We start from the raw sequence: 107,364 nt of genomic DNA on the forward strand, positions 1-107,364 counted from the left end.
ACATTCGATGATCAAACCAGCATCCGTTTATACCGTACCGGTGATATGGGCAGATGGTTGCCGGATGGCAATATCGCTTACATGGGTCGTACGGATGACCAGGTGAAAATACGTGGGCACCGGATAGAGTTGGGCGAAATAGAGAGTATACTACAATCATGCGAAGAGGTACAGCAAAACGTGGTGATTGCCGGTAAAGATGAACGCGGCAGTTACAGCAGACTGATTGCTTACGTGGTGCCTGCCGGTTCATTCGACCGGGAGGGGATCATCCAATATCTGAATACCCGGTTGCCGGAGTACATGGTACCATCGCTGCTGATAGCGTTGGAGCAGTTACCGCTTACGGCAAACGGAAAAGTGGATAAACGCGCTTTGCCTGCACCGGATACTACATTATTACAGGTGGAAGCCTATGTTGCGCCGCGTAATAACACAGAGCAGCAACTGGCCGGCATCTGGCAGCAGTTACTGGGAGTAGCACGGGTAGGCATATACGATAATTTCTTTGAGCTTGGCGGACATTCTTTGTTGGTAGTGCGCGTAGTTTGGACGATCAGGGAAATGTTGCAGGCAGAAGTCTCCAACCGGGAAATATTTGAGTTCCCTACGGTAGCTTCACTGGCTGCTGTACTGGATGAGCGCAGAAAATGGGAGCGGAGCAATGGGCATGCCCTGGTGATAGATCCATCGACCAGTCGACATATTGTATTGCTGAATAAGGGACCGAAAACACTCCCCGTATTCTTGTTGCCTGGCGCCATCGGACTTTGCGATGCTTACGAGCAGTTGTCGGCAGCGTTGAATGACACCTGTGCGGTATATGGACTATACATGCAGGGAATATTTGAAGGGGAGCAACCGTTCGATAATTTTGCGAGCATCGCTGCACAGAATATTGCCTGGATTAAACAAGTGCAGCCAGTTGGACCTTATCGTTTTATGGGACACTCTTTTGGAGGATATATCGTACATGAAATGGCGAAGCAGTTGGAGAACAGTGGGGATAAAGTAGCATTTGCAGCTATACTTGATTCCACTGTAATACTAAAACGCAAAGTGCAACAACAGGAACTGATAGGAGGAGAGGTATTTGAATCGCTGGTATGGATATTTGAACAATACAATATTATTTCCGCACCTCATCCTGCATGGGTGGCTGCGCTTGGCAAAGCGTTGGAAACCGTACCGGCAAAAGAGGTGATTCCTTTTGTACTGGATTTCATAAAAGACAAAATGAGTAATGACTATATAGAATTTGTATTGCGGTTAACAGAGGTACACAGGAATAACTTGTCGATGGATTATACGATAACAGGAAAAGTAAGTACGCCACTGATCGTAGTTAAAGCGGAGGCTAACCAATGGGATGGAGAAGACGAATACCTTGGATGGTCAGGATATGCAGAAACAGTAACAGGAACCATTGTACCAGGACATCACGGTTCCATGCTTGAGCAGGAAAATGTAGTGGTGCTGGCGGCATATCTGAAAGAACAATTGGATCAACTTCAGGTTTAGCAGGAATAGTAGTAATAGCAAAAAAAAACAGCATCATTTTTTATACGGTGCTGTTTTTTTTATGGGATGATATTGTTAATATTGAATAATTACCAACAGAAACCAATCATCATCTCTATAACCTCTGCCTATACACCTACTAACATTGGTATTCAAAAATTCAGCAACTGATTGGTAGAATGGAACTATGTCATGCCCATAAATGGGTCTTTCCGTCATTGGCGAGGATGATTTTTTACTTCCATGCTTAGAAAATCTTAAAAATGAGCGCTCACATCACTGGATGGTACGTGATATACACGAGACCACGACATGAAAAAAAAGTTGCAGCCCGGATATCTGATTCCAACATTGCATATGTTTTACCCACCACCAGAATTTTACGTATATGGAAAGGCAAAAAGAAATATGTTGATACACCACTTTTCCCCTCTTATGTATTTGTCTACCTGAAGGATTTGGAAACCTATTACAGAATATTGACACTTAAAGGTGTATTGTCTTATGTGAAGGCAGGGAAAGATGTTGCGAAAGTAAATGAGAATGTTATCCACAATATTCGTCTCATCACCAGAGAGATGAATGATACAGATATTGAAATCTCAGACGACTATTTCCTTCCCGGTAAGCGGGTGATGATCAACGATGGTGTACTCTGTGGGCTTGCAGGTGAAATAGTGGAAGTGGGGGGAGAGCAAAAAATGCTGGTGAGAATGAGCATGCTCCGGAAGAATATCCTTGTCACAATACCCCTGCAATACCTGACCGGCATCTCGAGCTGACAGATTAAAGTAAGAGAGCTGGTTCGCATTTGAGCGTTCCAGCTCTCTAATAAAGCAAGCTGTTCTACTGCGCTTGTACTATTTATCAGCCCTTTTAGAGTAGCCAATTTCAGTTATGAAATTCAAATACTCTTCGACTGGTTTTTCAAGCGTAGCTTTGAACATTTCAAATAATTCCTTAGTGTAAGGCTGTGCAAAATGGAAATCAAGTGCGGCTTGGCTTCTCCATCTTTCATACAACACAAACTTTGTGTTATCGCCGGGTACGGTGTGAAAGAAAAATTCAACGTTCCCTGATTCGGGCCTACTGTTTACAATTGACTTTTCGAATTGCTTGATAAAAGTGTTCTGCATCCCATCTTTTACCTTGAAAATAACAACGAGGTCAACTGGTGCATCTGTTGAAAGAGGATTCTTTATTTCGTTTTTTGGCAATGGCGAAATATCATTGAGATAAAGTATTTCCATTGGTGTTGTTAAGGCTGTCTTGTTCAATTCCAACACATCTTTAGTATACTTCTTTGTAAAATGCTCATCCAAAGATTTTTTGTTAACCCATCTTTCAAATAAATAAAAGGTGTTTGGTTTATCCTTGTGCTCATATAGCTCCATTGATATATTTCCTTTTTCATTTGAAGCACCTTTTCTATCAGCAATAAGCGCATTTTTAAAAGCTTCCCTCTGGTCAGCGTTAACATTAAAAGTAACAAGCATTGTTACCCTTTCTTCGCTCTTATTTTGAGCTGAGGCGACACTAACAATTGACATGAACGCAAATACAATGCGTGTGATCTTACTTAGATAATTAATCCGTTTCATTTTCTTATATTTTGTGAATTATTGTAATAATGATGACGCTCTTAAAGAGTGGACATATCTATCACAAACCGATAGCGTACATCGCCTTTTACCATACGGTCGTATGCTTTGTGTATATCTTGTATATTGATCAGCTCAATATCGGAAACAACTATTAAAGACAATTTCTGCGGAAATGCTTTTATTGAGCGACAACATCATCATGGTCTGTTCCTGTGATGACTTCGTGCCAAGCGTCGATATCAGCATTAAACCTGTCCATCTTTTCCTTAAAGAGTTGGAGCGTATCTTTTCCTAATGGAAGGTGTACAGGTGGCTTTTCTGCGTCGGCGATTTTAAGGATTGCCTGAGCAAGCTTTGCAGCACTACCTGGCTGCTTTTGGTTGACCTGTGTAGCATAACTACGCATATCGCCAACAGTTACACCATAGTCTTCAATAACATTGTTTGCTCTTGTAAGCGAAGATTGATCAAGAAAATCCGTGCGGAAAAAGCCTGGTTCTACTGCCGTTACGTAGATATTAAGCGGAGCAAGTTCAGCAGCCATCGCTTCGGTGATACCTTCCACTGCAAACTTAGTAGAGCCATATAGCCCCCATCCGATAATCCCGGTCAATCCCCCTACAGAAGAAATATTAATAACATGAYCACTCCGCTCTTTGCGCATATAAGGCAATACGGCACGGGTAACATTCAGCAATCCGAAAACATTGGCCTCATAATTGGCCTTCACCTCGGCATCGCTTGCTTCTTCTACCGCACTTAATAAACCAAATCCGGCATTATTGACCAAGACATCTATATGCCCAAATTTTTCAATAGCCTGGGCAGCAATGTCCTTTCCTTGTTGTTCATTTGTAACATCCAGAATAGCAACAAAGAGATTTTCATTGTTGAATTGAGCCTGTAAGTTCTCCGGATTGCTACGTACTGTTGCTACTACTTTGTCACCTGCTATGAGAGCGGCTTTAACAATTTCCAACCCGAACCCACGGGATGCGCCGGTAATTAACCATACTTTTTGCTTGTTCATTTTATAAAAGCTTTAAATTAAACGATGATACAAAGGTTATACTATTCTTGCTTTTACACCTTTCTATACAGCTCAACTATTTTGACTATATAGCTCATTATAAAATGAACGAAAACTTGTTGTTAGATTGGCAGGTTGCTATCCATATTATGACAGCTAAATATTGAGGCTTGTGAATCCTTAATGGGCTTTTAATAAATTTTCTATACACTGAAGTTGCTACATTTGAGTGGACAGGAAGTTAAGATAAAAACAATACCTTAACATCATGTCAAGAGGAAGAAAAGCATACGACAAGCAGTTCAAGCTGATGAGCGTTGAACTAAGCAACAAGCGTAGCGATTGGGGAGTTCTGGCAAAAGAATTGGACATACGTTCAGCTTTATTATACCGCTGGCGAAGAGAGTATCTAACCAATCCAGATCACTAACCATACATTTTGCTTGCTCATTTTATAATGTTATTTAAATAAAAAAGATAGCACAAAGATTGTACTATCATCTTATTTAAGAGTTTCCATACAGCTCATACATTTTAACTGTATAGCTCATTGTGTAGAGGAAATATTTTATACTGGTTGCCTCAAATTAGAGGGTGAATAACCAAAATGTTCTTTGAATATTCTTGAAAAATGGGCTGGATTTTCAAAGCCAAGTGTATAGCAAACATCACTAACAGCCATTGAAGTATTTTCCAACATTTCTTTCGCCTTAGCTAATCGCTTATTACGAATCCATTCAGAAGGAGCAACATTATAGATTGACTGAAAATCACGTTTGAAACTTGCTAAACTTCTTCCTGACAAATATGCAAGTTCGGCTAAAGATACTGGGTTGGTATAGTTGTTTTCCATAATCACAGGAATTTCTGTACGCACTGGTTGCTTACAACAAATTCAGTCCTTCCATCTTTAAGAACATTGATTCCTTGCTTAACAAACAAAAGCATATGCTCTTCAAGGTACATGGAACCTCTATTGTTAACCGTGTGTGTACACGATTCTACTACTGAAAAACCATTCAGCTTGAGGTCTCTTTGATTATAAGGAGCCTTAGTCAGTTCTGTAGGCACTTTAATATGTTTCATACTATAAAGATATTATTTTTACACGGAGTTACATTTACTTTCTGTGTCAAAATTATGTTCTAATTAGCTCAGTTTTTAGTTGCAATCATCAAAATTGACCGGTTCCAAAAGGATAGTCATTTGAGCTTTTTTATTCATTCTGTATTGAGTATGCTCTTTTCTTTGATAATCATGGCAATCCGTGCGGTGATATCCCGATTATTCGTTGGGCCGGGCATACTTATGCGCGCAAAAACCTTTGTGCAAATGCATAAGGAGGAGGAAAGCATATGCCATCCCGCTTAGTTAATCTATTTAACCTTTTTTTGTCCAGCTATACTGGTACTAATGGTTAGGTATTAATAGCCATGTGCAGATACCACCGTATCCTTTTCAGATAAACTGTTAAGAAGTCGATTCCGCTGAAGTGGTAACAACCTCTTATTAATGTAAGAAGCGGATGTTCTAACCGCCAACTTTAGATGTTCCTATGCCTATTTAAATAAGCCCCCGGCATTTTTGCCAGGGGCTATTCTTTTTGCCAGGAAGGCATTAAAAAAGGGAAAGTATTAATAAAAAAGGTTAGCTCATTTTCCGTAGAGATGACTGGCGAATAGTCAGCTCACAATTGATCATTTCTTTAGCGGCAGGTGTTGTGGCATTTGCCTCCAGCTGTTCAAAATAATAGTTGGCGGCCTGTTTCCCCATCGTGTGGGTAAATTGTTCAACAGAGGAAAGGCCGGGGGAAACCATTTCAGCAAACATTTCATTGGCAAAACCAAATACACCGAGTGCCTCGGGTACTTTTATATGAAGAACGGCAGCAGCCTGCAGTACACCTAAAGCCACATAGTCCGTTGCGGTAAAAATGGCATCCGGTGGGTCCTTCAGCCGCAATAGTTCATTAGCTATAGCTATTCCATTTTCTTTTGACAGCGCATTATCTGTTACAAAGTGGTAGGGAATGGAAATGCCTGCTTTCTTTAATGCTTTCAGGTAGCCTGATTTTCTTTCCCTGTAAATGCTCAGATGTTCGGGGCCACCGATATAGGCTATCCTGGAATACCCCTGGTCCAGCAGGTGACTTACCACTTTGAAGGCAGTTTCCTCATTATTGTTGATAATCTGGTGGCTTGCTATTTTATCTGTTGTTCTATCAAATTGTATCAGTTCAATATTATTGTCCCTGATTTCTTCCAGATGATTAAAAGTCAGGGTTTGTGAAGACAGGGAGATAATAATACAGTCTACGTTCAGCTGTATCAGTTTTTCAACCGCCAGCACCTCTTTTTCAAATAGCTCTTCTGACTGACAGATAATAAGATGGTGTTTGTGCTCGAAACAACTCTCTTCTATACCTGCAATAGCATTTGAAAAGAAGTTTTCATTTATTTTGGGAACCACCACACCAATTGTACGTGAAGATCCTTTTCTTAAATTGGCTGCATTCGAATTATGACGGTAGTTCAATTCCTGTGCTTTCATCTTCACCATCATTTTTATTTTATCGCTGATAGTTGGATGATCATTGAGTGCCCTGGAAACGTAAGAAGCAGAAATACCGAGTGCATTTGCCAGGTCGTAAATCGTGAGCCTTTTATTCTTCGTCATTATCTGGATGGAATTTTAACCGGAATTACTTTTCGCCTGGATTTCAATTTAAGATAATTATGAAAACGATTTCAAATTAACGATCAAATTGTGTTTTGTCCATATTTACAGGCAAAATATGAATTATTTGCACTTATTTATCTCCTTTTAAAATTAAATTTTGAAATCGATTTCAAGTTTTTATATTTGTTAAACTTCAGGGGAGGTAATAGAAGATTAGCCAATTAATTTTTTGCCACGTTATTGTAGGTCGGCCTGCTGATCATTATTTTCTGATGCTATTTTATATAAGTGTCTATTTGACAGTAATAAAAATTATTCATCGTCCTGATAAATTTCATACTTATGGAACGCAGAACCATCATAAAAGGATTAGCAGGAGTATTGCCCGCGCTCTGGATATCCAAGGCTATGGGCAATAGTTTGGCTGGAATAGCGGCATCTGGAGAGCCAGTTGCCAAAGGCCCGTTTAAAGCATCGTGGGAATCGCTCAAACAGTATACGGTGCCGGATTGGTACCGTAATGCCAAGTTTGGCATATGGGCACACTGGGGCCCGCAGTGCCAGCCTGAGCATGGCGACTGGTACGCACGGGGGATGTATGAAGAAGGTGGCTGGCAGTACAACTCGCATGTGAAAGAATACGGTCATCCTTCTAAGGCGGGGTTCAAAGACGTGATCCGGGAATGGAAAGCGGAGAACTGGAACCCGGACGAGCTAATGGAATTATATAAAAATGCCGGCGCACAATATTTCGTGGCGCTGGCTAATCACCATGATAATTTTGATAATTACAACAGTAAATACCAGCCCTGGAACTCCACAAAGTTGGGGCCGCAGAAAGATATCATCGGCGGATGGGAGAAAGCGGCACGTAAACAGGGGCTTCACTTTGGGGTAAGCGTTCACGCGGCCCATGCCTGGACTTTTTATGAAACAGCCCAGCGCTCAGATAAGAACGGCCCGCTGGCCGGCGTGCCTTATGATGGCAAGCTAACAAAGGCTGATGGCAAAGGTACCTGGTGGGAAGGGCTCGACCCACAGGGACTGTATGCGCAAAACCATGCGCTCAGCAAAAATGCTGAAAATAGCGGTATGATTCACAAAATATGGAACTGGGATGCTGCCCAGGGATGCACCATCCCGGATAAAGCCTACTTTGAACAGTTCTATAACCGCACGATTGACCTGATTAATAAGTATTCACCTGATCTTATTTATTTCGACGATACTGCACTTCCTTTGTGGCCTGTAAGTGATGCCGGTCTGAGGATAGCTGCGCATTTGTACAACAGCAGCATCCAAAAACACGGGAAATTACAGGCAGTACTGAATGGAAAGATCCTGGATGRAGAACAGCGTAAATGTATGGTGTGGGATATAGAACGGGGACAGAGCAACCAGATAGAACCTTTTGTATGGCAAACCGATACCTGTATCGGCAGCTGGCATTACGACCGTTCCATTTACGATAACCGCCGCTATAAAACGGCTAAAACAGTGATTCACACACTGGCAGATGTGGTCAGTAAAAATGGGAACTTCCTCCTGAGTATTCCGGTAAGAGGAGATGGCACGATTGATAGTGAGGAAAGAAAAGTAATAGCCGGCATTACTGCGTGGATGGGCATCAATAGTGAAGCGATCTATGATACGCGCCCCTGGAAAATATTTGGCGAGGGCCCTGCCATTGAATCTGCGGCACCACTGAGTGCACAGGGATTCAACGAAGGCAAAGGCAAACCAATGGGAGCAGCCGATATACGTTTTACGATGAAAGGAGATGCGTTGTACTGTATCGTGATGGGCTGGCCTGTTAATGGAGCCGTCAACATAAAATCATTGTCGGGTAACAGTCAACACTATCCTGGGAAAATAAGGCAGGTGGAATTACTCGGGGGAAGCAAATCGCTGCATGTTGAACGTGGTGATAACGGGTTGGTGGTGAAGCTGCCGGAAAACAAACCTCATGAAGATGCCTTTGTATTAAAAGTGCTGCCTGCATAAATATTAAAGTTAAAAGGTCAAAGAAAAGAGAGATGACTTTTCCAAAGATTGTATTTGGTACCAGCGGACTGGGAAACTTTTTTACGGTGTTGGACACCGGGCTAACCTGGAACAGGTAAAAGGCGTCTTCGATGGATTTGTCTGAATAACGCTGACTTTTACCTGTTAAACTTGATGCAATGCGTTACCTTTTTTGTTTTTTGGGGCTTTTACAATCTTTCTATGTTTTAGCACAAAGCGAGCATTATAATTTTTCCAAGATCAATACGTATACCGGTCTGTCACATAACCAGGTAAATGCCGTGATAAAAGACCGGGATGGCTTTTTATGGTTTGGTACTACATATGGACTTAATCGCTATGACGGATATTCCTGTAGAATATTTCGTAAAGATCATAATGACAGCTCGTCGCTGAAAGACAATAATATCTTGTCACTTTATGAGCTACCGGATAAAAAAATATGGGTATCAACAGTGGGTGGCCCCTGTATTTATAATCCGGATACGGAGAAATTTAATGCCAACAGTGATAGCTATTTGCATTCCATCGGTTTGCCGTCTGGTGCTGTTTCCAATATTGTAAAGGGCAGCAGTAACAGATACTGGTTCCTGTATGATGATAAGGGCTTATTTTTGTATTCAACTGATGATAAAATTGTAAAACCATTTAAACAGAAAGCAGGCCAGCCTTCTGAAAAGATTACTTCCATAAATGAAACCGCGGATGGAAAGTTGTGGCTGGTATACCAATCCGGTATTTTGCAGGAGTATGACGTCACGCTGGACAAAATTATTTTTTCCACTACTGCTTTACAGAAACAGAATAAAGGTAATAACCCCTACCATCTTTTTATAGACAGCGATAGTGATATCTGGCTCTGGAGTTACAACTTCGGCATTTTTCTTTTTCACCCGAAGGATAATACCATCAAACAGTTTGATAAGAATTCTTTTCCAACGAGATTGAGTTCAGTACTGGTAAGCCAGGTGGTTCAGGATAGTAATGGCTTGATATGGATAGGAACCGATCATGGAGGAGTAACGCTGATCGATAAAAAGAACAGGCTCAGCACCAGCTATCTGCTGAACAATCCCAATGATCCCAAGAGCATCAGCCAGAATAGCATCACCACGATCTATAGAGATGACCAGGGAATTATATGGCTGGGAACTTACAAGCAGGGCGTGAATTATTATAACAGTAACATCGTTCAATTCTCCTATTACCATCACCAGGAATTAAATGGGAAAAGCCTGCAGTTCGATGATGTAAACCGTTTTATTGAAGACAAAGCCGGTAATATCTGGATTGGCACCAATGGTGGAGGATTAATCTATTTTGATAGAAAGAATAATACTTTCAAACAATACCTGTATGATCCAAAAAATGAAAACAGCCTAAGCAACAATGTGATTGTGAGCTTGTGGCTGGATCAGGAGGATGTTCTTTGGATTGGAACATACCTGGGTGGCCTCAATCGTTTCGATGGCAGAAAGTTCACCCGATACCGGCATAACGATCGTGATTCCGGTAGTTTAACAGATGATAAGGTATGGGAAATATTTGAAGACGGGGATCGTAATTTATGGGTCGGCACTTTGGGGGGCGGCCTGGATCGATTGGACAGAAAGACAAACCAGTTTAATCATTATAAAAGTGGACAGGGAGTTATACCATCTGACTATATTTCTGCGATCATGCAGGACAGGAAAGGAAATTTATGGATTGGCACAGCCTTCGGTATTGCGGTTATTGGAAAGAATAGCACTGATGCTGTTGTTTATCAGGATACAAATAAAAAGAACAGTTTAAGCGATAATGCTGTTATCAGTCTTTTGGAAGACAGTAAGGGACGGATTTGGGTAGGCACCAGAGAGGGTTTGAATTTGTTTGATGAACAAAAAAAGGAGTTTCAGGCATTTACCATATCCAACGGTCTTCCCGATAATATGATCCTGAATATTCTTGAGGATAATCACCATACGCTCTGGATCTCTACGCCCAATGGGTTATGTAACGTCATTCCCCGCCAGGAGAATAAACAGATGGCTTTTTCTGTTATCAGTTATGATGCAGCAAACAACCTGCAAAACCGTGAATTCAACGATAATGCGGCATTAAAGACGAAGACCGGGGAATTGATCTTTGGCGGGCCTTCTGGTTTTAACATTATTAATCCTGCGGCTATCGGTAAATCTGTTTATCATCCTAAGATTGTTTTTACCGGTTTTCAGATATTAAATAAGCATGTAGAACCCGGCGAACTGGTTAATAGCAGGGTGCTCCTCAAGCGCTCTTTATCTCAGCTTCAAAGTATTGACCTGAAATATAAAGAAAACTTTTTTTCTATAGACTTTGCTGCACTTGATTTTTCTCATAATGCATATGACAGATATGCATATATGCTGGAAGGATTTAATGAAGACTGGTTGTACGCCGATGGTAATCAGCGGAGAGCCACCTATACAAATCTTAATCCTGGTCATTATGTTTTTAAAGTGAGGATTTTGAACAGGACTGGCCTGTGGAGTGACGTAAAAACACTGCAAATCCATATTGAACCCCCATTTTGGAGAACGCCTTTTGCATATATTATATACCTATTGGTCGCTGCAGGATTGTTTTTGCTTATCCGACGTATTACATTAGAGAGGATACATATGCGCTTTGAAGTCCGGCAACAGCGCAGGGAAGCTGAAAGGGCACATGCGCTGGAACAGTTAAAGACAAAATTCTTTACCAACGTAAGTCACGAATTCCGCACACCGTTAAGTCTTATTATTGCGCCACTGGATAAAATCATTAAGGATACTTCAGATGAAGAACAGTTAAAGCAATTAAGCGTTGTACAGCGTAATRCAAAACGCTTATTAAATCTTGTAAACCAGCTGCTCGATTTCAGGAAGATGGAAGTGCAGGAAGTAAAATTGCATCCTGCTATAGGCGATATTGTTAGATTTTGTAAGGAAACCAGTTACTCTTTTACCGATATAGCAGAAAAAAAGAAGATCCGGTTTTCATTCGCGTCCAGCGTAGATAGCCTCGAAATTTATTTTGATAAGGATAAAATCGAGAAGATTTTATTTAACCTGTTGTCCAATGCTTTTAAGTATACTCATGATAATGGGATGGTGAGCGTTACCTTAACGTATAAGCAGCCGGCAAATGATGAAGCGGATGGAACATTGGCTATTGAGGTGAAAGATGCAGGTATTGGCATTCCGGCCCATCAGCATGAAAAGATATTTGAACGATTTTTTCAGACAGATGTTCCGGAGAGTATGGTAAACCAGGGAACTGGTTTAGGTTTGGCCATCGCGAAAGAGTTTGTAAGATTGCACAACGGGATCATTACTGTGAAAAGCGAGCCGGACAAGGGTACGTGTTTTACCGTGCTGCTTCCAGCAAAAAAAATATATGTTTCTTCTGGCCGGACTATAGCCAGTCCTGTATTCTCAGAGGAAGGGGAGCAAATAATGATTGAAGAAAGGAAAAAAGGAGATAAGAAGAAGACAATAGTCATAGTAGAAGACAATGAAGACCTGCGCTTTTATTTAAAAGACAACCTGAAGGGGCAATATCATATTGAAGAAGCCACAAACGGAAAGGAAGGCTGGGAGAAAATAAGACTATTAAATCCTGACCTTGTGGTAAGCGATATCATGATGCCCTTAATGGACGGGGTTGAACTTGCCCGGAAAATTAAAACCGAAACACTTACTGCTCATATTCCTGTTATCCTGCTTACAGCCATGGGAAGTGAAGAAAAACAGCTGGAGGGTTTGAAAGCAGGCGTGAACGATTACATCACCAAACCTTTCACCTTTGAAATCCTGGCTTCGCGCATCAGTAATTTGCTGGCCCAACAGCGATTATTACAGAAGCGGTTCCAAAAGCAGATTGAAGTCAATCCCGGAGAGGTGACCATAACGCCGGTAGACGAAAAATTCCTTCAACAGGCATTGGAAATTATTGAAAAACAAATAGATAACCCGGAATTTTCAGTAGATGAGTTCAGCAAAGAGATGTACATGAGCAGGGTTACCCTGTACAGAAAGATACAATCGCTGACCGGCAAGTCACCGTTGGATTTTATTCGGTCGATCCGTTTGAAAAGAGCTGTTCAGTTGTTAGACAAAAGCGGGATGTCTGTTTCTGAAGTTGCATACCAGGTGGGATTTAATGATCCCAAGATATTCCGCAGGATTTTCAAGGAAGAATTCAAAATTACGCCTTCCGAATATTTGGCTAATCTTAAGAATAAAAGCCTTTAATGAAATACTATTGGTGATATCCAGTTGTTTGTAACATTTGTGCCCCCTGGTTGAATCATTTGACTCCCAGGTTTCTGCTGGCATAGCCATAGTTTTACAGCATCTAATCCACGTGTATGAAATTGCGATTGCTGTTGTTTAGCCTGCTGGGCCTGAATGTTGCCGCATCCACTATAGCAGCGTCGGTGACACTTCAAAATGGTGGTGTGAATACTACCAAAACCATTTTAGCATCTAAGGTAATAGAAACAAAGGGGCTGGTGCAGATACCTTACACCCAAATCACATTATCAGATAATGTATTAAAACAAAATACGGRGTGGTAGGAGGCCAGTCATGCTATATTATTATCAGGACAGCCGGGTAGGGAGAAAAGAGGATGTTGGATGAATGCAACATGGAGGCCCGGTTTCCCTGGTTTTTGAAAGTCAGTCTTATAATCAGGGGTATGGTGATCATGAATCTTTAGGTAGAATAAATTAGATGATACAGGAAGTTTCTTAAAAAAGATAGAGTGAAAACTAACACCCTGTCAAGTCTTTGACGGGGAAATTTACTGAATTGTAACATTTGGGCCTCATGGTTGAATCAATTGGCCCCCCTGATTCAGATAACATAACAATAGCTTTACAATATTCAATCCACGTATATGAAACTACAATTGCTGCTACTTTGCTTGCCGGCTTATGTCTCGTTTGGTGACTTACTGGCAAGTCCATCTGCTCATATGACAGATCCTGACCACCTGTTTACTTTTACTGTCCCTCTGCTTAGTCGTTTACCTCAAACAGTTAAACTTGAAGTCGTCACAGATCACATTGAAAAAGTGATGTATGAGAAGGAATTCTATTGAAAAAGAATTAGCACTTATCGATTGCCTGGTTCCTGTCACAAATGTTCCAGCGTTATGAAATGTCATCCTCGCTGAAAAATGCCTGTTGAGGATAATCATCTGCACAAGTTAAAATTAAAAAAATGAAGTCAACCAAAATGATTCGCTCGCGAATACTACCGCTATTGGGTATTCTTTTGGGATTCCTTCCCAGCATAAACCTCTCTGCACAAACATTAAAAATAAGTGGTAGCATCATCAGTAAAAGTAAATCCCCGATTCCTGGTGCCACCGTTACCTTAAAAAACACCAGCCGCTTTACTATTACTAATGGAGAGGGGCGGTTTACGATCGATGCTGCCAGTGGAAGTGTATTGGTAATTACGATGATAGGTTACCAGAAAAAAGAAGTGGTGGCTAAAACTGCTTCCCTGGAAATAGAAATGACAGAGAATATTTCACAACTGGAGGATGTGGTGGTAATTGGTTACGGCAAAGTAAAGCGGCCGGACGTTACTGGTGCGATATCTTCTGTTTCCGGTGATGAGATCCGTAAAACACAGCCAGTCACCCTGGACCAGGCTTTACAKGGAAAGGTTCCCGGGTTAGTGGTTCAACAGATATCAGGTCAACCAGGTGGAGCGGTGTCTGTACAGATCCGTGGTTTGTCTTCTTTTGGCGGAGGTTCTCCGATGTATGTAATAGATGGAATTATCATTGGCGGTACAGCTACATTGGGCGCAGGCGTCAATCCGTTGGCAGGGCTCAATCCTTCCGAAGTGGAGTCCATTGATGTGTTGAAAGATGCATCCGCTACAGCAATTTACGGTTCACAGGCAACAAATGGTGTAATCGTAATCACCACCAAGAGGGGACAGGTTGCTCCACCGAGTATTTCCTACGACATGTATACCGGCTACCAGCAGATACCTGCAAAGTTGCCGGTGATGAATTTAAGGGAGTATGCAACATTTATAAATGAAAGAAATACAGGTTTAGGGTGGGGGTTTGATACCCGGCCGGAATTTGTAAATCCAAAGTATCTGGGCGAAGGCACTAACTGGCAGAAAGAGCTTTTCAGAAATGCGCCGATGTCCAACCATACGTTAACTATTAATGGGGGGGATGTACGAACACAGTATCTGCTGTCAGGGTCTTATTTCAACCAGGAAGGTATTGCGCTTGGCTCCAACTTCCGCAGGATGTCATTAAGACTGAATCTTGACAATAAAACGACCAATTGGTTAAAGATCGGTACCAGTCTTCAATTGGTTAATATCAAGGAAAGTGTGAATTCGACCAGCTCGAATGTCATTAATACCGCATTAAGTCAGACACCAGATATCGCCGTAAAAAATGAGGATGGTAGCTGGGGAGGGGCCTATAACCCGAACGGATGGGTGAACAGCACGGTGAACCCATATGCGATCGCCCTTATTAATAAAGATCAGGTAAAGAGAAACCAGCTTTATGGTAATTTATATGCAGAAATTGCTTTTACGAAAGATCTGACCCTGCGAAATGAAGGAACAGCAAGTTTTTCAATGGCAACGGAGGACAGGTTTAATCCTTCCTATACATTTGGTCTTGTAAAAAACAATACTAATAGCGCGTCCTATGATTATTCGCAAAGTTTATTTACAACGTTAAGAAACTTCCTTACCTATTCACATCTGTTTAAAAATAGGTACAATGTAAATGTGTTACTGGGGCATGAAGCGCAGCTAAGCACCAGTGAAGGTTCCGGCGCCTCCAGGTCAAATTTTCCTTCTAATAATGTGCAGGTAATCAGTAGTGGTGATCCTACCACCGCCGCTAACAGCGGCAGTAAAGGACAAAGTGCCCAGGAATCATATTTTGGCCGTATTAATTTTGGCCTCAATGACAAGTACCTGTTTACTGTTAATCTCCGTGCAGACGGCTCTTCAAAGTTTGCCCCTGAAAACCGCTGGGTGAATACCTATTCAGGCGCATTTGCCTGGAAATTAAATAATGAAGAATTTCTGAAGACTGCAAAGGATATTAATGAGTTAAAGCTGCGCCTGGGTTATGGGTTAACGAATAATCAGAATATCCGGGACTATGCCTATACCTCTACACTGGCTACGGTGGCTACCGGGCTGACGGGCATCGCACAGCTTACCCAGAATGTAGGAAACCCATATGTACAATGGGAGAAAACAAAATATGCAAACATCGGACTGGAGGGAACGCTTTTTAACTGGAGAATAAACTTCTCCGTAGATTTTTATAATCGTAAAACCGATGGTCTTGTTCTGCAGATCCCTTTACCTATGTATTCCGGAACGGCGATTGGTTATTCGCCAGGCTCGATGGAAGCTCCGTATGTCAATGTAGGTACGGTTAATAACAAAGGCTTTGATTTTAGAATCAGTTCCACCAGTATTAAGACCAAAAATTTTAGCTGGAAAACTGATTTAACCGTTTCCCGTAATATTAATGAAGTACTTAAGCTCAATACAGATGGTGCTTCCCTGGACAGGCAGTACAGCAAAACGGTGGTAGGCAGATCTATCGGTGAGTTTTACGGATATGTGATTGACGGAGGCGTGTATGCAACAAAAAAAGAATTGGAGACCCATGCACGACCCACTAAAAATGGTGTGCCACTGCCAGTAGGGGCTGCCGGCGGAAGCATCTGGTATGGTGATCTGAAGTTCAAAGATTTTAATGGTGACGGCGTTATCGATGAACATGATCAAACGTTTCTCGGTTCCCCCATACCCAAATACCAGATTGGTTTCAACAATACCTTCTCCTATAAAAATATTGATTTGAATATATTTTTCGCAGCAAATATTGGCAATAAAGTATTTAATCAGCTTCGGGTAAATGGAGAATACCCGGGCACCAGTTTTGGTTATTTCAAGTCATTAACGGACTATGCGAAACTAACCCTGATTGACCCGAAAGGGGTTGCTACTGATATTGATAATATAAAGGTGACTAACCCGGAAACAAGGATACCCGGGCTTAGAAATGATAATACCAATGATAATAACAGGAATTCTGACAAGTTCGTGGAGAATGGCTCCTTTCTGAGATGTAAAAATATTTCTCTGGGATACACTTTCTCTGAAAAGCTACTTTCCAAAGCGAGCATTAAATATCTGAGGGTTTATTTCAATGTCTCCAACGCATTCATCATTACAAATTATAAAGGAATGGACCCTGAGATCGGATCATGGGACCCGCTGAGTGCTGGTGTTGACGGCGGTTTTTATCCGCAGCCCCGTGTGTTTACCGTCGGTGCCAATATTAAATTGACCAAATAAAATATTCATCTGTTAATATAAATAGTTATGAGATCAATATTGGATAAAATAATTGTCTTCCTGCTAATTACGATAGTTATAACAGGATGTTCCAAAAGCTTTCTGGATCGTCCGCCCCTGTCGCAGATAAGTGCTGATAATTTTTATCAAACTCCCAATGATCTCAGGTTGGCAACAGCTGCATTGTATGCTGGTACACCCTGGGGTAGCTGGAACTACAATTGTTATTTACCTGTTGGTGATGTGCTGAGTGGAAATATGGGGGTTAATTTCTGGGGAGATGCTGTACAACTTAATACTTTTACAGTTACCGGCTTAAACGGCATTATGATTTCCAACTGGAAAGGGTTGTATAATGTGATTGCACATTGTAATGTTACTATTAATGCCATTACAGAAAAGGCGCCGGCTTCCATCCCTGATAAAGACAAATTTGCTGCTATTGCTGAAGCCCGCTTTATACGTGGATTTGCCTATTATAATCTGGCTGTGTTATGGGGTGCAGTACCCGTTATTGAAGATAACAGTAAACTGATTGTATCTCCATTGATTAACCGTATAAAAACGGAGGACGTATATAAATTCGCCATTAATGACCTGAGGTTTGCAGCTGGAAATCTTCCACCGGCTGATGCTGCCGGAAGAGTAACTACCTGGTCGGCACAAGGCATGTTAAGTAAGGTTTATCTGACAGCAGCCGGATTAAATCAGCAGGGAGGGGCCAGGAACCAGGCTTACCTGGATAGCGCAAAAAAATACGCCGGAAATGTGTGTAAGAACAGTGGTCTGGCGCTGGTAGCTAATTATGCGGATCTCTTTAAAACCCAGTTTAACGACAATCCGGAGTCATTGTTTGCATTGCAGTGGGCCCCGGGTGGAGGTTGGTTAGAAGGAAATATGCTGCAGATCTATTCTCCGGGAGGTACAGAAATATCTGCCAACGGATCGGCGGGCTGGTTTGCTATTAGCCCAACCATAGATATGTACCAGCTTTACTCCACAAGGGATTCTCTAAGGCGTAAGGCAACTTTTATGATTAAAGGGGATCATTACGCGGAGTTGAACGCTGCAGGTGGAGGATACACATTTACAGGTGATGCCGGATTGAAGAAACATATTATCGGTACCAATAAGGATAACAGTGCGCCAACAATGAACCTGACTTCCTCTACAGAACATAATGCTTTATTAAGACTGGCGGATGTTTACCTCATTTACGCTGAATCAATACTTGGTAACAATGGTTCAAGTGCTGACGGCGAGGCGCTTCTTTACTTTAACAAAGTTCGTGCAAGAGCCGGGATGGCTCCAACCACTAAAATAGATATTGATACCCTGATTAATGAGCGAAGAATTGAACTGGCGGGAGAGGGACAATATTGGACAGATCTGGTAAGATTATCTTATTACAATCCTTCCAAGGCAATCAGCAAATTAAATGGGGAAAAGCGGGTAACATTTACCATTACGGATGGTGTGGTAACAGCCAAAGATCCATTTGGTACTATTACGCCAGCCACCATTCAAAGTTTCACTTTTCCCATACCTTCTTCTGAGGTGACGGCGAATCCTAAACTGCTGGAAGCTCCGGTATCTTATTATTAAAAAATACTAAAACTATTACCGTGAATAAAGTAATATTCAACCAGATTTACAGGAACGTACTTTTTTTGGTGCTTACTGCTGTCTTTGCCCTATCGCAATCAGCTTGTAAGAAAGACACCACTGAAGGAGCTCCTGTTATAACGAGTGTTAGAAATTATGCTGCTTCTCCTGATGATACACTTGTTAATTCCATCACTACCGGTCAACGGGTGGTGTTAGTCGGACGTAACTTAAGGGAAGCGGTACAGATCTCTTTCAACGGCGTACCTGCTACTATCAACAGTATCTTGTTTTCGGATACCAGTGCTACCGTATTGGTGCCTGCCGTAATACCATTTCCATCGGTGCCTGCAGAAAGCCTGAATACCATCCAGTATATTACCAAGCATGGGACTACCACTTTTACATTCGGCATTGTGGCCCCACCGCCTACGATTACCAGCATTTCCAACGAAAATGCCAGGGCGGGTGATTCCGTTTATATCTCCGGGTTAAATTTATTTTTTATAAGCGAAATGACTTTTGCCGGTACGCCGATAACAGCCTATACTGTAGCCGGCGATGGTACGTTCATCGGATTTGTACTGCCTGCGCTTTCGCAAAGCGGACCCGTAGTGATCCGCACAAAATCCGGTACTGTTTCCACCCCTTTTAATGTAAACGATTCCACGACCGGCGTACTCTGTGATTTCGATAAGATAAATACTTTCAGCTGGGGTACCGGTACAGACAACAGCAGTGTCAATTTCCCCGGCAACAAGGGCTACTACGCCGTGTTAAATAATGATATTCTACCTGCAGGTGATGGTAACTGGTGGAATTGGCAACGGAGTATAAATACCAACGACGTACAGTGGGTTCCTGTTGACAGTTTAAGTGTTCCTATTGATCAATATGCCATTAAGTTTGAGATCAGTGTTCCTGCTGCATGGACCGGCACCTCTATTTATGTAGTAAAAGGCAACTCATTTGATTATATGGCCCGCTATGAGCCGTGGCAACGCGCCGATGGCACTATTTCTCCTTTTATCACAAAAGGATGGCGTACAGTCACCCTTCCGTTATCAACGTTCAGAGCCAGCGACGGCAAAGGTACGGCAGCTGCAAGCCTGACCAGTTTGCTGGGCAGCACGGCCAAGGGATCTGTAAATATCCATACCAAAAACTTTGCTGCGTCCCCTTCGGCTTCCGGTTTAAAAGCTGCTGTCGATAATATCCGGGTGGTGAAGATTAAATAGCTGCAAAATTTTTTAACCAAATATCATAAATATGAAAACCAAAAATTGGTGTGGACTTATCGGACTTATGCTGTCTGTTGTAATGTTTGCATACTGTAGTAAAAAGAGCGTGGTTACGCCCGAATTGTCGGTTTCATTATCTGACGTTGCTTTTCAGCCGGAAGGCGGCGCTTCCGATGTAACGATTGCCAGTAACGTAGACTGGAATATTGAAAATCCGGCTACTTCCTGGTTGCAGCTAAGTCAGTCAACGGGTGGTAGCAGCAAGGCTGCTATCCGGTTGACGACTGTGCCCAATACCACTGGTGCCTCCCGTTCCGTTGTGCTGGTAGTGAATGCAGGTAATAGCCAGATGCGCAGGGTTAATGTAACACAGGCCAGCGGTATATATCCGGGCTATAATACATCACCGGTTCCTGCCAATTCAACCGGCATGGGAAGTAATGCAGTACAACTGGCCGCTAAATTTAAACTGGGCTGGAACATCGGCAATACCCTGGAGGCTATTGGTGGCGAAACCGCATGGGGAAATCCTTTGATTAACGAAAGTTATATACAGGCTGTAAAACAACAGGGTTTTAATGCTATCCGCCTGCCTTGTTCATGGAACCAGTATTCCGACAAAGCTACTGCCAAGATCCAGGATGCATGGCTCAACCGGGTAAAACAGGTAGTTCAATATTGTGTCAATAACGATATGTATGTTTTACTCAATATCCACTGGGATGGTGGCTGGCTGGATGCCAATATCAACAAGGCAAAAAAGGATTCTGTCAATGCGAAACAAAAAGCATTCTGGGAACAAATTGCTACCACCATGCGTGATTTTGATGAGCACCTGATGTTTGCAAGTGCCAATGAACCTCCGGTAGAAAATGCAGAGCAGATGGACATACTCAACAGCTATCATCAAACCTTCATCAATGCAGTCAGATCCACCGGTGGACGTAACAGCTACAGGGTACTGGTGGTGCAGGGACCTTCAACGGATATTGATAAAACCAATAACCTGATGAATACGCTCCCCACAGATGCGGTAAAAGACCGCATGATGGTGGAAGTACATTATTACACGCCATACCAGTTCTGTTTAATGGAGGACGATGCTTCCTGGGGCAAAATATTTTATTACTGGGGTGCAGGACATCATTCTACCATTGAACCTGATAGAAACGCCACCTGGGGAGAAGAAACTGATGTCAACAACGCCTTTGGCAAGATGAAAACCAAATTCCCAGATAAGCAAATCCCTCTCATCATGGGCGAATACGGCGCTTACAGACGGGGTGGCAGCAGGCATGTTCCCAAAGATCTGAACACTCACAACGATGCCGTGGATTATTGGTTGACTTATGTAACCAAACAGGCAATCGCCAGCGGTATGAAACCCTTTTTCTGGGATACAGGTGGTGCTTTGGACAGGCGGAATAATACGGTGCTTGATAAACGCACTATTGATGCCCTTGTTGCCGGGGGTAGATGAATAAACAATAAATCTTCAGATGAATAGATATTCAATACTTGCTTTAATTACAATTTTGATTTCGGGATTTAAAGCGACATCGCAGGCTGTCCATCCTTTTTTTCCTGAGAAAAATCTCACTACGACCGGTATTTATTATTATCCCGAGCATTGGAACGAAAACCAGTGGGAACGGGATATAAAGAAAATTGCAGAGATGGGCTATGAGTTTGTGCACCTGGCGGAATTTGCGTGGTTTAAAATGGAACCGGAAGAAGGGAAATTTGAGTTTGCATGGCTCGATAAGGTGGTAAACCTCTGTACAAAATATCACCTGAAAGTGCTGATGTGCACGCCCTCTGCAACCACTCCAACCTGGATGAGAACGAATTATCCGGAAACATTTGTAATGGATGGTCATTATATCCGTGGTGAGCAAGGCACGCGCGGATTGGGATCAATCGTGAACCCCGCATACCGGAAGTTTGTGGCCGCCATTGTAACGGAAATGGCTAAACGTTACGGGCAACATAAAGATGTGATTGGCTGGCAACTTGACAATGAGCCTGATGCCAAACCTGATTATAATCCGTCTTCACAGGAGGCATTCCGGCAGTGGCTAAAGAACAAATACAAAACAATTGAGGCTTTGAATACCGCCTGGGGAACTGCCTTCTGGAGTCAGTGGTATAACAATTTTGACCAGGTTATTATCCCTAACACGAATCTGGTAGGGTGGTGGGGTAATAATCCCCATGCCCTGCTGGATTTTAAACGGTACAGTGCAGATGCACAGGGGGCATTCCTCGATTTTCAGGCTGAGATACTGCGAAATTACATCTCGAAAGACCAGTATATCACCACTAATTATACCGCAGTATCTACTGGAGCAGATCCCAGGAGGACGAATAAACTCGATTTTGCTACCTATACTGCCTACCCAAATGGAGGTACTAATAATATCGGGGAGCAGGGCTTTCGTTTAGGAAATAGTAAAGTGATTCTCTTTGCTGCTGAATATTATAAATCTGTCGGCGGTGTATCCGGTGTAATGGAAATTCAGCCGGGCCCGGTAAACTGGGGGAGCTACAATCCGCTTCTTTTACCGGGAACGGTACGAATGTGGTTGTACCACACGTTCGCGGCGGGTGGAAAGCTGGCCTGTTCCTACCGGTTCCGTCAGATCAATTATAGTGCGGAACAATACCATGCAGGCGTAATACAAACAGATGGTGTAACCCCTTCGCAGGGCGGGGAGGAATATATCCAATACATGAAAGAAATAAAGGAACTGCGGAAACGATACAAACCCGGTGCTTCCATGCCTGAAAAACTGACTGCGCGGTCAACAGCCATTCTTTGGAACCTGGAAAATTACTGGACTATTGACCGGCAAAAACAGACCTGGCAATGGGATACCTGGAATTACCCGATTAAATTTCTGGAAATAGCAAAGTCATTTGGCGCGCCTGTGGACCTGATCGCGGAAACAACTGATTTGTCGAAGTACAAATTTGTGATTATTCCGGCATACGAAATGGTGGATAGTGCCCTGGTGAAAAAATGGCATGCATATGCTGCTAACGGGGGACACTTAATTATTACCTGCCGCACTGCCACCAAAGATCGCATGGGACACTTCTGGGAGGGGGAATGCGCCGCTCCTGTATCCGGGCTGATAGGTGCACAGGTGAAAGCAACCGATATGCTTGCCGGTAACGCCAAAGGAGATCTCCTGATGGGCTCCACCCATTACAGCTGGAACAACTGGGCTGATTTACTGGCGCCTGATAAAAATACGGAAACACTTGCTGTATATGACAACCAGTTTTATAAAGGGAAAGCAGCTGTAGTGAAACATAAAGTAGGTAAAGGCACTGTTACCTATATCGGTGTGGATACAGACGATGCTAAACTGGAAGCGGACATACTGAAACAAATTTACACCGGAGCAGGTGCTACCACTGAAAATTATCCTCCTGGCGTATTTGTTTACTGGAGAGATGGTTTTTATATAGCGGTGAATTATTCCTCTGATAATTATGAAATGAAAATACCCGACCCGGCCAAAATATTGATCGGAGGAAAAGTGCTGGAACCAGCAGGGGTATTGGTTTGGAACGAATGAAAAAGCGTGATAAAAAAAATAAAATGAGTAAAAGATATTTATTTATTTCGATTGTATTTACTGTAGCCAGTCACATTTGTTTGGCGCAAACAGCTAAGGTTTCGCTTCCAGCGGACACTGTTCCCACGTTTCCTGATCCACCTACCGGATTTAATGTGCAGCGTAATAATGTACCTCACGGAAAACTAACAGTTGTTCAGTACAACTCGAAAACACTTGGGAAACTTCGGGAAATGAGTGTATATACCCCTCCGGGATATTCGGCAGACAAGAAATATCGGGTGCTGTATCTGTTACATGGTTTGGGAGCAGACTATCGTCAATGGATTGAATGGTGCCAGGCAGATAATATTGCAGATAACCTGATGGCAGATGGTAAAATTCAGCCTGTAATTATGGTTTTCCCCAACTGCGATACTAAGCTGACAGTAACGGATACATCAACAGCCAGCCGTTCCGGGAGAGCGGATAATTTTGAAGGTTATAGAAAATCATTTGAAGAGGATTTATTGAAAGATATCATCCCTTACATCGATTCACATTATTCGACCATTAGCGACGGTGAACATCGTGCTATAGCAGGTTTGTCAATGGGCGGAGGACAGTCGTTAAATATAGGTTTGCATCATCTGGAAATCTTTAGCTATGTAGGTGGATTTTCTTCGGCACCTAATACGAATATGTTCGGCGGTATGTATGCGGATGTCAAATTTATTCCGGATATCAAAGCTGCTCAGGAAAAGTTGAAACTGCTATGGCTGGGATGTGGAAATAAAGATGGGCTTTTTGAGATTAGTGAAAAGGCCCATCGGTATTTGAACGAAATAGGTGTCACCCATATTTGGAATGTAGATACTAACGGGCATGACAACATTGAGTGGGATCGTAACCTGTATCTATTTTCCCAGCATATTTTTAAACGGTAATAAGCGCATTAAATAGATTGAAAGATGGAAAGAAAAGTCATTCTTTTGATGCTGCTGCTTTCTGCCGTTGCAGAAACATTGGTCGCTCAAAGAATAAAAGAGAAGCAACCTAAGAAGCAAAACGATGGTTCGCCTGTTGCCAGGGAAATTGTTACTGTAAAAGCCGGAATCCCTTTTTCAAAAGAGTTGGATTCGTGAGAACGATGTTTTCTTTTTGAATATTATCAAACGCTAATGATAGCGATTATTAAACAATGCTGTTCCAGGTTGAAGGTGCGGCAGCACTTTTGGGTAAAAATTCAATTGCAAACAATTAGTAAAAAACAAAACAATGCGTAAGAAAACCATTTTGCTTTTGTTGTGCCACGTTTTACTTTATACCGCCGTTGCACAAAATGTTACTATTTCAATTAATTCGACTCAAAACAAACGGTTGATTTCCCCATACATATATGGCCGGAACGAAGGCTTTGATAAGCCTGTACAATTTTATAAAGACGCAGGTTTACGTTTCGCCCGTATGAACGGAGGTAATAACGCAACAGGTTATAACTGGCGTAAAAAAATTACGGTCCATCCGGACTGGTATAATAATGTGTATGGTACTAACTGGGATGTATATGCCCAAAATATTGCTGCCAATTATCCTGATATGCAAGGTATGTTTGCTTTTCAGTTAATGGGGAGAGTTGCCTCCAACACCAATAATAACTTCGATGACTGGGCTTTCAACCAGGCCCAGTATTGGGCAGGAGTTGGTCAGAATTTAGCCGGTGGTGGCACACCTAATACGCAAAACCCTTCCGGTAAGGCGCTGGTGGAAGGGAATATTAATTTGTTTACGCAGTTATGGCCTGCCGACTCTTCTGTTGGAATTCTAAATTATTGGTTTGGCGCCAATGGCATAGGGCTCAACAAAAACCAGTTCTTATACTGGAATATGGATAATGAAGTAGATATATGGAGCGGTACACATGACTATGCGATGCCAACACAAATATCGGCTGCTGCCTTTATGGATAACTACATAGCATTAGCAAAGAAAGCGAAAGCTTTATATCCTGGCATCAAGCTCTGCGGACCTGTCACCACCTCGGAATGGCAATGGTACAAGTGGTCGAATGAAAGCATTTACGTAAATGGCAGGTATTATTGCTGGCTCGAATATTTTATTAAACGCCTTGGAGATGAGTATAAGGCAACCGGTATTAAGCTGGTAGATGTAGTGGATATTCACAACTATCCCTCGTATAATAACGATGACGCTGCGGCACTGCAGGGGCACCGGATTTATTATGATACCACATATGACTATCCGGGTTCAAATGGTATCAGAACGCTCACCGGCGGATGGGATGCCTCATTGACAAAACAATATATTTTCAAGCGTATCGATGGCTGGCTGACGGAACATTTTGGCACCAACCATGGCATAACCTGTGGTATAAGCGAATGGGGCACCATGTCAAGCAGCAACCCAAGCCTTGAATCTGTTATATATGCTTCACACCTTGGTACCTTTGCAAACAATGGCGTTGAATTCTTTTCGCCATGGAACTGGTCTGTTGGCATGTGGGAAACATTGCACCTCTTTAGCAGGAATGCAAAGAAATATAGTGTTTCAAGTATTTCTTCACTGGAAAACACGGTATCTGCCTACTCCTCTGTAAATGAAAATGCCGACTCTTTAACGGTGATGCTGGTAAACCGCGACAGGACTACTTCCCGTACTGTTACTATTAATCTGAGCAATTTCACTGTTGCCAATGGAAATTATCAAACCTTGCAGTTGTCATCTTTACCGGCACAGGAAACTTTTGTATCGCACACGCAAAATGCGGTTCAACAAAATACAGTGGCGGTAAGCTCAAATTCACTTACCATCACGGTGCCGGCTCTTTCTACAACGGCGATTTTGCTGGTGAAAGCTGCCGCTTCTGTGACTTACGTTACGCTGGCCAACCGTGCCACCGGATTGTTGATAGACGGCATGTACAGGTACACCGATGGAGCTAATGCAGGGCAATGGAGTAGCAGTGGCAGCGATGCGCAGCAATGGTTGCTGGAAACAACCGGGAGTTATGTGAAGTTGAAAAACCGCGCTTCCGGTCTATATCTTGATGGTATGGGGAGAACAACCAACGGTGCAGTGGCGGGTCAGTGGAGCAATGGTAGCAGCTATAATCAGCAATGGCAACAGACTGCTTCCGGGAGTTATGTTAAGCTAAAGAACCGCGCTACCGGATTATACCTCGACGGTTTAGGCCAAACGACCAATGGTGCAGATGCAGGTCAATGGTCAGAAAGCAGTAGTTATAACCAGCAATGGACAATGGGAACTGTTGCACTGGCAAGAACATCAATGGAAACAGATACTTCTTCTTCGCTGAAAACACAAGAGGCAACCAATAATCGGGCGTCAGTATATCCAAATCCCTTTTCCTCAACATTCAATATAACAATTGATAAACCTGATGAGGTAGAACGTATTATTATATTCGACCTCACAGGTAAGCAGGTGGAAACGGCTAAACGTACCTCCGTTGCGGGCTTAATGTCAATGGGAGCGGCCCTGAAAGCTGGTACGTATATAGTTCGGGTAGAAGCAGGGAAATGGTTGAAGACGTTTAAGGTTGTAAAAATAAATTAGGTCAAAATAATATTAACAACATGATCATTAGTTCAATGAGATATTTGCTGTGTGGAATTGCTTTTTTCCTATGTTCATTTAGTAGTAGCTATGCTCAGACAAAGGCTCCCGACCCATTTGGTCCGGTACCAACGGAAAATCAGATGAGATGGCAGGAGATGAAATACTATGCTTTTATCCATTTCTCCTTAAATACGTATACAGATCAATCGTGGGGGTTTGGCAATGAAGAGGTGAGATTATTTAATCCGGCAAAATTGGATTGTCGTCAGTGGGCCCGCATCTGCAAAGAAGCAGGTATGAAGGGAATAATACTTACTGTAAAGCATCACTGTGGTTTTTGCCTCTGGCCTTCCAAATACACGGAATACTCGGTGAAAAATGCTCCATGGAAAAATGGTAAAGGAGATGTGGTTCGGGAATTGGCGGATGCCTGTAAAGAGTACGGCTTGAAACTAGGTATCTATTTATCGCCCTGGGATAGGAATAGCCCTGATTATGGAAAGCCTGCCTATATCACCTACTTCAGGAATCAGCTGACTGAACTACTTACCAACTACGGACCGATTTTCGAAGTATGGTTTGACGGTGCTAATGGTGGTTCAGGATATTATGGCGGCGCTAATGAAACCCGCACCATTGACCGTACTACTTATTATGACTGGCAGCATACTTATCAGCTGATCCGCAAACTACAACCTGAGTGTGTAATATGGAACGATGGTGGCGACAGGGGAGACCTGCGTTGGGTAGGCACCGAAGGTGGTGTAGTAGGTGAAACTAACTGGAGCTTACTAAATGCCAAAGGTGAGGTAGAATGGAACATGTTGCATTACGGCCTGGAAAGCGGTGATTCCTGGGTGCCAGCCGAAGTAAATACTTCCATCAGACCAGAATGGTTTTATCATCCACATGAAGATGGCCAGGTAAAAACAGTACCGCAATTAATGGAAACATACTATAATTCTATAGGACGCAATGGCACATTGCTACTTAATTTCCCCATTATGCCAAATGGGCTGATTCATCCGAATGATGAAAAAGCCGCGCTTGGATTGGCCAGGGCTGTAAAGGAAGCATTTGCTGTAAATCTGGCTGCAAATAAGCAGGTGAAAGCCTCCAATGTTCGTGGGAATGCCAAAGCGTTTGAAGCAGGTATGGCCATTGATAATAATAAGGATACTTATTGGACAACTGATGATGAGGTGACTAACGCATCGTTAACCATAGATTTTGGTAAACCAACCACGATTAACCGATTCCTGGTGCAGGAATATATCCGGTTAGGGCAACGCGTGAAATCCTTCACGGTAGAGGGGCTTGTTGATGGGAACTGGAAACAGCTGGCAAAAGCAACAACTATCGGATATAAGCGAATACTTCGTTTTCCGGTTGTAACAGCTACGCAGGTTCGTTTTAATATTACCGGTTCAAAAAGCTGCCCTGTAATTTCCAATATTGGCATTTATAATGCACCGCAGATCCTGGCTGCTCCTTCCATTAGTAGGAATCAGTCTGGTGAAATAACCATCACGCCGGCGGATATGGAGTCGGTTGTTTACTATATGCCCGGCAGCGGACAACCATCTTCCAGATCAAAAAAATACACCGGTCCCTTTCCATCAGATGGGAAATTGGAGATCAGTGCTATTGCCTATGAACCAGCTACCGGTAAAAGCAGTCCTGTATCCCGGGAAAAATTTGATATTTCCCGAAAGAACTGGAGGATTACCGGACCAAACGATGAAAAGGCAAACCTAATCCTGGATGGAAACCCATCTACTGCATGGCATCAAAGTAACGATATAAAAATGCCCATTGATCTGGTGCTCGATTTGGGAAGTGAGCAAAACCTATCTGGTTTCAAATATCTGCCGGACCAGGGCACTACCACTGGCGCCATTGCAAAATATCAATTTTTTGTTTCGCAGAACAATACGGATTGGAAGCTGGCAGATGAAGGAGAATTCCCAAACATAAAAAATAATCCATTATGGCAAACGAGGCGCTTTACACCGGTAAAGGCCCGTTATGTAAGACTTCGTGCCGTGCGTGAGGCGAATGGTAACGATAATGCCGGATATGCCGAAGTAGATGTGATCACCCAATAATTAATCATAGCCCGAGAGCCTGTCCATATACCTGGCATCCCGGTTAAATAAAATTTGTAAGGATTGTAACGCATGAAAAAGATAGTTAGGATAGTAGTTGCATTGACTGTAATATTTTTTTACGAGTCAGTATGTTATGCCCATATTTTTTTACCAAAAGCACTTAGTGATAATATAGCCCTGCAAAGGCATATCGTTGCTCCGGGACCGGGAAATGGCTCTCCCGGCAGTATTGAGCGGAAACAATTATTTGATGATAGCTGGAAGTTTTTTCCAGGCGATATGCCTGACGCTAAAAAGAAAGACTTCGATGATAAAAATTGGCGAAGCCTTGACTTACCACATGATTGGAGCATTGAAGGGAAGATAAATCCCAAAAACCCGACCGGAGGTGCTGGTGGATACTTCCCTGCCGGTATAGGATGGTACCGGAAAACCTTCCCCGTTCCAGGGGAGTGGAAAGGCGAACAGGTTTCTATTTATTTTGAAGGGGTGTATATGAACTCCGAAGTTTTTATTAATGGGAAATCGCTGGGCATTTATCCGTATGGCTATACTTCGTTTGGTTATGACCTTTCACCTTACCTGGTGTTTGGTGAAGAAAATGTCATATCAGTCAGGGTAGACAATTCTCAACAGGTAAACAGCCGGTGGTATAGTGGTTCTGGTATCTATCGCCATGTTTGGATGATGGTTACAGATCCCGTGCATGTGGCACAATGGGGTGTTGCCATTTCAACTACGGAGGTTACTTCAAAAAAAGCCACGGTCCAGGTAAAAACGCTGGTGAAAAATGAAACATCTATCCATCAAAGTATTGTGATTAGAACGCTTCTTTGGAATAAAAAAGCCAAAAATGCAGGTAATGATCAGGTAAAGGTTGAACTACCAGCGAATGGTGAAAAGGAGATTACCCAAACTATACAGGTGTCCAGTCCTTTATTGTGGTCACCTGAAATACCCTGTTTATACCAGGCGGAAGTACAGGTAGTAAAGGATAAAAAAGTAGTGGACGACATCCAATCAGATTTTGGTATCCGCTCGATAAAATTTAGTCCTGAAAACGGTTTTCAGCTGAATGGTAAAACAGTAAAAATGAATGGTGGCTGCGTGCATCACGATAATGGATGCTTAGGCGCTGCTGCTTTTGACCGTGCCGAAGAACGCAAGGTGGAGTTGCTGAAGGTTGCCGGATTCAACGCTGTAAGAACGTCTCATAATCCTCCCTCTGAAGCTTTTTTAAACGCCTGCGATAAATTAGKGTTGCTGGTAATGGACGAAGCATTTGATTGTTGGAGAATAGGGAAAAATAAGAATGACTATGCCTTGTATTTTGATAAGTGGTGGAAGCGCGATTTGGAATCAATGGTTGCGCGTGATCGTAATCATCCGTCGGTTGTTATGTGGAGCATAGGAAATGAGATACCAGAGAGGGGAGAGCCGGAAGCAATAAAAACGGCAAAAATGCTGGCCGATGCCATCCGGAAAATAGATGTTTCCCGTCCCATCACATCCGCCATTGTAGAAAATAATAAAAACTGGACGGCTTTTGATTCACTCATGGATATACATGATGTAGCTGGTTATAATTATCACTTGTATAGTGCCCCCGCTGACCATCAAAGAGTTCCTTCACGTATGATTGTTCAAACGGAATCCTATCCGAGAGATGCTTTTACCAATTGGAAGCTGGTGCAGGATAACCATTATGTTGTCGGTGATTTTGTTTGGACGGCAATGGATTATTTAGGAGAATCGTCGATAGGTCGCTGGTATTATTCAGGGGATGTCCCGGGTCAACATTGGGAGCATGATTTCTTTCCCTGGCATGGTGCTTATTGTGGTGATATAGATCTGATTGGATGGAGAAAACCTATTTCACATTATAGAGGTATGCTGTATAATAATGGAGAAAAGCTCTATATGGCYGTTCGTGAACCKGCTCCGGAACCWWTWGAAATCAAAGAAACCTGGTGGTCKGTATGGCCAACCTGGGAAAGCTGGACATGGCCTGGATTTGAAGGGAAGAATGTTTCTGTGGAGGTTTATTCAAAATATCCGAAAGTCCGGCTTTACCTCAACAACAAACTTATTGACGAGCAGGCAACTACCGGTGATCAACAGTTTAAAGCAACCTTTTCTGTTCCTTATTCGCCAGGCTTACTTAAAGCTGTAGGGGTGGAACATGGTAAGGAAATTGAATCGGCTATGCTGCAAACTGCCGGTAGTGCAGCAAAAATAAAACTAACTGCTGATCGAAAGGAAATATTGGCAAATGGACAAGCCCTTATTTTCGTTACCGTCGAAATCACAGATCAGGAGGGCATATTTCAACCCAATTCCGCAACCCGTTTGCAGTTCAGGATAGATGGGCCTGGGGTTATAGCAGGAGTTGATAATGCTGATATTAAAGATACTGATCCATACACAGGTAATACACGTAAAGCATGGCACGGCCGCGCATTAGTCGTAATTAGAAGTACTCATCGTACCGGTGATATTAAGCTTACGGTAAGTTCACCTGGATTAACGGAGAATACTTTGAGTATAAAAACACTTTAAAGTTGCCAGTACTATTCGGATTAATATTTCTTATGCACACAGTAATCAGAAGTTAATCAAAAAAAATAGTCATTTTCCCAGATTTCAGGCAACCTGCGTTAGTGATTTACCGTATTTAATAATTTATTGTCTTTTTAACACTTATAAAGTTGAGGAACCTATGAAAGCCAGGAAGCTATGCATTATTTTGGGTGTATTTTTATTTTCTCTTGTAATGGCGTGCAGAAAAGAAATGGCTAATGCCGCAGAAAAGCTGCCATTGAATAATCACGACACCATTTTTGTGCATCCGGGGTTATTACATAAACAGTCGGATTTTGACCGCATGAAAAGTAAAGTTGACGCGGGGGCAGCGCCCTGGCTATCCGGCTGGAACAAACTGACCACCAACGCACATAGTGCGCTCAGCTGGCAACCCAACCCGGCGGATACAGTTTACCGGGGCAGTGACGGAATTCATCATGAAAACTATGGTCAGCTGTATAACGATATCGCCGCTGCTTATGCTACGGCATTAAGATGGAAGGTCTCCGGCGACGAAGCATATGCTAATAAGTCGATACAGATCATGAACGCATGGTCAGCCAGATTAAAGAGAATCGGTGGAAACAACGACGCCAACCTGGCAGCGGGATTGTATGGCTATCAGTTTGCCAATGCAGCAGAGATTATGAGAACTTACCGGGGCTGGGCTCCGGCAGACTTCTCCCGGTTCCAGCAGATGATGTTGCATGTTTTTTATCCGATGAATCATGCTTTTCTGACAAGAAAAGAGAAGTGTATGAGTCATTTCTATGCAAACTGGGATCTTTGTGTTATGAACTCTATCCTGGCTACGGGTGTGCTGTGCGACGATCGGGACATCTATAATGAAGCAATCAGCTATTTCAAATATGGGGCAGGTAACGGCGCGATTGCGAATGCCATTTATTTTGTTCATCCAGATGGCCTGGGGCAATGGCAGGAAAGTGGCCGCGATCAGGGACATGCGACACTGGGCATAGGATTAATGGGCGCATTTTGCGAAATGGCCTGGAGTCAGGGTGATGATATGTATGGTTATGACAACAACCGCTTCCTAAAGGGCGCAGAGTATGTAGCGGCCTATAACCTGGGCGATTCCGTTTATTTTAAGCCTTATACCAATTGTGTTGGCGTGGTGCAAAATATGATCAGCAGCTCCAGCCGGGGAAATACCCGCCCCATTTGGGAGCTGGTGTATAATCATTATGTAAATCGTAAAGGGCTGACTGCTCCAAATTGTGCACGGTTTGCCCAGAAAGTGCGACCGGAGGGCGGTGGCGGAAATTACGGGCCTAATAGCGGTGGTTATGACCAACTGGGTTATGGAACATTAACCTGTACATTGAAATAAGAATTTATCTGGTTAAAAGCAAAAAGCCTGGGGCGGATGCTCCAGGCTTTCTACTACTAAGTAATCTTTTTTATAACAGGAATCCGTATAATCAGTAAACTCGGTAAGAAACTGCCTGAGACGGCCATTACAAGAATAGGTCTCCCCCTGTATGGAAGAAGATGACTGATGTTTAACAAAAGCTGTAGTTCTCTTGAATTTGATGCAAGAGTAGCTTTAAATGAAATGAGGGATATTTTTAACTTATTCGATCACTATTTTTGATTGCTGAAAAATGGCTGTCCACTGTTTGATGACATCTGCAGGTAAGGCACCCTGGCGAACGCCCAAGTCGAGGAGATGCCATCTCGTAACACCCCGCACCAGGTAGCATAAATTAGATTCAGAGTCGTCCCCTGCGCATTCCGCTTTGAAAAGCGCCGATTTTTCAGTTTTGCTAATTAGCGTATACTTTGAGTCGTTGCAGATTTTCTTGAATTGTGTACTATATCTGGCAAGGACGCTTTCCAGACTTTCCTTACCGGTATTTTTTTCTGAAACAAATGATATGACCGTAGCCCAGTGCTCAGGGCTTTCACTAATAGGTATCACCTGTTTGAGATGCATAGTGGAATCGTCGTTATCGAGAATGATCTTCCATTTTGGGTCTGCTGGCAGTGCTATTTGTATTAACTCCTGTTTTGCAGGTAGGTCAGGTTTGAAGGTCTGGGCCACCCGATGAAATAGATCCCGCCGGCCTGGAAATCTTGTGGCGGTACTGGTGCAGGTGATGATATAAGCCCTGTTATTACTGCATACGACAAAGTCACTGGAGGACAGGGTATCTTTATTAGGGCCTCCTATGTGTACGTCATCGAACCACAGCATCTTTTTTCCATTTACCACGTAGCTGCCCGTATCTAGCATTTGAAGACGGGTTGGAGAGGTAGCCGTTGCCAGATAGATAAACGCGCTATCTGCACTTATTCCCGGATGATTAACAATGGTAATATTGATATTATCGGGAAATTGTTTACTGGAGTCTGTCACTGGGCTAGCGTCTTTTGCCATCATACTGACATTTGGATTGTCGGTAATTGTCCAATACCGCCACTTTTCCGGAATACCAATATAGTAGTGGTTGGTGGTATCCCTGTAGGGATAGAGCAGCTGTGCGTGGGTAACAATTTGTAAAAGCAGTAAACTGCAAAGGAGAAAATATTTCATAAGTACTAAATGCTACTGTCCAGGAAGGCACAAATATATGTAAATCGGTGTTACGTTTTCGGGTTGGCCATACGAGACCATTTAGCATGAAATATTAGGGGTAAATCGTGTCTATTGGAGTGTGTCCGGCTGCTGATGAAAAGCAACATCGCTGCTTTCTCTTCTTTTTAACAACAACAAAAAGACGGTCTCTGAAAAAATAAGTTTGTTCAAATGTTTGAACATATGAACAAATGTAGTAATTTCCCTGGGACTATAAGTACCGTTATGAAAGGAATTGAGCTTATTCCATTCCCTCCGTTATGTCCCTACTATTAGTTTGTGCCAGCGATTTGTATTGCTCAAAAAAATGAAGTACAGATAGCCGGGACCCGGTTAGTATTCTAATCAACATTGATGATATGACTGAACATATTCAACCAATCAACCTAACGTTGCAGTTTTTCTGCCCCAGATGGGGACAGGAGCATGAAACTTATGACACCTTTTGCCGAAAGGTAAAGGAAGCCGGATATGATGGTATTGAAGCGCCTGCTCCGTTCGATGCAGGTGAAAAGGACGCCCTTATGTCTGCTCTTGCGAAATTCGATCTGCTGCTGATAGGCCAGTACTATCAATCATTTGAAAGAGATTTTGACGTACATAAAACCAATTATGAAAAACACCTGCGCTGTCTCATGGAAGCCAGGCCGGTTAAGATAGATTCGCAAACAGGGAAAGACTATTATTCACTTGAACAGAATAAAGCGCTATTTGATCTGGCAAAAAAAATATCGGTTGAATATAATATTCCCGTTGCGCATGAAACACACCGGAATAAAGCGCTGTACGCCGCGCATACCACAAAGCATATATTAGAACAGATCCCTGATTTGCCCATCACCGCCGACTTCTCACACTGGTGCGTGGTCGCCGAAAGTTTGCTGGAAGATCAGGAAGCAGCTATTGCACTGGCCTGCCGTCATGCTATTCACATACATGCCCGGATAGGTTATGAAGAAGGTCCGCAGGTAAATGATCCCCGTTCGCCGGAATGGGAAAGGCAGTTGCAGGTGCATTTGCAGTGGTGGGATACCATCCTCAGGCACCGGGAAAAAAACGGGGACTTCACCATGACGATTTCTCCTGAATTCGGTCCCCTGCCTTATATGCCATCTGCACCATATACCCGGCAACCACTGGCCAACCAGTGGGAGATAAATGTGCATATGATGCAGTTATTAAGAAAACGCTACCCTAATTCAACAAATAACTTACATCATGGCAGCGACTAACCACCAAATAACTCCGGAAGGTTGAATAAATCTGAGATTCGGATAAGATGATAAAACAGTGAACATGAAAAATTTCTTTTGCGGAATGCTCGTACTATACAGCATCTCCACTTTTGCACAAAAAAAAGCAGCAGATAACAATAGTCCGCTTCATCATGAATACCATGTGTCGGTCAATGGCAATGATGTGAATGATGGTTCATCGTCCAGCCCTTTTAAAACCATTATGGCAGCCGCCAACAAAGCAATGCCTGGCGACGTGATTACTGTGCATGCCGGTATTTATCGCGAACAGATAACGCCTCCCCGGGGAGGAGTGTCCGATAAGGAGAGAATTGTATACCAGGCCGCCAAAGGAGAGAAGGTGATTATAAAAGGATCTGAAACAGTAAAAGGCTGGCAACACCAGGAGCATGATATATGGGTAGTGAAAATTCCCAACAGCTTTTTCAAAGAGTTTAATCCCTATAAAGAATATATTCACGGTGATTGGTTTTCGCCTAACCCCAAGGACAGAAAATACCTGAGAGGAGCCGTATATCTGAATGGTGACTGGCTGATGGRAGCTGCCAAAAAAGAAGAGGTGTTTAATACAACCGATCCCAAAAATCCGCTTTGGTGTGCCACTGCAGACGCTGACAGTACCACCATCTTTGCGCAGTTTAAAAATGTGGATCCAAACAGGGAACTGGTGGAAATAAATGTTCGCCCAACGGTTTTTTATCCTGATAAACCGTTCATGAATTTTATCACCGTCAGGGGATTTACGATGGAACAAGCTGCTACCAACTGGGCGCCGCCTACTGCTGAACAAATGGGATTGATTGGTACACATTGGAGCCGTGGATGGATCATTGAAAATAATATCATCCAGTATTCAAAATGTGTGGGCATTGCCCTGGGCAAATATGGAGATGACCACGATAATAATCAAACGGAATCGGCAGAAGGTTATGTTGGGACTATCAAAAGGGCACTGGCTTTCGGTTGGAACAGGGGAACTATTGGCGGGCACCTTGTTCGCAACAATACGATCGCTTATTGTGAGCAAACGGGTATTGTGGGTAGCATGGGATGTGCTTTCAGTGTGGTAGAAGGAAATACCATCCACGATATTCATATCCGCCGCTTATTTAATGGTGCTGAACAAGCTGCTATTAAATTTCATGGTGCTGTAGATGTACAAATCCGTAACAATCATATTTATCGCAGCAATTTTGGTATTTGGCTCGACTGGATGGCGCAGGGCGCCCAGATAAAGAATAACCTGATGCATGATAATGACGAGGATATTTTTCTGGAGGTGGATCATGGCCCTATGCTGGTGAGCAATAATATCCTCCTGTCTAAAACCAATCTGCTGATGAACTCAAGCGGAGCCGCTTTTGTTCATAATATTTTCGGCGGGAAAATGAATGTCATCAACTATGACAGCCGGTTAACGCCATATCTCCAACCTCACGCTACTGATGTTGCCGGTTTACACGATAATCCTGGCGGAGATATCCGGTTTGTCAATAATTTATTTGTAAATGAAGGCAATGCAAGTCAGTACGCTAAAGCGTTGTTGCCTGTAACATTTAACGGAAATGTATACACGAAGGGAACGGTAAGAGCCGTCAATAATGATATGCCCATGAAATTTGGAGAGATGGGTAAAGATGCCCGGGAGAAATTAAAAAACTATAAAGAACAGGACGCAACAGAACAGCAGGCATTGATTAAAAATGATTTTGATGCGGGCGCGCGTTTAATAACCCGGAAAGATGGTGTTTACCTGGAAATTAACCTGGATAAAAACTGGTTGTCAGAAAAAGCAAGAAAACTGGTAACCACCCAAACGCTGCACCCGGCCATGGTTCCTGACCTGCCTTTTGAAAACGTGGATGGCTCTCCACTCAAAATAGATCTGGATTATTCCGGTAGTCGGCGTAATGCGGCCAATCCTTCTCCAGGGGCTTTTGAAATTAAGCAAAGCGGGCAGCAACAAATTAAGGTATGGTAAGATGCTTAAAATAAGCAACCAATGGCGCTACACATTTTTGTTCATTTTTCCAATCATAAACATTCACTAAAATGATATTTATGTATACACCGAAAATCAGATCCGCCATTGGCTGGTTCATAACAAGGGTCGGGTATTTCCGGGCTTTATTCCTGCGCAAAGGTAGCGGGGCATTTGTGGTGGTTAGCTGCGTTTTTTCCATGGTGATGCTGATGGCCGCTTTTCCTGCGATGTCACAAAACGTTCCCCAATCGCCCATACCGGTGCCTGAGCCGCCTTCTAATTTGCTACCAGGAAAAAAGGCGCCTGTAGTAACAGATATCTGGGTAGTATTTAAAACGCATTGCGATTTGGGATACACGATGTCAGTGGATGCTGTGCTGAAAAAGTATCGTGAAGATATGATGGATAATGCCGTTCGTTTGATAGAGGCCGATAAAAAGAAGCCGGCTGATGATCGTTTTAAATGGACGATCGCCGGGTGGCCCATGAAAGCGGATATCCTGGGACCTTTACAAACACCGGAAAGAAAAGCGAAGGTAGAACAGGCGCTCAGAGATGGAGCCATCAGTGTTCACGCGTTGCCGGCAACGATGGAGTCGGATGTGATGGAGCCGGAGGACTATGTACGGGGACTGATTTTTTCGTCACAAATAGCCCGCGAATATGGGCATAAACTGCCTATTGCTGCGAAGATGACCGACGTGCCGGCTCACAGCTGGTTGCTGCCTACCCTGTTGCATCATGCCGGTGTAAAATTCCTTCAAATAGGCTGCAACTATACGGTGCAGCCTATGCGGCTGCCACAGCTCTTTTGGTGGGTAGGACCCGATGGCTCACAGGTACTTTGTAACTATACGCCACATTATGGCTCAGGTGTAAAACCTCCGGACAACTGGCCTTCAAAAAATTACCTGGCAGTAATTATGACACATGACAACGAAGGTCCGCCATCTCCAAAAGAAATTGAAGCCGTTAAAAAACAGGTAGCGGAAATGAAAGGGGTAAGACTTCATCTGGCTGATCTGGAGGAATACGCAAAGGCCGTATTGCAGGAAAATCCCGCTATTCCAACAGTAAATGGCGATATGGTTGATCCGTGGATACATGGGGTAATGGCGATGCCTGTGGAATCAAAAACAGCAAGAAATGTGCGGCCCCTTGCGCCGGCATTGGATATATTGAATACACAATTGAATGGGTGGGGAATTGCAACCGCTTCTTTAACGACGTCGTTGGCAAAGGCCTATGAGAACAGTATGCTTTTTAGCGAGCATACATTTGGTGCCTGGGCCCCGGGTACCGGATTTTTTTCAACAGATGGTGTGAGTAATGTTGAAGGCAGATATAAATACAACGAAGATTTTATCAACGCAAGAAAGGAAGGGTTTTATAAAAAATTTGAAGCCAGTTTCAGAGATAAAGCACGGTACATCAATATCACAGACAGTATCATCTCAACAGCATTGAACACAAGATTAAACCTGCTGGCGGCTAATGTTAAAGCAAAGCCCGGAGAAATACTGGTATACAACGCTTTGCCATGGGTCCGAAGCGGAATGGTAGCCATCGACGGAGAAATGATGGTAGCAGAAAATATTCCGGCTAATGGTTATAAGGTAATAACGAAAGCAGTAGCAACTGCTGATACGTCTGATGCAAATACACTTACCCTCAACACAAATTTTTATACGGTAAAGTTTGATAATAAAAAGGGAGGAATCGTTTCATTGATTGAAAAAGCGTCCGGGAAAGAACTGGTCGATCAAAAATCAAACTATGCACTGGGCCAGTTTTTACACGAGCGATTCAGCTATGACCAAACGGTGGATTATCACAACAGGAATTATACAATGAATAACCCGTTGGCAGGAACAAAGCCCGATATGCCCAAAGATATTTCCTATCAGAGCAGTACACCCGGTGATTGGAAAATTAAAATGGAGCATTCGTCTGTTGCGGACAAAGTTACACTGGTCGCTGTTAACGCGAGCCCGCTTGCCGGGGCCGTTTCCATAGCATATACGTTCCCATTGGATTTTCCATACATAGACATGGAGTGGAAAATAACTGATAAGGTGCCAAACACGGTTCCGGAGGGAGGCTGGCTTTGCCTTCCTTTTAATGTTAATCAGCCTGAGTTTTTGGTAGGACGATTAGGAGGAACCATTAACCTGGCAAAAGACCAGATTGTGGGCGGTAACCGGTATCTCTATGGCGTAAACACTGGCGTGTCTCTGGTAGGACCAGGCAATTCCGGGGTTGGCGTTTGTGCTATAGATGCGCCACTGCTAAGCTTTGGAGAGCCAGGTCTCTGGAAATACGATTATGATTATTTTCCGAAGAAAGCCACGGTGTTTGTGAATTTGTATAACAATATGTGGAATACTAATTTTCCTTATTGGACAGAGGGTTCATGGAGTGAGCGGGTACGCATATGGAGTATAAAACAGGGAGAGAAAACAGAAGAAAATCTTGCGGTGAAATCATGGGAAGCCAGGGTGCCCCTCCTGGCTGTCTCCACCAGCGGAACCGGGAAGATACTGCCTTCCAGCCAGTCCGGAGTGACTGTTTCCCGTAAAGGAGTGCTGGTTACAGCTTTTGGTACTGATCCGGATGGCAATAAAGGTACTTTGTTACGGATATGGGAGCAGGCAGGCAACACCGCAAAAGTGAATGTGACCTTACCTGAAAGCAGGCAGCTGAAATACGCCACCCCGGTTAATCTTCGTGGCGAACCGGTTGGTAAAAAGATACCGGTTAATAAAAATATACTAACTGTTTCTTTACACGCTTACGAGCCGCTGAGTTTTATTTTGCAGTAAACGCCTGCATTAATTCCCGGGTTGGCTGGCAAACTGAATTAATTCATTCTAATTTCTAAATCGGCAAACATGAACGAATTACCTTTAAAATTAAATCATGATCTGGCGGCCTATAGTAGCCCTCTTGCCAACATATTTGAGCAGCCAAAAACTGCAGCAGAATGGGAAAAATATATGCTGTCAGCGCAGCAGGTCGCCTTGTTTAAAGAGCAGGGTTTTATTAGTGGTATCAGGATATTGACGGATGAACAAGTGGACATCCTTAATGAAGAACTGGTAAAACTCCAGGCAGTAAATGAAGCAGATAAGAAATTGTTTTATCACTATGAGAGCAATGAAGCGGAGGACCCGGACAAGGTGCTTTTTCATGCTATCGGTGGTTGGAGGGTTACGCCAGGGTTTCATGACCTGATATGGTCGCCTGCCTATCGTATGGCTGCATACCAGTTATTGGGGCAATCATTCCGGTTGTTTCATGATCAACTGTTTTGTAAACCTCCTCACCACGGTGGAGTAGTAGCATGGCACCAGGATTTTTCATATTGGACATTCACCAAACCCATGCATCACCTTACCTGTTGGATAGGCCTGGACAACGCCACCAAAGAAAATGGTTGTCTTTACTATGTACCGGGTAGCCATAAATGGGGACTGCTCCCGATCACTGGTCTCACAGGAGACATGACTGCTATAAAAGAAGTGCTAAATGAGGAACAGTATGCGGTTTTTGAAACTAAAGTAGCCAATGAATTACCACGGGGCTATGCCAGTTTTCACCATCCGCTGATGATCCATGGATCTTACGCCAATTATTCGGAAAGGCCCAGAAGGGCAGTGGTGATTAATCTGATGGCCAGCAATACGCTTAGCAATGTTGATAATTATGAACGTAAGGAGGCATTGCATAACTTCCCTCGTATGGTGCAGGATGAGGCACTTGACAGCCAGTTTTTCCCACTGCTGTTTGATGGCGATAAGGAGTTGGGTACATTGGTAAATAGCATACCGATGGTAGATGCAGAAAGTTTGTATAAAGTATAGCAGCACTTCCCACATGTATTGCTGCGCGAAAACCAATTTATCTAAAAAGTTCCTGATCTGAATTGATTCAATGAAAACTTTCCCGGCCTGCCAGGCTCATTAAAATAACCTTCCCTGCAATGCAAAAAAAGAGAGGACCGTAGTCCTCTCTTTAAACTTTATAGTATTGCTCCCAGCCTTTCCTTGGTGGAGGACCTACCAGCAATTCGTTTGCATGCTTATTATTAGTAATGATCTTCTTTTCCCGATCAAACTGTAATTTCTCTCCTGTCCACTGTGCCAGTACACCAAGACAGAATACCTGGCTAAGTGGACCTGCAATGGCGAATGGAGATCGTGTTTGTTCCTCACCTTTACAAGCCATCAGGAAGTTCTTAAAGTGGTTAGACGGACTCTCCGGCACTACCGGCAGTTTATCCGCCATTTCTTTTGCCTTTTCGTTAGGAATGATAGAGAGGGTACTACCATGCGAGCCCCCTTTAAATGTAAGATCCTTACTGTAGATGATCTTACCGGGATTCAGTTTAGAAGGAGCGATAGCACCATTGCTTGGGGGTGGAATATTAGGATCGAGTCCCGATACACCGTATCCCGCAGGAATGGGTGGCAGGTTATCTACTCCATCGTACCAGGTGATATCCAGTGCGGGCATATTTCCTCTTTTAGGGAATTTGAATGCCAGCGTGGAAGACATTGGGTAGAAGAAGTTATTGTGACCTGTGAGTTTGATCGGATCAACTTCGTATGGTAAGCCAAGATCGAGGAACTGGTGGGCGGTATCGATGATATGTGCGCCCCAGTCGCCCAGTGCACCCATACCAAAGTCGAACCAGCAGCGCCACTGGCCGTTTACGAAATCTTTGTTATAGGAGTGCCCCTGCGTTGTCATCTGCCAGATATTCCAGTCGAGGGTAGCAGGCGCCTGTTCTGCAGCCGGGAACGAGGTTATATTTGGGTTCCAGCCATGCCAGCGCCGTGGAGAGTTCATATGAGCGGTAATGGCTGTTACATCTTTTATGATACCGGCTTCTGTCCAGGCTTTAAACTGGAAGTAATTAGCTTCAGAATGTCCCTGGTTGCCCATCTGGGTTACCACTTTCGGATGCTTCCGGGCAGCCTTCATCATCAGTTCCACTTCGTTGAATGTGCGTGCCATTGGCTTTTCTACATATACATGTTTGCCCAGGCCTATTGCCATCATCGTGATCGGGAAATGCGAGAAGTCAGGTACACCGATGGACACAGCGTCAATCTGGTTGCCCATTTTATCGAACATCTGGCGGAAATCCTGGAAACGAGGCACGTTAGGGAACATTTTCATTACCTCCAGGGTATGCGGTGCGCCCATGTCTACATCGCAGAGTGCCACAATGTTGGCCAATCCTGTTTTGTAGAGCGCCTGGGCGATCTCTCCGCCTCTGTTGCCTATACCAATGAAGGCGAGGTTTACTTTTTCGTTAGGCCCGATTTTGCGGGTATAGGGCTTCGCCGCGGCCATCAGCAGGCCCGGAGTAGCGGTGGCCAGGGTGGCCAGCGCCGCCTGCTTCAGAAAGCTCCGTCTTGAGTTATCGTAATTCATTGCGTGGTTTGTTGATTGCTCGTTTCAAAAGTATAAAAATGAAATTGCAATCGAAAGCATAAACATTAAAAAGATGAGATTTTTACATGAGTGGTAAAATAATACAAGTGTTGCCCCAAATAAAAAACCGGTACGAGGGCACTGGTTTTTTGGCCTGCACTCGCCATATAATTATGCGTTTGATAATCCGATAAGATTTATTGATCCGGACGGTATGTTCATTACATTGATACCGTCGATACTATGCTTAGCACCCGCTTAGCACCTATAGAAGCCCTGCAGGAGAGGTGGACTTGATGCGGGGATGACGTTCGGATGTATAACGCCGATGAAATTGCATCAGTAAATGGATAGAGGTCAGAATTGGTCATAGCAGGGCTACTTCAGTACGAGACTGTAGCTGTGGAAAGAAATAGACTATTGAAAGGAAGCAGGTATAAGGGACTATTCATCAAAATATCTCCGGAGGCAAGATGGCTTTATTCCAGTTGAATGATTGCTGGATATGTGTATGTATAGGTAAGTTTGGGAAGCAATATCTTCCGCTTTGGATACTTATGTTTATTAGCGTGTTTGGGTGCCTTTGGCGCTGCCACCGCAATAATATCAGCAGCCATGTATTGTCTGCTGTGCGATGGGCCATCTTTGTACATCGCTCTTACCTGGAAAACCACTACCAGTGAACCTTCTCCGGGTACCTCCAGCGAAACATTTGTTTCCTGGAAAGTGGTATCGGTGTCTATCATTAGCGTAACTGTTTCGCTACCCATCACCTGGCGTGATATAAAATCGATACGCGTAGCGATCACTTTTACTTCCAGCGCAGTAATACCTTTATACCCATCGATGGTTTGTGCGGGAATATTTAATATCCCGTTACTCAAGAGGCGGGGAGCCACCGGAAAGAAACGATCTACGCCGGTAGACTGATTGAAGCGGAAGCCTGTCAGCGCCTCGTGATGATCGCCGGCAGCAATGAGTAGCTTATTGAGCCGATTGATGTGGGCGCTGTCACAATGGATATCCAGGTGGCCGTAAAAAGCATGACGGATAAAAGCACCTTTCCTGCTGGCGATGCCAAAGCGCCGGGATGCACGCCGGGTAGCAGCCGTTTGCTGCACGCTTTCCGGCATGGAGCGCAGGAAGTAGTTGCCATTGCGCTTATACCCAATGAGAGGACCGAGTTTTCCCGTAAAAGGGATGATGGACATTTGTTTTGCCATGGAAGATAATTTTGATTACTATAAATATAAGATAATTCGGGGAACGTATTTCCGGGACAGATGGAAGATTAGCTAATGCTGGTGTATTGCGCATTGTATAATATTCAAAGATAGTGTAGTGGGGATTTGCCTGATAGCGGAGGTGGCCTCCGGGAAGTATACGGAATGTCAATCGAAATTAAAACGTCACACTATATCAGGCATTTGACAAGGCTTTTATTTCTCCTTGTGAATGTCTACTTTTATCCGGAACAATGAAAAATACCATGAAAAAATTAATAACACTTTTGGTGTTGCTGCTGGCCGGTCAACTTTTACACGCCCAGGAGAAGGCCCCCACACCTCCTATGGGTTATATGACCTGGAATTTTTACGCTGACAAAATTACGGAGGATGATATCAGGGCGATTGCAGATGCGATGTCGGCGAATGGTTTGTTGAAAGCCGGTTTCGATTATATTTTTATTGATGACGGATGGCAGGGAGGCCGGGATAACAAAAATAATATGGTGCCCGATCCTAAGAAATTTCCTTCAGGTATGAAAGCGCTTTGCGACTATGTACATAGTAAAGGGCTGAAACTCGGTATTTATTCCGACGCCGCGCAGCTTACCTGTGCAGGTTATACTGCCAGTTTTGGTTTTGAAGAGCAGGATGCCAAAACCTTTGCCGGCTGGGGCATTGACTACCTGAAATACGATTATTGCGATGCGCCTTCCGACTGGCAAACTGCTATACAGCGCTATTCTAAAATGGCCAATGCGCTTACTAACAGTGGTAGGGATATCGTATTTGGTATTTGTGAATGGGGAGATCGTAGTCCCTGGCTATGGTCAAAAAAGGCCGGTGGACAACTTTGGCGCATATCGGCTGATATCAGGGATAAGTGGCAAAGTAAAGTGGCTCCGAAGAAACCTACTGACCTGCATCACTCCGGCGCCGGTATTTTAGACATAGTGGACATCAACAGCAGTCTTCATCCTTATGCGGGCCCCGGTGGATGGAATGATCCTGATATGCTGGTAGTGGGATTGTATGGCCGCAAAGGCCCTTCCGGGGACCTGGGAGGCACTGGCTGTACCGATACAGAGTACCAGAGCCAGATGAGCTTATGGTGTTTGATGGCTTCTCCGCTGATGATCAGCTGCGATGTAACCAATATGAATACCAACACCGGGAACATCCTCTTTAATAAAGATATTATTGCTATTGACCAGGACTCCCTGGGTGTGCAGGCCCAGTGTAAATTTAAGAAAGATGACTGGCAGGTATTTGTAAAACCTTTGCAGAACGGCGATGTGGCAGTAGGTGTACTTAATCGGGGTGGCCAATCCAATACCATTAGTGTAGCCCTTTCTGATCTGGGCTTACCCTTTACTGCCTGTCAGGCAACAGACGTATGGAGTAAAGCAGTAACGCCCTGGAATAAGTCCGTGACATTAAAAGTAGCCAGCCACGAGACCAAAGTATTCCGGTTGCGCAAAAAGTAAAATGCAAAGGATACCGTGGAATACCACTGAATTTTTGGCGAATATCGGCTTAGAACGTTCGAATATAAAACGGAAGTATGAATTGTATCCCGGCTCATCTATTTTTGGTGTGAAAATCTTAATATGAAAAGTAGCGCTATTATTGGGCAATGAAGCTACTAGCGCCGTTAAAAACCAAAATTATGTTGAAGTTTAACAAAATGAGTAAAAAGCCGCTTGATATCCTGTATGCAATACTATGGATAGGCATTTTCGGGGCATTTGCGGTTTATGTATATTCGGGCAAGGTATTCGAGCCAAATAACGGGAAGATTCATATTGTTGCCATTTTGATAGGGTGGGTGGCACAGTATATTGGTTTGTTTCTTACGGCGCTGCTCTTGTTTGCAATAGGAGCATACAAAGCATTCATGATTTTATTTAGTAATAAATACGAGGAGGAGAATTAATACAGCAGGTCAATATTTTTCTAGGTTGGATAAGAAGGATGGGGTGGTCTAACGTGACCGGTATCTGTGGGCGGGCTGTTCATGAGCAGCCCGCCCATCAGAAATGAAATAGCTATACTATTTCGGAGAATATACATTTATAGGTAGACAATTCGTAGCTACGTCCGGTTACTTTACAAAGGAACTATGTGGAATAATAATGTCATCTCCTTCCCGTCCATATTGAGGGACAATAAATCCTTTTGTTTCATAACGGTTAGTTCCCGAATTGTAATACCAGTTTGCACAACCAGTGATCTGTAATTTTATGTGATAGACGTAATTATACGCTTCTTTTTGATAAGGGCTGAAATCCGGAAGGGATGCATGTAAGTCGTCCAATTCTTTTACATATTCATCATGGATCCTCATCGCTTCTGTACAGGCTTCCTGGTAGGAAAGTTTATACTGGTGGCGTAGAATGAATATAATATTGAATAATTCAGTTTCTATTTCAAGTTCTTTTTTGAGAGAAGCAAAATCATTCTGGATCACGATGATTAGCGCCAGCAGCTTTTTGCAGCGCTGGATAATAGGGTGATTATAAATGTCTACTGGCAATGCAAAGTTGACAGAAGGATCTATTAAATCTCCATAGGACCCCATTCCGATGGAGTATTGGCGGAAATTTAAATAATGGGCCAGTAAAGGATAGGTTCTCTTTTCTGCCAGTTTGAAAGGTGTTTCTTCCATTAAACCATAAACGATAAATTCATAAAAATTGATGGAAACGCGTTCAATCCAGAATTGGGGCATTCCATTTACTATCCACTCTTTTCTTGCTTCTGCCATCTGCCGGAGTATGCCAAGTTCCTTTGGAAGAGGAGAATCGCCCAGCATCACCTCATAGACCCGGTTTGCTATGGGCTTTAATTCTTTTAAAGGCGTGAGGGCAAAAAAGTCATCAAAAAGTGTGATGTAGATCATCAGTCGTACACAGGGACGCATATGATCCACATTATCACAAGTTGGGTTCATATAGGTTGCTACCTGGGATAGTTGCTGCTTTTTGCACCTTTTTATTCCCTCTTCGGAAATAAAAGTATAGTCATTGTCATACCACACTATTTCTTCCCCGTCAAATTCGGTTGCTATCGGACTATTGACTATAGGCCACGGATAATAACATTTAGGAACGATTAATTCTTCTTTCATAAACCTGATAGTTAGAAGTTATTAAATCATATCATTGACCAGTAAAATGGTCAGAGGTTATTCGTGGTTTAATTTCTGCCGGAGCTCTGCTGCATTGGGGAATTCCATCCCATTATAACGGTCCAGCTTTGAAGATATATTCTTCCAGCCACTGAGTACCATGCTCATGTAGTGAATCCAGTTTACGACGGCATCCTGCCATATCCCGAAATCAGGGAGAGAATATTGCAGTGCTACAAATTCTTTCAGGTCTTCATTGTGCAGGCGGAGGTCTTCGAGACAAGCTTCTTCCAGTGAAATATTGTATTCGTGTTGTATCACTTTCACGATGTTGTAATAAATGCTGTCTGTTGCTTCATCTTTCGTCACAGATTGTACCTCATTGAAGTATGTCACCAGGCGGCAGGCCAACGCCTGTAAACGTCGAATCACCGGGTGGTCGTGTATTTCAGACGGTAATATAATCCCTGTTTCCACTTCGGTTAGTTGCAGGAATGGATACAGGCAGATGGAATCCTCCCGTAAGGCAACGCATTCAGCAATAGTTGGGAAAACCTTATTCTTTTTGTAAGTCAATTCTGCTTTGAGACCTGTAAAATATCTGCTGATCATTTTCGTAAACCGGGCGATAGACTCTGGCGGGATGAACTGTAACAGTTCAAGCCTTAAAGAAGCCAGCATATTACCCAGCGGTATTGCGGCCTCGGCAGCGTCTATTTCACCATTTAATATTGCTATTGATCTCTGGTRTACGTATCCGATTTTTTCAGGGGTGCTCTCTTCATATAGGTCGTCATTGTACAGTGTCCATAACATAAGTCTGCAGAGGGGTTTCAATCGTTCTGCACTGGCTGTGGGGAACCACTGTGAGGCGATGTGAGCCGTCTTCGTTTTTTTGTATTTATGTCGGGTATCCGGATTGTCTTTGTACAGTGAGAGATATTCCCCATCTATCCATTGGTTGTCAGTAATATCCTGTAATGCAGTTGCAAATGGATTTTTAAGTGTAGGGAAGGGGTAATGAAACATGGAAAGCATGTGCATATTCATAGTCCTCGTTTTTAGCCCAATAATATTGGATAGGTAACAATAATGAAATATTCATCCGGTCGGGTTAACAAATGCCTTACTATTTCCTGGCGCTACACCAGGATACTGACAAACGTTATTAATCGCTCTTGTATGCAGAACTTTTCTTAAAGCGTGTGGCAATAATGTAGTTCGTTAATGCATGGATCTAAGCATGGTTATTTTACCAGGGCTTGTGATTTACTTTATCGTATAACCAATTTGGGTTTTCATATAGCTATTGCTGATTTCCTTTTGTTCAAAAGTATTAATGAGTTGTGGAAGTGGAACCGCAGTAGATGTTTGCGGCTCTTTTTATTTTTCAATGAATAATTTTGGTAAGATGATGTATGCATCAGATAAATTTTTGTATCACCTTTATAATACTATCTTTATTATTCATACGCTCTTTTTTCTATTAATCATGACCGACGCCCCAGCAGTTGGTTTGTCAGCTCAAGGAGGTTTTTTTTCCGGTTAAGCGGGATGTCTATCATATCCAGGCAACTGAAAGCCATTGAGGTATATTTCGCAGCGGTACTGATGGCCCATTCATCTACTTTACAGTCTTTGTAGCGTTTTAATACCGCCGATATTCGTTCGCTTCCATTTTGCGACATAGCGTTTCGCAATGCATTTTTTTGTACAGCAGTACTCATTTCCCATGCTTTTATCAGCAATGCGGTTTTCTTATTTTCGAGGATGTCGCCGCCGGGCTGTTTACCGGTTTCTGATGGCTCTCCGAAAGCATCCAGGTAATCATCCTGTATCTGAAAAGCAATACCTAAATTTTTGCCAAAGTCGTAGATATAGGCTTGTTGTTGCAGATCTGCTCCGCCAATGATAGCGCCTATTCTGATACTGGCAGCCAGTAAGACAGATGTTTTGAACGTAATCATTTTCAGGTACTGCTGATAACAAACCTGTTGTATATCCATTTCTTCGAAATCAACGTCCATTTGCTGCCCTTCACAAATCTGTAGTATAGTTGCGGAGAACAGCGCGTATATTTGTTGTTTGTATTGTTCCTTAACCTTATTAATGTGTGAAAAGGCGTTGACCAGAAGAATGTCACCAACAAGTATCGCTGTAGAAATATTGTATTTGATATGTATGGTTGGTTTTCCGCGTCGTAAGGGAGAACTGTCCATAATGTCATCGTGTACCAGAGAACAATTATGAAATAATTCAATGGCATTTCCTGCATGGAAACTATCTTCATACATCTCTCCAAAAAGATCATTTCCTAAAAGGCATAACAAGGGCCGTATTCGCTTTCCACCACCTTCCAAAAGATACCGGGTAGCATCGTAAAGATTGCATGGCTCCTGTGGAAAATAGAGATGGTTACACCACGAGTGATATTGGGTTACTAAGTCATTGAGGGAATTCATATACTTTATTTTAGCTGGGCAGGAATAAAAGAGCTTAAAGTTATCTACTGCCCATCGCTTGGGTTTTAAATTGAAAGACAATACAGAAGCGATTTCCGGTGTATATCTCAAAAAAAATCTAAAGTGGTAGTTTTTATTCGCTGAAGTGAAATTAGAATAGATAACTGAGTAAACACGGCAGGAGTTAAAAAAAAGATGAATAAATATTGAATTGTCACGTAGGTGGCTACTCATTAAGGTAAAAGAAATTTTACTTGTCAGCGTTTTCTTCAAAATCAGAATAGAAGACATATCTTTTGCAATCGTTTTCACTTCTATGGAATATTGACTTTTACTGATGTTTATTTTGCCTATCTTTTATTGCTTTTCTTTTTTCAATAAATTGGTTGGTTGTCACTGGAATGAACCAGATGGTTTTAAGATCAACTTATAATGGGTGATGACCCGGCTCTGGCAGCACTATCAGCGTTTTGTTTTTCAGCTATAGGTTTATAAGAAGACAACATAATGCCACTGTATTGTATAAGGATGCCGACTTATCGTTGAAATGCTTGCCAGCTGATGTTACATCTGATTTTAAATTATAGCACACAAATATGTTTAGGGCACTGGCGTTTCTTTTTGGTTGTCTCTTCTATGTACAGGTTATCCATGCACAGTCTTCTCAACAACTTTTTTCCCCCGACGGGAAATTACAATTTGCATTTAATTTATCTGAAGGAGGGCGTCTCAATTACAGTATGTACTACCAGGAAGCACCTGTTATTCTTACGTCCGGATTGGGTTTAAATGGATGGGAATCGGGGTTCGTTTTATCTGCTATATCGAGCACTCAAAAAGACACCTTATGGAAACCGGTATATGGTGAACGTAGTCTGGTAAGAGATCATTATACCGAGATGGTGATTACACTAAAGCAGCATAATGACGAGAGCAGGAAATTACAGATACAGGTAAGAGCCTATAACGAGGGAATAGCTTTCCGCTATGTGCTACCCGAGCATGCACAGGGAGGACGGGATGTGAGCATCAAAAATGAGTTAACTGAATTTGCTATGCCGGAAGGAACGAAGGCCTGGTTTACTTCCAGCGCTCAGGGTGAATATAACCTGGTTCCTTTAAAAGACTGGACAGCGCAGGCTGAGCGCCCCCTGGTACTGGAACAGCCCGGTGGTTTATATGTTTGCCTGGCGGAGGCTCAAATGGTAAATTACTCCCGTATGAAGTTTACACTTCATCCGACAAAAGCAAATACTATTTGTGCCACTATATATGATATCGTTGACTATTTTACGCCATTCTCCACGCCATGGAGAGTGGTGATGGCAGCAAAGCGCCCCGGGGAACTATTGGCAGGGAATGATCTCCTGTTAAACCTCAATCCTCCCTGTGCCATAGAAAATACTGCGTGGATACAACCAGGTAAGGTTATACGTGAAGTAACATTGTCTATGAAAGGGGCAAAGGAATGCATTGATTTTGCCGTAAAACGCAAACTGCAATACATTCATTTTGATGCCGGGTGGTATGGATACGAGTATATAGTTGCTTCTGATGCCACAAAAGTGAATGTAGATCCGCGCCGGAACCCCAACAGTGATTTGAATTTGCAGGAGGTGATCAGATATGCCAATGAAAAAGGTATTGGCGTGTTTTTATATGTAAACCAACGGGCGTTATATCAGCAATTGGATGAATTACTTCCATTGTATCAAAAATGGGGGGTGAAGGGAATCAAGTTTGGTTTTGTAGAGGTGGGTTCGCACAAATGGACAACATGGTTACATGATGCTGTTAAGAAATGCGCCAAATATAATCTGATGGTTGACATTCACGACGAGTATCGCCCTACCGGATTCAGCAGAACCTATCCCAACCTGCTCACGCAGGAAGGCGTGCGTGGCGATGAAGAAATGCCGGATGCAACAAGCAATACTATTCTTCCGTTCACCCGGCTGATAGCAGGTGCAGCAGACCATACTATTTGCTACTATCACCGTCCGGAGTTAAAGCCAAAGTTGGCGGATGCGCCGAAAGGGAGGATCATGAAAACCCGCTCAGGACACCAGCTGGCCTTGTCCGTTGTGCTTTACAGCCCGCTGCAGTTTTTGTACTGGTATGATAAGCCGGAGGATGCCAGAGATGAACCGGAGCTGGAGTTTTTTGATAATGTACCCACCGTATGGGATGATACTAAAGTGTTGGATGGTGAAATAGCCCGATTTATCACTATTGCCCGCCGCAAAGGCGAGGAGTGGTTTGTAGGAACCATTACGAATAATGAGGCGCGGCAATTAAAGGTGCCTTTGACATTTTTAACACCAGGCAGACAATATATTGCCAGCATTTACTATGATGACGATATGTCAACAGTGCGGACAAAGGTGTCTATAAAACGAATAAAGGTAGATGCAAATACGGTGTTGAACGCAAAGCTATTGCCGTCCGGTGGACAGGCTATATGGATAAGGCCAGTGAGGTGAGCATCAAAAAAACATCGACAACTGTTAAGTTAGCGGATGTTTATATATTTGGTATTATAGTAACGCTGCTTTATTGTAGTGCACCCTAGCACGCTTGTTCGGCGCCGGCAAATCTTTCTCCCGGTAAATATAACATCGATGCTAGTCAATATTGATGTTTTGTACCTTAGGGAGGTTATTTATTTTTGTCAGGTATTACGTTATACATTAGATATGATCAGCGAACGTTTGGTTCTTGGCACCGCTGCATTGGGCGGTGTTTGGGGAAAGGTTGATCCGCATGAGTCGGTATTGACAATTTTATCTGCACTGGAGTCCGGTATTACTGCAATCGATACGGCGCCGGCCTATGGAAATGCTGAAAGCTATCTTGGACAGGCGTTACGGCAATGGTCCGGAAGTATACCAGTAATCAGTTCCAAAGTGGGCCGTCTGAAATCTTATGCTGCCGATAAGGCTTACTATGATTTTACAGACAAGGCGATGGCGGAAAGCCTGGAGAACAGTCTCCGTACCATTGGCATTTCCTCTCTGGATATCCTGTTTCTGCACGATCCCCAGGCGATCCCGGAAGCAGCAGGGGAGCGGATCATTGCCAGGCTGATAAAGTTCAAAGAACAAGGATTGACAAAACGTTTGGGAGTGGGAGGCAACTGGCCCGCCTGGTTTAAATCAAGTCTGGATGAGGGAATCTTTGACGTGGTGATGGAGTTTAACCGCCTTAATGCTTCAAATGTAACAGCACTCAGCGATTCGCTGCCTTACTGTTTATCCCGGAACATACAGTATTATGCCGGAAGTCCATTAAATATGGGATTGTTGGGAAGATGTATCGGATCGTTTAAACAGATGCGCCCCGAATGGCTTCCAGTGGAGGCATTGGAGATAGCCATGTGTCTGGAAGAAATAGCGGAAGCGTATGAACTTTCTTTACCGGCTATGGCGCATCGGTTCCTGCTGTCTTTACCTTATGAGTTTAATATTGTATTGGGACCATCCAATAAATCGGAACTGGCGGCCAGCATTGAACATTTTAATCAAGGTAAACTAGCGGAAATCATCCTGACAGAAATTTTGAATTGCAGTAACGGGTAAAAGCAACTAAGATGTGCAATATCGACAACGAGATATTTAATATTCAAAGTATACAGATCAGGGAATTAGCGCCGGTAAAAGTGGTTACTCCTTTACAGGATGCTACCATGGGGCCTTTTCCTTCTTTTGGTATGTCGTTGATCACCATTGAAGATGAGCATGGCAATATTGGAGAAGCACCGGTGTATAGCAGTTACACTAATATCCTGGAAGCCTGCCTGGTGCCTCATTTGCTGTACTGCAATAATGTTTCCTATAGCGAGTTATATTCGAAGTTATATTGGTCTATCCGCAATGAAGGCTTCAGAGGCCCTGCGGCTGCGCTGTTGGGGCAGGTGGATATCGCGTTACACGATCTGGCTACCCGGCGGCTTGGTACTCCTTTGCATAAATATATGGGCGCTGACCGGAATGAGGTAAAGGTATATGGCAGTGGAGGAGGCACCAACTACAGCTATGAGGAACTGGAGAAAGAGGTAAGCTATTTCATCGCGGCAGGGGTGGATTGTTATAAGATGAAGGTGGGGAAAGATTTTGGGATGAATATGACGGAAGATGTAAAGCGGGTAAAGTTTGTACGTAATCTCCTGGGAAAAAATATCCGGCTGGCCGTGGATGCTAACCAGATATGGAGTTGTGAGCAGTCGCTCAGATTTATCGATCATACAGCCGGGGAAAACCTGGCCTGGTTTGAGGAACCGATTCATTCGGCATCTTTTGATCAGATTGAAGCGCTGTGCAAACAAACCCCTGTGAAAATTGCTTTTGGAGAATCTGAACGGACAGCGAGGGTATTTCCTACGCTGGTAAACATAGGCGTAGCCCATCTGCAGCCGGTGCCGGGTCATTTGGCGGGCGTGAAAGAATGGATGGCCGTAAGGGACCTGGCGGCAAAACACAACATAGATTTTTCATCCGGCGGATATTCATTGTTCACGGCTTCCCTGATGACTACTGCTGCTGAGGAATGTGAGGTGGAGTACCTGTATTCAATTATGTCGGGATTGGAAACATATTTTAATGTAAAACCGGAATGGAGAAATGGGAAATTTTTCCTGCCGGAGGTTCCGGGCTTACCTGTCAGGGTAAACTGGCGCCATTGTGAAGATACCGGCCAGCTGATCAGGACGCGTGAATGGAATAAAAAGAACGTCAGGGAATACAAGCCTGTTGTATCTTTATGATCCTTAAGCATTTTCTGTGAAGATAATATTAACTGGCATTGATTATCTGGTTCTCGTTGTATATATAGTTGCTTTATTCACTTTGGGTTTTTACCTTAAATCCCGCCGGACACATTCGGGGGGAGATATTTTTTTGGGTGGGCGCTCTTTGAGATGGTGGCAAATCGGCTTTTCCATGTTCAGTGCCAACGTAGGTCCAATGATGTTGATCGGCTTATCCAGTCTGGGTTTTTCGCAAGGTGTGGTAGGAGGCAATTTCGAGTGGCTGGCATGGATATTCCTGATGCTGTTATCCGTATTTTTTATTCCACGGTACATTTCGGCCGGCATCAGCACTATTCCACAATTCCTGCTTTTACGTTATGGTCGCAGATCCTATAATTTCCTGGTAGTTTACAGCCTGATGTCTATATTGTTTGTATGGCTTGGCAGTGCATTGTATGCAGGGGGACTCGTCATCTCGGAGATCTTCCATTGTTCGCTGCTGGAAGCGGTGGTGTTGATTACCCTGATCTCTACCAGTTACACCGCTATCGGTGGTTTAAAAGCCGTGGTGAGGACCGGTGTTTTCCAGTCATTGATCATTATTGTTTCTTCTCTTATACTAACGTTACTGGCTATTGGAAAAATTGGTCATGTAGAAGGTGTGGGCAAAGCAGTTGCCCCCGACTATTGGAAACTGTTTCATGCAAGGTCTGATCCTGAATATTCGTGGCTGGCTATTGTAGCAGGTTATCCGGTGGTAGCTGTTTATTATTGGTGTGCAGATCAAACGATTGTACAAAAGGTGTTGGCGGCAAAAAGTGTCAAAGAGGGACAACGGGGCATTCTTTTCCTGGCGGGGCTTAAAGTGATTACACCATTTATTTTTGTGCTGCCGGGCATTATTTGTTTTTTATTATATGGAGATAGTACCACGCCGGATAAATCCTACATTACGCTCGTGAAAAACCTGATGCCTGAAGGGYTTCGGGGGCTATGTATAGCGGCACTGGTGGCTTCACTGATTGATACCGTATCTTCAGGCCTTAATTCCTTCAGCACTGTTTTTACATTAGATGTGGTTACGCAGTTTGTATCTTTAAAATCAAAAGATAAAATAAAAGTTGGGAGATGGATGACCGCTGTGGGTGCATTTTTGGGTGGAAGCATTGCGGTATTATTTTCTTACTCAGATAAAAGCCTTTTTGAATTAACACAGGGACTGGTGTCTATACTGGCGCCGCCGTTATCAGTGGTGTTTTTAGGTGGTATCTTCTGGAAACGTACCCATGGGATAGCGGCAGAAACGGTTTTGTTTGGAGGAGGGTTTCTTTGCCTGGTAATGGGTGTGTGTTATGTATTGAACTATCCGTATAAGGGATTCTGGCCACATTTTCTATTGCTCTCCGTTTATATTTTTATATGCCTGGTAATTGTAATGGCTTTGATAACGGTGATTTTTAAAGTGCCTGAAAAAGACCAGGTATCATTTGTTTTTCCGGATAAGGCCAGATCGGCCATGGATAAATGGTTGTGGGCAGGCTGGGGCGCACTGGCTTTAATAATGATAACGATCTATATTGTATTAAATTAATGATTCCTGAATAAAATATTGCTTGCTGCTTTCTACCCGCTTTTAGGTGGCTTCTTTTTTTTCCTTGTCTTCATACTGCCTGAGAAAATCCCTGGGGGATAGCCCTTTAATTTCCTTGAAGTGTTTATTAAAATTCGAGATATTATTATAGCCACTGTTATAGCAGGCTTCTGCTACATTATGTTGTCCTTCCAGTAAAAGTTTGGCGGAATGCCCGATGCGTACTTCTTTCACAAAATCGATTAATGTACGGTTGGTGCTCCGTTTAAAAAAACGACAGAAGGCCGCCGACGACATGGGAATAAGGTCTGCCACGTCCTGTAGTATAATGTCGTCTTTGAATTTTTGAAAAATATAATCGAATACCTTATTGAGTTTTTTTGCTTCGCCGGAACTTTCCACGGTGTTGTAATAGGGAGATGACAGCACGCGCGATGATTCCGATTGTGCGAGGATATCCAGCAGCCGGATCATGAGCGCCACCCTGGCTAAGCCCGATGCATACAGCATCTGGTGCATGATCATTTTTGCATCAAGAAGTGTGCTGCCTGTGAATAATACTCCTTTGGCCGCTTTCGCGAAAAGCAGGTTCAGCTCCCGTGCTTCCGGTTTTTCAAGTAGTTCCTTTCCAAGGAAGTCAGGAAAGAAATGTATCACCACGGCTTGTGTGGGGATAAGCGGATCTGCCGCCTTGTAATATTGCCAGCAATGTGGAAGGTAGCTGCCCAGCAACACCAGTTCCGGTCCGTCGAAATCCTCAATGTGATCACCGATAAATCTTTTACCACTGCAGTTTTCCAGCAGTGCGATCTCAAAATTAACGTGTGATTTTAAGGCCGTATACTTTTTTATTTCAAGAATTTCTGACCTTACCGTAAATGACTGGTCTGGTGGAAATGTAAAATTCTCGTAGATGTATTGCATCGAATTGTAGGTCTGGTTGTGTGTTACAGGCGATTCAAAGATAATAAAATACCGGAGAAGTTTAATGCGGCAAAAATAGTATTCATAATTGTCAAATTAAGGGTTGCGTTCATATAAAGGGAATCAGACCTTTATAGCCGGGTATGTCCTGAGGTGGATATCCCTTTTCTGGCCAACCGCAGTGGTATTAAACAGTAGGTATGTATAGCATTAAAACGAAGTATTTCATATTGTTTCTGATATTAGTTGTCACATCAGGAAAATCTTTCTCCCAATCCTCCGATCCGCAAATTAACAGGATGCTGAAGCAGGTTAGCGGATCAGTGACTTTTTTACAAAGACAATATAATGGCACCAACCTGGTGGGAGAAAATGTTTTCCGCCCAGGTGAACCGATGCAGGACTGGCAATTGGCGCTGAAAGCGAGCCCGGTGAAAGGATGCAGTGATGCAATGGATGTTGATGCTACTTTCAGGCTAACAGCTGGACAGGCCATCTCCACAACGGTGGCGGTAAAATTTGACTTCAGCAACTGGCGTACTGCCAATTATGTGCTGGTACCTGCGTCTATTTATAACGGCAATCGTTATCGTTCGATAGGGGCGGGTTATAATCCCGACTATCCCCGTGATATGTATTATAACCCGCAAGTTCCGCTTACCATCTCCAATAATCCCCGTTTATCGATAGAAAATGATAAGGCCTCCCTGGTAGAATTACAAACGGGTAATATGGCCACCCCGGCGGTTTGCTTTTTTTCCCCGGCAGAACAGATGGGCTTTATCCTGTTAACAGAACAACAAACGAAGTGGGGCAACAGTGGGGTTACTATTACGGAGAATGCCCATAAGGACCAATTTTCTTTTGACATTTCAGCACCTGCTGTCCGTAAACTGGCTACCGGTTTCGGCGACTTTCACCTGAGCGGTGACAAAGCACCCGATTGGAAGACAGGCGACGAGGTATCACTGCGCTTCCGGCTGTATGTGTTTAAGGCGGCGGATATTCCATCTTTGCTGACAAAATTTATGAAAGTACGGAAAGATATTTCCGGCTCCGCTACTCCCCGGAACCTGTTGCCAATGAGTAAGTTACTTGAACTAGGAACGGGCATCTGCAGCAGTAATTTTACACAACAGCCCATCGGCAATTATTATAAACCGGAAAATAACAATGATTTTCAATTGGGCTGGGTCAGCGGTATGATCAACACCTATCCCATGTTGTCGCTGAACGATACAAAAGAACGTAAAAGGGTAGGCGAGGAACTTGATTTTGTGGTGAGAAAGCTACAGGGTAAAAGCGGTTACTTTTATGGAGGTATAAGAGCAACCGGAGAAATTATAGGAGAGAAGATGTCGCGGGATTTCCCGGAAACTCAGGCAATGGTGAGAAAAAATGCGGATGTATTGTTCTGGTTGATGAAACATCTCCTGTTGCTGAAGGAGAGTGGATATGCAGCTATGATTAACAAGGATTGGGAAGCAGCGGCCCAGAAACTGGCCACCGCTTTTGTAAGAACATGGCAGAAAAATGGTCAGTTTGGCCAGTATATCGCGCCGGAAACGGGTGATATTGCCGTATTTAACTCCACTGCCGGTGCCATCGCTCCGGCGGGGCTGGTCCTGGCCGCCAGGTATTTTAACAGGCCCGACTGGTTAAAAACAGCGGCCGCATCTGCCGAATATTACTACCGACGCGATGTGGCAGGGCAAGGGCTTACCGGTGGCGATTGTGGGGATATTTCACAGGATGCCAATTCAGAATCGGCCTTTGGGTTCCTTGAGTCTTTAATGGCATTATATAATGCCACCGGAGATCGCAAGTGGTTATCGATGGCCGAAGTGGAGGCCGCCCTTTGTGCTACCTGGACCTTGTCTTATGCACCGGCTTTCCCGCCATCAAGCACCATCGGGAAGTTGAAGGCCAACATGACGGGGGCTGTTTGGGCCAGCATACAGAACAAGCACGCCGCGCCGGGCATCTGCACCTCCTCCGGCGATTATCTTTTTAAATTGTTCAGAGCTACCGGAAAATCATTGTATGCTGATCTGATCAGGGACATCCAGCATGCACATGCAGAGGCGGTTAACATGCCCGGACATATTACCAGCAATTACCTGGTGGGGTCTTCTATGGAGCGCATTCAGCCCAGCGATGCGGAAGGGAAGGAGAGCGTTGGCAATTTTATACACACCCGTAACTCCTGGACAGAAACCAATGGAATGCTGATGGCACTTGAACTGCCAGGTATTTATGTGATCAGCGACCAATCAACATACTATGTGTTTGACCACATAACGGCAACAATCATTAAAAAAGATAATAAGGGACTGGTGATGGAGTTACACAATCCAACGGCCTATGATGCCCGTGTGGCCATTATGTCGGAAACCAGCGTGGAAGCAAAGCATCCCCTGGGTTATACTGCTTTTCTCCATTGGCCCAAAGTGCCGGTGAAGGCTGGCGGTAAAATCAGGGTACATATTTCCGGAAAAGATATCAAATGGTGAATCCTGATGAATTTAAAGTAAGATTTTACGCGTGCCCCAAAAGCAGAATCAGCATTGAAAGAAAAACCGCCTCCTGATTAACGGAGGCGGTTTTTAGTTTTAAGCGATGCGCTCACTCACTTTCCTGTTATCATTTTGATATCCAAGTCCTGGTTCCTGCTGCAGGACGAATCAGGAGGCATTTCCTGCGAATTGTAGCCTACCCCCTACGAATTACAAACAGTTTTGGAGCAAGGCAGGAAAATGTCGTTAATTTGAATGGCGTGCATATCAGGTACAAGACAATTTAAAAAAGATGAGACCAGCCGTAAGCTTTACTGATGGTGTTGTTTTGCCGGTTGCTGCTTTTTTTGATTATTTATTCCGGCAGTGAAAATATGAAAGCGAACAAATATGTAAAAGGTTGCCTGGTATTTTTGGGCGTAATTGTATTACTGGCGGCATTGTTGGTTGGCTGGTACTGGTGGTCAATGGAGAACAATAAGAAAAGAGCCAGAGAAGACAGCGGGAAATACTCGGCTATTTGCGATACCATCACCGTAATTACAGAGAAACCGGGTATTGCGCTGGTCCATTTTCGCAACGCCGAAATAGATCAGTTGAAGTTTTATATCGTCAGGAATAATAAGATCGTAAAAGATACTATTGTAAATTATAAGATCGCACCCGGTGAGAACTACCTGCACACAGAAATTCCTTTCGTTATATTTCTAAAAACGGATACCGTCATTGTGGAAACTAAAGATAGCAGCAAAAGGTTTTATCACGTCACCGGTTTCCATCATTATGCCTATCTCCATTATGGAATGTTTGGCTACCTTGGTAGCCATGAATGCCGTTTTGCAGACGATAACTACCTGGTAAACGGGAAACAGAATAACGGCATCCTATTAAAAGAAGATGGTAGGAAGGAGTATATTTTGCCTGAGAAAAAAAACAGATAGATGGTACTACCGCATTCAATTATATTACTTATGAAAATACCCCTGGCAATATTAATGACTAAAGTTGTAATAATAGCGTCTTGTCACTCCGATGCCACCAACACCCGAAAGAAGCTGGAAGTAGCACCTGATCTACCTATAAGTCGCAGCAAAGCAGGAATAGGACTGATACATTTCAGCGTCAACAAAACCCTTCCGCTATACAAATCGGAACAGGATGCACAGCCGTATGATTCGTTACACTTTGTAGAAATAAAAACGGGAGCAAACAAAGGAAAATGTTCTTTTCAGACAAGCTTTTTAAATGAGAAGCTACAGCCTTATACGCTTGATGAAGGGGATGCAGATATTGAGGCACAACAGCATATAAGTATGGGCTTAATACGTTTTGCCCCACAGCTGGTTTTCAGGGTGCTGCGCAAAACTGACAAAGGGGTACAGGTTTTCATCAACGAGCAGACAGGTGAGACAAGTTTTATACCCATTCACCCCGGGAAAGATTTACGGAAAAATACTATCGTTGACACCCACTTTTTCGATCCGAATTTTATTGACGCAAAAATCCCGGATTGGTTCTATTTTGAAACCTGGGAGCAGGCGTTGAAGCGGGCCTGGGAAATCAACTACGACAGGAAGGAATTATTTGACCGGCCGAATGGAAAGAAAATTAAACCCAATGAAAGTATAGCAATACAAGTAGACTCGGTCCAAAACGACTGGATCAGATTCGTAAGTAAATACGACAACAAGTTTTATGGCTGGACGAAATGGAAAGCAGGTGACAGCATTGTAGTGAGCATGATATTAAATGGCGGGTATGAATAGCAAAGGCTTTCTCCGGAGAATTATTTTAAACGATTAAACATATTATCAGCAACAGATCATCAAATGGGCTTTATTCTTTTACTACTTGTCATTTTATTAATCCTTGGGATTATTTCTTTAAAAAAAATAATGAAACCTTTTTCCATCCAGGAAACCTTATTGATCATAGTGTATGTATTATCCTTTGGCTTGTTTACCATTGGAATGATGTTGCATGATAAACAATATACGGATGCAATAGACCCTATCGATAACTGTTATATCCCATTTGGCGGCAAGCACATCATCAGTTTAATCGTTTATTTCGTCGGGTATCATGTGGCGGCTATTTCTATCTGGATCAAAGGAAGAAAGCTCCCGCCACYTACACTTGTGCTGATGTTGATACTGTTGATGATCGGTTTATTCCTCAATCTGTTAGTGCTGGTGCAGGTGCTGGGACACAATACCCAAAGCCTTGATATGTATAAAGGAAACGATGGTGCTTTCTTATTTATATTTACTCCGTTGATCAGCCTGGTGATTGGTATTTTGTTGATCGTAAAAATTATCAAAGAAGAACATACGGCTGCAAAGAACAGGACATTCAAAAATGTTTTTCTTCAAACATGCAATAGCTATCTGGCGCAAAAATTTGATGAAACCATCTGGGCAGTGATATTGTTATTTCCTGCATTTATAGTTATTACACTGGTCCTTATTTTGTTTGGACAAGACTATAATTCGTTGGTAAAAGTATTTACGGATACGACTACCTGGACCTTTTCACAGAAAATGCATCCGCCTGTGCTTGACCATACCGGGCATTACCTCTGTACGGTAGCCGCCAAGGGAGATCCCCGGATTGTGAAACCATTGAAGATCGGGCAACGGCATGGCAAACCCATTATTGTGAACAGACAGTTGCAAATTGCAAATGCATTCGAAGAATTGATAAAAGATATTTCTTCCCGCGGCCATCAGTTTATCAGGCATCAGTACGACAAGTACGGATATAATTTGTCGTTAAAAATCAATACAGACACCGCATCGAATATTACTTACCGGTTGATGAGGCCCCTGGAATGGTTTTTCCTGGTGGTGCTATATCTTTTTTGTGTAGAGCCGGAAGCTAAGATAAAAAAACAGTATAGTTCATAAATCCCTGTAAATTGAAAAAGATAGTAGCAATATTTATTATTTTGATGATTGCCATCTCATGTAATGAATCAGATTTATCTCATGGAAAAGTGGATGATTTGTCGCTCATTCGTGCAGAAATCAGTATCGTTCAGCGTCTGCACGACAACGGTGATAACCAGATCGTCGTTAGTTTATTTGACGAACAAGGGAAGACAATTAAGAATGATTCTCTTAAAATATATGTGAATGGCACAGATGTAAAATATACTGTCAGAAAAGAGCTATACTATACAACCACTACTTATTACTTAAAAGATAGTGCTATGCCTCAGAACAATCAATTTGTTTTTGAAATAGCATTATCCGACGGCAAAAAGATATTTTTGGCGGAAACTACCGCCTTATCGCTGGTAAATTCTCAAAATATTATCTATTCGGAGAAGGGAGATTTGAATAAGGATGTTGAAGTGAAATGGAAAGATCTTGAAGGCGTAAATTACCTGGAAGTTGCGCGAAGTTTACAACGCAAGAAAAAGGATGCGCCTAATATCACCACCTATGAAGAGCGGGCACCGGATACCATGAAAATCAATTCAACCGGAAATTACGTTATTTCTAAGTCAACCTTTGAGGATGCTGAATATCAGATTAGTGCGTTATCTCTCAAATTCATAGCGAAAAAGGCAGGAAATATAAATCCCCTTTTAGTAAAAGGTAGTAGCATTATTATTTATGGAAATATTGAAAGGAGGATATGGTTTGAATAATATAAGTTCTTTAGGTATGCAGACATATTATGCCTCATTAATGATTTAGCGGAATCAGGAAGACAATGTGCAGCCGGTACTGGAACTGGTGTCGGGGGCCTGATTTTCGGTCAAAGTTTTGTGCTGGGAATTTGGGCTTAAATACCTCCAATATTGGTATTATCAATGGCTTAGCGCCAGGTATCCCGGACCACCAGACAGGTATTGGGGTGACAGATTCCTAAAAATTCAGGAAAATTCAGAATCTAATACTATTTTACTGTATGAAAATTCTGATAATCGAAGATGAGACGGAGCTCGCCAAAAGCATTGGTATCTATCTCTCCGAAGAAGGCTATCTATGTGATTATGCCGTAACTTTTGCACAGGCCATAGAAAAAATCACCCTGTCTGATTACGATTGTATTTTGCTGGACCTGATGCTTCCAGGTGGCAGTGGTTTCACTATTCTTGAAGAACTGAAACGGATGAAGAAGCATGACGGGACCATTATCATCTCTGCTAAAAATTCCCTTGATGACAAAATAAGAGGGTTACGCATAGGGGCAGATGATTATCTTTCCAAGCCGTTTCACCTGTCGGAACTTGCGGCCAGAATATACTCACTGATCCGCAGAACGCAGTTGGGAAACGTTAATATCATAGAGCAGAATGAATTAAGGGTAGATGTATTGGGAAAAGAAGTGACTGTTAACGGGCAGCAGTTAGCGTTGACAAAAAAAGAATTTGGATTATTAATGTATTTTATCAGCAATGCCAACAAGGTGATCTCGAAAGTGGCACTGGCTGAGCATATTTCCGGAGAGATGACTGCAGTGTTTGATAGTTATGATTTTGTATATGCTCACATTAAAAATTTAAAAAGAAAACTTACTGATGCTGAGTACGGAAATTACCTTAGAACAATATATGGAACTGGTTATAAATGGGAAATATGAGTAAACTGCTCAATTATTCGCTGAATAAAATTATCCTTTGTGCCGGGATTGTGCTGGTCTGCAGCATTCCTATTTATTATATTGCACTTAGCCATCTTTGGCAATATGAGTTGGCTGAGCATCACGTAAGGGTTACACCCGAAGCCGGCCGGGAAGACAGCTTTTTGATTATTGGAGCCGTAACATTGTTAAGCGCTTTTTTTTTCATTGTACTCTTAGGTGCATTGATTCTTTTGAATAGGCGGTTGTCCAGGCGTATGTGGCAACCATTTTATGAAAGCCTGGAACAAATAAAATCTTTTGATCTGGATGAGCGCAGTAATACGACATTTCAGAGAACGGGGATCATGGAGTTCGATGAAATGAATGCCAGCCTGCAGAAACTGCTTTCCGCCAACCTGGCCGTTTATAATCAGCAAAAAGAGTTTGCGGATAATGCCTCCCATGAATTACAAACGCCTCTTGCGATCGTACAATCAAAATTAGATTTGCTATTGCAAAGCAAACAATTAAATGATGATCAGTTTCAATTGATCGAAGAAGCCCATGCGGCGTTATCAAGGGCCAGCCGAATAAATAAAAATCTGTTACTGCTCACTAAGATTGAAAATAGTCAGTTCTCCGAAAGACAAACTATTGATTTGTCGGACATACTGGAACATCTTCTGGTGCAGTTCGCACCATTCTTTGAGGAAAAGAAGCTGCATGTGTATGCGGACGTAAAGACACCTGTAAACATAGAAGGCAATAGAATATTAATAGAAATATTATTTGGCAATTTATTGACAAATGTGATCAGGTACAGTATTTCCCCAGGAGAAATCAGGATATCCTTGTCGCGTGAACAATTCTCAATTGCTAATCCTGGAAAAGAATCGCTTCAGGCAGATCAGCTATTCAAGCGATTCGCTACCGCGTCTTCCGCAACCCCGGGTACTGGTCTGGGCCTGGCTTTGGTTAAGCAGATCAGCATGCGTTACCAATGGAAAGTACATTATCAATTCCAGGGGAATAGCCATATCTTTCAAATTCTCTTCTAACAAGAACGCCCCCTCTTTTATTCAGCTTGTACCTTACTTATGAGATGATCGTCTCTGTTATTTTGAAGCAGCAGCCAGTACTTCTCCCGAAAGCTGTACATTATTCATTCAGTTCACCATTCATTCAGTTCACCCATTTTTGAGGGGATAAAAACTTTTTGGAAAAACCTCCACTGAGGTTTGGATTATTCGACGATTTAGTTTTATATTTACCATAGAAATTCAGAATAAATTCAGTTTTAATTCAGAGTTTCTTCAACATCTGATGCTTTTAGCATCCTTTGTTGGCCTTATCATAAATATTTTTGCCTGACTATTCAGGCAATTTTTTTGCCCCAAAAGCCCCGGGTCGATTCATGTTTCTCAGCACCTGATAAAAGGTGGAATTTTTATTTTGTTGCAATTCCTGATGAAATACAGCTCACGGCCATATATGTCGCGCCGGACACCCGGAAACGCAGGTGATCAGGGTTGGATACAATTATGGGTGGTGTAATTGTAGCGGGAAGCCGTTGATGCTATCGTTATTGAGTGAACTGCATTTCACTGAGATTTTTATACAGACCATTATTTACATTTACCAGTTCCTTGTGTGTACCTTCTTCCACGATAGCACCTTTGTCGAGAACAATGATTTTATCTGCCTGGCGGATGGTAGCGAGGCGATGAGCGATCACAATAGAGGTACGTCCTTCCATGAGTTTATTGAGGGCGTCCTGCACTAGTTTCTCTGATTCGGCGTCGAGTGCGGAAGTGGCTTCGTCGAGGATGAGAATGCGGGGGGCTTTCAGTACAGCACGTGCGATGGCAATGCGTTGGCGTTGCCCACCAGACAGCTGGATACCTCTTTCACCAACAATTGTTTGCAGGCCGAGTGGAAAGCGTTGAATAAATTCCCAGGCGTTTGCTTTTTTTGCGGCAGCGGTTAGTTCCTCTTCGGTGGTATCCGGGCGGCCGTAAGCGATATTCTCACCGATGGTACCGCCAAACAGAAATACGTCCTGTGGTACTACTGCCATTTGGGAGCGTAGCGCGGAAAGTGGGATAGACCTGTTTGCACGGTTGTCGAATATAATGTTGCCGCCTACCGGATCATAGAGACGGAGCAGGAGAGAAACGACCGTACTTTTACCTGCGCCACTGGGCCCTACCAGGGCTATTTTCTGGTTTGCCGCGATATCAAATGACATATCCTGAAGTACGGGTGAGTTTTCGCGGGAAGGGTAGTGGAAAGTAATATTTTCGAAGGAGATATTGCCATGCAGCAGATGCTCCGGTGCGATCACTTCAACCGGGCTAAGTGGCTCTGCCGGCTCATCAAGTATCTGCAACAGGTTTTCGGTGGCACCCAAACTTTTTTGGAGCTGCGTATATATTTCAGCAAGTCCACCTATAGAGCTGCCGATGAGTACAGAGTATAATACAAAGGAAAAGAGTTTACCCGGATCTACGCCAATAGCAGCGCCTCTCCAGATCACGGCAATGAGCGCACCAAATATACCCATGATGATAAAGGAGGAAAAAGCTGCTTTATATTTACCGCTTTTCATACCGATAGCTGCCGCTTCGTTGGTGCGATCCCGATAGCGTTTCATTTCAAAGAATTCGCTGGCAAAAGCTTTTACGCTGAAAATACCCTGCAGTGTTTCCTCCACTACGGTATTGGAGGAAGCTATCTGATCCTGCACATCTTTGGCGAAGTGACGAATAAAGCGTCCGAAGATAACGGTGATAATCACCATAACAGGCAGAATCGCCAGCATAAATATGGTCAGCTGGACAGAGGTCGTCATCAGCAGGGTAAGCCCGCCAATAATAATGATCAACTGCCGTAAAAATTCAGCCAGGGTAGTTGTAAACGTTTCCTGGAGCAGTGTGATGTCTGAAGATATCCTGCTGCTTAGTTCTCCTACACGCCTGGTGAGAAAGAAATTCATAGGGAGCTGGATCAGGTGATTATAAATGGTTTGCCGCAGTGTAGATAGTGTTTTTTCAGAAACGTTCACAAAAAGTACGGTGCGGAAGAACGAAAATATTGCCTGCAATGTGAGGACACCTAATAACTGCAATCCAATGGCATTGATAGCATTGATGAGATGACTTGTTTTGCTGATATCAATGAGGTTGCCTAACATTTTGGGGATAGCAAGGCTGGCGACGCTCGATAGCAGCAGGAATAACATGCCGGTGCTGAATTCAAACCAGTGCGGACGGAGGTATTTAAGTAATCGTGATGCCTGTTTCATGGCAGATGGCTGCGCTTTTTTAGCAGAATTGCTTTGGTCGAGGGTTTTCATTTTTTTGTTCTGGGAGTTTTTTCAACAATAACGATTTTCTTCTTATGGCTCCGGGATAATTATATACTGCCGGCCGTTTTTACTGATCGTTTGAATACGGCCTATGCTGCTGGTGTATTGGATTTTCGGATTTAAAATACGGTTGTTGACGGGTAATTTTCAATGCTGTAAATCCAATATAGTTGTTGTAACATCGGGCTGGGTAATCAAACGGTGCAGTGGCATATAACGAAACAAATATATCGGATTTTGTTATTGGTTGTACTTTTTTTCCGGTGAAGCGTGTTAACTTCTTATTAAGTGACATATGCAGACGGTTGTTTTATGCCGTTGGGGGTATGCTTCGAAATACTTGCTGGTAAGGTGTTTCGTTTGTTGTTGTGTTATGGAAATCGAATGTATATATTGTCGTTCCATTCTTCCCACATGAGTATTTTATTTTGTTGAATTAAATTTTTCTACTAAATTCGACTAACTGATAAGGCCAATAGAAGAATTAATTGTACGAAAAATGACAACCTTAGTGCTAATGAGCCCTCGAAAAAATGATAACCCTGAGTTAACGATCCGCTCAAATTTGACAACTATGTAAAGTTACTATACCATCAGAAAAACTCTTACTACTACTACATTGAAGTAGTATTGTTAGCCAAATTTTCAATTCAGTCAGGTTAGCTAATTTTTCAATTTAATTAATGTGGAATTTATGGAGCCACTTAAGCGACAGCTATATCTTTCCGGGAAAATTTATGCTACATTGATATCCGCGAATCCAGCAATTGATAGGTAAAATGGAACCATGTCACGCTTGTAAATGAGCACTTCCATCATTGCTATGGATGATTTTTTATTTAGATCCTTAGAAAATCCTAAAAATGAGCGCTCTCATCACTGGATGGTACGTGATATACACGAGACCACGACATGAAAAAAAAGTTGCACTTCAGTTATCCGATTTTAACATTGCATATGTTTTACCGACTACAAGAATTTTACGTGTATGGAAAGACAGGAAAAAATATGTTGATGCACCACTTTTCCCCTCTTACGTATTTGTTTACCTGGAGGATTTGGAAACCTATTACAGGATATTAACACTTGAAGGTGTGTTGTATTATGTGAGGGCGGGGAAAGATGTCGTGAAAGTAAATGAGAATGTTATTCACAATATTTGTCTCATCACCAGGGAGGTAAGTGATACAGATATTGAAATATCAGACGATTATTTCCTTCCCGGCAAGCAAGTGATGATCAACGATGGTGTACTCTGTGGCCTTACAGGTGAGATAGTTGAAGTGCGGGGAGAACAGAAAATGCTGGTGAGAATGAGCATGCTCCAGAAGAACATACTTGTCACAATACCCTGTCAATATCTGGCTGGTATTTCAACCTGACAGATTTTTTGCCAGTGTTTTTAATTCAAACGATAGTAAATAAAGAAAATCCGAAATTAAATCTTTATGCCATTCGCATAAAGGTACCCCGGCATCATTCATTTCAATGCCGGGTAAAATCAACCTGTAACATGCTGAGTATTTTATGATAATGGCACAGCCAGAGAAAAGCTCCTGGTTTGGGTGAAGCAACTTTTCATAAAGTACTGACTATTTACTACTCATTATTTGGCGCCTGCGCGTAATAAATAATGTTAGCAGCGATAGCTTATTTAATACCGATATATATTATCCGGTACATGGGAAAGCAATTTCATATAGTACCATGTATTGATGAATAAATGTTTTACTAATGGAGAAAATAAACCTTTTTTGTTTGCCATTTGCAGGTGGAAGCAGGTATTCATACAGGTTATATGAAGATAACATACCCGCTTTCATCAATATAGTTCCGCTGGAATACCCAGGCAGGGGAACACGGATGAGAGAGCCGTTGATGGAAGATATTGATGAATTATTACAGGACCTGTATCTCCAGATAAAAGATAAACTGGATCAGGCGGAATATGCTATTTATGGCCATAGCATGGGAGGACTTATGTCCTGTCTGCTCGCCCGAAGAGTTATAGAGAACGGGCGTAAGCCTCCGCTCCACCTGTTTGTAACTGGTACTACAGGACCATCTGCTACTTCAAGGACAGCAAAAAAAAGACACCTGTTAGGCAAGGAAGCTTTTATAGAAGAAGTCAGGAATCTCAACGGCAGTCCGGATGAAATTTTACAAAACGATGAGCTGTTAAATTATATTGAACCCATCCTGAGAGCGGATTTCAAAGTAACAGAAAATTATACCTATGCCTCTGCCGATTCATTGGATATTCCAATTACAGTGATCACCGGCACCCGGGAGGACATGAAGCTGGAAGATATTCATTTGTGGCAGAAGGAAACTAAAGCAACCGTTGACTTCAGACGTATGCCCGGACATCATTTCTTTATATATAAATACCCCTTCGAAATCATACAAATCATTGCTAAAAAATTACTTGTTCATTCCAAATCATAATCTTTATGAGTGACAAAAAAGTATATTTAAAACCCAACGTAGTATTGGAACCCTTATTTGACAGATGGTATGCATGGAGCCATCTGATTTCACCCGCAACAGCCGCTATGAATACGGTAGGAAGACACCTTACCATCATGGATTCCTACCTGGATGATCCTAATATTCACGCAGAAGCAGTGCTCAATCCGAAAATGAAGGGAGGCCCGTTTATGGATCTTGGTGGCGGCCGTGTAGAAGAGGTGGAAACATTGAAGGCTACTATTCTGAAACGGCAGGAAAAGACCATACAGTTTGCAAAGGCCGTAAAAGAACTTGACAAAATACTGGTTGCTGAAGCCAAAGGCTTTGGACTGGAAGGGCTATACGAAAAAGTGCCTGAGATCCTGAAAGGATACGTGGAACTCTATTATGACCGTAACAACAATGCAGACTTCCGCTTCTTTGAATCACTGTTGTATAAAAGTGACTTCTATAATGAAAGCGCACAAAGTGTGGCGCTGTGGCTTACCAATAATGACCATCGCCCATTCTGTCTCAGTACCCCACGCCTCGATGAGGCTGATGTGCTGCATCTGGCGCTCCCATTTGCCCACTCCGCTATTGATCACCTGTCTGCTATGAAGAGAAGGGCGCGTCCGCTGTCTGAAATAAAAAGCATTATGGGGATCACCGCTGACCAGGAAGCTTTATTCGAAACCTTTTTCACGGAAACACCACCACCACCTTATAAAAAATATACCGGTGACAAGATCCGTATGCGCTACTTTGGTCATGCCTGTATCCTCGTGGAAACAAAAGATGTAAGTATCCTTGTGGATCCGCTGATCAGTTATTATGGTTATGATACAGATATAGAACATTTCTCTGATGCAGATCTTCCGGATGTAATCGACTATGTGCTCATCACACATAACCACCAGGATCATATCCTGTTTGAGACCCTGCTGCCGCTGCGCCACAAGATCAGGAATCTGATCGTGCCGCGTACCTGCAGTGGTAAAATGGAAGATCCGGATCTGAAACAGATGTTTAATAATATTGGCTTCCGCAATGTGTTTGCCATGGATGAAATGGAAACTATCGAATTTACCGACAGCACTATTACCGCATTGCCATTTACCGGTGAACACAGTGATCTGAACATCCTTACAAAATCCTGTTACCTGGTGCAGATCAGTGGTTTCAAATTATTGTTCCTGGCAGATTCCCGGATTGTGGAGTCTGCATTGTACAAACATATTCATACGCAAATTGGTGATGTGGATGTATTATTCCTTGGTATGGAATGCGATGGTGCACCACTTACTTGGCTCTATGGCCCATTGATCACGAAAAAGCTTACCAGGGATCAGGATGGCAGCCGCAGGCTCGCCGGATCTGATTGTGCAAAAGGCATGGCGCTTATTAATATTTTTAATCCTAAGGAAGCATATGTGTATGCCATGGGCATGGAGCCCTGGCTGGAATTCATCAGTAGCATCAAATATACAGATGAATCAAACCCTATTATTCAATCAAACAAACTGGTAGAACTCTGCCAGGCCAAAGGTATTATTGCTGAACGTCTCTACGGGGAGAAGGAACTGTTATACGACAGAAAAGAAGAACTTGTAAGCTAAGAGCAATAGTTCCTGTTTTCCCCGATTGATTTTTCCTGACATTACTGACGCATTTTTCCGCCCATGTATAAATGCGATAGACCTGTTCTGTATCCGATACCGGATACGGAATAGGCATCGTATTTTCTGAACCTCAACCTCCTCTAATATTAAATACAAACTGAAAATATGAGCACGAAACGTATCCCCGAAACAGTAACGGAACTATTGGTAAGGCTAATGGATATAAAAGATAAAGGTGTTACTTTTATTACTTCCGGAAGCCGGGAGGAATTCCTCTCTTATCATGAACTCTATACTACTGCCATATGCTGGTTATCATACCTGCAGGAGAAAGGCGTGCAACCCGGAGATGAGCTTGTATTACAGGTAGAAGACAATAAAACCTTTCTCGGTATTTTCTGGGCTTGTATTTTGGGAGGCATTATACCTGTGCCTGTTGCGGTTAATTTTCAGGGAGAAAATGCGCAGAAGCTTTTTAAGATCAGGGAGTATCTGAACAATCCTTATTTGTTTATTGCCCGCAATCATTTTGATAAACTGACCGCTGACCCGGCAGGTAAGGAAAACAGTGAACGTTTCAGCAAAGTGTTTTTTACAGAGGAGCTGCAACAGGCAGCAGGTGAAGGCATATTGTTCCCCGCCACTCCCGATACCATTGCTTTTCTGCAATTCTCTTCCGGCTCCACCGGAGAACCCAAAGGGGTGGTACTTAAACACAGTAATCTCACAGATAATATTTTTTCGGCACTCTCGGCACATGGTGTTACTAATAAAGACAGCCACCTGAGCTGGATGCCGCTTACCCATGATATGGGCTTAATTGGTTTTCACCTGTATCCGTTGGGTGCTGGCGTGAACCATTTCATCATGCCAACAGACCTGTTTATCAGGCATCCGCTGTTGTGGTGGCAAAAGGTTTCAGATCATCGTATCACCATCACCTGTTCTCCTAATTTTGGCTACCGGTATTACCTCAACCAGTTTACACCAGATAAGGTGAAGGATTTTGATCTCTCGCTTGTGCGTATAATCTTTAATGGAGCAGAGCCTATATCTGCAGACCTGTGCCGGGAATTCCTGGCAACGCTGGCACCATATAAACTGCATCCTGATGCCCTGCATCCGGTGTATGGCATGGCGGAGGCTACATTGGAAATCACCTTTCCCCGTTTCTCTCCCAGGGTGCAATCAGTAGGTATCCCCAGGAATTATCTGACTATCGGGCGTTGTGTTACGGCAAAGGGAGTAATACAGCCACGACAGACTAAAGGCGTTGTGGAGATAGTGAATGTAGGTACAGCCGTGGATGGTATGGAGATCAGGATCACCAATGAAAAGGGAACAGCCCTGCAGGAAGGATTTGTAGGCGTGATCTGGATCCGTGGTAAAAGTGTAACAGGCAGGTATTACAATAATGAAGCTGCTACGAGTGCCGTCATCAAAAAGGATGGCTGGCTCAATACCGGGGATACCGGCTTTATGCTGGATAACTGTTTGTATGTAACAGGTAGGGTAAAGGATATCATTATCGTAAATGGTATGAACATTTACCCGCATGATATTGAACAGTCGGTTGAAATCCTGGATGGTATTGAAACCGGTAAGGTCGTAGCCTGTGGAATTCCGGATGAAGAGAATGGATCTGAATTTATTGTGATGTTTGTGCTGCACAAGTCTTCCATTGAGAAGTTCCTGCCGCAGGCAAAAATGATCAAACGTTTTGTTGCTTCCAGTCTCGGCCTGGAAGTAAAACATGTACTACCTGTACGAAAGATACCTAAAACTACCAGTGGAAAAATAAAACGTTACCTTTTTGTGGAAGACTATCGCAAAGGGCTATACGAAGATGTTATTGCAGAAATGGCAGCCGTAGAGGGATCGGTAGTAGTGGAGCCAACAGCTGAGTTATTGCCTGCCTCACCGGCGAAAGAAACAACAGTTCCCGCAAACGCGCAGGTAGCAGCAGACATCCGTGTATGGCTGCAGCAATGGTTACAACGCCGCCTGCGGCTTACGTCTGAAGAACTGGCTACCGGCAGTACTTTCCGGGAATATGGACTTACTTCCATGCTGGCCGTTTCGCTGGCAAAAGATCTCGAAACATTTCTCGCTGTACCGGTAGATAATACGGTTGTTTTTAACTTCCCTACCATTGAAGCATTGGTGGCCCATTTTTCGGGCAGTGAAGGTGTAACACCACAGCCTTACACCACTATTTACAGTGGTCCGCAACAGGGCAGCAAACCCGTAGATAACCGCATAGCTATTGTGGGGATGGGATGCCGGTTCCCGGGCGGGGCAAATAATCCGGAAGCGTTTTGGAAGCTGCTGGCAACTGGTGGCAATGCTATCAGCATTGTACCGGAAGATCGCTGGGATGCCAATGCCTATTATGACAGGGACGAAGATGCACCAGGAAAAATGTATACCCGTCACGGTGGTTTTATTGATCAGCCGGGGGCATTTGATCCGCTATTCTTCGGCATCTCACGGAAAGAAGCATGTGGAATGGATCCGCAGCAGCGTTTGCTGCTGGAAGTATGCTGGGAAGCTTTGGAACATTCAGGCATGCAGCCATCCGGATTAAGAGGCAGCAATACAGGTGTCTTTATTGGGATGGGTTCAGATGATTACCAGTATATTATCAATAAGCAGCTGGACAACACTTACTTTGAAGATGCGCTTACGGGCCTGGGAGTGGAGCGGAGCATCGCTGCAGGGAGGATTGCCTACCTGCTGGATTTTCACGGCCCCGTGCTGCAAATGGATACCGCCTGCTCTTCTTCATTGCTGGGTGTACACCAGGCCTGCGCGAGCCTGCTGCAGGGAGAGTGTTCTATGGCACTGGCAGGTGGCGTAAACCTCATGCTCTCTCCTGATACCACGGTTAAGTTATGCCGGATCAAGGCATTATCACCTGACGGTCTTTGCAAAACATTTGATGATAACGCGAACGGCTATGTGAGAGGAGAAGGAGCAGGTATCATTGTACTGAAAAGAATGGCGGATGCCATCACAGACAACGATAATATTCTGGCTGTTATCAGTGGATCTGCAGTAAATCATGATGGCCTGAGCAATGGGCTTACGGCCCCCAACGGACTGGCACAGCAACAGCTAATAAGCAAGGCGCTGCACCAGGCAGGTATTGCGCCGGCCTCCGTACAATACGTGGAAACACATGGAACGGGTACACCGTTGGGTGACCCGGTGGAGGTACAGGCACTGCATGCAGTGTATGGAAATGGCAGGGAAACCTCGCAACCGCTGATGATCGGCGCGGTCAAAACCAACATTGGCCACCTCGAAGCAGCTGCGGGCATCGCCGGCCTCATAAAAGCAGTACTCTGTCTGCAACATAAACAGATCCCTGCGAGTCTGCACTTTAATACGCCCAATCATCTCATCCCCTGGCAGGACATCCCCGTACAGGTAGTGAACAATCTTACTCCCTGGAATACGACAGGTGCCAGCAGGTATGCTGCTGTCAGTTCATTCGGTCTGAGTGGTACCAATGTACACATGATTCTGGAAGAACAGCCATCGTTTGTTCCGGTAGCCCGGGATACAACAGCGTTGCTGCCATCCTTCCCGGTATTGTTATCAGCCAAAACTTTGCCTGCGCTGAAGGCGGCGGCCATACAATATATTCAGCTGTTCCATGAAACAAAGACGTTGCTGCCGGATATAGCGTATAGCACTGCTATTTCACGTGATGCGTTACAACATCGTATAGCCTTTGCCGTAAGAACTCCTGAGGAAGCGCTGCCCTTGTTGGAAGCCTTCGTAAATGAAGGCGAAAGTGAAGGGCTGGTGCAGGGTAATAGCCGGCCGGAACCTGGGAGGATCGTATGGTTGTTTACAGGAGGCGGCTCCCAGTACTGGGGCATGGGCAGGGAATTATATGAACATAATCCGGTATTCCGCAGCGTGATCGATCATTGCGATGTTTTCCTGGAAAGCAAATGGGGCTTTAGTCTGACCCACCTGTTATACAAGATTGACCAGGAAGAGGGTAACAGGATATTGCTGGAAATGACCTATTTCCAGCCGGCATTATTTGCCGTTTCCTGTGCATTGGCTGCTATGTGGAAATCGTGGGGTATCATACCGAATATTGTAGCCGGACATAGTGTAGGTGAATATGCTGCGGCCTGTGTGGCCGGTGTATTCAGCCTGGAGGATGGTCTAACACTGGTAACAGAAAGATCCCGTCTCATGCAGGCGGTGGAGGAACCAGGCGCCATGGCCACTGTATTCAGCACACCAGCCGTGGTCGCGGAAGCTATCCGGCCATACGGCAATGAGCTTTCTATTGCAGCCATCAACGGACCACTACTGACTGTTATCTCAGGCCGAAAAGAGGCAGTAAGGGCAGCACTCCGCGCATTGGAGCAGGATGGCATCGAGGGCAGAGAGCTGCACATCTCACATGCTTCCCACTCACCACTGATGCAACCGGTATTGCCTGTCTTCAGAAAAACCGCTGCAAACATCACCTATCATAAACCCTTACTACACCTGGTTTCCAACGTTACCGGCCAGGTGATCACAGATGAGATTACTCATGCCGATTACTGGTGTAACCACATCGTAATGCCGGTACAGTTTTCCGCCACCCTGGAAACGATCCGCGCTATGGAGGGGAGCATTATAATGGAGCTGGGACCACAGTCGCATCTCCTGTCGATGGTACACCTCACCGAAGCATATGATGCACATGACCTGCTGCCGTCTATGCGTCGTGAACACAGCTCCTGGACAGTTACCCTGCAAAGCCTCATGGCGTTGCATGTAAAGGGAGTACCTGTAAAATGGGAAGCATTTTACGGACATCATGATTATACACGTGTGGCATTACCGTTTTATCCGTTCCAGCGTTCGCATTACTGGGTAGGTGCAGGTGCCTCGCTGCCATTGGCAACTGCTGCATCTCCTGAGAGCAAGCCTGCCCCGGTGTCACGTGCAGCCGGTGGTCACGCGGAGATATTGGCATTCCTAAGCGGAGCGTTGGCAAAGGCGTTGAAGATGCAACCTGCGGAGATAGACGTGCATACTAATCTGTTGATGCTAGGGGCAGACTCCCTGGTATTAAGCGGTATGTTACGCACCATAGAAAAGCATTATGGCCTTAAGCTCGCCATCAAGGAATTGTTTGGTAAACTATCCACCCTGTCACATGTAGCTGAATATATTGGCGCTCATGCAGTCAGCCTGCCACCGGTAATGCCTGTATCCATACATGATATTGCTATAGGAAAAATGCCTCTGCAGGAACTCACCGATGCAACAGGTGGGGCTGCCGGTGCTGATGAGCTGGATCCTTTTCTCATCATGCAGCGCCAGTTCGATATTATGGCGCAACAGTTCCAGTGGTTATCACAACATTACAGGAATGGCAGGGGAGGTATATTACCGGAAACACCATTGCCGCAAAAACAGGAACCTTTACATCCTGTGCCGCCAAAGGATCCGGTGTACCGGATACCAGCCAATGGCCATACTGCAAATGCCGTCAGAGAAATAATGGCAACAGATACGCTGGCAGAAAAGCTGCCCGTATATAGCAATACGCCTCTCACTTTATCCTTCAGCCAGGAACGCCTCTGGCTCATAGACCAGCTGGAAGGCAGTGTGCAGTACAATGAACGCGCCGTTTACCGGTTGAAGGGCGCGCTGGATACTGCTGCTCTTTCTGCTACCCTGCAGCATATCGTAAACAGACATGAAGTGATCCGGACCGTGATAGAAGAGGTAGATGGAAAGGCATCTCCGCGTTTGCTGAAGAAAGACAGCTGGCAGCTCGATATCATAGAAGATTATTCCTTGTTGAGAGATACCGCTGCCTTGGAAACACGCATCTCCGGATTAATTCACCGGCCTTTTGACCTGTCTTCAGAACACCTACTGCGGGCGCACGTGATACGGCTGTCTGCTACAGAACAGGCATTGGTGTTGATCATGCATCATATTGCCATGGATGGCTGGTCCGTTAATATCCTCTTCAATGAAATGATAGAAGGATATACCGCCTTTACAGAAGGCCGCCGGCCACACCTTGCGCCACTGCCCATGCAATACCGCGATTATGCCCACTGGCAGCGTGAATACCTGGCAGGTCCGCTGCTTACACAGGAGTTGGACTATTGGAAGAACAGGCTTTCCGGCGCCATGCAGTTAAACCTTCCTGTGGATTTTGCACGCCCCGCTTTCCAGAGTACACGTGGTACAAAACAGCTTTTCCGTATTAATAAAGCGCTCACCGGCCAGTTACGTCAACTATCAGCACAACAGGAAGCTACGTTGTTCATGACACTGGTGGCAGCCTTTAAAGTATTATTATACCGTTATACCGGACAGGAAGATATCAGTGTAGGTACTTCCATCGCCGGCAGAACAAGAGAAGATGTAGAAGGCCTCATAGGCCTGTTTATCAATACCCTGGTATTGCGCAGTAATCTGGGCAGTGATCCGGCTTTCACCACCTTTCTGCAACAGGTGAAGCAAACCACGCTGGATGCTTATGATCACCAGGAAGTGCCGTTTGAAAAAGTGGTGGAAGCAGTGGAAAAAGAAAGAGATATCAGCCGTACACCCGTATTCCAGGCAATGTTTGAACTATTCAATACGGCTACACAGCCATGCCTGAGCTTTGTTGATGTGGCCGTGGAAAGACAAAATCCACCGCATCAGACCACCCTGTTTGATATCAGTTTCTGCTTCCGGGAAGATGAAGAAGGTCTGGATGGTTATGTGGAATATTGTACAGACCTCTTCAACGATGTTACCATCACCAGGATGATCAGCCATTACGAACAGCTGCTCCGGCTGATCACACAGGCGCCCGCTTCCAGGATCACGTCCCTGCGTATGTTACCCGCCGAAGAAGAACAACAATTACTTTCAGCATTTAATAATAAGGTGGTCGCCTATCCGCATACCAGCAACCTGGTAGCGTTGTTCAGCGGTCATGCGATAAAAACACCGGATGCCACTGCATTGGTATTTGAAAATACACGTATCACTTATCGCGAACTGGATCAACGTTCCAACCAGCTGGCTGCCTGGCTGCGTAGCAAAGGTGTTACCAGGGATACGCTGGTTCCCTTGTGTATAGAGCGTTCTCCTGCGATGGTGATTGCCGTATTGGGTATTATGAAGGCCGGCGGTGCATACGTGCCGATAGACCCGACCTACCCGGCAGAAAGGATCACCTACATGCTGCAGGATACCAGTGCCCAAATATTTGTAACCAGTGATGCATGTCTGCAAAAGACAGGAAGATTGCCTGGTATGGATATCATCTCACTGGATGGTGATAGCAGTATCATTGCCCGGCAGTCTGTAGCAGCAATACAGCATGAGATAGCTCCGGGGGATCTTGCCTACGTGATCTACACTTCCGGTTCCACCGGCCAGCCAAAGGGAGTAATGATAGAACATGCTGGTATGCTCAATCATCTCTATGCTAAAATTAATGACTTACGTATCACCGATACGTCCGTGATTGCCTATACAGCTGCGTTTACCTTTGATATTTCTGTATGGCAAATGTTTGCGGCACTGTTATGCGGCGGTACTACCATCATCTATACTGATACGCTGATTTTAAACCCGGCGGCGCTGATGACAGACGTAGACAGGAGCGGGGTTACTATCCTTGAACTGGTGCCTTCCTATCTGGGAGTGGTATTACAGGAAAATGTACCGGTGGTGCTGACTTCACTGGAGTTCCTGCTGGTAACAGGGGAAACTGTCAGCAGGCACCTGCTGGCACAATGGTTTAAACGTTACACTAATATTCCTGTTGTAAATGCTTACGGTCCCACGGAAGCATCTGATGATATCTGTCATTACATCATGCATGAAACACCGGCACGTAATAGTGTGCCTCTGGGTTCGCCGGTGCAGAACCTGCAGTTGTATGTAGTAGACCAGCAGATGCAGCTATGCCCGGTGGGCGTGCCTGGAGAGATCTGTGTTTCCGGTATCGGGGTCGCCAGGGGATACCTTAACCGTGCAGCACTTACAGCAGAGAAATTTATCAACAATCCATTCCCTGCCGGTGGCCGTCTTTACAAGACCGGTGATCTTGGCCGATGGCTTCCTGATGGTAACATAGAATACCTGGGACGTATAGACGAACAGGTGAAGATCCGTGGTTACCGTATAGAGTTGGGTGAAATAGAAAGTGCACTGCAGCAGTATGCCGGTGTAAACCAGGCTGTAGTAGCCGTGAAAGCAGACGATAATGGCAATAAGGTGCTCATCGGATATATTGTACCCGATGCAGCTTTCAATGAGGCGGGTGCGCTCGTTTATCTGAAAGATATCCTTCCGGAATATATGGTGCCGGCATTGCTGATCACTATCCCGAATATTCCGCTGGCAGCCAATGGCAAAATAGACCGGCGAGCCTTGCCAGATCCCGACACGTCTGCACTCTCCACTACCGAATATGTGGCACCACGCAATGAAACAGAGTTGGTGCTGGCCGGTATGTGGCAGGAGTTGCTGGACATACCACGGGTAGGCATATACGATAATTTCTTCCGTTTGGGAGGGCATTCTCTGCTGGGGATGCGTATGATTTCCGGCCTGCGTAAAAAGTTGCAGGTAGAAATTGTACTGAAGTCCGTGTTCCAATACCCGACGATTGCGGAACTGGCGTTACACCTGCGTGAACAGCAGCGCGGGGAACTGCTGCCGGCGGTAGAAGCGCTGGAAAGACCGGCACGTATACCTTTATCGTATAGCCAGGAACGTTTGTGGTTCATTGATCAGCTGGAAGGCAGTGTGCAATACCACATGCCAGGTGTATTCAAACTTACAGGTGTTCCTGATATCCCGTTGCTGGAACGTTGTCTGCAGGCAGTTATCAATCGCCATGAAGTACTGCGCTCTGTGATCCTGCAGGAGCAGGAACATCCTTACCAGGTAGTGCAGGAAAAGGATGGTTGGAAACTGACCGTGGTGGATGACGATACACTTAAAACAGATCCTGCTGCACTCGAAGCATTTATTACCTCGCTGGTGTTCAAACCCTTTGACCTGGCGAAGGATCATATGATCCGTGCCCAACTGATCCGGCTGGCAGACAATGAACATATCATTGTGTTCACGATCCACCATATTGTAGGAGATGCCTGGACCTTACCTATCCTGATCAGGGAAATATCAGACCTCTACACCAGTGATATAGAAGCACGCATTGCGGCCATGCCGCCATTGCCTATCCAATATGCAGACTACGCCATCTGGCAGCGCACCTACATTGCAGGTGCAGTATTGAACCGCCACCTGTCTTACTGGGAAGAGAAATTATCGGGGCTGGAATCATTGAACCTGCCTACCGACTTTATGCGTCCGGCAATACAAAGTATCCGTGGCGCCAAGAAGACATTCCGCCTGAGCCGCCAGCTGCGCGACCAATGGCAGGTACTGGCAGATCAGCAGCAAACAACATTGTTCATGGCGCTGCTCTCTGCCTTTAAAGTATTACTATACCGTTACAGCAGACAGGAAGATATCTGCGTGGGCACTTCCATTGCAGGGAGAACACGGGAGGAAACAGAAGGTCTCATCGGCTTCTTTGTAAATACACTTGCGCTGCGCAGTGATCTGGGTAGTGCGCCTTCCTTTATATCGCTGCTCCAGCAGGTAAAGCAAACCACGCTGGATGCCTATGAGCACCAGGAAGTTCCGTTTGAAAAAGTAGTGGAAGTGGTAGAGAAGGACAGGGATATGAGCCGTACCTCCATTTTCCAGGTGATGTTTGAACTGTTCAACACACCGCAGGCGCCGGACCTCAGCCTTGCTGACCTGCATCTCTCCCAGCTTCCGGTAGAACATATCACTACCCTGTTTGATCTTAGCTTTTGTTTTGAAGAAGATGAAAATGGACTGAACGGGTATGTAGAATATTGTGTGGACCTGTTTACAGAAGATACTATTGTGCGGATGATCGCGCATTATGAACACCTGTTGTGGTCTATCCTGCAGGCCCCAGCAAAACCCCTGAGTGCTTTCTCTATGTTAAGCAGGGAGGAAGAACAGCAGTTGCTGGTGACCTTCAATGATAACGCCGTTGATTATCCAAAGGATAAAACATTGCTCAGCCTGTTCCACGAGCAGTCATTGCGTACACCGGATGCGACAGCCATTTTGTTTGGGAATATCCGTGTTTCTTATCGGGAACTCGATGAGCGATCCAACCAGCTGGCGCACTACTTTTATAGCAAAGGTATCCGTGATGAAGCGCTGGTGCCTGTTTGCATAGAGCGGTCGCCGGAGATGCTGGTGGCCATTTTAGCGGTGATGAAAGCTGGTGGTGCGTATGTACCGGTAGATCCGGCCTACCCGGCAGAAAGGATTGCCTATATGCAGGAAGACTGTGGTGCAAAGGTGCTGGTAACGAGTACGTATACACGTGAACGGTTGCAACTGCCCGAACATGTAGAGGTGCTGGAAACCAATGGTACCGCTGTACTGGCAGCAGCGCTGCCGATTACACCGCCGGAGGTGGCTGTTACACCAGCCAGCCTGGCCTACCTCATTTATACCTCCGGTTCTACCGGCAGGCCCAAAGGGGTGATGATTGAACATGGCGGTATGCTTAATCACTTGTATGCAAAGATCAATGACCTTAAAATGGACGCTTCTACCGTGCTTGCCTATACGGCGTCCTATACTTTCGATATTTCTGTATGGCAGATGTTCGCCGCATTAATACATGGTGGGCATTGTGTTATTTACGGGGAAGATCTCATCCTTGATCCATCTAACCTAATACGTGCGGTAGACAGGGATCAGGTGACCATACTGGAGCTCGTACCTTCTTATCTTTTCACTGTATTACAGGAAGAAACAGGGGTGTCGCTCAGCCACCTGCAATACTTGCTGGTAACGGGTGAGGTGATCCATCAGCATGTGCTGGCACAATGGTTCCGCCATCCGTTATTTGGTCGTATTCCGGTAGTTAACGCCTATGGCCCTACGGAGGCTTCCGATGATATCTGTCATTACCTGATGAATGAAACCCCGGCGCGTATCAATGTACCGCTTGGTAAACCAGTACAGAACCTGCACATCTATATCCTGGATCATTCGTTGCAACTGTGCCCGGTAGGCGTAGTGGGCGAAATATGTGTATCAGGGATAGGCGTAGGCCGCGGTTATCTCGGACAACCTACATTGACAGCAGAGCGTTTTATCAAAGATCCTTTCAGCGCAGATTCCACTGCACGCATCTACCGCACGGGTGATCTTGGCCGCTGGCTGCCTGATGGTAATATTGAATGCCTCGGCAGGATAGACGACCAGGTAAAGGTGCGTGGTTACAGGATTGAACTGGGTGAAATAGAAAATGTATTACAGCAGAGCGAACTGGTAAACCTGGCAGTGGTACTGGTGAAAACAGATGGTAATTCCAAGAGTCTTGCCAGCTACTATGTACCCGATCAGCAGGCGTTGAGACGTACAGAACAAACCCTTTACCTGAAACAGGCAGAGGACTGGCATGAGCTGTGGGAAGCAGAATATAATACTACACAGGAAGAAGGCATATCACCGGATGAGTTTAACCTCACCGGATGGAATGATACTTTCACCGGTAAGGCTATCCCGGAAGAAGATATGCAGAAGTGGCTGGATGACATAGTGCGGGTGATCTTATCTGAAAAACCTAAACAGGTATTGGAGATAGGGTGTGGTGCAGGGTTGATCTATTACCGGCTGGCGCCGCATATCAGCAAGTATACCGGTGCAGATTTTTCCAGCGTATCCGTAGGACAGATCCGCAGCAGGATCAGCAGGGGAGAAAGGGAGTTCCCGGAAACCGTGCTGAAAGTAGCTGCCGCGCATGAAGTAAAACTGGACGAGGGTGAATGGGTGGACCTTGTGGTGATCAACTCCGTGGTACAATATTTCCCGGGCGAACAATACCTGAGTGGCGTGCTGGCTAACAGTATCGGCTCTATGAAAAATGGTGGACGTATCGTGATAGGGGATGTGAGGGACCATCGTTTGCTGAAAGCGCTGAAAAGCCGGTTGTCGTTGGGTAAGTTCCAGGAGAGGGCCGGCAAGCGGGAGTTTACATGGGGAGTGGATATGGAAATGCTGAAAGAAGAAGAACTGTGTTTCTCGCCGGAATATTTTTATAACCTGAAAGATATTTATCCGCAGATCACACATGTGGATATCCAGCTCAAACAGGGTGGTTACATTAATGAACTAACGCTGTACCGTTATACCGTAGTGATCTATGTAGGTATTGAAAAGCCGGTGGCTACACCACCATGGCAATCATGGGATACATTAACAGATCTGCAGCCGGTAATCGCACAACTGCGTGCGCGCGTTCCTGTTATAGCGCTGAAGGATATGCCTAACCCACGCCTGTGGAAGGAAATTCAGCTGGAACGTGGCCTGAAGGAGCCGGCTGTGATCACCGTACGTGACCTTGCCGGTTATATTGAACATCCTGATAGCCAGGCAGTGGCTATCAATGACCTGTTGCAGGTAGCTGAAGACAACGGATACCATTTCCGTTACCAGCTCGATGAAAATCCATTTAAGATAAACCTGCTGCTGGAGCAGGTACCACAGGATGCTTTTGTTACCGGGGTATATGCAGATGGAGATCACGCACCATTTGCACCTACCACCAACATCCCCTTGTATGGCGATGTATGTGAACAGCTGGAACAGGAGATCCGCAGCAGCCTGTTGAAAAGGCTGCCGGAATATATGGTGCCATCTATATTTGTACCGCTTCAATATCTCCCTTTAACGGCCAACGGTAAAATAGATCGTAAGTTCCTCAGTCACCGCGAAGACCTGCATCGCAAGAGTATGATCAATTACCAGGCACCGGTAACGGACCTGGAGGTGCAGCTGGCGGCCATCTGGCAGGTGCTGCTGGGAGCCGATCGTATAGGCGTGCACGATAACTTCTTTGAATCCGGCGGTCACTCCCTGCTGGCTACCCGGGTGGTATCTGCTATCCGTAAGGATATGCAGGTGGAACTGACCGTGAAAGATTTCTTCCTTTATCCAACTATTGCCCGGCTGGCAGTGTATATCCGCGAAAAGGCCAGCGGCCCGGTATTGCCACCGATAAAAACAGGACTAAGAACCAGCGAAATACCTTTGTCTTTTGGACAGGAGCGCCTCTGGTTTATTGACAGCCTGGAAGGCAGTGCGCATTATCACCTGCCTGCCGTATTTCGCCTGAAAGGAAACCTGAATTTAACCGCTTTGTCTGATGCACTTCGCACAATTGTAAACAGGCATGAGGCACTCCGCACCGTGATCCTGCAAACAGCTACTAACGCCTGTCAGCAGATAATGCCGACAGATGGCTGGCAACTGCGGATCATGGATGAGCCACTGCTCCGGGAAGATGCGGCCGCACTGCAAACCACTATCACATCACTCATTGCCGCACCATTCAATCTCTCGGCAGATTATATGATACGCGCTACCGTTATCACACAGGCTGACGGTGAATATTTGTTGGTAGTAGTGATGCACCACATTGCTTCCGATGGCTGGACAGTAGGGATCATTGTCCGGGAACTGGAAGAACTGTATGCAGCGTATAGTGGTAACCGTGAGCCACAACTCAGCRCATTGCCTGTACAATATGCAGACTATGCTATCTGGCAGCGTAGACATCTGTCCGGAGAAATATTTACCCGGCAGCTGCAATACTGGAAAAATAAACTAGACGGGGTAACTGCCCTCAACATACCAACAGATTTTGCACGTCCGAATATCCAGAGTATCCGTGGTGCTACTAAGTACTTCAGGCTGGAACCTGCACTCATAGCACCGTTGCAGGCATTGTCGCTGGAACAGGGAACTACGCTGTTTATGACGCTGCTCACCGCACTTAAAGTATTACTGTACCGCTACAGCGGACAGGATGATATCTGCGTCGGCACACCTATCGCAGGTAGAACACAACAGGAAACGGAAGGGCTGGCAGGCTTCTTTGTAAATACATTGGCGCTGCGCAGTGACCTCAGTAATAACCCGCCGTTTACCACCTTCCTGCAGCAGGTGAAACAAACCATGTTGGGCGCCTACGACAACCAGGATATTCCATTTGAAAGAGTAGTGGAAGTAGTAGGCAGGGAAAGGGATATGAGTAGAAGCCCGTTGTTCCAGGTGGTATTTGCCTACCAGAATACTCCTGATGCAGGAGATATGAGCCTGGGTGATGTAACAGTTATCCCACAGCAGGTAGAAAATACTACTGCCAAATTTGACCTCACTTTTATCCTGCAGGAAAATGCAGATGGCATTGTTGCCGACCTGGAATATTGCGTAGACCTGTTCGAAGCAGCTACCATAGAAAGGTTGATCAGTCATTTCCGTCAGTTGCTGCTGTCGGTAGTACATACGCCAACAGCACAGATAGGCGCCCTGCGCATACTGCCGGCCGCCGAAGAGCAACAATTGCTGGTGAATTTCAACGGCAGCATCACCGGTTACCCGCGTGATAAAAATATCATAGACCTGTTCACGAGGCAGGTGGTACAAACACCGGATGCAGTTGCCCTGGTATTTGAAGATGCTTCCCTTACTTACCGTGAGCTGGACGAACGTTCTTCTCAACTGGCACACTACCTGGTCAGTAAAGGGGTACAGGCAGAAACGCTTGTGCCTATATGTATAGAAAGGTCGCTGGAAATGATTACCGGTATCATTGGTATCCTGAAGGCAGGTGGCGTATATGTGCCTATGGACCCGGACTACCCGGCAGAACGTATTGACTACATGCTGGAAGATACCCGGGCTACTATCATTGTAACCAGTAATGCCAGTGCAAACCGCTTCACTACTGCCCTGGATATCATCCGCCTGGATGGTGATGCTGATATCATCAACAGTTATCCATCTACAACGCCTGATATCGCAGTACGTCCGGAGCAACTGGCCTATGTGATTTATACCTCCGGATCTACCGGCAAGCCAAAAGGGGTAATGATCGAACACAGGAATATAGTACGCCTGTTTGAAACAGATATTCCGTTGTATGACTTTAACGCTGCAGATGTTTGGACGATGTTCCATTCGTTCTGCTTCGACTTCTCAGTATGGGAAATGTATGGTGCTTTATTTTACGGTGGCCGTGTGGTCATCGTACCCAAACATATTGCACAGGATACCGCCGCCTTTGGTGAGCTGATCCTGGCGCAGGGCGTAACAATACTGAACCAGACGCCTTCCGCATTTTATGTATTGCAGGATCATCTTACTGCCCGTAGCACTACAGTTCCGGTACGGTATGTGATCTTCGGTGGGGAAGCGCTGAATCCTGCACGCGTGAAGCCCTGGCTGCAGCAATACACTGACAGCCGTTTGATTAACATGTATGGTATCACTGAAACCACTGTGCATGTTACTTACCAGGAACTGACACTGGGTATGGTAAGCAGCAGCAGTGTGATCGGTAAGGCGATTCCTACCCTGAGTCTGTATGTGCTGGATCCTTACCAGCAGCCGGTACCAGTAGGTATTGCCGGTGAAATGTATGTAGGGGGAGATGGTTTGGCCAGGGGTTATTTAAACCGTCCTGAACTGACGGCTGCACGTTTCATCAAGGATCCTTTCAGCAAACATGCGGACGACCGGCTTTATCGTACAGGTGATCTCGGCAGATGGCTTCCGGATGGTACACTCGAATACCTGGGCCGCATAGATGACCAGGTGAAGATCCGCGGTTTCCGTATTGAGCTGGGTGAAATAGAAAACACACTACAGGAATCCGGCCTGGTAAGCCAGGCGGTAGTACTGGTAAAGGGTGAGGGCGATAAGAAACGGCTCATCGGTTATGTAGTGCCGCAGGATGAATTTGACAAGGAGGGCATTACCGCCTGGCTGCGCTCCAAACTACCGGACTATATGGTGCCTGCATTGCTGGTGCCATTGGAAAAGCTACCGCTTACCTCCAATGGGAAAACGGATAAAAAGGCATTGCCGGATCCTGATGCCGCTGAACTGCTTTCCAATACCTATGTGGCCCCGCGCAATGAAACAGAAGAAGCGCTGGCAAACATCTGGAAGGAACTGCTGGGAGTAGAACGTGTAGGCATTCACGATAGTTTCTTTGAACTGGGAGGCGATTCTATCATCACCATACAGGCCGTAAGTCGTGCCAAACGTGCCGGTTACGAATTGCATCCGCGTGACCTGTTCATCCATCAAACAATTGCTGCCCTGTCACCACTGTTGTTATCTGCAAAAGTTCAGACAACCGTCGGCGAGCAGGGATTATTGAGTGGCAGCAGTGGTTTACTGCCGGTACAGCAATGGTATTTTGATACAGTTGGAACCAACACATCGCATTATAATCAGCATACGCTCTTAAATATATCCAAAGAAGTTCCCGCTTCCACATTATCTGCCATCATAGAACAGTTAACTACTTACCATGATGCCCTGCGCTTCACCTACACCCATAACGGGGACGGATGGCAACAGGAATATGGCACTGTGCAGGGGACCCTGGAAACGGTGGACCTGCAGCAGGTAGCACCCAATCAGCTGGATAACCAGTTGGTACAGTATGCTGATCATTATCATAAAAGCCATGACTTGCAACGTGGTGAATTGTTCCGCGCGGTATTGTTCCTCACGCCGGCTGCCGAAAAAGATAACCGGCTCCTGGTAACCATACACCATCTTGCAGTAGATGGGGTTTCCTGGCGTATCCTGCTGGAAGACCTGGAACAATTGCTCAGTAGTAAAACTACGTTGTTAACAGCACCCAAGGGCAGCTCTTACCGGCAGTGGCATGAAACACTGGTACAATACAGTCAACGTCGCCAGGTAAAAGCACAGGAGGAATACTGGCGCCAGGTAACCAATCATAAACTACCGTTGCGAACAGTAACGGCATATACCGATGGACTAACGAAATCGGATATACGAAGTTTTGAAAACCGGTTAGATGTGGTATCTACGCGGCAGCTGCTACAGGATGTATCACGTGCCTATCATACAGAAATCAATGACCTTCTGCTGGCAGCACTGGCACTTACCTTGTCGGGATGGAATGATACTGCTAAAGTATTGATCGGCCTGGAAGGCCATGGTCGTGAAGATATAGCGCCTGGCATAGATCTTAGTCGTACGGTAGGCTGGTTTACCAGTATATACCCCGTATTGCTGGAGGTAAAGGATCCGCATCATACCGGTCATGTGCTGAAAGCAGTGAAGGAACAATTGCGGCAGGTGCCCGGTAAGGGACTGGGTTATGGTGTGCTGAAATATATAGCAGCAGCACCATCCCTGCAAGGTAAAGATCCATGGGAAATCCTCTTCAACTATCTTGGGCAGACTGATAATACAGTTGCCGGTAAATATGTAAGTCTGGCTACGGGACCTTCTGGTGAAGATACCGGAGCGGCATGCCCTGTCAATGAAAAACTGGCAGTGAACAGCATCATCCGTGACGGGCAACTGATACTCCAATGGGATTACAGCACCAGGCACTTTGATGAAGCAACGGTCAATAAACTTGCCGGCGATTACCTGGTGCACCTGCAACAGCTGATCAGCCATTGTATGGATACCGCAACGGTGTTCACACCGTCTGACTATGGTTTGGGAGATGTGGTTACTATCGGACAACTGGATGAATTCCTTGATGAATATTATAACGGTGCGCCAAGACGTGGCCAGGTAGCAAGCATTTATCCGCTCAGCGGTTTGCAGGAAGGTATGTTGTTCCACGGTATGTATGATCATAACGGCGGCGCCTATATTGAACAGTTCTCCTGTGAATTGACAGGCTTGCAGGAAGAAGCTTTCCTGCAAAGCTGGGCACACCTGATCAGCACCCACAGCATATTACGCAGCGCCTTTTATACCGGTCCTTTCTCTGTGCCGGTACAATGTGTATATCACAACGTACAACTGCCGGTCACAATACATGATTACAGGCATTATACGCCGGAAGAACAAACCCAGGCAATTCAGGAACTGGATGCAGCAGACCGCAGCCAGGGATTTGACTTTTCTGCGGCACCGCTCATGCGGATGGTACTGATCCGTTTGGACGAAACACGTTACCGCCTGCTTTGGACCTTCCACCATATTTTAATAGACGGATGGTCATTGCCGCTGCTGATGGAGTCACTGTTAAACACCTACGAATTGCTGGCAGCAGGAAAAGCGCTGCCACCGGTGAAGGAAGACCGTTATGGAGATTATATCAGTTACCTGCAGCATCGTGACAGGGAAACAGAAGAAAACTACTGGCGCAATTATCTGCACACGGTAGAAGAACCCACCCTGCTGCCTTTCATCAGTGCAGTGACGGACAGGACCAGGGCAGGTGGCGCCGTAATGGCGGAAAAGCTGCTGCTGGACACCGCCACTACACAGCTTATTACACAATTTGTACAACAATCCAGGATCACCATCAATACCCTGATGCAGGGCGTGTGGGCGTTCCTGTTACATTATTATACCGGGCGTGAACAGGTAGTATTTGGTACTACCGTATCCGGCAGACCGGAAGATTTGGCGGGTGTGGAAGAACGGGTTGGAATGTACATCAATACGATCCCGCTGGTCACTACCATCAACAAGGAACAGGCAGTAACAGAGTGGCTGCAATCATTGCAGGCAACACAACTGCAGAGCCGTGAACACCAGCATACCCCATTGCATGAAATACAGCGGTGGATAGGTGTACGGGGCGATCTGTTCGACAGCCTGCTGGTATTTGAAAATTTCCCGGTTAGCAAGGTGCTGGCAGCGCAGTCATGGCAACTGCAGGTAGAAAATCCTGTAGTACGTGAGCAAACGAACTATCCACTCGATATAGTGATTGTAGCGGCAGCAGAAATAGATATACAATTCAGCTATAATACCCGGCTGCTGGAACAGGTATATGTGCAGTCCATTGCGGCGCATTTTAAGCAGGTATTACTGCAGATCGTTAGCAAAGCGGCGCAGCATATCAACGATGTTGAAATGTTGGCTCCGGGAGAATACCAGCAGCTGCTGGAAATATTTAACGACACAGTCCATGATTACCCGCAGGATAAAACGGTAATAGATCTGCTTGTGGCACAGGCGGCACTTACACCTGATGCTACAGCGGTAGTGCATGACGGCAGGGAGCTTACCTTCCGTGAACTGGATGAACGTTCCAACCAGGTGGCGCATTACCTTATCAGCCGCGGCGTGGAAAGCGAAACGTTGGTACCGTTATGTATAGAACGGTCACCCGAAATGCTCATCGGCATGCTGGGTATACTGAAGGCCGGTGGCGCCTATGTGCCCATTGATCCGGAATATCCGCTGGAACGTATCAGCTACATGATACAGGATACAGCGGCAACGGTGATCATCAGCAGCAGTGCCTCCAGGAAAAGGGTATTGCCGGATGCAGGTCAGGCGCTTGTTATATCACTGGATGAAGCCAGTGATATAATAGACAATTATACCACCACATCAGTAGCCGTGCCAACAACCCCGGACCAGTTGGCCTATGTGATCTATACTTCCGGATCTACCGGCAAGCCCAAAGGGGTGATGATAGAACATGGAAATTTGTTTGCCTTTATATGTTGGTGCCGGCGCGAGTTTGAAGCAGACAAGTTTGATACGGTGTATGCAACAACTTCCATGTGTTTTGACCTTTCGATTTTTGAATTGTTTTACCCACTGACAATTGGTAAACGGATAAGGATAGTGCAGAATGGGCTGGCGGTTGAAAAGTACCTGGCAGATGATACTGCTGTACTGTTGAATACCGTGCCCAGTGTAATCCAGGCATTATTAAACAGTCAGGCAGATCTGTCAACGGTTACGGTGCTGAATATGGCTGGTGAGCCGATTCCGGCAGAAGTACAGCGCAGCAGGGTACTGGAGCAGATGATAGTGCGGAACCTGTACGGCCCCACAGAAGATACAACTTACAGTACTGTGTGCAGGTTAACACCAGGACAGGCATCTGCATCTATTGGTCATCCGGTGGATAATTCACATGTCTATATCCTGGGTCCGGGCAATCAATTAATGCCTGCAGGTATTGCTGGAGAGATCTGTATTGGTGGTGCAGGTGTAACGCGTGGTTACCTTAACCGTCCTGATCTTACTGCGGAGAAATATGTGGCAGATCCTTTCCATACATCCCCTGGCAGCAGGATGTACCGCACAGGAGATCTGGGCAGATGGTTGCCGGATGGTACCATTGAATACCTGGGCAGGATAGATACACAGGTGAAGATCCGTGGTTACCGCATAGAACTAGGAGAAATAGAAAATGTATTACAGGATTGTGAACTGGTAGATAAAGCAGTGGTAACGGCCGTTGTCGAGAAGAACAGCCCCCACCAGCACAGGCGGCTTGTAGCCTATATCGTACCGGCTGGTGTTTTCAATAAAGAAGGTATCCTGGCCTATGTGCAGCAAAAGCTGCCTGACTACATGGTGCCTGTTGTAATGGTGCCACTGGAAGTTTTGCCGATGACTGCCAATGGCAAGATCGACCGGAAAGCATTGCCGGACCCGGATCTGGGTGCGGTACGTGCAGATGCTTATGTAGCTCCGGGAAATGAAACAGAACAGGTGCTCGCCGGTATCTGGCAGGAACTGCTGGGTATCTCACGGGTAGGTATACACGATAATTTCTTTGAATTGGGTGGCGACTCCATCGTTACTATACAGGTGGTGAGCCGCGTAAGACGTGCTGGTTATGAACTGCAACCGCGTGATATCTTTATGCACCAGACGATCAGCCGCCTGGCCGCACTGATAGCAGGTGAGCGCAGCACACTGGCCACCGGGGAACAGGGTATCCTGACAGGCAGCAGCGGATTGTTGCCGATTCAGCAGCGATACTTTGATATGACCGGTCTTACAGATGCACGCTTTAACCAGCGTATGTTGCTGTCGGTAGATAAGCAGTTGTCTGCAGATACCATTCTTACCGCCATCCGCACATTACTGCAATATCATGATGCCCTGCGGTTTGTATACACCTACGGCGAACACGGCTGGCAACAGCAGTTTGGCACGCAGGAAGGCGCATTAACCGTTGTGGATCTACAGCAGCAGGCAACATCTTCATGGAGCACTGACCTGGAAACATACGGTAACAGCAGTCATGAATACCTGGATATTGAACAGGGCATCCTGCTGCATGCAGTGCTTTTCCTGACACCAGGTGATGTAGCTGATAACAGGCTACTCATTGTTATCCATCACCTCGCCATAGATGGTGTTTCGTGGAGAATATTACTGGACGACCTGGATGTATTGTTGAAAAAAGGACCTGCGGCCACTTCCGGCATGCTGGGCCTGAAAGGCAGCTCCTACCGCCAGTGGTATACCGCATTGGGAGACTATGGGCACCGCCGCCGGTTGCTCAGCCAGGAAGCTTACTGGAAAAAAGTAGCAGCAGGTTATATACCGCTGCGTACAGAAAAACAATACGAAGGAAAAGTGACGGTATCGGATACTGGTTACTGCGAGGTAAAACTGGGTACGCTGCAAACGCAACAGCTGTTGCAGGAAGTGCCGCGCGCCTATCATACAGAAATCAATGATGTTCTTTTAAGTGCCCTGGCACTCACGCTGTCGGCATGGAACGATGCCGCAACCGTAGTGATAGGATTGGAAGGACATGGTCGCGAAGACATCGCTGCTGGTATAGATACCAGTCATACGGTAGGCTGGTTCACCACCCTGTATCCTGTATTGCTGGAAGTGCCGGCAGAGCGGGAAACAGGCGCCGTACTGAAAGCAGTGAAAGAACAGCTGCGGCAGGTGCCTGATAAGGGAATTGGTTATGGGATACTGAAATACATTGGCAAGGCTGCTTACCTGCAGGGCAGGGAACCCTGGAATGTAGTGTTCAACTATCTCGGCCAGGCAGATAATGTAGTGAAGGAACATGGGTATTTAAAAATGGCAACAGAGCCTTCGGGTTCCGGTATTGCTGCAGATTTTATATTGACAGATAAACTGACCGTTGACAGTATCATCCAGGGTGGTGAGCTGGTGATCAAGTGGCGTTACAGCAACCTGCATTTTGATGAGGCGCTTATTGCGCAGCTGTCAGCAGATTATGTGGTGCACTTGCAGGCATTGATCGGTCACTGCCTGAGTCTGGGAGCTCCGGTGTTTACACCATCTGACTATGGATTGGGTGCAGTAGTCACCAGCCAGGAGCTGGACGCATTCCTCGATACAGACTTCAACGGCGCGCCACGCCGCGGTCAGGTAGAGAGCATGTATCGTCTGAGCGGATTACAGGAAGGCATGTTGTTCCACAGCCTGTATGATGAAGCCGGAAGTACTTATATAGAACAGTTCAGCTGTGAGCTGAAAGAGTTGCATACAGCCGCATTCAGAGAAAGTTGGGAGCAGGTAATACACCAGCATACGATCCTGCGCAGCGCTTTCTATTATGATGCTTTCTCTGTACCGGTACAATGCGTATACCGCGATATTATACTGCCATTTGAAATACTGGATTACCGCCATCTGGCGCCGGATGCGCAGGCCGCAGCCGTAGAGGAATTTGCATTACGGGATAACCGCCAGGCTTTTGACTTTGGTGCTGCCCCGCTGATGCGCTTTACCCTGCTCCGTTTGCAGGATAATGTGTACCGGTTGTTCTGGACATCGCATCATATTCTGCTCGATGGCTGGTCTATGCCGGTGCTGATGGAGGAACTGCTGACAGCCTATGAGCTGCTGACAGCTGGTGATCCGGTACCTGCCGCCGCAGTGGACGATTACGAAGCATACATCCGTTACCTGGACCAGCGCGACCTGGAACAGGAAGAACAATACTGGCGCAGTGCACTCGAAGGAGTGGACGAAGGTTGTCTGCTGCCGTTTATAGATGCTACTGCTATCCGTACAAAGGGAGCAGGCACCTATATGGAAATGCAGCATGTGCTGGATGCCGGAGTTACTGCGCGCCTGGCCGCCTATGCGCAGCAGCATCATATTACCCCGAGCACATTAATGGAAGGCGTATGGGCGTACCTGTTATACCGCTATACCGGCAGACAGGATGTTATTTACGGTGTTACGGTATCTGGTCGTCCGGAAGATCTGCCGGGTGTGGAATCAAGGGTAGGATTGTATATTAATACATTGCCGCTGCACACACGCCTGGAAACAGGATTGCACATTACAGAATGGCTGGAGGCAATACAGCAAAGCCAGCTGCAGAGCCGTGAATACCAATACGCGCGGCTGAGTGATATCCAGCAGTGGTCAGGTGTTGCCGGCGACCTGTTTGACAGTTCTATCACTTTCCAGAATTTCCCGGTAAGCGAGGTATTATCCTCCCGGACCTGGCAGTTGCAGGTGGGAGATGTGCAGGTACACCCGCATACCAACTACCCGCTCACCATCATCATTAGTATCGGTAAGGAAACGAACCTGCTGTTTACCTACAATAGCCACCTGCTGCCAGCATTTCATATCGGAAAAATCATGCGGCATTTTGAACAGGTATTGCTGCAGGTATTGGATCATGAACATGTTACTATTGGTGAGCTGGACCTGCTCACCGGTGCAGAGCGCAAGGAGTTATTGCTCGCCGCCAATAAGGGTCGGGTGGATTATCCGGAAGAAAAGACTTTTGTGGACATGTTCCAGGCGCAAGTAGCTGCTACACCGCAGGCTACAGCACTGGTATTTGAAAATAACACACTCACCTACGATGAACTAAACGAACGTACCAACCAGCTGGCACACTATCTCCGTAAAAAGGGAGTAAAAGCAGGTACACTGGTACCGTTGTGTATAGAACGTTCTCTTGACATGATTGTGGGGATGCTGGGAATCCTGAAGGCCGGTGGTGCCTATGTGCCATTGGAGCCCGATTTTCCGGCAGAAAGAATTAAATACATGCTGGAAGATACCGGCGCGGCAATAGTAGTGAGCAGTCAGACAGCCAGCGGCGTATTACCCGCCGACAGCGGCCTGCAGATCATCCTGCTGGATGATGATCTGGACCGAATCAGTGCTTACCCGGTAACGGCGCCGGATACACTGCCATCGCCCGGCCAACTGCTGTACGTTATTTATACGTCCGGTAGTACCGGTACGCCTAAAGGGGTGATGATCACCCACCGTAACCTGGCTGATTACCTGGCAGGCTTGCAGGCACATCTGCCGGTGGCGGAATGCCGTTCCTTCGGCCTGTTGTCCAGCATCGCTACGGATCTTGGTAACACGGTACTGTTTACGGCGCTGGTACATGGTGCAGCCCTGCATCTGTTTGCAAAGACTACTATCAACGATGCAGAAAGTATCCGCCGTTATTTCAGAGAACATCCTATTGATGTGATCAAAATTGTACCGTCGCACTGGAAAGCGCTGTCTGATACAGATCACCTGTTGCTGCCGCAAAAGCTGCTCATCTTCGGTGGGGAAGCATTAGGCGCAGGGGTAGTAGACAGTATCCGTGCAGCTGCCACTTCCTGCACGGTAGTAAATCACTACGGCCCAACGGAAACGACTATAGGAAAACTGCTGCATGTGGTGCAGCCGGGCACTATCTACAACCAGGTGGTACCAGTAGGCCAGCCGTTCTCCAATACCCGCATTTATATCGTGGACAGCGAAGGAAAACTCTGCCCGGCAGGTGTTCCGGGAGAACTTTACATCGGTGGTGATGGTGTGGCCGCAGGTTATCTGCATAATGAAGCATTAACCGCCAGTCGTTTTATCGCTGATCCGTTTGCACCGGATAGTGAAGAAAAAGTATACCGCACCGGAGATAAAGTAAAATATCTGCCGGATGGAAATATTGTTTTCCTCGGAAGAGTGGACGACCAGGTGAAGATCCGCGGCTACCGCGTAGAACCTGGTGAGATCAGCCAGGTGTTAAGTGCTTGTCCGCTTGTTAAGCAGGCAGTGGTGATAGCACGTCCGGATAACAGTGGTACCAACCGTCTCACCGGCTATGTGATCCCACAGGAAGAATATGATCAGGATGGTATCATCGCTTACCTGCGTGAACTGTTACCTGACTATATGGTACCTGCTGCGCTGGTACAGCTGGATCATTTCCCGCTCATGGCTAATGGTAAAATAGACCGCAGGGCATTACCTGATCCTGACGTAACTCTTACCAGGGAAACAGGAGGAGTGCCACAAACAGCCATAGAAAAAACACTGGCTGCTATCTGGTCGCTATTGCTGGAAGTGGAACAGCCGGGTGTTCATGATGATTTCTTTGCCCTGGGAGGTCACTCTCTGCTTGCGATACGGGTCATCTCCGCTATCAGGAAACAACTGGGCGTGGAAGTAGCCATCGGTGATATATTCGAATATCCGACTATCGCTTTGCTGGCTGCCAGGTTACAGGGGCAACAGGATACCAGCCATGTGCCACTGCTTGTTGCTGCGGAACGGCCTGCCCATATCCCGTTGTCTTATAGCCAGGAAAGGCTATGGTTCATTGACCAGCTGGAAGGTACATTGCAGTATCATATTCCTGTAGTACTCCACTTAAAAGGGAAGCTGCGTAGCGATGCCCTGGAGTACGCCCTGCAAACAATAGTAAACCGTCACGAAGCACTGCGTACCGTTATCCGGGAAACAGAAGGCCAGCCTTATCAGCAGGTACTGGATAAAAACGGATGGCAGCTGGAAGTAGTAGATGATAGGGAATGGAAAACAGCGCATGTTTCGTTACAAACCTATATAAGACAGCTGATCATTACCCCCTATGATCTGGCAGCAGATCATATGCTGCGGGCACAGCTGATCAGCACAGGGGATCAAACATATATCCTCGTGGTAACACTGCATCATATTGCTTCTGATGGCTGGTCTTCCGCCATCCTGGTAAATGAACTGATGGCATTGTATGATGCTTTTGTATCAGGGCAGAAAGCAGTATTATCTGCGCTGTCTGTCCAGTATGCAGACTATGCCATCTGGCAGCGTGCTTATCTTTCCGGGGATGTACTGGAAAATAAACTGGGCTACTGGAAAGACAAACTAACGGGCGTGGCTACACTGGAATTGCCTGTGGACCATACGCGCCCGGTCATTCAAAGTACCCGCGGTGCATCGGCACAGTTCAGCATCGATCCGGCGCTTTCTGCACAACTGCATGCCCTGTCGCAGCAGGAAGGCGCCACCCTGTTTATGACATTGCTGGCTGCCTTTAAGGTGCTGCTGTTCCGCTACACTCACCAACCTGATATCTGCGTGGGTACACCGGTGGCTGGTAGAACACAGCAGGAAGCAGAAGGACTGATTGGGTTCTTTGTAAATACCCTCGCTCTCCGGAGCGATCTGGGCAACAATCCGTCTTTTACCACCTTCTTGCAACAGGTGAAACAAACCATGTTAGGTGCGTATGAAAACCAGGATGTTCCCTTTGAGAAAGTGGTGGAAACGGTGGTGAGGGACCGCGATATGAGCCGCAGTCCATTGTTCCAGGTTGTATTCGGATTCCAGAATGCGCCGGAAGCTGGTGAACTGCACCTGGCTGATATAACGGTAACGCCTGAACTTTCCGGTCAGGGTACTACGAAATTTGATCTCACTTTCATGTTACAGGAAAGCCCGGAAGGTATCCAGGCAGACGTGGAATATTGTGTAGACCTTTTCAACCATGATACAATTGAACGCATGCTCACACACTTTGAGCAATTGCTTCGCGCAGTGGTACAAACACCTGCGGCGCAAATAGGTGCCCTGTCTATATTGCCGTCTGCTGAGGAAGAAAAACTGCTGCTGCATTTCAATGACAGTCTCACCGGCTACCCACGTGATAAAAATATCATAGACCTGTTTACCCGTCAGGCCGTGCAAATACCGGATGCTATTGCAGTGGTGTTTGAAGGCACTTCGCTTACCTACCGGGAGCTGGATGAACGTTCATCGCAGCTGGCCCATTACCTCGTCAGCAAAGGCGTAGTAGCAGAAACATTTGTACCGGTTTGTATAGAAAGGTCGCTGGAAATGATCATTGCCATCCTCGGTATACTGAAGGCCGGTGGGGTGTATGTTCCCATGGATCCGGATTACCCGGCAGAACGCATCGATTACATGCTGAAAGATACGGATGCTGCTATTGTTGTGAGCAGCAATACCAGTGCGGACTGTTTTACTGCTACGCTGGATATTATTCGCCTGGATGGCGATGCTGACATCATCAGCGGTTATCCATCTGAAGCACCCGGTGTTACAGTCCGTCCGGAGCAACTGGCCTATGTGATCTACACATCCGGATCTACCGGCAAACCGAAAGGGGTAATGATAGAGCACCGGAATGTGGTGCGGTTGTTTGAAACAGATACACCGCTGTATGATTTTAATGCAGCAGATGTATGGACCATGTTCCATTCTTTCTGTTTCGACTTCTCCGTATGGGAAATGTACGGTGCATTGTTCTATGGCGGTCGTGTGGTGATAGTGCCCAGACATATTGCGCAGGATGCTGCAGCATTCGGGGAACTGGTCATCAAACAGGGGGTAACTATACTGAACCAGACGCCATCTGCATTTTATGTGCTGCAGGATTATCTGACAGCGAATGCTGCTACGGTGCCGGTACGGTACGTCATCTTCGGTGGCGAAGCGCTGAACCCTGCACGGGTGAAGCCGTGGCTGCAGCAATATCCCGGCAGCAGGCTTATCAATATGTATGGCATTACCGAAACCACGGTGCATGTTACCTACCAGGAACTGGAACTCGCCGCAATAACCAGTAGCAGTGTAATCGGAAAAGCTATCCCGACGCTAAGTCTGTATGTGCTGGATCCTTACCAGCAGCCGGCTCCCATCGGTATTACCGGTGAGCTGTATGTAGGAGGAGATGGTTTGGCCAGAGGTTATTTAAACCGTCCTGAACTCACGGCTGCACGTTTTGTGCAGGATCCATTCAGCAAAAATGCAGACGACCGCCTGTACAGAACGGGTGATCTTGGCAGATGGCTGCCGGATGGCACCATCGAATACCTGGGCCGCATAGATGACCAGGTGAAGATCCGCGGTTTCCGTATAGAATTGGGTGAGATAGAAAGTGTGTTGCAGGAATCCGGGTTGGTAAGCCAGGCGGTAGTGTTGGCGAAAGGAGAGGATGGAGACCGGAAAAGGCTGATCGGTTATGTAGTGCCACAAGGTGAGTTTAACAAAGAAGGAATCAACGCATGGCTTCACGCCAAACTACCGGATTATATGGTGCCTGCATTGCTGGTGCCCCTTGAAAAAATGCCGCTTACATCCAATGGTAAAACAGATCGTAAGGCGTTGCCCGATCCGGATGCAGGCACCTTGTTCCAGAATGACTATGTGGCGCCAAGAAATGATATGGAGCAGGCGCTCGCGGACATCTGGAAAGAACTGCTTGGAGTAGAACGTGTAGGCGTTCACGATAACTTCTTTGAACTGGGAGGACATTCTCTCATGGCTATCCGGCTGATGGCTGCATTGCGTAACCAACAGGGGGTGAATGTTCCTGTAAGTAAACTGTTTGAGTGCAAGGATATAGCACAGTTAAGCGCCTATATCGCCTCTACAGCTGCCAATACAGAACTGGAAACCAATGGGGAGTATGAAGTCTTTGAGCTGTAAAACCCGGCATTGTTTCAGTTCCCGAATATCATCTTTCAAACAAGCGTATATGATAGATACTAATTTTGAAAAAGCATTTGAAGTAGTTGACAAGGCCAGGAAACTAGGGATCATATTGTTCCTGGAAAATGAAAAGATCAAATTCAAAGTTCCCCGTTCTGAAACTATCAGCAGCGACCTGTTGGCGGAAATAAAAACCTACCGGGAGCAGATACGCGTTATGCTGGTAAACAATGAGCTCTATGCGCAGCGTAACAACACAGGTGAAAGGATTACCTCCAACAGCCCTGATGGGATTACCAGCATACCCTTGTCGTATAGCCAGGAACGCCTGTGGTTTATAGACCGTATGGGTAGCAGTATTAACTATCATATTTCTGCTGCATTAAAACTGGAAGGTTCGTTGGACAAGGTAGCGCTGGAATATGCCCTCCGCACTATTGTGAATCGTCATGAAATATTACGCACCGTTATACTGGAAGAAGATGGTAAAGCTTCCCAGCATGTGATGGATAAAGACCGTTGGGAATTGTCAATAGTTAGTTGTCCTGATAATGAATCAATATCGCCTGCATTCATAAAATCCCTGATAGATCTTCCTTTTGATCTTGCACATGATCATATGCTGAGGGCACACCTGGTAGTGAAAGGTCCGAAGGAGCACCTGTTGGTGATGGTGATGCACCACATTGCCTCCGATGGCTGGTCCGTTGGTATCACGGTGAAGGAGCTGGCAGAACTGTACGCTGCCTATACGGAAGGGCGTACATCCCATCTGCCCGCAATGGATATTCAGTATGCTGATTATGCTATCTGGCAGCGTAAATATATATCCGGTGATATATCGGATAAACAGCTGGCATACTGGAAAGAAAAAATGGAAGGGGTGGCTACGCTGCAGTTGCCACTTGATTTTGTACGTCCTGCTGTGCAAAGTACGCATGGCGCCAGTTATAACATCACCATCAGCAGGGAACTTACTACAGCGTTGAAAGCGTTATCCCTTCAGCAGGATGTTACACTGTATATGACGTTACTGGCGGCCTTCAATGTACTGCTGTATCACTATAGCGGACAGGAAGACATTTGCGTTGGCAGCCCTACGGCTGGCAGGACCATGCAGGAAGTGGAAACACTTATCGGTTTTTTTGTGAATACCCTTGCCCTGCGGAATAACCTCTCAGGCAACCCATCCTTTACGGCTTTGTTGCAGAACGTAAAGCAAACTATGATGGGCGCGTATGATCACCAGGATCTGCCCTTTGAAAAAGTGGTGGAAACAGTGGTGAAGGAGCGTGATATCAGCCGCAGTCCATTGTTCCAGGTAGCATTTTCCCTGCAGAACATGCCCGATGCACCAGAGCTGCGGTTGGGCGACCTGCAGATGGTACAGGTAGATACGAGTGATACCACTGCTAAATTTGACCTAACCTTTTTCCTGCAGGAAAGTATTGACGGTATTGCCGGTAAGATTGAATATAGTGTAGACTTGTTTGGAGAGCCCACTATTGCAAGGATGGCGCAGCACTTTGAGCAGTTGTTGCGCGCAATAGTAGCTGCGCCGGAAAGACAAATAGGATTCCTATCTATTTTGAGTGATGCGGAAAAGCACCAGTTGCTCAAAGCCTTTAATGATACTGCTGTAGATTACCCGGCAGATAAATCCATTACAGAACTCTTTGCCTTGCAGGTGGCACATACACCTGCTGCTACCGCTGTTGCATTTGGTGACGGGCAGCTAACCTATGCTGAACTGGATGTACAGGCGGCACAGCTGGCGGTATACCTGCAACAACAGGGAGTAACCAGTGGTACGCTGGTACCGGTTTGTATGAGCCGGTCGCTTGATATGATGGTAGGTATACTGGCCATCCTGAAAGCAGGTGGGGCTTATGTGCCGGTTGATCCCGGGTATCCGCGCGAACGTATTGCCTATATGCTGGAGGATATCAACTGCTCACTGGCATTAACCACTGCTGCTTACCAGGCTTTATTTGAGGACGCAGCACCACATGCCGCACTTATTTACATGGACCAGTTGCCGGAACTGCCCACAGGCAGCCTGCAGGTAACCACCCATGCAGAGAGCCTGGCATATGTTATTTACACCTCCGGTTCTACCGGCAAACCCAAAGGGGTGGTAGTTACCCATCGTAACGTCACCAGCCTGGTAAAAGGTACCAACTACATCACCCTCACACCGGCAGACCGTATTCTTTCTGCCGGCTCGCTGGCATTTGATGCGGTTACATTTGAATATTGGGGAATGCTGCTTAATGGCGGCGCTCTTATCCTCAGCGCGGAAAACAGCCTGCTGGATCCGGCGCTGCTGAAGAAGGAGCTGCATGGCAGGCAGGTAACAAAATTATTTATTACCACCAGCTGGTTTAATCAGCTGGTAGATGCAGACATTACCGTTTTTGAAAAGCTGTCGGCCATCCTTACCGGTGGAGAAAAGCTGTCGGAAAAACATCTGGAACGGTTCAGGCAAACCTATCCGGATATTGACATCAGTAACATCTACGGACCAACGGAGAATACTACTTTTTCTCTCAGTTACCTGATCAGTAAACATGGGCTGACAGCTAATACGCCTATCGGTACACCATTAAACAACCGCACGGCTTATGTGCTTAGTACAACCCGCAGCCTGGTGCCCGTGGGAGTGGCTGGAGAGCTGTATGTAGGCGGCGCCGGTGTGGCGCAGGGTTATCTTAACCAGCCTGCTCTTACAGCGGAAAGATTTATCCCTCATCCTTTCAGTAATATTCCCGGAGATCGCCTGTATAAAACCGGCGATATTGTGCGTTGGACACCGGATGGCTTTATTGAATACCTGGGTCGCGTAGACGAACAAGTGAAGATACGTGGCTTCCGTGTAGAGCTGGGGGAAATTGAAAGCACCTTATTACAAAGCGAATTCGTAGCCAATGCCGTAGTGGTGGCATTATCGGATAACACCGGCCAGCATAGCCACAAACGACTGGTAGCCTATATTATACCCAATGGCGTCTTTAACCGGGAAGGCATTATCATTTTCCTGAAACAGAAACTGCCGGAATATATGATACCGGCTGTACTGGTGGAGATGGATAAATTTCCGGTGACCACCAATGGAAAGATCGATAAAAAGGTATTGCCCGATCCGGGAGCAGCTAACCGGGAAGATACCGTATATGCCGCACCACGCAGCGCTGCAGAAGAGGGCCTTGCAGGCATCTGGCAGGAACTCCTGGGTGTATCACGGATAAGCATATACGATAATTTCTTTGAGTTGGGAGGAGATTCTATCATCACCATACAGGTGGTGAGCCGCGCCAAACGTGCCGGCTTTGATCTGCAACCCAGAGACCTGTTCCTGCACCAGACCATTGCTTCGCTCGCTGCATTGCTGTCGTCCCGCAATACTACGGCAGCAACAGGTGAACAGGGAATCCTGACCGGTAACAGCGGCCTGCTGCCTATCCAGCACTGGTATTTTGAAACCGGTGCTTCCGGCAACGCTCATTTTAACCAGAGTGTGCTGATGTCCGTGAGTAAACAAACAGATAACCTAGTGCTGGCAGCAGCCGTAAAGCAATTGTCTGTTTACCATGACGCATTACGTTTTACCTATGAGGTTACTGCTGATGGTATCATGCAGGTATACGGTACCCACGAAAGTGAACTGGAAACAGTAGACCTGCAACACCTGGATGCTGCAGACCTGGACACTTTCCTGCCTGCACAGGCAGATAAATTCCATGGGCAGATGGATACCCGCAATGGCGTATTATTTCGCCCGGTATTGTTCCTTACGCCGGCTACGGAAACGCATAACCGTTTATTGCTGGTAGTTCATCACCTGGCGGTAGATGGCGTTTCCTGGCGTATCCTGCTGCAGGATCTTGAACTAATCCTGAAGGACGGTCAGTCCGGAAAATCAGCAACAGCTATCCTGGGACCTAAAACAACTTCTTATCGCCAGTGGTATGAAGGGTTGGTGGCTTACAGCCACCGTAACAGGCTGCTGCACCAGCAATCATACTGGGAACAAATAGTACAGCATTATACGCCGCTGCCTGCCGCCAAATCATACAATGGTATTGTTACAGTAGCAGATACGGGTTATGTGGTGGTGTCACTCGACAGCCTGCGTACGCAACAACTGCTTCGCGATGTACCACGTGTATATCACACCGAAATCAACGATGTATTGCTATGCGCACTTGCGGCGACACTATCTGCATGGACCAATCGACCGGATGTGCTGATAGGCCTTGAGGGACATGGCCGGGAGGATATCATCCCCAGTACAGATACCAGCCGTTCAGTAGGCTGGTTCACCAGCATGTACCCGGTGCTGCTGCAGGTAGCTGCGGAAAAGCAACCTGGTGCGCTGCTGAAAGATGTGAAGGAGCAGTTGCGCCGCGTACCCGATAAGGGAATTGGTTTTGGTGTATTGAAATATATTAGCAAAATACCTGCATTGCAGGGAGGAGATGCATGGGATATTATTTTCAACTACCTCGGACAAACAGATCATGTTGTACGTGAAAGCGGCGACTTGTCTGTAGCGCCCGAAGCATCCGGTGCCGGCCTGGGTGATGATTTTCCGGTAAGGGAAAAAATATCCGTGAACAGTATCGTCCAGGATGGTGATCTGGTATTGAAATGGGGGTATAGTACCCTGCATTTTGATGCTGCAGACATCAGCACATTGGCGGATAATTATCTCACACAGCTGGAAAGCCTGATATCCCATTGTATGGAACAGGCAACCTTACCGGCTGTTTATACACCTGCGGATTATAACCTGGGCGCAGAAATAACCAATGAAGAACTGGATGCGTTCCTGGACAGCGATTATAAAGGAGCATCCCTGCGCAGCCAGATCAGTGGCCTGTACCGGCTTACCGGTCTGCAGGAGGGCATGCTGTTCCATAGCCTGTTTGATACACAGGGTGGTACTTATGTAGAGCAGTTCAGCTGTGAGCTCTCAGGTGTACAGGAAGACCTGTTCCGCCGTAGCTGGGATCACCTGCTGCAACTGCACAGTATTCTGCGCAGTGGTTTTTATCACGAGACTTTCAGTATCCCTGTACAGTGTGTGTACGAGACCGTACAGATGCCATTGACAGTGTACGACTACCGCGCAATGGATGAAAGTACGCAGGCACAGGCTGTAAAGGATTTTGAAAAAACAGACGGTCATCATGGCTTTGACCTGAAAGTGGCGCCGTTGATGCGTATCAGCCTGCTGCACCTGAAAGGTGATACGTACAGGATGGTGTGGACTTTCCATCATATCCTGTTTGATGGATGGTCATTGCCGGTAATGGTGGAAGCATTGCTGGATACCTATGAAAGGCTGGTGACTGGTAAACCCGTTGCTGTTGCCGGAGAAGACCGCTATGAAGATTATATCCGCTACCAGGAAAGGATGGATAAGGAGCTGGAGGAACAATACTGGCGTCGCTATCTGGCCGGATTATCGGAAGGTAGCCTGTTGCCGTTTATTGGTACTACCGATAAACTTACAAAGGGTGGTGGTAATTTCAGGGAAACCACTTTCCGGCTGGACAGTGTAGTAACAGAAAACCTGACACGTTTTGCCCAGCAAAATCATATCACACAAAATACCTTAATGCAGGGCGTGTGGGCGTACCTGTTATACCGTTATTCGGGTCACCGCGATGTGGTATATGGCACCACTGTTTCCGGACGTCCGGAAGACCTTCCCGGTGTGGAAAAAAGAGTGGGTCTTTACATCAATACCTTACCGTTGTATACGGTCATCGATCCTGCGCAGGAAATCACTGTCTGGCTGCAGTCACTTCAGAACGGACAGCAACAGAGCCGTGAACATCAGTATGTAGGACTGAATGAAATACAACGCTGGACAAATATTTCAGGGGAGCTGTTCGACAGTACAATCACTTTCCAGAACTATCCGGTAAGTGAAGTTGTGAATGCACAAACCTGGCAGCTGCAGGTGAGCGAAGTGGAAACACATCCGCATACCAATTATCCGTTGACCATCATCATCGGTATCTCTGACGATACCCGGCTGATCTTTACCTACAATAACGACCTGTTGTCTGATTATTTCATAGAGATGATAGCCAGACATTTTCAGCAGGTAATAACGCAGCTGATCTCCAACCAGGCTGTTTATATCCGCGATATTGAGCCCCTTGATGCGATAGAACAACAACAGCTGGAAAATCGTACAGCCGTTGATGTTGCCAGTCATTATTTCCTGGAGATGTTTGAACGGCAGGCGAAGGAAAATCCAACTGCTGTTGCACTTGTTTTTGAAGAAGAAAAACTTTCCTATAGAGCGCTTAATAAACGGGCATCCCAGCTGGCAGGGTACCTGCAGGAGAGGGGCGTTACCACCGGCACCCTGGTACCGCTTTGTATGGAACGCGGCCCTGATATGATCATTGGTATGCTGGGTATACTGAAGGCTGGAGGTGCTTATGTGCCCATTGAACCGGATTTCCCGGCAGAACGTATAAAGTACATGCTGGAAGATACAGCTGCTGCAGTTGTTGTTAGCAGCAGCTGTTGCCGCGATCTGCTCCCGGCAGCAGGCTTAACGGTCGTATCACTGGATGATGACCGTGATGAGATCAACTGCACCACAGCGGCAGCTTCCCTGCCGGTAACACCAGAGCAGTTACTGTATGTGATCTATACCTCTGGCAGTACCGGTACACCCAAGGGTGTGATGGTGACCCATCATAACATGGCCGATTATATGGCAGGACTGCAGGCACATCTGCCTTTGCAGCAATGCCGTTCCTATGGTTTGTTATCCAGCATCGCTACCGACCTGGGTAATACCGTGTTATTCCCGGCACTGGCCACGGGTGCTACTTTACATTTGTTTTCCAAAAATGCGATCAATGATGCAGATACGCTGCATCATTACTTTGAACAGCATGCGGT

At 45.3% G+C, this 107,364-nt stretch carries 52 protein-coding genes; 40 read left to right on the top strand and 12 right to left on the bottom strand.

Annotation, left to right across the window (positions count from 1 at the left end; genetic code table 11):
* Both AC1DP6_RS21385 and nusG (AC1DP6_RS21390) read left to right on the top strand, forming a co-directional pair.
* Positions 1–1,521: thioesterase domain-containing protein (locus AC1DP6_RS21385; RefSeq protein WP_477056625.1), on the top strand; the 1,521-nt coding region annotated here is incomplete at its 5' end.
* A 263-nt stretch (positions 1,522–1,784) separates the two neighbouring features.
* Positions 1,785–2,303, top strand: a complete 519-nt coding sequence (gene nusG / locus AC1DP6_RS21390) for a transcription termination/antitermination protein NusG (RefSeq protein WP_477056626.1) — start codon at positions 1,785–1,787, stop codon at positions 2,301–2,303.
* 78 nt (positions 2,304–2,381) lie between these two features.
* On the opposite strand, the gene AC1DP6_RS21395 is transcribed toward nusG (AC1DP6_RS21390), so the two are convergent.
* Both AC1DP6_RS21395 and AC1DP6_RS21400 read right to left on the bottom strand, forming a co-directional pair.
* A complete protein-coding gene (locus AC1DP6_RS21395; RefSeq protein ID WP_477056627.1) occupies positions 2,382–3,122 on the bottom strand; it encodes a putative quinol monooxygenase in 741 nt (246 codons plus the stop codon).
* 181 nt (positions 3,123–3,303) lie between these two features.
* Positions 3,304–4,155: an oxidoreductase gene (locus AC1DP6_RS21400; protein ID WP_477056628.1), complete on the bottom strand. Its 852-nt coding sequence runs from the start codon at positions 4,153–4,155 to the stop codon at positions 3,304–3,306.
* 268 nt (positions 4,156–4,423) lie between these two features.
* Here AC1DP6_RS21400 and AC1DP6_RS21405 point away from each other — a divergent pair, with 268 nt between their 5' ends.
* Entirely contained in the window at positions 4,424–4,585 is a 162-nt protein-coding gene (locus tag AC1DP6_RS21405; protein WP_477056629.1) for a transposase, read from the top strand.
* A 138-nt stretch (positions 4,586–4,723) separates the two neighbouring features.
* Here AC1DP6_RS21405 and AC1DP6_RS21410 read toward each other — a convergent pair whose 3' ends face one another.
* Together AC1DP6_RS21410 and AC1DP6_RS21415 are read right to left on the bottom strand one after the other, a co-directional pair.
* Complete coding sequence (locus AC1DP6_RS21410) at positions 4,724–5,008, bottom strand: helix-turn-helix domain-containing protein (protein ID WP_477056630.1); 285 nt, start codon at positions 5,006–5,008, stop codon at positions 4,724–4,726.
* Between the two features lie 794 nt (positions 5,009–5,802).
* A complete protein-coding gene (locus AC1DP6_RS21415) occupies positions 5,803–6,831 on the bottom strand; it encodes a LacI family DNA-binding transcriptional regulator (protein WP_477056631.1) in 1,029 nt (342 codons plus the stop codon).
* Between the two features lie 345 nt (positions 6,832–7,176).
* Here AC1DP6_RS21415 and AC1DP6_RS21420 point away from each other — a divergent pair, with 345 nt between their 5' ends.
* From AC1DP6_RS21420 to AC1DP6_RS21490, 15 genes are all read left to right on the top strand, one after another.
* The gene (locus AC1DP6_RS21420; protein ID WP_477056632.1) at positions 7,177–8,838 is read left to right on the top strand and encodes an alpha-L-fucosidase; all 1,662 of its coding nucleotides are present in this window, start codon (positions 7,177–7,179) and stop codon (positions 8,836–8,838) included.
* A gap of 179 nt (positions 8,839–9,017) precedes the next feature.
* Positions 9,018–13,115, top strand: coding sequence for a hybrid sensor histidine kinase/response regulator transcription factor (locus AC1DP6_RS21425; protein ID WP_477056633.1), 4,098 nt, complete (start codon positions 9,018–9,020; stop codon positions 13,113–13,115).
* A 116-nt stretch (positions 13,116–13,231) separates the two neighbouring features.
* On the top strand, positions 13,232–13,441 hold the full coding sequence (locus AC1DP6_RS21430; RefSeq protein ID WP_477056634.1) for a hypothetical protein: 210 nt from the start codon (positions 13,232–13,234) through the stop codon (positions 13,439–13,441).
* A gap of 323 nt (positions 13,442–13,764) precedes the next feature.
* Positions 13,765–13,968 (top strand): hypothetical protein, encoded by a 204-nt coding sequence (locus AC1DP6_RS21435; protein WP_477056635.1) that lies wholly within the window; start codon positions 13,765–13,767, stop codon positions 13,966–13,968.
* A gap of 122 nt (positions 13,969–14,090) precedes the next feature.
* The gene (locus AC1DP6_RS21440; RefSeq protein WP_477056636.1) at positions 14,091–17,243 is read left to right on the top strand and encodes a SusC/RagA family TonB-linked outer membrane protein; all 3,153 of its coding nucleotides are present in this window, start codon (positions 14,091–14,093) and stop codon (positions 17,241–17,243) included.
* A 27-nt stretch (positions 17,244–17,270) separates the two neighbouring features.
* Positions 17,271–18,848, top strand: coding sequence for a RagB/SusD family nutrient uptake outer membrane protein (locus AC1DP6_RS21445; RefSeq protein ID WP_477056637.1), 1,578 nt, complete (start codon positions 17,271–17,273; stop codon positions 18,846–18,848).
* 20 nt (positions 18,849–18,868) lie between these two features.
* Positions 18,869–20,086: a glycan-binding surface protein gene (locus tag AC1DP6_RS21450; protein WP_477056638.1), complete on the top strand. Its 1,218-nt coding sequence runs from the start codon at positions 18,869–18,871 to the stop codon at positions 20,084–20,086.
* 31 nt (positions 20,087–20,117) lie between these two features.
* On the top strand, positions 20,118–21,569 hold the full coding sequence (locus AC1DP6_RS21455) for a cellulase family glycosylhydrolase (protein ID WP_477056639.1): 1,452 nt from the start codon (positions 20,118–20,120) through the stop codon (positions 21,567–21,569).
* A gap of 19 nt (positions 21,570–21,588) precedes the next feature.
* Entirely contained in the window at positions 21,589–23,676 is a 2,088-nt protein-coding gene (locus AC1DP6_RS21460) for a beta-galactosidase (RefSeq protein WP_477056640.1), read from the top strand.
* Positions 23,677–23,699: 23 nt separating this feature from the next.
* Positions 23,700–24,602, top strand: coding sequence for an alpha/beta hydrolase (locus AC1DP6_RS21465; RefSeq protein WP_477056641.1), 903 nt, complete (start codon positions 23,700–23,702; stop codon positions 24,600–24,602).
* Positions 24,603–24,626: 24 nt separating this feature from the next.
* Positions 24,627–24,800: a hypothetical protein gene (locus AC1DP6_RS21470; protein WP_477056642.1), complete on the top strand. Its 174-nt coding sequence runs from the start codon at positions 24,627–24,629 to the stop codon at positions 24,798–24,800.
* A gap of 235 nt (positions 24,801–25,035) precedes the next feature.
* On the top strand, positions 25,036–27,252 hold the full coding sequence (locus AC1DP6_RS21475) for an RICIN domain-containing protein (protein WP_477056643.1): 2,217 nt from the start codon (positions 25,036–25,038) through the stop codon (positions 27,250–27,252).
* Between the two features lie 143 nt (positions 27,253–27,395).
* The gene (locus tag AC1DP6_RS21480; RefSeq protein WP_477056644.1) at positions 27,396–29,363 is read left to right on the top strand and encodes a discoidin domain-containing protein; all 1,968 of its coding nucleotides are present in this window, start codon (positions 27,396–27,398) and stop codon (positions 29,361–29,363) included.
* 72 nt (positions 29,364–29,435) lie between these two features.
* Positions 29,436–31,925, top strand: a complete 2,490-nt coding sequence (locus tag AC1DP6_RS21485; RefSeq protein ID WP_477056645.1) for a glycoside hydrolase family 2 TIM barrel-domain containing protein — start codon at positions 29,436–29,438, stop codon at positions 31,923–31,925.
* 160 nt (positions 31,926–32,085) lie between these two features.
* Positions 32,086–33,300, top strand: coding sequence for an alginate lyase family protein (locus tag AC1DP6_RS21490; protein ID WP_477056646.1), 1,215 nt, complete (start codon positions 32,086–32,088; stop codon positions 33,298–33,300).
* A 243-nt stretch (positions 33,301–33,543) separates the two neighbouring features.
* On the opposite strand, the gene AC1DP6_RS21495 is transcribed toward AC1DP6_RS21490, so the two are convergent.
* Positions 33,544–34,506, bottom strand: a complete 963-nt coding sequence (locus AC1DP6_RS21495) for a hypothetical protein (RefSeq protein WP_477056647.1) — start codon at positions 34,504–34,506, stop codon at positions 33,544–33,546.
* Positions 34,507–34,907: 401 nt separating this feature from the next.
* Between AC1DP6_RS21495 and AC1DP6_RS21500 the strand changes: the two genes are divergently transcribed.
* From AC1DP6_RS21500 to AC1DP6_RS21515, 4 genes are all read left to right on the top strand, one after another.
* On the top strand, positions 34,908–35,780 hold the full coding sequence (locus AC1DP6_RS21500) for a sugar phosphate isomerase/epimerase family protein (RefSeq protein WP_477056648.1): 873 nt from the start codon (positions 34,908–34,910) through the stop codon (positions 35,778–35,780).
* A gap of 64 nt (positions 35,781–35,844) precedes the next feature.
* Positions 35,845–37,785, top strand: coding sequence for a DUF1565 domain-containing protein (locus AC1DP6_RS21505; RefSeq protein WP_477056649.1), 1,941 nt, complete (start codon positions 35,845–35,847; stop codon positions 37,783–37,785).
* Positions 37,786–37,865: 80 nt separating this feature from the next.
* Positions 37,866–40,610: a glycoside hydrolase family 38 N-terminal domain-containing protein gene (locus AC1DP6_RS21510; RefSeq protein ID WP_477056650.1), complete on the top strand. Its 2,745-nt coding sequence runs from the start codon at positions 37,866–37,868 to the stop codon at positions 40,608–40,610.
* Between the two features lie 69 nt (positions 40,611–40,679).
* Entirely contained in the window at positions 40,680–41,651 is a 972-nt protein-coding gene (locus AC1DP6_RS21515) for a phytanoyl-CoA dioxygenase family protein (RefSeq protein ID WP_477056651.1), read from the top strand.
* Positions 41,652–41,802: 151 nt separating this feature from the next.
* Here the strand turns inward: AC1DP6_RS21515 and AC1DP6_RS21520 are convergent, their stop codons facing one another.
* Both AC1DP6_RS21520 and AC1DP6_RS21525 read right to left on the bottom strand, forming a co-directional pair.
* Entirely contained in the window at positions 41,803–43,230 is a 1,428-nt protein-coding gene (locus AC1DP6_RS21520) for a Gfo/Idh/MocA family oxidoreductase (RefSeq protein WP_477056652.1), read from the bottom strand.
* A 479-nt stretch (positions 43,231–43,709) separates the two neighbouring features.
* Positions 43,710–44,453, bottom strand: a complete 744-nt coding sequence (locus AC1DP6_RS21525) for a hypothetical protein (RefSeq protein WP_477056653.1) — start codon at positions 44,451–44,453, stop codon at positions 43,710–43,712.
* A 266-nt stretch (positions 44,454–44,719) separates the two neighbouring features.
* Here AC1DP6_RS21525 and AC1DP6_RS21530 point away from each other — a divergent pair, with 266 nt between their 5' ends.
* Together AC1DP6_RS21530 and AC1DP6_RS21535 are read left to right on the top strand one after the other, a co-directional pair.
* Complete coding sequence (locus tag AC1DP6_RS21530) at positions 44,720–45,943, top strand: glycoside hydrolase family 27 protein (protein ID WP_477056654.1); 1,224 nt, start codon at positions 44,720–44,722, stop codon at positions 45,941–45,943.
* A 182-nt stretch (positions 45,944–46,125) separates the two neighbouring features.
* Positions 46,126–46,392 (top strand): hypothetical protein, encoded by a 267-nt coding sequence (locus tag AC1DP6_RS21535; RefSeq protein WP_477056655.1) that lies wholly within the window; start codon positions 46,126–46,128, stop codon positions 46,390–46,392.
* 168 nt (positions 46,393–46,560) lie between these two features.
* On the opposite strand, the gene AC1DP6_RS21540 is transcribed toward AC1DP6_RS21535, so the two are convergent.
* The 3 genes from AC1DP6_RS21540 to AC1DP6_RS21550 form a co-directional block, all read right to left on the bottom strand.
* The gene (locus tag AC1DP6_RS21540) at positions 46,561–47,586 is read right to left on the bottom strand and encodes a terpene synthase family protein (RefSeq protein WP_477056656.1); all 1,026 of its coding nucleotides are present in this window, start codon (positions 47,584–47,586) and stop codon (positions 46,561–46,563) included.
* Between the two features lie 57 nt (positions 47,587–47,643).
* A complete protein-coding gene (locus AC1DP6_RS21545) occupies positions 47,644–48,636 on the bottom strand; it encodes a terpene synthase family protein (protein ID WP_477056657.1) in 993 nt (330 codons plus the stop codon).
* 440 nt (positions 48,637–49,076) lie between these two features.
* Positions 49,077–50,048 carry a polyprenyl synthetase family protein gene (locus AC1DP6_RS21550; RefSeq protein WP_477056658.1) on the bottom strand — a complete coding sequence of 324 codons (972 nt, stop codon included), beginning with the start codon at positions 50,046–50,048 and terminating at the stop codon, positions 49,077–49,079.
* Between the two features lie 596 nt (positions 50,049–50,644).
* On the opposite strand from AC1DP6_RS21550, the gene AC1DP6_RS21555 reads away from it, so the two are divergent.
* The 4 genes from AC1DP6_RS21555 (at position 50,645) to AC1DP6_RS21570 (ending at position 56,386) form a co-directional block, all read left to right on the top strand.
* Positions 50,645–52,531, top strand: coding sequence for a glycoside hydrolase family 97 protein (locus AC1DP6_RS21555; RefSeq protein ID WP_477056659.1), 1,887 nt, complete (start codon positions 50,645–50,647; stop codon positions 52,529–52,531).
* Positions 52,532–52,744: 213 nt separating this feature from the next.
* Positions 52,745–53,626: an aldo/keto reductase gene (locus AC1DP6_RS21560; RefSeq protein WP_477056660.1), complete on the top strand. Its 882-nt coding sequence runs from the start codon at positions 52,745–52,747 to the stop codon at positions 53,624–53,626.
* An 11-nt stretch (positions 53,627–53,637) separates the two neighbouring features.
* Positions 53,638–54,810, top strand: a complete 1,173-nt coding sequence (locus tag AC1DP6_RS21565; RefSeq protein ID WP_477056661.1) for a mandelate racemase/muconate lactonizing enzyme family protein — start codon at positions 53,638–53,640, stop codon at positions 54,808–54,810.
* A gap of 16 nt (positions 54,811–54,826) precedes the next feature.
* Positions 54,827–56,386 carry a sodium:solute symporter family transporter gene (locus tag AC1DP6_RS21570; RefSeq protein ID WP_477056662.1) on the top strand — a complete coding sequence of 520 codons (1,560 nt, stop codon included), beginning with the start codon at positions 54,827–54,829 and terminating at the stop codon, positions 56,384–56,386.
* Positions 56,387–56,428: 42 nt separating this feature from the next.
* On the opposite strand, the gene AC1DP6_RS21575 is transcribed toward AC1DP6_RS21570, so the two are convergent.
* Positions 56,429–57,310 (bottom strand): helix-turn-helix domain-containing protein, encoded by an 882-nt coding sequence (locus tag AC1DP6_RS21575; protein WP_477056663.1) that lies wholly within the window; start codon positions 57,308–57,310, stop codon positions 56,429–56,431.
* Between the two features lie 299 nt (positions 57,311–57,609).
* On the opposite strand from AC1DP6_RS21575, the gene AC1DP6_RS21580 reads away from it, so the two are divergent.
* The 7 genes from AC1DP6_RS21580 to AC1DP6_RS21610 all read left to right on the top strand — a co-directional run bounded on the left by AC1DP6_RS21580 (position 57,610) and on the right by AC1DP6_RS21610 (position 65,459).
* Positions 57,610–59,823 (top strand): hypothetical protein, encoded by a 2,214-nt coding sequence (locus AC1DP6_RS21580; RefSeq protein WP_477056664.1) that lies wholly within the window; start codon positions 57,610–57,612, stop codon positions 59,821–59,823.
* A gap of 377 nt (positions 59,824–60,200) precedes the next feature.
* Positions 60,201–60,767, top strand: coding sequence for a hypothetical protein (locus tag AC1DP6_RS21585; RefSeq protein ID WP_477056665.1), 567 nt, complete (start codon positions 60,201–60,203; stop codon positions 60,765–60,767).
* Positions 60,768–60,797: 30 nt separating this feature from the next.
* A complete protein-coding gene (locus tag AC1DP6_RS21590; protein ID WP_477056666.1) occupies positions 60,798–61,592 on the top strand; it encodes a hypothetical protein in 795 nt (264 codons plus the stop codon).
* Positions 61,593–61,655: 63 nt separating this feature from the next.
* The gene (locus tag AC1DP6_RS21595) at positions 61,656–62,732 is read left to right on the top strand and encodes a DUF6688 domain-containing protein (protein ID WP_477056667.1); all 1,077 of its coding nucleotides are present in this window, start codon (positions 61,656–61,658) and stop codon (positions 62,730–62,732) included.
* Positions 62,733–62,743: 11 nt separating this feature from the next.
* Complete coding sequence (locus AC1DP6_RS21600; RefSeq protein WP_477056668.1) at positions 62,744–63,481, top strand: hypothetical protein; 738 nt, start codon at positions 62,744–62,746, stop codon at positions 63,479–63,481.
* 263 nt (positions 63,482–63,744) lie between these two features.
* Positions 63,745–64,419 carry a response regulator transcription factor gene (locus AC1DP6_RS21605; RefSeq protein ID WP_477056669.1) on the top strand — a complete coding sequence of 225 codons (675 nt, stop codon included), beginning with the start codon at positions 63,745–63,747 and terminating at the stop codon, positions 64,417–64,419.
* The gene (locus AC1DP6_RS21610; protein ID WP_477056670.1) at positions 64,416–65,459 is read left to right on the top strand and encodes a sensor histidine kinase; all 1,044 of its coding nucleotides are present in this window, start codon (positions 64,416–64,418) and stop codon (positions 65,457–65,459) included. Before AC1DP6_RS21605 ends, AC1DP6_RS21610 begins: the two co-directional genes overlap by 4 nt.
* A gap of 524 nt (positions 65,460–65,983) precedes the next feature.
* Here AC1DP6_RS21610 and AC1DP6_RS21615 read toward each other — a convergent pair.
* Positions 65,984–67,756 carry an ABC transporter ATP-binding protein gene (locus AC1DP6_RS21615; protein WP_477056671.1) on the bottom strand — a complete coding sequence of 591 codons (1,773 nt, stop codon included), beginning with the start codon at positions 67,754–67,756 and terminating at the stop codon, positions 65,984–65,986.
* A gap of 875 nt (positions 67,757–68,631) precedes the next feature.
* On the opposite strand from AC1DP6_RS21615, the gene nusG (AC1DP6_RS21620) reads away from it, so the two are divergent.
* The 5 genes from nusG (AC1DP6_RS21620) to AC1DP6_RS21640 all read left to right on the top strand — a co-directional run.
* Positions 68,632–69,150, top strand: a complete 519-nt coding sequence (gene nusG / locus AC1DP6_RS21620; RefSeq protein ID WP_477056672.1) for a transcription termination/antitermination protein NusG — start codon at positions 68,632–68,634, stop codon at positions 69,148–69,150.
* Between the two features lie 352 nt (positions 69,151–69,502).
* Positions 69,503–70,216: a thioesterase II family protein gene (locus AC1DP6_RS21625; protein ID WP_477056673.1), complete on the top strand. Its 714-nt coding sequence runs from the start codon at positions 69,503–69,505 to the stop codon at positions 70,214–70,216.
* A 5-nt stretch (positions 70,217–70,221) separates the two neighbouring features.
* Positions 70,222–71,838: an MBL fold metallo-hydrolase gene (locus AC1DP6_RS21630; protein ID WP_477056674.1), complete on the top strand. Its 1,617-nt coding sequence runs from the start codon at positions 70,222–70,224 to the stop codon at positions 71,836–71,838.
* A gap of 168 nt (positions 71,839–72,006) precedes the next feature.
* On the top strand, positions 72,007–100,428 hold the full coding sequence (locus AC1DP6_RS21635) for a non-ribosomal peptide synthase/polyketide synthase (RefSeq protein WP_477056675.1): 28,422 nt from the start codon (positions 72,007–72,009) through the stop codon (positions 100,426–100,428).
* 49 nt (positions 100,429–100,477) lie between these two features.
* Positions 100,478–107,364: amino acid adenylation domain-containing protein (locus AC1DP6_RS21640; protein WP_477056676.1), on the top strand; the 6,887-nt coding region annotated here is incomplete at its 3' end.

This window comes from Chitinophaga sp. 01L420, assembly GCF_056399985.1.

Coding starts and splice junctions, on each gene's coding strand:
- nusG (WP_477056626.1), top strand. CDS start 1,785: ATGAGCGCTCACATCACTGGATGGTACGTGATATACACGAGACCACGA.
- AC1DP6_RS21395 (WP_477056627.1), bottom strand. CDS start 3,122: ATGAAACGGATTAATTATCTAAGTAAGATCACACGCATTGTATTTGCG.
- AC1DP6_RS21405 (WP_477056629.1), top strand. CDS start 4,424: ATGTCAAGAGGAAGAAAAGCATACGACAAGCAGTTCAAGCTGATGAGC.
- AC1DP6_RS21410 (WP_477056630.1), bottom strand. CDS start 5,008: ATGGAAAACAACTATACCAACCCAGTATCTTTAGCCGAACTTGCATAT.
- AC1DP6_RS21415 (WP_477056631.1), bottom strand. CDS start 6,831: ATGACGAAGAATAAAAGGCTCACGATTTACGACCTGGCAAATGCACTC.
- AC1DP6_RS21435 (WP_477056635.1), top strand. CDS start 13,765: ATGAAACTACAATTGCTGCTACTTTGCTTGCCGGCTTATGTCTCGTTT.
- AC1DP6_RS21445 (WP_477056637.1), top strand. CDS start 17,271: ATGAGATCAATATTGGATAAAATAATTGTCTTCCTGCTAATTACGATA.
- AC1DP6_RS21455 (WP_477056639.1), top strand. CDS start 20,118: ATGAAAACCAAAAATTGGTGTGGACTTATCGGACTTATGCTGTCTGTT.
- AC1DP6_RS21460 (WP_477056640.1), top strand. CDS start 21,589: ATGAATAGATATTCAATACTTGCTTTAATTACAATTTTGATTTCGGGA.
- AC1DP6_RS21465 (WP_477056641.1), top strand. CDS start 23,700: ATGAGTAAAAGATATTTATTTATTTCGATTGTATTTACTGTAGCCAGT.
- AC1DP6_RS21470 (WP_477056642.1), top strand. CDS start 24,627: ATGGAAAGAAAAGTCATTCTTTTGATGCTGCTGCTTTCTGCCGTTGCA.
- AC1DP6_RS21480 (WP_477056644.1), top strand. CDS start 27,396: ATGAGATGGCAGGAGATGAAATACTATGCTTTTATCCATTTCTCCTTA.
- AC1DP6_RS21490 (WP_477056646.1), top strand. CDS start 32,086: ATGAAAGCCAGGAAGCTATGCATTATTTTGGGTGTATTTTTATTTTCT.
- AC1DP6_RS21495 (WP_477056647.1), bottom strand. CDS start 34,506: ATGAAATATTTTCTCCTTTGCAGTTTACTGCTTTTACAAATTGTTACC.
- AC1DP6_RS21500 (WP_477056648.1), top strand. CDS start 34,908: ATGACTGAACATATTCAACCAATCAACCTAACGTTGCAGTTTTTCTGC.
- AC1DP6_RS21510 (WP_477056650.1), top strand. CDS start 37,866: ATGTATACACCGAAAATCAGATCCGCCATTGGCTGGTTCATAACAAGG.
- AC1DP6_RS21515 (WP_477056651.1), top strand. CDS start 40,680: ATGAACGAATTACCTTTAAAATTAAATCATGATCTGGCGGCCTATAGT.
- AC1DP6_RS21520 (WP_477056652.1), bottom strand. CDS start 43,230: ATGAATTACGATAACTCAAGACGGAGCTTTCTGAAGCAGGCGGCGCTG.
- AC1DP6_RS21525 (WP_477056653.1), bottom strand. CDS start 44,453: ATGGCAAAACAAATGTCCATCATCCCTTTTACGGGAAAACTCGGTCCT.
- AC1DP6_RS21530 (WP_477056654.1), top strand. CDS start 44,720: ATGAAAAAATTAATAACACTTTTGGTGTTGCTGCTGGCCGGTCAACTT.
- AC1DP6_RS21535 (WP_477056655.1), top strand. CDS start 46,126: ATGTTGAAGTTTAACAAAATGAGTAAAAAGCCGCTTGATATCCTGTAT.
- AC1DP6_RS21540 (WP_477056656.1), bottom strand. CDS start 47,586: ATGAAAGAAGAATTAATCGTTCCTAAATGTTATTATCCGTGGCCTATA.
- AC1DP6_RS21550 (WP_477056658.1), bottom strand. CDS start 50,048: ATGAATTCCCTCAATGACTTAGTAACCCAATATCACTCGTGGTGTAAC.
- AC1DP6_RS21555 (WP_477056659.1), top strand. CDS start 50,645: ATGTTTAGGGCACTGGCGTTTCTTTTTGGTTGTCTCTTCTATGTACAG.
- AC1DP6_RS21560 (WP_477056660.1), top strand. CDS start 52,745: ATGATCAGCGAACGTTTGGTTCTTGGCACCGCTGCATTGGGCGGTGTT.
- AC1DP6_RS21565 (WP_477056661.1), top strand. CDS start 53,638: ATGTGCAATATCGACAACGAGATATTTAATATTCAAAGTATACAGATC.
- AC1DP6_RS21575 (WP_477056663.1), bottom strand. CDS start 57,310: ATGCAATACATCTACGAGAATTTTACATTTCCACCAGACCAGTCATTT.
- AC1DP6_RS21580 (WP_477056664.1), top strand. CDS start 57,610: ATGCTGAAGCAGGTTAGCGGATCAGTGACTTTTTTACAAAGACAATAT.
- AC1DP6_RS21585 (WP_477056665.1), top strand. CDS start 60,201: ATGAAAGCGAACAAATATGTAAAAGGTTGCCTGGTATTTTTGGGCGTA.
- AC1DP6_RS21590 (WP_477056666.1), top strand. CDS start 60,798: ATGAAAATACCCCTGGCAATATTAATGACTAAAGTTGTAATAATAGCG.
- AC1DP6_RS21605 (WP_477056669.1), top strand. CDS start 63,745: ATGAAAATTCTGATAATCGAAGATGAGACGGAGCTCGCCAAAAGCATT.
- AC1DP6_RS21610 (WP_477056670.1), top strand. CDS start 64,416: ATGAGTAAACTGCTCAATTATTCGCTGAATAAAATTATCCTTTGTGCC.
- AC1DP6_RS21615 (WP_477056671.1), bottom strand. CDS start 67,756: ATGAAAACCCTCGACCAAAGCAATTCTGCTAAAAAAGCGCAGCCATCT.
- nusG (WP_477056672.1), top strand. CDS start 68,632: ATGAGCGCTCTCATCACTGGATGGTACGTGATATACACGAGACCACGA.
- AC1DP6_RS21625 (WP_477056673.1), top strand. CDS start 69,503: ATGGAGAAAATAAACCTTTTTTGTTTGCCATTTGCAGGTGGAAGCAGG.
- AC1DP6_RS21630 (WP_477056674.1), top strand. CDS start 70,222: ATGAGTGACAAAAAAGTATATTTAAAACCCAACGTAGTATTGGAACCC.